Origin of the sequence: Terrabacter sp. MAHUQ-38 (genome assembly GCF_014518425.1) — a bacterium.
Taxonomy (GTDB): domain Bacteria; phylum Actinomycetota; class Actinomycetes; order Actinomycetales; family Dermatophilaceae; genus Terrabacter.
This window is the reverse complement of record NZ_JACVCU010000007.1, coordinates 55,048-142,056: the sequence shown is the minus strand read 5'-3', so window position 1 is coordinate 142,056 and position 87,009 is coordinate 55,048. Positions and strand designations below refer to the sequence as shown.

General features: G+C 68.7%; 77 protein-coding genes, 1 tRNA gene, 1 pseudogene and 1 riboswitch (1 of these 80 only partly in view). Of the genes and pseudogenes, 29 read left to right on the top strand and 50 right to left on the bottom strand.

The window, feature by feature from the left end; all coding sequences use genetic code 11:
• Positions 1-226: 226 nt before the first annotated feature.
• From H9I49_RS21965 to H9I49_RS21930, 8 genes are all read right to left on the bottom strand, one after another.
• Positions 227-1,123: a carbohydrate ABC transporter permease gene (locus tag H9I49_RS21965; RefSeq protein WP_188032546.1), complete on the bottom strand. Its 897-nt coding sequence runs from the start codon at positions 1,121-1,123 to the stop codon at positions 227-229.
• A complete protein-coding gene (locus H9I49_RS21960) occupies positions 1,123-2,100 on the bottom strand; it encodes a carbohydrate ABC transporter permease (RefSeq protein ID WP_223129082.1) in 978 nt (325 codons plus the stop codon). The genes H9I49_RS21965 and H9I49_RS21960 overlap by 1 nt, the downstream gene beginning before the upstream one ends.
• 31 nt (positions 2,101-2,131) lie before the next feature.
• Positions 2,132-3,427 carry an extracellular solute-binding protein gene (locus tag H9I49_RS21955; RefSeq protein ID WP_188032535.1) on the bottom strand — a complete coding sequence of 432 codons (1,296 nt, stop codon included), beginning with the start codon at positions 3,425-3,427 and terminating at the stop codon, positions 2,132-2,134.
• Between the two features lie 192 nt (positions 3,428-3,619).
• The gene (locus H9I49_RS21950; protein ID WP_188032534.1) at positions 3,620-5,113 is read right to left on the bottom strand and encodes a glycoside hydrolase family 32 protein; all 1,494 of its coding nucleotides are present in this window, start codon (positions 5,111-5,113) and stop codon (positions 3,620-3,622) included.
• 115 nt (positions 5,114-5,228) lie between these two features.
• Positions 5,229-6,110, bottom strand: coding sequence for a carbohydrate ABC transporter permease (locus H9I49_RS21945; protein ID WP_188032533.1), 882 nt, complete (start codon positions 6,108-6,110; stop codon positions 5,229-5,231).
• On the bottom strand, positions 6,107-6,949 hold the full coding sequence (locus H9I49_RS21940; protein WP_255524188.1) for a carbohydrate ABC transporter permease: 843 nt from the start codon (positions 6,947-6,949) through the stop codon (positions 6,107-6,109). The genes H9I49_RS21945 and H9I49_RS21940 overlap by 4 nt, the downstream gene beginning before the upstream one ends.
• A 115-nt stretch (positions 6,950-7,064) precedes the next feature.
• Positions 7,065-8,456 (bottom strand): sugar ABC transporter substrate-binding protein, encoded by a 1,392-nt coding sequence (locus H9I49_RS21935; protein ID WP_188032531.1) that lies wholly within the window; start codon positions 8,454-8,456, stop codon positions 7,065-7,067.
• Between the two features lie 146 nt (positions 8,457-8,602).
• Positions 8,603-9,664 (bottom strand): LacI family DNA-binding transcriptional regulator, encoded by a 1,062-nt coding sequence (locus H9I49_RS21930; RefSeq protein WP_255524201.1) that lies wholly within the window; start codon positions 9,662-9,664, stop codon positions 8,603-8,605.
• A 357-nt stretch (positions 9,665-10,021) separates the two neighbouring features.
• Here H9I49_RS21930 and H9I49_RS21925 point away from each other — a divergent pair, with 357 nt between their 5' ends.
• Positions 10,022-11,104: a LacI family DNA-binding transcriptional regulator gene (locus tag H9I49_RS21925; RefSeq protein ID WP_188032529.1), complete on the top strand. Its 1,083-nt coding sequence runs from the start codon at positions 10,022-10,024 to the stop codon at positions 11,102-11,104.
• Between the two features lie 400 nt (positions 11,105-11,504).
• Complete coding sequence (locus H9I49_RS21920; RefSeq protein ID WP_188032528.1) at positions 11,505-15,164, top strand: discoidin domain-containing protein; 3,660 nt, start codon at positions 11,505-11,507, stop codon at positions 15,162-15,164.
• 385 nt (positions 15,165-15,549) lie between these two features.
• Here H9I49_RS21920 and mobF read toward each other — a convergent pair whose 3' ends face one another.
• Positions 15,550-18,747, bottom strand: coding sequence for a MobF family relaxase (mobF, locus tag H9I49_RS21915; protein ID WP_304650681.1), 3,198 nt, complete (start codon positions 18,745-18,747; stop codon positions 15,550-15,552).
• A 597-nt stretch (positions 18,748-19,344) separates the two neighbouring features.
• Positions 19,345-19,944: a TetR/AcrR family transcriptional regulator gene (locus tag H9I49_RS21910; protein WP_223129081.1), complete on the bottom strand. Its 600-nt coding sequence runs from the start codon at positions 19,942-19,944 to the stop codon at positions 19,345-19,347.
• A gap of 561 nt (positions 19,945-20,505) precedes the next feature.
• Between H9I49_RS21910 and H9I49_RS21905 the strand changes: the two genes are divergently transcribed.
• From H9I49_RS21905 to H9I49_RS21870, 8 genes are all read left to right on the top strand, one after another.
• The gene (locus tag H9I49_RS21905) at positions 20,506-21,696 is read left to right on the top strand and encodes an extracellular solute-binding protein (protein ID WP_223129080.1); all 1,191 of its coding nucleotides are present in this window, start codon (positions 20,506-20,508) and stop codon (positions 21,694-21,696) included.
• A gap of 45 nt (positions 21,697-21,741) precedes the next feature.
• On the top strand, positions 21,742-22,695 hold the full coding sequence (locus H9I49_RS21900) for a carbohydrate ABC transporter permease (protein ID WP_255524199.1): 954 nt from the start codon (positions 21,742-21,744) through the stop codon (positions 22,693-22,695).
• Positions 22,692-23,576, top strand: coding sequence for a carbohydrate ABC transporter permease (locus H9I49_RS21895; RefSeq protein WP_188032525.1), 885 nt, complete (start codon positions 22,692-22,694; stop codon positions 23,574-23,576). The genes H9I49_RS21900 and H9I49_RS21895 overlap by 4 nt, the downstream gene beginning before the upstream one ends.
• Before the next feature lie 134 nt (positions 23,577-23,710).
• A complete protein-coding gene (locus tag H9I49_RS21890) occupies positions 23,711-24,388 on the top strand; it encodes an RraA family protein (RefSeq protein WP_188032524.1) in 678 nt (225 codons plus the stop codon).
• Between the two features lie 17 nt (positions 24,389-24,405).
• Complete coding sequence (locus tag H9I49_RS21885; RefSeq protein WP_188032523.1) at positions 24,406-26,832, top strand: glycoside hydrolase family 2 TIM barrel-domain containing protein; 2,427 nt, start codon at positions 24,406-24,408, stop codon at positions 26,830-26,832.
• Positions 26,833-26,884: 52 nt separating this feature from the next.
• Positions 26,885-28,066, top strand: a complete 1,182-nt coding sequence (locus tag H9I49_RS21880) for a pyridoxal phosphate-dependent aminotransferase (protein ID WP_223129079.1) — start codon at positions 26,885-26,887, stop codon at positions 28,064-28,066.
• Between the two features lie 3 nt (positions 28,067-28,069).
• Positions 28,070-29,179 (top strand): alpha/beta hydrolase, encoded by a 1,110-nt coding sequence (locus H9I49_RS21875; protein WP_370587694.1) that lies wholly within the window; start codon positions 28,070-28,072, stop codon positions 29,177-29,179.
• 1,119 nt (positions 29,180-30,298) lie between these two features.
• Complete coding sequence (locus H9I49_RS21870; protein ID WP_188032521.1) at positions 30,299-30,817, top strand: glyoxalase superfamily protein; 519 nt, start codon at positions 30,299-30,301, stop codon at positions 30,815-30,817.
• Positions 30,818-30,846: 29 nt separating this feature from the next.
• Here H9I49_RS21870 and H9I49_RS21865 read toward each other — a convergent pair whose 3' ends face one another.
• Positions 30,847-31,233: a hypothetical protein gene (locus tag H9I49_RS21865; RefSeq protein WP_370587696.1), complete on the bottom strand. Its 387-nt coding sequence runs from the start codon at positions 31,231-31,233 to the stop codon at positions 30,847-30,849.
• Between the two features lie 830 nt (positions 31,234-32,063).
• On the opposite strand from H9I49_RS21865, the gene H9I49_RS21860 reads away from it, so the two are divergent.
• The 3 genes from H9I49_RS21860 (at position 32,064) to H9I49_RS21850 (ending at position 33,749) form a co-directional block, all read left to right on the top strand.
• Complete coding sequence (locus H9I49_RS21860; RefSeq protein WP_188032520.1) at positions 32,064-32,543, top strand: hypothetical protein; 480 nt, start codon at positions 32,064-32,066, stop codon at positions 32,541-32,543.
• Positions 32,544-32,683: 140 nt separating this feature from the next.
• Positions 32,684-33,133, top strand: a complete 450-nt coding sequence (locus H9I49_RS21855) for a nucleotidyltransferase domain-containing protein (protein WP_370587693.1) — start codon at positions 32,684-32,686, stop codon at positions 33,131-33,133.
• Positions 33,134-33,233: 100 nt separating this feature from the next.
• On the top strand, positions 33,234-33,749 hold the full coding sequence (locus tag H9I49_RS21850; protein ID WP_188032518.1) for a hypothetical protein: 516 nt from the start codon (positions 33,234-33,236) through the stop codon (positions 33,747-33,749).
• 24 nt (positions 33,750-33,773) lie between these two features.
• Here H9I49_RS21850 and H9I49_RS21845 read toward each other — a convergent pair whose 3' ends face one another.
• The 3 genes from H9I49_RS21845 to H9I49_RS21835 form a co-directional block, all read right to left on the bottom strand.
• A complete protein-coding gene (locus tag H9I49_RS21845; protein WP_188032517.1) occupies positions 33,774-34,079 on the bottom strand; it encodes a hypothetical protein in 306 nt (101 codons plus the stop codon).
• Positions 34,080-34,381: 302 nt separating this feature from the next.
• On the bottom strand, positions 34,382-34,975 hold the full coding sequence (locus H9I49_RS21840) for a hypothetical protein (RefSeq protein WP_188032516.1): 594 nt from the start codon (positions 34,973-34,975) through the stop codon (positions 34,382-34,384).
• A 298-nt stretch (positions 34,976-35,273) separates the two neighbouring features.
• Positions 35,274-36,356, bottom strand: a complete 1,083-nt coding sequence (locus H9I49_RS21835) for an IS110 family transposase (RefSeq protein ID WP_255524195.1) — start codon at positions 36,354-36,356, stop codon at positions 35,274-35,276.
• Between the two features lie 357 nt (positions 36,357-36,713).
• Here H9I49_RS21835 and H9I49_RS21830 point away from each other — a divergent pair, with 357 nt between their 5' ends.
• Together H9I49_RS21830 and H9I49_RS21825 are read left to right on the top strand one after the other, a co-directional pair.
• Positions 36,714-36,965 carry a hypothetical protein gene (locus H9I49_RS21830; protein ID WP_188032515.1) on the top strand — a complete coding sequence of 84 codons (252 nt, stop codon included), beginning with the start codon at positions 36,714-36,716 and terminating at the stop codon, positions 36,963-36,965.
• Positions 36,966-37,288: 323 nt separating this feature from the next.
• Positions 37,289-37,483: pseudogene (locus H9I49_RS21825) on the top strand (IS3 family transposase); the annotation flags it as partial.
• Positions 37,484-38,458: 975 nt separating this feature from the next.
• On the opposite strand, the gene H9I49_RS21820 reads toward H9I49_RS21825, so the two are convergent.
• The 3 genes from H9I49_RS21820 to H9I49_RS21810 are packed head-to-tail and all read right to left on the bottom strand — an operon-like array spanning position 38,459 to position 42,204.
• Complete coding sequence (locus tag H9I49_RS21820) at positions 38,459-39,997, bottom strand: sensor histidine kinase (RefSeq protein WP_188032513.1); 1,539 nt, start codon at positions 39,995-39,997, stop codon at positions 38,459-38,461.
• Between the two features lie 3 nt (positions 39,998-40,000).
• On the bottom strand, positions 40,001-40,354 hold the full coding sequence (locus H9I49_RS21815) for a response regulator transcription factor (RefSeq protein WP_188032512.1): 354 nt from the start codon (positions 40,352-40,354) through the stop codon (positions 40,001-40,003).
• On the bottom strand, positions 40,351-42,204 hold the full coding sequence (locus H9I49_RS21810; RefSeq protein ID WP_188032511.1) for a TRAP transporter substrate-binding protein: 1,854 nt from the start codon (positions 42,202-42,204) through the stop codon (positions 40,351-40,353). Before H9I49_RS21810 ends, H9I49_RS21815 begins: the two co-directional genes overlap by 4 nt.
• A gap of 394 nt (positions 42,205-42,598) precedes the next feature.
• On the opposite strand from H9I49_RS21810, the gene H9I49_RS24630 reads away from it, so the two are divergent.
• The 4 genes from H9I49_RS24630 (at position 42,599) to H9I49_RS21790 (ending at position 46,140) form a co-directional block, all read left to right on the top strand.
• On the top strand, positions 42,599-44,395 hold the full coding sequence (locus tag H9I49_RS24630) for a histidine kinase (protein WP_188032510.1): 1,797 nt from the start codon (positions 42,599-42,601) through the stop codon (positions 44,393-44,395).
• 30 nt (positions 44,396-44,425) lie between these two features.
• Complete coding sequence (locus tag H9I49_RS21800) at positions 44,426-45,073, top strand: response regulator transcription factor (RefSeq protein ID WP_188032509.1); 648 nt, start codon at positions 44,426-44,428, stop codon at positions 45,071-45,073.
• A 280-nt stretch (positions 45,074-45,353) separates the two neighbouring features.
• Positions 45,354-45,584, top strand: coding sequence for a hypothetical protein (locus H9I49_RS21795; RefSeq protein WP_188032508.1), 231 nt, complete (start codon positions 45,354-45,356; stop codon positions 45,582-45,584).
• A 349-nt stretch (positions 45,585-45,933) separates the two neighbouring features.
• Positions 45,934-46,140, top strand: coding sequence for an excisionase family DNA-binding protein (locus tag H9I49_RS21790; protein WP_188032507.1), 207 nt, complete (start codon positions 45,934-45,936; stop codon positions 46,138-46,140).
• 11 nt (positions 46,141-46,151) lie between these two features.
• Here H9I49_RS21790 and H9I49_RS21785 read toward each other — a convergent pair whose 3' ends face one another.
• From H9I49_RS21785 to H9I49_RS21765, 5 genes are all read right to left on the bottom strand, one after another.
• Positions 46,152-47,282 (bottom strand): site-specific integrase, encoded by a 1,131-nt coding sequence (locus H9I49_RS21785; RefSeq protein ID WP_188032506.1) that lies wholly within the window; start codon positions 47,280-47,282, stop codon positions 46,152-46,154.
• Positions 47,283-47,460: 178 nt separating this feature from the next.
• Positions 47,461-47,533 (bottom strand) — tRNA-Thr (locus H9I49_RS21780).
• Positions 47,534-47,707: 174 nt separating this feature from the next.
• On the bottom strand, positions 47,708-48,379 hold the full coding sequence (locus tag H9I49_RS21775; RefSeq protein ID WP_188032505.1) for a transglycosylase family protein: 672 nt from the start codon (positions 48,377-48,379) through the stop codon (positions 47,708-47,710).
• Between the two features lie 4 nt (positions 48,380-48,383).
• Positions 48,384-48,596, bottom strand: a riboswitch (cyclic di-AMP (ydaO/yuaA leader).
• 214 nt (positions 48,597-48,810) lie between these two features.
• Positions 48,811-50,625: a serine/threonine-protein kinase gene (locus H9I49_RS21770; protein ID WP_188032504.1), complete on the bottom strand. Its 1,815-nt coding sequence runs from the start codon at positions 50,623-50,625 to the stop codon at positions 48,811-48,813.
• 100 nt (positions 50,626-50,725) lie between these two features.
• A complete protein-coding gene (locus tag H9I49_RS21765) occupies positions 50,726-51,157 on the bottom strand; it encodes a CBS domain-containing protein (RefSeq protein WP_188032503.1) in 432 nt (143 codons plus the stop codon).
• A gap of 227 nt (positions 51,158-51,384) precedes the next feature.
• On the opposite strand from H9I49_RS21765, the gene H9I49_RS21760 reads away from it, so the two are divergent.
• A complete protein-coding gene (locus H9I49_RS21760; protein ID WP_188032502.1) occupies positions 51,385-52,902 on the top strand; it encodes a trehalose-6-phosphate synthase in 1,518 nt (505 codons plus the stop codon).
• Positions 52,899-53,702, top strand: a complete 804-nt coding sequence (gene otsB / locus H9I49_RS21755; protein ID WP_188032501.1) for a trehalose-phosphatase — start codon at positions 52,899-52,901, stop codon at positions 53,700-53,702. Before H9I49_RS21760 ends, otsB begins: the two co-directional genes overlap by 4 nt.
• Before the next feature lie 81 nt (positions 53,703-53,783).
• Here the strand turns inward: otsB and H9I49_RS21750 are convergent, their stop codons facing one another.
• The 5 genes from H9I49_RS21750 to H9I49_RS21730 form a co-directional block, all read right to left on the bottom strand.
• The gene (locus H9I49_RS21750) at positions 53,784-54,797 is read right to left on the bottom strand and encodes a LacI family DNA-binding transcriptional regulator (RefSeq protein ID WP_188032500.1); all 1,014 of its coding nucleotides are present in this window, start codon (positions 54,795-54,797) and stop codon (positions 53,784-53,786) included.
• A gap of 1 nt (position 54,798) precedes the next feature.
• The gene (locus H9I49_RS21745; RefSeq protein WP_188032499.1) at positions 54,799-56,682 is read right to left on the bottom strand and encodes a glycoside hydrolase family 13 protein; all 1,884 of its coding nucleotides are present in this window, start codon (positions 56,680-56,682) and stop codon (positions 54,799-54,801) included.
• Positions 56,679-57,623, bottom strand: coding sequence for a sugar ABC transporter permease (locus tag H9I49_RS21740; protein WP_188032498.1), 945 nt, complete (start codon positions 57,621-57,623; stop codon positions 56,679-56,681). Before H9I49_RS21740 ends, H9I49_RS21745 begins: the two co-directional genes overlap by 4 nt.
• The gene (locus tag H9I49_RS21735) at positions 57,623-59,167 is read right to left on the bottom strand and encodes an ABC transporter permease subunit (protein WP_188032497.1); all 1,545 of its coding nucleotides are present in this window, start codon (positions 59,165-59,167) and stop codon (positions 57,623-57,625) included. The genes H9I49_RS21740 and H9I49_RS21735 overlap by 1 nt, the downstream gene beginning before the upstream one ends.
• 148 nt (positions 59,168-59,315) lie before the next feature.
• Positions 59,316-60,635, bottom strand: a complete 1,320-nt coding sequence (locus H9I49_RS21730) for a maltose ABC transporter substrate-binding protein (protein WP_188032496.1) — start codon at positions 60,633-60,635, stop codon at positions 59,316-59,318.
• Positions 60,636-60,903: 268 nt separating this feature from the next.
• On the opposite strand from H9I49_RS21730, the gene H9I49_RS21725 reads away from it, so the two are divergent.
• Both H9I49_RS21725 and H9I49_RS21720 read left to right on the top strand, forming a co-directional pair.
• A complete protein-coding gene (locus H9I49_RS21725; RefSeq protein ID WP_188032495.1) occupies positions 60,904-62,007 on the top strand; it encodes an ABC transporter ATP-binding protein in 1,104 nt (367 codons plus the stop codon).
• A gap of 151 nt (positions 62,008-62,158) precedes the next feature.
• Positions 62,159-63,403: a DUF4032 domain-containing protein gene (locus H9I49_RS21720; protein ID WP_188032494.1), complete on the top strand. Its 1,245-nt coding sequence runs from the start codon at positions 62,159-62,161 to the stop codon at positions 63,401-63,403.
• Positions 63,404-63,429: 26 nt separating this feature from the next.
• On the opposite strand, the gene H9I49_RS21715 is transcribed toward H9I49_RS21720, so the two are convergent.
• From H9I49_RS21715 to cysS, 4 genes are all read right to left on the bottom strand, one after another.
• Positions 63,430-63,957, bottom strand: coding sequence for a vitamin K epoxide reductase family protein (locus H9I49_RS21715; protein WP_188032493.1), 528 nt, complete (start codon positions 63,955-63,957; stop codon positions 63,430-63,432).
• Positions 63,958-63,961: 4 nt separating this feature from the next.
• The gene (locus H9I49_RS21710; RefSeq protein ID WP_188032492.1) at positions 63,962-64,813 is read right to left on the bottom strand and encodes a DUF929 family protein; all 852 of its coding nucleotides are present in this window, start codon (positions 64,811-64,813) and stop codon (positions 63,962-63,964) included.
• 144 nt (positions 64,814-64,957) lie between these two features.
• Positions 64,958-65,926 (bottom strand): 23S rRNA (guanosine(2251)-2'-O)-methyltransferase RlmB, encoded by a 969-nt coding sequence (gene rlmB, locus H9I49_RS21705; RefSeq protein WP_188032491.1) that lies wholly within the window; start codon positions 65,924-65,926, stop codon positions 64,958-64,960.
• A gap of 1 nt (position 65,927) precedes the next feature.
• Positions 65,928-67,418 carry a cysteine--tRNA ligase gene (gene cysS, locus H9I49_RS21700; protein ID WP_188032490.1) on the bottom strand — a complete coding sequence of 497 codons (1,491 nt, stop codon included), beginning with the start codon at positions 67,416-67,418 and terminating at the stop codon, positions 65,928-65,930.
• 69 nt (positions 67,419-67,487) lie between these two features.
• On the opposite strand from cysS, the gene H9I49_RS21695 reads away from it, so the two are divergent.
• Positions 67,488-68,237: a hypothetical protein gene (locus H9I49_RS21695; RefSeq protein WP_188032489.1), complete on the top strand. Its 750-nt coding sequence runs from the start codon at positions 67,488-67,490 to the stop codon at positions 68,235-68,237.
• 113 nt (positions 68,238-68,350) lie between these two features.
• On the opposite strand, the gene H9I49_RS21690 is transcribed toward H9I49_RS21695, so the two are convergent.
• The 5 genes from H9I49_RS21690 to H9I49_RS21670 all read right to left on the bottom strand — a co-directional run bounded on the left by H9I49_RS21690 (position 68,351) and on the right by H9I49_RS21670 (position 71,525).
• Positions 68,351-68,836 carry a hypothetical protein gene (locus H9I49_RS21690; protein WP_188032488.1) on the bottom strand — a complete coding sequence of 162 codons (486 nt, stop codon included), beginning with the start codon at positions 68,834-68,836 and terminating at the stop codon, positions 68,351-68,353.
• A 91-nt stretch (positions 68,837-68,927) separates the two neighbouring features.
• On the bottom strand, positions 68,928-69,422 hold the full coding sequence (gene ispF, locus H9I49_RS21685; protein WP_188032487.1) for a 2-C-methyl-D-erythritol 2,4-cyclodiphosphate synthase: 495 nt from the start codon (positions 69,420-69,422) through the stop codon (positions 68,928-68,930).
• Positions 69,422-70,222 carry an SDR family NAD(P)-dependent oxidoreductase gene (locus H9I49_RS21680; protein ID WP_188032486.1) on the bottom strand — a complete coding sequence of 267 codons (801 nt, stop codon included), beginning with the start codon at positions 70,220-70,222 and terminating at the stop codon, positions 69,422-69,424. The genes ispF and H9I49_RS21680 overlap by 1 nt, the downstream gene beginning before the upstream one ends.
• Positions 70,223-70,321: 99 nt before the next feature.
• Positions 70,322-70,993 (bottom strand): 2-C-methyl-D-erythritol 4-phosphate cytidylyltransferase, encoded by a 672-nt coding sequence (gene ispD, locus H9I49_RS21675; protein ID WP_370587695.1) that lies wholly within the window; start codon positions 70,991-70,993, stop codon positions 70,322-70,324.
• A gap of 49 nt (positions 70,994-71,042) precedes the next feature.
• Positions 71,043-71,525, bottom strand: coding sequence for a CarD family transcriptional regulator (locus H9I49_RS21670; protein WP_030199704.1), 483 nt, complete (start codon positions 71,523-71,525; stop codon positions 71,043-71,045).
• Positions 71,526-71,820: 295 nt separating this feature from the next.
• On the opposite strand from H9I49_RS21670, the gene H9I49_RS21665 reads away from it, so the two are divergent.
• The gene (locus H9I49_RS21665; RefSeq protein WP_188032485.1) at positions 71,821-72,342 is read left to right on the top strand and encodes a hypothetical protein; all 522 of its coding nucleotides are present in this window, start codon (positions 71,821-71,823) and stop codon (positions 72,340-72,342) included.
• 20 nt (positions 72,343-72,362) lie between these two features.
• Here H9I49_RS21665 and H9I49_RS21660 read toward each other — a convergent pair whose 3' ends face one another.
• A complete protein-coding gene (locus tag H9I49_RS21660) occupies positions 72,363-73,046 on the bottom strand; it encodes a response regulator transcription factor (protein ID WP_188032484.1) in 684 nt (227 codons plus the stop codon).
• A gap of 69 nt (positions 73,047-73,115) precedes the next feature.
• On the bottom strand, positions 73,116-74,420 hold the full coding sequence (locus tag H9I49_RS21655; protein WP_370587692.1) for a sensor histidine kinase: 1,305 nt from the start codon (positions 74,418-74,420) through the stop codon (positions 73,116-73,118).
• 254 nt (positions 74,421-74,674) lie between these two features.
• On the opposite strand from H9I49_RS21655, the gene phoU reads away from it, so the two are divergent.
• Positions 74,675-75,385 (top strand): phosphate signaling complex protein PhoU, encoded by a 711-nt coding sequence (gene phoU, locus H9I49_RS21650; protein ID WP_188032482.1) that lies wholly within the window; start codon positions 74,675-74,677, stop codon positions 75,383-75,385.
• A 103-nt stretch (positions 75,386-75,488) separates the two neighbouring features.
• Here phoU and H9I49_RS21645 read toward each other — a convergent pair whose 3' ends face one another.
• Genes H9I49_RS21645 through mshA form a run of 3 tightly spaced genes read right to left on the bottom strand, consistent with a single transcriptional unit; the run spans position 75,489 to position 78,094 of the window.
• Positions 75,489-76,232: a phosphoglyceromutase gene (locus H9I49_RS21645; RefSeq protein WP_188032481.1), complete on the bottom strand. Its 744-nt coding sequence runs from the start codon at positions 76,230-76,232 to the stop codon at positions 75,489-75,491.
• Between the two features lie 24 nt (positions 76,233-76,256).
• Entirely contained in the window at positions 76,257-76,784 is a 528-nt protein-coding gene (locus H9I49_RS21640) for a YbjN domain-containing protein (RefSeq protein ID WP_188032480.1), read from the bottom strand.
• On the bottom strand, positions 76,781-78,094 hold the full coding sequence (mshA, locus tag H9I49_RS21635; protein ID WP_188032479.1) for a D-inositol-3-phosphate glycosyltransferase: 1,314 nt from the start codon (positions 78,092-78,094) through the stop codon (positions 76,781-76,783). Before mshA ends, H9I49_RS21640 begins: the two co-directional genes overlap by 4 nt.
• Before the next feature lie 187 nt (positions 78,095-78,281).
• Here mshA and H9I49_RS21630 point away from each other — a divergent pair, with 187 nt between their 5' ends.
• Together H9I49_RS21630 and H9I49_RS21625 are read left to right on the top strand one after the other, a co-directional pair.
• Positions 78,282-79,082 (top strand): class I SAM-dependent methyltransferase, encoded by an 801-nt coding sequence (locus tag H9I49_RS21630; protein WP_188032478.1) that lies wholly within the window; start codon positions 78,282-78,284, stop codon positions 79,080-79,082.
• Positions 79,083-79,200: 118 nt separating this feature from the next.
• Entirely contained in the window at positions 79,201-80,178 is a 978-nt protein-coding gene (locus H9I49_RS21625; protein WP_188032477.1) for an MEDS domain-containing protein, read from the top strand.
• Positions 80,179-80,278: 100 nt separating this feature from the next.
• On the opposite strand, the gene H9I49_RS21620 is transcribed toward H9I49_RS21625, so the two are convergent.
• The 9 genes from H9I49_RS21620 to H9I49_RS21580 form a co-directional block, all read right to left on the bottom strand.
• Positions 80,279-80,743 (bottom strand): phosphomannose isomerase type II C-terminal cupin domain, encoded by a 465-nt coding sequence (locus H9I49_RS21620; protein ID WP_188032476.1) that lies wholly within the window; start codon positions 80,741-80,743, stop codon positions 80,279-80,281.
• A 75-nt stretch (positions 80,744-80,818) separates the two neighbouring features.
• Positions 80,819-81,133 carry a DUF2516 family protein gene (locus tag H9I49_RS21615; RefSeq protein ID WP_188032475.1) on the bottom strand — a complete coding sequence of 105 codons (315 nt, stop codon included), beginning with the start codon at positions 81,131-81,133 and terminating at the stop codon, positions 80,819-80,821.
• Positions 81,134-81,206: 73 nt separating this feature from the next.
• On the bottom strand, positions 81,207-81,632 hold the full coding sequence (gene dtd / locus H9I49_RS21610; RefSeq protein WP_188032474.1) for a D-aminoacyl-tRNA deacylase: 426 nt from the start codon (positions 81,630-81,632) through the stop codon (positions 81,207-81,209).
• A 7-nt stretch (positions 81,633-81,639) separates the two neighbouring features.
• Positions 81,640-82,635 (bottom strand): asparaginase, encoded by a 996-nt coding sequence (locus H9I49_RS21605; protein ID WP_370587691.1) that lies wholly within the window; start codon positions 82,633-82,635, stop codon positions 81,640-81,642.
• Positions 82,636-82,739: 104 nt separating this feature from the next.
• On the bottom strand, positions 82,740-83,666 hold the full coding sequence (locus H9I49_RS21600; protein WP_188032473.1) for a hypothetical protein: 927 nt from the start codon (positions 83,664-83,666) through the stop codon (positions 82,740-82,742).
• 2 nt (positions 83,667-83,668) lie between these two features.
• A complete protein-coding gene (locus H9I49_RS21595; protein ID WP_188032472.1) occupies positions 83,669-84,142 on the bottom strand; it encodes a helix-turn-helix transcriptional regulator in 474 nt (157 codons plus the stop codon).
• 178 nt (positions 84,143-84,320) lie between these two features.
• Positions 84,321-85,175: a 3-keto-5-aminohexanoate cleavage protein gene (locus H9I49_RS21590; protein WP_188032471.1), complete on the bottom strand. Its 855-nt coding sequence runs from the start codon at positions 85,173-85,175 to the stop codon at positions 84,321-84,323.
• A 35-nt stretch (positions 85,176-85,210) separates the two neighbouring features.
• The gene (locus tag H9I49_RS21585; RefSeq protein WP_255524190.1) at positions 85,211-86,284 is read right to left on the bottom strand and encodes a folate-binding protein YgfZ; all 1,074 of its coding nucleotides are present in this window, start codon (positions 86,282-86,284) and stop codon (positions 85,211-85,213) included.
• 28 nt (positions 86,285-86,312) lie between these two features.
• Positions 86,313-86,810: an FABP family protein gene (locus H9I49_RS21580; protein WP_188032470.1), complete on the bottom strand. Its 498-nt coding sequence runs from the start codon at positions 86,808-86,810 to the stop codon at positions 86,313-86,315.
• A 23-nt stretch (positions 86,811-86,833) separates the two neighbouring features.
• On the opposite strand from H9I49_RS21580, the gene H9I49_RS21575 reads away from it, so the two are divergent.
• Positions 86,834-87,009, top strand: partial view of a DsrE family protein gene (locus tag H9I49_RS21575; protein ID WP_188032469.1) — the beginning only. Its footprint extends 196 nt past the window's final position; 176 of the gene's 372 nt are visible here — the first part of the coding sequence; it begins with the start codon at positions 86,834-86,836; its stop codon lies off the right edge, out of view.

Below are 87,009 nucleotides of genomic sequence, written 5' to 3'. Positions count from 1 at the left end.
CTGCGTCGAGCATCAGCAGCTGTCCGACCTTCTCCGGCAGGGTCATCCGTGACAACAAGTCCTCGATCCTTGCTGCCACAGGCGCTTCCGGATCCAGGTACGCGGCATAGCGGACCGACTGATTCACGGCATTCTCCAAGTCATCAGGCGTCAAAGATTCGGAAAGTTGGTTACCGACGCGGGCGCTTCGTCCCAAGGACGCCGCCGTCAACCGCGCAGGCGGGGGTCACTTCAGGCCGGTGGTGGCAATGCCGGCGACGAAGTGGCGCTGGAACAGCAGGAAGACGATCATCACCGGCAGCAGGACGATGACGCTACCGGCGAGCAGGACGCCGAAGCGCGTGAAGTCTTGTCCGCTGCTCGCCAGGGCGAGCCCGACCGGCAGCGTGTACTGGTCCTCGTTCTGGGCCACGACCAGCGGCCACAGGAAGCTGTTCCAGGAGCCGAGGAAGCTGATGATGCCGAGCGTGGCCAGGGCCGGCTTGGTCAGGGGCAGTACGATCCTCCAGAAGATGGCCAGCTCGCGGCAGCCGTCGACGCGGGCGGCGTCGATCAGCTCGTCGGGCAGGGTGGAGATGAACTGGCGCATCAGGAACACCCCGAACGGGCCGGCCAGGAAGGGCAGGAAGAGCCCGAGCAGGGAGCCGGTCAGCTTTAGGTTGGCCACGAGCACGTACATAGGTACGAACGTCACGAGACCGGGCACCATGAGCGTGGCGATGACCACGGTGAACAGGGCGCGCTGCCCGCGGAACTCCAGCTTGGCCAGGGCGTAGCCGAGCATTGAGCAGAAGAGCAGGTTGCCCGCGGTGATGGCGAGGGACACGACCACGGAGTTGGTGAACATGCTTGCGAAGTCGAGCTTGCTGAACAGCTGCTGGTAGTTGGCCACCGTGGGCTCGGACGGAATCAGGACAGGCGGCACGGCGCGAATGTCGGCTTCCGGCTTGAAGGAGCCGGACAGCATCCACAGGAACGGCGCCACCATGAGCAGCAGGGCGCCGGCGAGTGGCAGGTACAGCCACGGGTGACCCCAGGTGCGCCGGACCCGGCGGCGGCGCCGCCGGGCTCGGTCGGTGTCCCCGTGCGACGTTCGAACGATGGCGAGGATGGTCACAGCGATCACTCCTTCTCTCGCAGCACCCGGAACTGCAGCACGGTCAGCGCGACGATGAGGACGAAGACGACGTACCCCGCAGCCGACGCGACGCCGTAGTTGCCGTTGCCGAACTGCTTGTACGCGTACATGGTTGCCGACAGGGTCGAGTCGAGCGGTCCGCCTCCGGTCATGACGAACGGCTCGTCGAAGAACTGTAGGTAGCCGATGCCGGTGGTCACGGCGGTGAGCAGCAGGGCGGGGCGCAACAGCGGGAAGGTGACCCGCCAGAACCGCTGCCACGGCCCGGCCCCGTCGAGCTCGGCCGCCTCCTTGAGGGAGTCCGGGATGGACTGCAGCCCGGCCAGCATGATGATCATGACCGTGCCGAGGTTGCGCCACACCGCCATCACGATCATGACAGGCAGGGCGAAGCGGGTGTCCGCCAGCCACGCGGGGCCCTGGATGCCGAACCACGCCAGGACGGTGTTGACCAGCCCCGAGTGCGGATCCAGCAGCGTCTTCCACACCACGGCGACCGCCACGATGCTCGTGATCACCGGGAGGTAGAAGCCGACCCGGAACACGGCCCGGAACCGGCGGATGCCGCCATCGAGGGCGACGGCCGCGATGAGCCCGCAGGCCAGCGTCAGGGGCAGGCACACCAGGACGAACACGGCGGTGTTGCGCAGGGCGGTGATGAACTGGTCGTCCTGGAAGAGCCGCACGTAGTTGTCGAAGCCGATGAACGACACGGCCAGCGGGGTCCGCAGGTCGGCGCTCTGGGTGTCGCTCAGGCCCATGAACAGCGACCAGGCCAGTGGCAGCAGCATGAACGCCGCGAACAGCGCGAGGAAGGGCGCGGCGAGGACCCAGGCCGCTCGGGCCTGGCGTGAGCGCGCCGAGCGCCGGAGCGGGAAGCGCCGGCGCTCGGCCCTTCGCTCCGGCCCCGGGGCGCCCAGCTGCACGGCTTCGCGGCGTCCAGCGAGAGTTTCCGTCGGCATGGAGGTCATCCGTCCGTACGGCTGCCCGCGCTCAGCGACCTGCGCCGATGCTGCTGGCCTTGGACTGCAGCGTCTGCTGCACCTCGGCGACGGTGGCCTTGCCGAGGGACAGCCTCTCCAGCTGGGAGTCGATCGCGTCGGCGACCTGCTGCCAGGTCGTGATGGCAGGCGGCGCCTTGCTGACCTTCAGCTGCTCCGCGAACGCGTGCATCCGCTCGTCGTCGTCGAACTTCGCCGCCGTCCACGCTCCGGGCGATGCCGGCAGGTTGCCGCTGCTCTTGGCATAGGTCGCCAGGTTGGCCGGGTCGGTGAGGAACCTGACGAACTTCCAGGCCGCGTCGGAGTTCTTGGCGCTCTTGAACACCGCCAGGTCGCTGCCGCCGGCGAACCCGGCGGGTTGCTGACCGGACGGCAGCGGCGCGGTCTTCCACGTGTTGTCCAGCTTCGGGGCATCCTTGCGGAGGCTGCCGTTCACCCACGGGCCCTCTTGGTAGGTGGCGATCTGTCCGGCCTGGAACGCCTGCATGCTGTCGGTCTTGTCGGTCGGTGCCATGCGCCGCGTGGGGATGCTGGCGTAGTACTCCAGGGCCTTGGCGACCGCGGGCGAGTCGAAGGTGAAGGCGCCGCTCTCGGCGTCGTAGATGTCACCGCCCTGCTGCCAGACCAGCGGCAGCCAGAAGATCCAGGAGTTGAAGCCGATGTTCCACCCGGTGGCGTAGCGCAGCTTCGGGTTCTGCTTGCCGGCGGTGGCCTGCAGGGTCTTGAGGTCCTTCAGGTAGCCGTCCCAGTCCGTCGCAGGCGCGGTGATGCCGGCCTTGGCGGCGAGGTCGGTGCGGTAGTAGAGCACCATCGTGTTCGCGATGAACGGCACGCCGTACGCGGTGTTCTTGTACTTCGTCGTGTCCCACTGGCCCGGGTAGAAGTCCGACGACGTGAACGACGACGGAGTCGCCTGCAGGCCGTTCATCGCGGCCAGCTCGGCCATCCACGTCGTACCGATCACCGACAGGTCCGGTGTGTTGCCGCCGGCGATGGCCGTGGTCAGCTTGTTGTGGGCCTCGCCCCACGGGACCGGAGTGATCTTGACGTCGACGTCCGGGTTCTCCTGCTTGAACTTCGTGGCGAGATCCTTCAGGGCTGGGTCGGTGTCGCCCATGGACCACATAACCAGCGTCCCCGTGGCCTTGCCCGCGCTGACGGCGGCGGGCGCGTCCTTGCCTGGCCCGGAGTCCGCGCTCCGGCCGCAGCCGGTGGCCAGCAGGGCTGCGGTGATGGTGACGCACACGATCCGGACGGTTCGGACGGTGTGACGGGTGGAAGTGCGCATGGTGCGGCTCCTTGTCGTTGAGCGGTACAGGTGCGGGAGGCGGGAGGGCGCCCGGATGGTCGGCGAGTGGAGTGCTTCTGTGGCGGCAGTGCTTGGCGAGCTGGAGGCGTACTTGCAGCGCAGATCCGCCGCGAGGGTCGCCGTTGATCGGGCGTTGGCTCGCAGCCAGGTCCGGACGGTCGTGCCGTGGATTCAGGCTGCTGGGCTAGGGAAAACCGGGTTTAGGGAAGTCAGACGGAGCTCGTCGACGCACACGGTGCCGTGCTCTGCGAACAACTCGACTCGGCGGCGGCTCGCATTCGGGAAGATCTGATCCGTGATGACGGACTCTCCGATCCCGCCGAAGACCTCGAGCGACGCCACGTCGACCAGGAGCCGGATGATGACCCGGCCGCCGTGCAGGATCAGTGGTGCCCGGTGCGTCCCCGGGAACTGTGGGTGGAAGTCGACCTGCCCGGAGCGCGTTCGGTCGACATAGAGCGATCCGTCCGCGGCGTCGTATCCGACTTCAGTCTCCTCACCCTCGCCGCCCCGAAGCCGGATGCCGAATCTGCTGGCCGTGCGGGGGATGAAGCTGGCGTAGATCTCGAGGTGCTCGGCGCCCGGATGCTCCAGGAGCTTCTTGTCGCCGGAGTCGAGCTCGAGGTGGCGGTAGCGGGAGGACGCAGATCGCAAGCTCTCAAGCGCGGGTACCGGCTGTTGGACAACCCGGAGTCGGCCATCCACGCGCACCAACCGATGGACACGCGGGACGGACATGGCACCGCGGAAGCCGTCGGCCGGGGTGACGGCCGCGTAGGCCCAGTTGCTCATCCAGCCGATGAGGACACGCTCACCGTCAGGCGTGGCACCGAACGAGACCGACGCGTAGTAATCGGCCCCGAAGTCCAGCCACGTCGCCGCCGGAACATCGTCGTCGCCGTCACCCGCCAGGGCGGCGCTCTTCTCGAGAGTGAAGGTGGTGCCGTCGAAGTCGCCGAGGAAGTACTGAACGCCGGATCCGCCTGCCACGGCGCCGTCGCCGACGCTCACCACAAGCACCCACGCGGTCTCACTGTCCGTGCCTTCGACGCGCAACGGGAACAGGTCAGGACACTCCCATATACCTGCTGTGGCGCCAGCCGGCCCGAAGTCACTGAGGTGGCGCCAGTTTCGGAGGTCGCCCGAGGCGTAGAACTGCACGATCCGCTGGTCCGGGTGGGCGACCACCATCACCCAGTAGCCACCAGCCTCGTACCAGGACACCTTGGGATCGCGGAAGGCCGACGAGCCCACGTCGAGCACCGGGTTGCCCGCGTACCTGCTCCAGCTGCGACCGCGGTCGTGGCTCACCGCGAGAGCCTGAGCCTGCCGCCCGGAGGAGGGGTCGTGGGTGGTGTAGATGGCCACCATGGCAGGCGCGCCGTGGAGGCCGAAGCCGCTGGTGTTCCTGTGGTCGATGACCACGCTGCCGGAGAACACGTGCTCGGTCTCCGTGAACGGGATCGCGACCGGCAGCTCGACCCAGCTGACCAGGTCCGGGCTCACCGCATGCCCCCAGGACATGTTGCCCCAGTCGGTCTCGTGCGGGTTGTACTGGTAGAAGAGGTGGTACTCCCCGTCGTACCAGACGAGGCCGTTCGGGTCGTTCAGCCAGTTGCGTGCCGGGGTGTAGTGGAAGCCGGGCCGATGGCGGTCGAGGCTCAACGAGGGTCTCCTGTCGTGGTGTCGGGGCGGGGGCAGCGCGACACGTTCCGCCCTGATGCCCACGGGGGGGATGCCGGCGCGGCAGGCACGCCCGTGACCCGCTGATCGGTTGCCGTCATCGGAACGACCCCACAGCCACGCCTTCGACGAGGTACTTCTGGGTGAACGCGAACACCACGATGCTCGGCAGCAGGGCCAGGACGATGCCCGCGAGGACGATGGAGACGCTGCCCGTGCCGAAGTTGCCCTGCAAGGTGACGAGCCCGAGCGGCAGGGTGAAGTTGGACGAGTCCTGAAGGAAGATCAGCGGCCGGAAGAACTCGTTCCAGTACGCCGAGAAGTTCAGGACGGCCAAGGTCGCCATCGGCGCCATGGCAAGTGGGGCGTAGATCTGCCGAAACACGCGAAATGGCCCGGCACCGTCGACCCGGGCCGCCTCCCCCAGCTCGCGGGGCATCTGCAAGAAGTACTGGCGCATGAGAAACGTGCCAAAGGCGCCGCCGATCACGGGCAACACCAGTGACGCGCGTGAGTCGACCAGACCCAGCCTGCTGATGATGATGTAGACCGGGATGATCGTGGTCTGGGCAGGCACCATGAGCGTGGCCAGGACCATGGCGAAGATCGCGTTCCTTCCCCGGAATCTCACCATGGCGAACGCATAGCCGCTCATCGTCGACGTGATGAGCTGGAGCACGACGATGAGGCCGGTCACGACAACGCTGTTGATGAAGAACGTCAGCAGCGGGACGGCCGTGAACACCGCGGAGTAGTTCGTCCACACCGGGTCCGTCGGCAGCCACGCCGGGGGTTGGTCGTACGAGGTCGCCGGTGTGCGCAGCGAGGTGCTGATCGCCCACACGATCGGGAGGGCCACGAGCACGGCCGAGGCCACGAGGGCCACCACCGCGAGGATCCTGCCCGCGATGCGCGCAGCAACACGGGCCCGCAGCCCGGAGGGTGTCTTGGCTCTGGAGCTCAACACGGTGCTGGTCATGCGTAGAACACCCACTTCCGCCCAGCCACGAACTGCAGCCAGGTGAGGATCATGAGAAGGACGAAGAGGACGACGGAGATCGCCGAGCCGTAGCCGAACTGCAGGTTCTGGAACGCGGCCTGGTAGATGAGGATGACCGTCGTCGTGGTGGCGTCACCCGGCCCTCCCTTGGTCATGACCCATGGCTGGTCGAACAGCTGCAAGGCATTGATCAGCCCGATGACGGCCGCGAAGAAGACGGTCGGGCTGATGAGGGGCAGCTTCACTGCGAAGAACGTTCGAATCGGCCCCGCACCGTCCATGGCCACGGCCTCCAACACATCCCTCGGTATCGAGGAGAGCGCGGCGACGAACAGGATGAAGACGAAGCCGAGCTGCTGCCAGACGGCGACCATGACGATGGTTGCGGTCGCACCGGCCTCGGACCCGAGCCAGGAGACACCGCTCATCCCCACGAGGCCCAGGTAGTAGTTCACGACGCCGAACTTGTCGTTGAACAGGTACGTGAACACGATCGAAATCGAGGCCGCCGACACGAGCAGGGGCAGGAAGAACGCCGTCCGGAACAGACCCCGAAGGAACGTGGAGCGGAACCGCTGGACGAGCAGGGCGAGGCCGAGGCCGATGACCACCTGTGCCGCGACGATCATGGCCGCGAGCTTGATCGTCACCCAGAACGAGCGGATGACAGCCTGATCCTGCAGGAGCCGCTCATAGTTGCCCAACCCGACGAAGGTCGGTGGCGAGATCGCATCCCAGCTCACCAGGGACAGCAGCACAGACGCGACGATGGGGGCCAGGGTGAAGATAACGATGACGGCAAGTGACGCCGCGATCATGGCGTACCCGAACAGCGTTTCGCGACGCCGGAGCCGACGCAGGTCCGCTCCTGGTTCGGGGTTCCTCCGAGCGGCCGAACGTGAAGCCAGCTTGGTGGTGGTCAAGGCGCTCATGTCACGTAACCGCGTTCGCGGCGCCCTCGAGGTCTCCCTGCAAGCCGTCCAAGGCCGACCTGACGTTGCCTGAGGAGAGCGCTTGCGTCGTCCGGGAGACAAGAGCCGTGGCCATCTGGTTGTAGTAGGGAGGGGCCGGGATGGGCGCCGTGTCGGGCAGCTTGGTCAGCGTGTCGTAGAAGACCTGCCAGTGCTTGGGCCCGGTGCTCGCATAGCGGTCGGCCGTCATCATGGACCTGCGGGCCGGGGTGGTGACATTGCCGGCGGTGAGGACGTTGATGCCCTCAACACTGGACATCGACTTCATGAGCTCCCAGGCAAGCTCCTTGTTCTTCGACGAGCGCAGCATGCCGAATCCGCCGGTGCCGAAGAGGTGCCGCTGGGTCTTCCACTTCGGGAAGAGCTGGACGTCGAAGTCATTCATGCCCATCCCCGCGTTGTGCAGGCCGCCGGCCCAGAACCCGCCACCGATCGACATGCCGATCTTGTTGTTGGTGAACAGCCCCTGGAGCGTGCCACCACCGCCGGCGTCCGGCTGGGGCGCCAGCGCCTCGCGCTTCAGCTGGAGCATGTACTCGAGCGACTCGACGACCGCGTCGCTGTTGGCGGTCGGGGCGCCCCACTGAAAGCCGCCGCCACGGCCCTTGGCGGCCGGGTCATTGGCGTAGAACGTGTCCCAGAGCCAGTCTCCCCCGCTGTACTTGCCCTCGGTCAGCAGGTTGCCTCCGTTGGCGTACATGAACGAGGTCCAGCTGCCCCAGAGACGAACCACCCAGTTGAAGGCGACCACGTCGGGCGCTGCGGTCGAGATCTTCTTGGCAATGCCATGGAAGTCGTCCATGGTCCAGTCCGCCGCCGGGTAGTCGACGCGAGCCTGCTTCAGCAGCTTCGAGTTGAAGTACATGTTGCCGCAGTTGAAGTCCGTCGGAAGCTCGTACAGGCTGCCCTCGTACATCATCGCCTCGACCAGGCTGGGGTGCACGTCGCTGAAGTAGGACTGCAGCTCACTCTTGTCGCGCTTGACGTACTCGTCGAGCGGCTCGGCCAGCTTCTTCGAGGCGAAGAGCTGGACCCCCTCGGTGGCGACGCTGACGATGTCTGGGGGGTTGCCGGCCGCGATCTGGGCCAGCAGCTTCGTGAAGAACTCGTTCCAGTCAGTGCCCGTGGTCCCCACGAACCTCACCGTCACGCCGGGGTTGGCCTTGCGGAACGGGTCCGCAACCTTGCTGAGGCTGGCGGCCGACTTGGGGTCGCCGAAGTAGGCGACAGTGAGGGCCTTCGAGTCGCTACCCGAGCTGGCGCTGCAGCTCGAGAGGGCCGCCGTTGCCCCGAGGCCGAGAGCACCTGACAGAACGGCGCGACGCGACGGGCTAAAGCGCGCAGAAGAATCCATGGCAACTCCTTTGGGCCGTGGGTGAAGATTTCCGCTTGCCGAATCACGGGTGTGACTGGTGGCACCCAGTTCTAATACGAATCAGATCGGCGGTCAAGAGGTGTCTTGACCGCCCTCCGGTGGCCAGAGAGGGAGAGAACGGGTGGTCAGGCCTGCTCTGGGGGAGGTCCCAAGGTCGAACGCGTCACGAGGTACCCCTCCACCTGGTGCGAGTCGAGCGGCTCGCCGAGCTTGATCGACCTCAGCAGAGCCTTGACGGCAACCCGCCCGAGGTCGAAATGCGGCAGCGCCACCGTCGTCAGCCCCGGCGGATAATGCGAGGCCAGCTCCTCGTCGTCGTCGTAACCGACCACCGACAGATCCGCCGGGACCCGCAGCCCGACCTCACCCGCCGCGACGATCGCACCAACGGCGACACGGTCGTTGAAGCAGATCAGTGCCGTCGGCCGGTCGGCCGCATCGAGCAGCGCACGCGCCGCACGGTAGCCGTCGTCGATCTCGCCGCTCCCGGCGCGCACGATCCACCGGCGGTTCACGGGGATTCCGCGCTCGGCGAGCGCACGCCGGAACCCTGCCTCGCGCTCCTCGCTTGCTGGATCGATCTCCACATTTCGGATGAAGCCCAGCCTGCGGTGGCCGGCGTCCAGGGCCGCCGTCGTGGCGATCCAGCCACCCCGGAGCTCGGATGGAAGCACCGCCGGGTGCCCACGGTACGGGCGGCCCTGCAGCCGGAAGCCCCTGCCGGTCGCGCCACCGGAGCCTCGCTCCCAGCAGTTGATCAGCATCGAGGGCACCGCCGACAGGCCAGGGGGGAGGTCAGTGGCGCCCCAGATCATGCGCGCGTAGAGCAGCCCGTCGACGCGCCGGTCATTGAGGGCCTGCACCCCGACCTCGGCTCGCTGCACATCACCTGCCGTGTTGACGAGCAGCAGGAGGTGACCATCGAGCCAGGCTTCCTCCTGCGCGCCGAGCACCATTCGGCCTCCGAACGGGCCACTCCCGATGTGGTCGGTGATGAAGCCGATCGTCTTCGTCTGCTGAAGGCGCAGGCTGCGCGCCGCGAGATTGGGCCGGTAGCCGAGCTCCTCCATGGCCTGTCGGACACGAGCCTCGGTGCTCTCCGCGATGCCGATCGTGCGCGCGCGTCCGTTGACCACGGCGGAGACGGTGGGCTGCGAGACGCCGGCGCGCTTGGCCACGTCGACCATCGTCGGATGTGAGCGGCGGACCGTCATGGCCTACTCTCCTTGGGCTGCTGTGTGGGGAGGATACCTTCGACCACCGGATGGGCCTTGGCGGCGATCGGCTGAAGCCGGGTGAGCCGGCGAAAGGACCGGCGGAGCAGGCTTCGGCGCAGCGCCGTTCGACCGCATCCTGATCGTGACTCTACTGAGGCTCGGACGTTGCCGATAAGCGGAGGCAAGAGTGGCGGGATCGACGTAGCAGCCGTCCCATTCGGCGTGTGGACTGGCACTGCAGCTCCTCTTGAAGGGACATGCCCGGCGGAGCCGCGCCGGACGCGAATGGTGCGGCAGGGCTGACCGGCACACCTGCCGGTTCTTGCGGTGGGCGCCTCGTACTCTTGCGGCGTGGCAACCCATGAACCGCATCGCCGACCGTCGGCGAGTAGACCGCTGCGGGTAGATGTCGCACGCCTGGCCGGCGTCTCGCCAGCGACTGTCTCCTTCGTGCTCAACCAGACGGTCGGGCAGACGATCAGCGACGAGACCCGGCAACGCGTGCTACAGGCAGTCACCGAGCTCGACTACCGGCCCAACCGTGCCGCCCAAGGGCTGCGGCAGGGACGCACCGCGACGATCGGCTTCGTCAGTCACGACGCGGACTTCGGTGAGTTCGCCGCCTCGGCCATCAAGGGGGCGCACGAGGCGTGCATCCGGCAGGGCAACCTGCTGCTCCTCGTCAACACCGGTGGCTCGAACCGTCAGGCGGCTCACCTGATCGGCGACCTTCTCGACCGGCAGGCCGATGCGCTGATCTTCGCTGCGGTAGGCACGAGGTCGGTCGTGCTGCCGGACGCGGCCCTGCGCGTTCCGACGGTCCTGCTGAACTGCTTCGCCGCCAACGACCCGGTGCCGGCGATCCTGCCGGATGAGGTGCGTGGCGGACGGGAGTCCACCCAGGCACTGCTCGACCTCGGTCACCGCGACATCGCCTACCTCACCGGCAAGCCGAGTCAGTGGGCCACCAAGGCCCGCCTACGCGGTTTCCGCGAGGCGCTGCGCGGCGCGGGGCTGAACCCGGCGGAGCACACCGTGCTGTCCGGGAACTACCACGCGGACTCGGGCTACGATCTGGTGCGCACGCTGCTGCAACGCAACCCGCCACCGACCGCGATCATGTGTGGCAACGACCGGATGGCGGTGGGCGCGCTGCTGGGCCTGCTGGAGGCGGGGTTGCGGGTGCCTGAGGACGTGTCGGTGATGGGGTATGACGACCAGTTCCAGCTCGCGGCGGAGGTGCGTCCGGCCCTGAGCACCGTGCTGCTGCCGTACCCCGGGATGGGACGCCTGGCGGCCGAGCAGCTGGCCATCGGCGTGCCCACGAGCCCCGGCCGCACCCTGGTGCACTGCCCGGTCGTGATGCGCGACTCCACCGCGCCCCCAGCCCGGACCCGCGCCAGGTCTTGAAGCCGGACCGGCCCCGCTGGTCCACCCTGCCTGCAGCGGAAACTCCCTCGTAACAAGATCTTGACGCGGGGGGTGGGCGCGCCTACGTTTGCTCACTAACCCGAATTAGTGACTGGCTGTGGTACCCCGATGCAAGACCTGCCATCGGCATGCCAAGCGCATCTGCGGGGGATGGCGGCTGTCGCAGCCCGTCGGCGACTGAGAGGTTGCGCGACTGGTTGCCGTGACAGAAACCCCTTCGACCGCACGATCTTTGACAACGAGTTCCTTCGGAGGAATGAGCATGGCCAAGTTAAGAGGCAGGTCACTTCTGGTGCCTGCTCTGGGTGTGAGCCTCGCAGCGCTGCCCCTCGCGACCCCACAAGCACAAGCAGCGCCGCCACCAGGTGCTAGCTCGCCCGTGCACGTGTGGCTCACTGACGTCTCGAGCGAGAAGTGGGTCCAGAAGCAGGGCGACGTCTCGTTCCAGACGAAGCAGACGGCCAACCCGCTGACGATCAAGGTGGAAAGCAGTGTCAAGTATCAGAAGGTCACCGGCTTCGGCGCGGCCCTGACCGACTCGTCGGCCTGGCTGATCGACAAGCTGCCGGCCAGCGGTCGTGACACGTTGATGAACAAGCTGTTCGACCCGTCGAACGGGATCGGGCTGAGCATGGTCCGGCTGCCGATGGGCGCCTCGGACTTCGCGGCGAGCGGCAACTACTCCTACGACGATATGCCGGCCGGCCAGACCGACCCCACGCTGTCGAAGTTCTCGATCGCGCACGACGAGCCGTACATCATCCCGCAGCTGAAGCAGGCACTCGCGCTGAACCCGTCGATCAGGATCACCGCGACACCGTGGAGCCCGCCGGGCTGGATGAAGACCTCCGACAACATGATCGGCGGCACCCTCAAGGACGAGTACTCCCAGGCACTGGCCAACTACTTCGTGAAGTTCATCCAGGCCTACGGCAAGGCTGGCGTGCCGGTCCACTATGTGACGCCGCAGAACGAGCCGCTCAACGCCCCTACCTGGCCGGGCACCGCGCTGACGCCCTCTCAGCAGATCACCCTGGTGCAGCAGATGGGCAAGGCGTTCGCGGCAAACAAGCTGTCCACGAAAATCCTGGCCTGGGACCACAACTGGGACGTCCCTTCGTACCCCGAGTCGGTCTTCAACGACCCGGCCACCGCCAACTACGCGGTCGGCAGCGCCTGGCACATCTACAGCGGCACCCCGATCTACCAGACCCTGACCCACAACGACTACCCGGGCAAGGAGTCGTATCTGACCGAGGCCACCGGCGGTGACTGGCAGGCCAGCAAGCAGGTCGCTTTCCACGACGCCCTCAAAAGCTGGGTCATTGACGGCACGCGCAACTGGGCCAACGGCGTGACGCTGTGGAACATCGCGCTCGACCCGGACAAGGGCCCGCTGAACAGCGACACCAACGGCATCGGCATCTGCCGCGGGCTGGTCACGATCGACCCCAAGACGGGGGCGGTGACGTACAACGCGGACTACTACGCCCTCGCCCAGGTCAGCAAGTTCGTCAAGCCCGGCGCCCACCGGATCTACTCCAACACCTTCGGGGAAGGAAGCATCGAGGACGTCGCGTTCCAGAACCCCGACGGCTCCAAGGTGCTGGTCGCCTACAACGACAGCAACGCCGAGAAGACGTTCAGCGTCGCCGAAGGCACCCAGTCGTTCGACTACACCCTCGGCGCCGGCGACGCGGTGACCTTCACCTACTCCGGGCCGACGCAGAACGGCAGCACCCAGGCGGCGACCAACGTCACGGACCCGAACCACGACTTCATCTTCGGTAAGAACGACCCGGCGACGGTCACCTACGATCCCGACCTGCTGCCCGTGCAGAACGGCATCAAGACCGGAAAGGACCTGCTCACCTACTCCCTCCCGGTCGGTACTTCCGTCCGGACACCGGGCGCCGAGCTCAGCCGTAGTGGGTGGACCGCCAAGTCGTCGTCCAGCGCGGCGGGCGACCCGGCCGCGGACGCCATCGACGGTGACGCCAACACCCGTTGGCGCTCCGGGGCGAAGGTGAAGAGCGGCGACTGGTTCCAGCTCGACTTCGGCACTCCGACGAACTTCAACAAGATCGTCATGGAGAACACCGCGAAGAACGCCTTCGACTCACTCGCCAAGTACCAGGTGTACGTCTCGAACGACGGCGTCAGCTGGGGCAGCGCGGTCGCCGACGGCAGCGGCGACCTCGGCACGGTCGCCATCTCCCTGGCACCCCAGACCGCGAGGTACGTCCGGATCGTCGCGAGCGCGCCGTCGTTCTTCTTCCGCTGGTCGATCGGTGAGATCAAGGTGTTCGGCGGCACGAGCGGAACGGCATCGATCCAGGCTCCGACGTCGGTGCCCAAGGGCCTCGAGCTACAGAAGTGGACCGCGCCGGACGGCGCCGACGTCTCAGTGGTCTACAACGGAAGCCGCACCAGCCAGACGTTCCCGGTGTCCAAGGACGGCTCGTACACGTACGCGCTGCCCAGCGGAACGTCGGCGATGTTCACGAGGCAGTCCTTGTCGAGCTACCCGAAGCCGGGCTTCAGCAGCCTGACACCGAACCGGGGCATCCCGGGGTACAAGTTCAAGATCACGGGTTCTCACTTCGGGAAGACGCAGGGCCTGGGCACCGTGTACTTCGGATCGGTCCACGCCAAGATCGAGAGCTGGACCGACACGAGCATCAGCGCATACGTTCCGGGGGGACTTGCCTCCGGAAAGTACGAGGTTTCGGTGATCGGTGCCGGCGGGGAGCCCGCGGGGGGAGTGCCGTTCACCGTGACCGGTCTGGGCACTCCGCTGGACCGGGAGGGCTGGACCGCGACGGCCTCGGACGTGAGCCCATGGCCAAGCGACGTGGTGGAGCACCTGCTCGACGGCGACACCGACTCGCGCTACAGCTCCGGGACCGGTCAGAAGAACGGCATGTGGCTCCAGGTCGACATGAAGCAGCAGCAGACCTTCAACCGGGTCGTGCTGGACTCCGGCAGCAGCACGGGAGACGTTGCGCGAAGCGCAGACGTGTACGTGTCCTCCGACGGAGACAGCTGGACGAAGGTCTCCTCCGTCACGGCAACCGGCCAGCAGATCGAGCTGGCATCCTTCTCCACCCAGACGGCCCGCTTCCTCAAGGTCATCAACACCGGCAGCTCGGGCAACTGGTGGTCCATCGCGGAGCTCGGTGTCTACAACAACACCGACCCGGATCCGGAGCCGGACCCGAACGCTCCACTGGACAAGACTGGTTGGGCCGCAACGGCGTCGGACGAGAGCCCGTGGCCCAACGATGCCCTCGCCCACATCCTCGACGGCGACACCAGCTCCCGGTACAGCTCCGGGGACGGCCAGTACGACGGGATGTGGATCCAGGTCGACATGGGCCAGCAGCAGACCCTCAACAAGGTCGAGCTGGACCCCGGCAGCAGCACGGACGACTACGCGCGAAGCGCCGACGTCTACGTGTCCTCCGACGGGACCGGATGGACGAAGGTGGCATCGATCTCAGGAGCCGGCCAACCGACCCAGGTGGCAACCTTCGCGACGCAGACGGCCCGCTACCTCAAGGTCGTCAACACCGGAAGTGTCGGCAACTGGTGGTCGATGGCGGAGCTCAACGTGTACTACGACGCTGATCTCGATGCACCGTTGGCCCGCGACGGTTGGACCGCGACGGCGTCCGACGAGAGTCCCTGGCCGAACGATGCGCTCGGACACCTCCTGGACGGCGACATCGGCTCCCGGTACAGCTCGGGGACCAGCCTGTACGACGGCATGTGGATCCAGGTCGACATGGGCCAGCCGCAGACCTTCAGCAAGGTCGTGCTCGACTCGGGCAGCAGCACCGATGACTACGCGCGGGGCGCCGACGTCTACGTGTCCTCCGACGGATCGGGCTGGACCAAGGTCGCTTCCATCGTGGCCGACGGCCAGCCGACCCAGGCGGTGACCTTCCCGACGCAGACGGCCCGCTACCTCAAGGTTGTCAACACCGGCAGTGCCGGCAGCTGGTGGTCGATCGCCGAGCTCAAGGTCTACAAGTAACGGCGCGCTGTAAGCTCCGGGCCCGGTCAGCCCTCGCTGAGCGGGCCCGGAGTCGCCGAAGAACCCCCTGCGCTCACGTGTCTCAGCGTGGCGACCAGATCAGTAGGAAGGTTCACCATGGTTCATGTGGCTGCAATGACGCAGCGAAGGCCGGCTGTCCGGCGGCGCCTCGCTCGCAACGTAGGAGTTGTGACTCTCCTCAGCTCTCTCCCTGCCGTGCCAGGTTCGGGCTTGGCGGCCGCCGGCACGGCCGTCGGCACGGACACCGGTACGACCTACACCGCACCGCCTCTGGCCTCACCTAGGTCACCAGCTTCCGATCGTCCCTCGCCACCCTCTGGCCCAGCACAAGCGGTCAGCGGGCCCGGCCCGTTGGAGTGAGGCGTCACGTGCGGGGGTATGCGCCGGTGACCGTCCTTGATCGATGCTGTCCATCGAGGGAATGCTCGACGTCGACGGTCATGTGTCGAGCCAATTGCGACTCCATCGCGAGGAGTCGGTTGTGCGTCTGGAGCGTCTCGGCAGGCTCTCCGAGCGACGCGACCACGCCGCCGATGGTGATGCCGAGCCGTTCGGCGTGGTGGATGCGGGCCAGGAGTGGTCGCCACTGGTCGGCGCGTTTGGCGGCCTCGATCTCCTCGGGCGTGATGCCGAACCGGATGAGGTCCTCGGTGATCTGCCTTTCGCGGTGGTGAGTGTGGATGGCCGCGCCTTCGGCGTCGAGCCGCGCCGGGTTTTCGGCCGCTCGCGCCTCGTGGTGGCGGATTTCGGTGGCGGACCGGTCTGCGCCGGCGTGCGCGAGGACCTGCTTGAGAACGTCGACGGCTTGGACCTCAGACGGTTCGTCGTGGGCGGTCGCGAGGTCCGGGTCATACATCGTGTCGACATAGAGCCGGTTGCTCTCTCGGCCGCGGGTGGCCATCACGTAGAGCGGTTCGCGCACGGTCGTGGCGGTGACGTACGCGTGGGCGGTGTCGACGGTCCGGCCCTGGGCCCGGTGTGCGGTGGTCGCGTAGCCGAGCTCGAGGTGCTCACGCACGTAGCCGGCCGGTAGGACGGCGGCTCCCCCGCCGCCCGGGCGCCGCACCCGCACTGATCCGTCGCCGTTGATGTCGGTCACCGTCCAGATGTCGCCGTTCTTCACCCACGCGCCGGAGGTGGCCAGGTCGCGCTGGTTCAGGCGGGTGACGACCACGTCCCCGACACCGATCGTCGCGCCGCCGGCGATGGCCGCCCCATCATCGGTGACCTCGGAGACAGCGACCCGATCGGCGCGGGCGCGGGCGTTGAGGTCGGCCACGGTCTGCGCGTCGGACGCGACCATGATCGACCGCTTCCCGGCCTTGGTGTCTGCTCGCCACGCCTCGTAGAGCAGGTCGAGCATCGACTCCCGGTCGCCGCCCTCCACCCGACCCTGCTTCACGTACTTCTCGGCGGCGGTCACGCGTCCGGCCCGCAGCCCCAGTGAGGCGTCGCATTCCCACTCGTGCCGGAACCGACGCACATCCGTCAACTGCGCGGCATCCTCGCGGTCGGTCGCGACAAGCTTGAACGCGCCCCCAGCAGACACGGGCGACAGCTGGGCCCAGTCCCCCACGAGCAGCACCTTCGCGCCCGCCGCCCGGGCGTGCGCGGTGAGGGTGTCGAGCTCGAACGTGCCGGCCATCGACGCCTCGTCGACGATCACCAGCTGCCCCGGCTTGAGCCGCCACCGGTCCACGTCCGCTGCCACCGCCCTCGCCCGGCCAACCAGTGCACGGGTTCGAAGCGAGGGGCTGACCCGGTCCAACCGTGCCGCCAGCCGGTCCAGCTCCTCCAACCGGGCGGGCTGCCGGGCGGCCTCAGTCAGCCACTTCGTCGTGTTCTCGGTCGGCACCCCCACCGCCTCCGCCAACACCTCCGCCGCGGCCGCCGACGGCGCCAACCCAACCACCGATCCCGGCCCGAACGCGGCCTCCCACCCGGCCCGGACCCCCGCCATCGCGGTCGACTTTCCCGTCCCGGCCGGCCCGACGAGCACGTCCAACACCCGCCCCGAGCCAAGCACCTGGCACACCGCCGCGGCCTGCTCGCCCGACAGGGGATGGTCACGCCCGGGCAGATCCCGCGCGGTGACCGACACTGCGACGGCCTCCTCGACAACAGGCGCGTCGGTCGCGCGACCGGCAGCGAGGAGCCGCTCTTCCGCGTCCATGAGGGCGCCGGTGGTGAACAGCTCGGAGTTGCGGGGACGGAACCGGGAGGACCCGTCCGGCCGGCGCAGAGCCTCGGGCACGACCCCGGTCTCCTGGGGCGTGAGCGCCACCGACCGTTCGAGGGCCAGGTCCGTGACCCGCTCGGCGACGGCGACACGCTCGCCCGGGTCGGTGAACCGGACCCCGGCGATCTGCCGCAGGACCTCCGCGAGAACGTTCGCGCGGGTGAACGTCGCCCGCTTGCTGGAGACCACCTCGACCGCGACCCGCGCCGCCTCCTCGAGCATCCCCACGGACAGGTCCGACGCCCTCAGCAGCGGCAGGTCGTTCCGGCCGGCGAGGGAAGCGACCCACGCCTGCGGGTCCTCCCCGACGAACGGCTCCGCGCGGCGCCGCCAGCCCTTGAGGAGGTCCGCCAGGGGCTTGAGCTCCTTGTCGGGGCGGGTCTCCAGGGTCGCCTGCTGCCGCATCTGGAGCACCTCCCGCGCCGTCGGCTGCCGCCCGTGGCCGCTCACGAACCGCTCCACGAGGACGTCCTTGGCCTGCTCGATCTCGCTGGTGCGCTGGGAGAACTCGGCCCGCAGCGCCTCGCTGACGCCGGTGACCTCCCACTTCTCCACGGCCGAATGGCGGCGCCCTTCCGGGGTCCAGCCGACCCCGAGGTCGGCGGTGACCAGGTCGGCCAGCACCCCGTTGTACAGCTCGGACAGACCGACGGCCGACCGGAAGAGCGCCTTGCTGTCAAGGGTGCGCCAGCCGCCGTCCGAGGCCGCCTGCGCACGGTTCAGCACCACCACGTGCGTGTGCAGCTGCGGGTCCCCCGCGCGTGAGTCCCAGTGCTCGAACGCCGCCGCCACAACACCCCGCACGTCCTCCGACACCACCCCGCCACGGCCGGTCCGGGTCGCGAACACCTGCTCCTCCGCATACGAGAGGACGAACCCCAACGCCTCCTGATGCGCGGCCCGGATCCGCTCCCGGGTCGCCTCGTCCGCGAGCGCCCAGACCGTCGAGACCGACTTCGGTGCGCTGAACGTGAGATCGAACCCGGCCACCGTCTTCGCAGCCTTCCGCCCGCGGCCAAGACCGTCCACGCATGCCGTTCCGCTGACTCCCGGGGACCGGCCCAGCGGCTGCCCCGTGACCGGGTCCTGCAGCATCCCGAGCATCCGCCACAGCTGCTCCACCGTCACGACAGAGCCCGGTTCGACCCCTCGCCCAGCGTCCAGACCCGCCAGGCCCCGGCCCAGGAACCGGCCCGGCGGCGTACCCGCCTGCGCGTAGTAGCCGGTCAGCGGGGAGGTCGTCGGGCCACCGGAGTCGCCGCGGGCCACCGATGACATCAGGTACCGGTAACCCGACCCAAGGGTCATCCGCCTGATCGACATCGTCACCCCCGAACCACCCCGTCGGCGGGTCACCATCGGCGGGAGCCCCACCTTTGGTGCCAGACGTGTGGAGCAAAAGATGGCCCAGTTGGGCTAGGAGGACGGGGACGAGGGCTCCGGCGGGCGACGGGGCCGGGCCGATGGGTGGCGGTGGCGGGGTGGCGGGGAGGCAGCGTGGTGCGGGGGTCGGTTGGCGGCGAGGCCGGTTGGGGTGGCGCACTGGGCGCGAGGGAGTCAGGCGGGCTGAACGGGGCTCAGGTACCGGGAATCGACCCAGGCCTGCGCCGTGATCGGCCGATCGACGTCCATAACCAGCCTCACTCGCCCCGCACGCTCGGACAGGCGATCGCCGCATCCGCACTTCGACAGTCCCGGTAAACCACGTGCGCGGCATACGAAGGGGCGGCGAGCCGTCGGGACGTGCGTCACATCGCCGCCTGCGAGGTAAAGCAGGGCGTGTAGTTATGGGGGCGCGGCGCTTGTCGCGTTGATGTTACATAGCGCGGCATGCCGAGGGCGAGGCTTGTCTCGGGCACGATTGGGCGCGGCTCGCCTGTGTGTCGAGGGCCAACCCGGCCAGAGCGGGCGCGTCCTGTTTCAGGACGCTGTGGTGCCGGAACGTCGCCCGCTGGAGTTGCCTCGAGCGGCGCGTCCTCGCGCCTGGCCGGTCTTGGGTTCGGTCCATCCTTGGAGCGCGCCGTAGAAGGCGCCGACGAGTCGGTCGATGGCCTCGTCTTCTGCCATGCCGGTGTCGAGGAGGTCGAGGACGTCACGTGGGTCGAACAACACGTTGTGCAGGAACAAGGCTTGGTTGAAGTGTTCGTCGGGGATGCCGAGTTGCCGCATCACTCCGCGGATGGGCCTTTCCCAGGCGTCCCGCACGCCCAGCAGGAGGTCGTCGTTCTCCGACAGGCGGCGGAGGAACCCTATGCGAGAACGCAGTTGGATCATGGCGGGGCCATGAACCTTGAGCTGCCCGACCCAGTGGACAACGACCTTCTCGAAGAGCGCCGTGCCGGCTTCTGGGCAGTCGTGGCTGTAGTCCCGGAGCTCGACGACGACCCCGCGCATGTAGCTGGTGAGTAGTTCCTCGAGTGACGTGAAGTAGCGGTAGGCGGTGGCCACCGACAGGCCGGCCGCCTCGGCAACGGTTGGCATGCCGAGCGCTTCGGGGTTCGTCCGCAGGATCTTGCTCACGGCCTCGAGCAGCTTCCGCCGGTTGCGGAGGGCGTCGCTGCGTGGGCCGCGGGATGTGCGCGGCCTCCTTGCTGGACCCTGGACCTCACCAGTCGTCATGGTTCATCCAAGACCAAACAGATAGTCGTCTCTCGGTTGCACGGCGCAAAGATAGCAGACGCAAGCTCCCGGCCTGTACAGGCGGACCCTTGACAGCATGCCCGAGCAGCGGCATAGTCATCACCTAAGTAAGAGCGCTGTCGCAGTTTCACCGGGTGTCCAGCCCTCGATGACACACCTCCGGGATCCGGGGCCGAAGGCCTCAGGCCGCTCGAACGCAACTCAACAACGATGAAGTGAGACCCAGTTCTCAAACTAGGCAGGTGATCGTCGTACAACGGCGATGGCTCTCCTGGGTGTAATCGGCGAGTCCCGCTGGGCGGGGCGATGGAAGGAGTTTCGATGGCTTTGCCACTTACCAAGCGGGTTGGCGCGGTAGTCGCCGCGGCATCGCTCACGGCTCTCGGGGCGTGCAGCTCGTCCGGCCAGGAGGGCGCTCAGGGACCTGGAGGCGCTGGTCCGGTGACGGTGGAGTTCTGGGGTTCGGCGATCGGTCTGGACAAGGCAGTGGCCCTGTTCAACCAGTCCCACAAGGACGTCAAGATCAACTACAGCCAGATCTCCCCGGGCAGCGCCGGCGGGTACGCCAAGATGCTGAACGCCGTCAAGGCCGGCAACGCTCCGTGCCTGGGGCAGGTCGGCTACGACACCTTGCCCAGCTTCGCGGCCGCAGACGCCGTCGAAGACGTATCGGAGTACGCGAACCCGAGCAAGGACAAGTTCGTCCCATGGGCTTGGGGCCTGTCCGGCATCGGTGGCCAGCTCTTCGGCATCCCCGTCGATCTAGGGCCGGAGGCCCTGTTTTACCGGTCGGACCTCTTCAAGAAGTATGGGATCACGGCTCCGACCACGTGGGACGAGTTCGCGGCCGCCGCGCAGAAGGTTCATGCCGCGGACGCGAAGGCCTACCTGACAACCCTGCCAGAGAGTGCCTATGACCTGGGCGCGCTGACGTGGCAGACCGGCAGCAAATGGTTCGGCACGAAGAACAACGCGTGGCAGGTGACGATCGACAACGCGCAGACTCAGAAGGTGGCGCAGTACTGGCAGGGCCTGCTGGACAAGAAGCTCGTTGTCAGCGAGCCGACGTTCGACACCGCGTGGTACAAGGACATCCAAGACGGCCGGGTGCTGTCTTATGTGGGCGCCGTGTGGGCGTCGGCGCTGATCGAGGAGAACGCGCCGGGCGCGTCTGGCAAGTGGTCGGTGGCACCGATGCCGCAGTGGACTGCCGGAGAAAAGGCGTCCGGCAACCGCGGCGGCTCCGCCACTGCGGTGCTCAAGGGTTGCAAGAACCTCAAGGAGGCGACCGAGGCCGCGGTGTGGCTGAGCACCGACAACGGCAGTGTCACGAGCCTCATCCAGAACACCGGCATCTACCCGGCCGCAAAGGCCGGACAGCAGCTACCGACCGCGAACCAGCCGTCAGAGTACTTCGGCGGCAAGAACATCTACGCGGTCTTCAGGGAAGCCGCCGCCAACATCCCGGAGGGCTGGGTGTGGGGACCGACCATGACGGCGGTCCAGCCCGACTTCAAGGACGGCCTTAAGAAGGTCGGTGCGGGTGAGGGCACCATCCCCGAGCTCGTCACCAAGGTGCAGGCCAAGACCGTCTCCGGCATGAAGGGCCAGGGGCTGAGCGTCTCGGACTGACCGGCGCTGCAGACTCCCCCATCAGGGCGAAAGGAAGTGGCAGGCATGGCGACAACGATCGCGCCACAGCAGGACAGCCACGTTGTCATGGCACGCCGAGCGCGCCGCCGGTCGGCAGGCCACCGGAGAACCCGCTCGGCCCTGCTCTTTCTGACTCCGTTCGGGATCCTGTTCTGTGCGCTGATGCTGGCGCCGATCGGCTATGCGCTGGCGCAGAGCCTGTTTCGGGTCGAGCGAAGCGGACTCGGGCTGGGCGCGCCCAAGAACGCCTTCGTGGGCTTCTCGAACTACCTGGCTGCCCTCCAGGACTCCGCGTTCACGGCGTCCCTGCTTCGGGTTGTGTTGATCGGCCTCGTGCAGGTGCCCTTGATGATGGGCCTCGCCCTGGTCCTGGCGCTGCTCCTGGACTCGGCGGTTGCCCGGCTGAAGCGAACGTTCCGGCTGATCTACTTCCTTCCCTACGCCCTGCCAGGGGTGAGCGCTGCGATCATGTGGTCCTTCCTGTACCAGCCGAGCATCAGTCCGATCACGGCTGCACTCAGCCGCGTCGGGCTCGATGTGGACCTCTTGTCCGGCAACCTCGTCTACGTCGCGATCGCCAACATGATGACCTGGTCGTACACCGGCTTCAACATGCTCGTCATCTACTCCGCGCTCCAAGCCATCCCGACTGAGCTCGGCGAGGCTGGCCGTGTGGACGGCTGCGGAGAGTGGCGGGTGGCCTGGCACATCAAGATCCCCGCGGTACGTCCCGCACTCGTTCTGACCACCATCTTCTCCATGATCGGCACCGCCCAGCTCTACAACGACCCGGAGATCCTGCACCAGGTGTCGCCGGCAATTAGTTCCTCGTTCACACCCATCATGGCCGTCCAGGAGTCCACGGCGACGAACAACTACAACGCTGCAGCAGCCCAGTCGATCCTCTTGGCGGCGCTGACCTTCGTGTTGTCGTTCGGAGCCCTCAAGCTGTCCCAGCGGAAGGAGCGTCAGTCATGACCGCTGTCACGAGAGCCACGGCGCCCAACTCGCCGCCCCGGGGCCGGCAGGGGACACCCGCCGGCAGGACTGGCGCGTTCATCGTGATGGCCCTGTTCGGGCTGTACACCCTGGTACCGGTCTGGTGGCTCCTGGTGTCCTCCACGAAGAGCAGCAACGACCTGTTCACCACCAACGGACTGTGGTTCGCGAGCCTCAACTTCTTCGACAACCTCGTTGATGTCTTCAAGCAGCAGGACGGCATCTTCGCCAGATGGATGTTGAACAGCGTCATCTACTGCGTCGTCGGCGCCACCGGCAGCACCATCCTGTCGGCGATGGCGGGATACTCGCTGGCCAAGTATCCGTTCCGAGGGCGCAACCTGGTCGCCAACATCATCCTGGGCGCCGTGCTCGTGCCGCCGGTGATGTTCGCGGTGCCGCTGTACCTGATGGCTAGCGGAGCCCATCTGGTCAACACCTACTGGGCGGTGCTGCTGCCCGCGCTGGTGAGCCCATTCGGCGTGTACCTGTGCCGGGTCTACGTGGAGGCCTCAGTTCCCGACGAGCTGCTTGAGGCGGGACGGATCGATGGCAGCAGCGAGGCCCGCATCTTCTGGCAGGTCGTCCTGCCGATCCTGGCGCCCGGGCTGGTCACCGTCTTCCTCTATCAGTTCGTCGCCATCTGGAGCAACTACCTGCTGCCAGTGCTCATGCTCAACAGCGACACACTGCAGCCGGTCACCGTTGGACTCGCAAACTGGCGGGAACAAGTCAACGGCGGTATCCCGTACAGCGTCACCATCACCGGCTCGTTTGTTTCGGTGCTGCCACTGATCGTCGCCTTCCTGATCTTGCAACGGTATTGGCGCACCGGACTCGCCGCGGGCAGCGTGAAGTAGCCCATTCCCGGCGGCCCCCCCGTCAGCTCGACCGGCAATGACTCGCAGACCCAAAGCACCCACGCACACGCACACGCACCCAAGGGACAGCATCTGACGACGGTCCCAGAGCTACGACACTGGAGATCCCACCCGTGACCGACACAATGCCATTCGGCGACTACACCGCATCAGGCGCGCCCAGCAACATTGAACTCGGCCCCGATTGGGAGCGGCCAGACAGGGCTGCCCTCGAGCAGTTGGCCAACTACTCCACCGCGAACGTCGGTGACGCACTCGGCCGTCTAGGGATGCCGGACGGAGGCATCACTGCCCTCTGGGATGGTTGCCGGGCGGTCGGCAGCGCTTTGACCGTGCTCGCTGTCGCCGGGGACGACCTGGCCGTCATCGAGGCCGTCCGGCAGGTGCAGGCCGGTGACTTCATCGTCGTCAACGGGTTCGGCTACCTCGGGCGCGCCGTCATGGGCGACATCTTGGCGCACATGTTCCGATCACGCGGAGCGGTCGGAGCAATTGTCGACGGAGCGATCCGAGACCGAGACGAGATTCGACGACTAGGTTTCCCCATCTGGTCACGCGCGGTCGTTCCCGCTGGACCCTGGAAGAACGGCCCCGGTGCGATCGGCACGCCGGTCGCCATCGGCGGCGTGGTCATTCACCCGGGCGACCTCGTGGTCGCCGATTCCGACGGCATCGCAGCCATACCCCGATACAAGACCCAGAACGTCATCACCGAACTCGCCCGCATTCGTGAGTCGGAGACCCGGATGCGGAACCACGCCGGCGATGTCGCCGCCACATCGACCCACTGAGAAGGGAACGCAGACACATGCTTCGTCAACCGTTCAACGGCGACTGGCGCTTCGGCCCATTTGCCTCGGTGCACGCAGCGATCGTCTTCGACGGGCCAGACCGGGACCTGGTGACCCTGCCGCACGACGCCATGCTGACCATGGGCCGGTCTGCCGACCACTCCGGCGGCCCAGCGCTCGGATACTTCCGCGGCGGCAACTGGACCTACGAGAAGTCATTCCACGTGCCCCGGGAGTGGGCGCTCAAGCGCGTCACCTTCGAGTTCGAAGGCGTCTACCGAAACGCCATGGTCTACATCAACGGCGTGCTCGCCGGCCAGTGGGCTTACGGCTACACCGGCTTCCATATCAGCGCCGACCCGCACCTCAAGTACGGGCAGACCAACACCATCCGCGTCGACGCCCGCGCCCAAGACGACTCGCGCTGGTACTCCGGCGGCGGCATCTACCGACCAGTTCACCTGCTCATCGGCGAGCTGGTCCACATCGTTCCCAACGGCATCCGAGTGACCACTCCCGACGTCGACGCGGACCTGGCGACCGTCGCGGTGGCGACCAGGGTGATCAACGAAGACACGGGCACCCGCACCGTGCAGATGGAGCTCCTCGTTCGAGACGACGACGGAAACGTGGTCGCATCGGACCAGTCCCGGCTGACCCTTCGCGCTGGCGAGGCCGCGATCGCCAGGCAGCGCGCCTACATCCGGAACCCATCGCTGTGGAACGTCGATTCGCCCCGCCTATACGAGGCAACGGTGCGGCTCCATGATGACCGAGGCGACGTCGACGAAGCGAGATCGTCCTTCGGGATCCGGACGGTCACCGCTGACCCGATCCGCGGGCTTCGCATCAACGGCGAGACGATCAAGCTTCGCGGTGCCGGGGTACACCACGACAATGGTGTTCTCGGCGCCGCAGACTTCGCAGACGCCTCAGAGCGCCGGGTCCGCAAGCTGAAAGCAGCCGGATTCAACGCCATCCGGTCCGCGCACAACCCGCTCAGCGTCAGCATGCTGGAGGCGTGTGACCGGCTCGGCATGCTCGTCATGGACGAGGCGTTCGACGCCTGGACCTTCGCCAAGTCGGATGATGACTACTCCCACCAGTTCCTGAACTGGTGGGAGCGGGACATTGACGCAATGGTCGCCAAGGACGTCAACCACCCGAGCGTCATCATGTACTCCATCGGGAACGAGATCATCGAGGCTGGCACCACCGAAGGGGCACGCTTGGGGCGGCAGCTCGCCGAACGCGTCCGCGCGAACGATCCCACACGACTCGTCACCCACGCCCTTCAGGGCATGTACATCGCACGCGACGAGATCGCTTCGCTGACGGAAGCCACGTCGAACGACGAGCCAGAAGGGCTGAACGAGTACCTCGCCCGGCTCACGGACCTGGTCGACAGGCTGATGGCCTCGGACGTCGTCGGCGAGCGGCTCGTCGAACCCGCGTCAGTACAGGACGTCGTCGGGCTCAACTACGGCGACAGCCGCTACGTGCTGGACAAGGGCCGCTTCCCCAACCGCGTGGTCGTGGGCTCGGAGACCTTCCCGACGAAGATCGCCCACCTCTGGAAACTCGTCACTGAGAACGCACACGTGATCGGTGACTTCACCTGGATCGGCTGGGATTTCCTCGGCGAAGCCGGCACCGGCCGGCCGGTCTATCCCGAGGACGAAGAGGTGCACCGCGCTCCCTACCCGTGGCTCACCATCGACTGCGGCGACCTCGACATCACCGGGCAACGACTGCCGATCTCCTACTACCGCGAACTGGTGTATGGCCTCACGGACACCCCATACCTCGCCGTTGCCCCTCCTCGCGTCGACGGATACGTCGTCGAGGCCAAGGCCTGGACATGGACGGACACGACCGCCAGCTGGACCTGGGACACGCCCGTCGGGTCGCCGGTCCACGTCGAGGCCTACGCCACCGGAACCGACGTCGAGTTCCGACTCAACGGCGACACCGTAGCGACCGTCGCCGTTGGAAGCTGCAGAGAACTGGTCGCCGAGGCGCAAATCCCGTACCAGCCCGGCGTTCTCGAGGCGATCTCCTACCGCGATGGACAGGAAGTCGGACGATGCGCCCTCCGCACGGCGGCCGAACCCGCACACCTGTCGGTCGAGGTAGACCGGAGCGATCTGGCCGCGAACAACCAACATCTGGTCCACGTCGAACTGTCCCTCGTCGACGATGGCGGCGTGGTGAACCCGATCCGGGACCGGCAGATCACCATCGAGGTCGATGGGCCCGCTGTGCTCCAAGGCTTCGGAACCGGCGCGCCGTCGACAGTTGAGCCCTTTCTCGACCACACCTCCACGACCTACAGAGGGCGGGCGCTTGCCGTCATCCGTGCGACCGGGGACACCGGCCAGATCACCGTGCGTGCCGTCGCTGACGGCCTACCTGAGGCCAGCCTCGAGATCAACGTGACCTAGAACGGCCGACAGCGAGGCCAATCAGCACACAAGCCACCGGGAAGAAAGCAGCATGGACATGTCACCAGCCCACACCTCCCAACGAGCGAACGACATAGCGCAGGTTTCGCGTCGCCCGGCACTCAAGCCCGCCGCCGCAGGCACCGTGTCACTGGCGATGGGCGAACCGGACTTCCCCACCCCGGCCCAGGTGTCCTCCGCCGGTATCGCTGCCATCGAACGGGGAGAGACGCACTACGCCGATCAGAACGGGCTGCCACAGCTGCGGCAGGCTATCGCCGCACGCACCACCCTGCAGACGGGGCGTCCCTACGCTCCGGAGCAAGTGGTCGTCACCCACGGCGGCACGGGGGGCCTTTCCTGTGTCTTCCTCGGTCTCGTGGATCCCGGCGCGCGGGTCGTCATGCCAGAACCCACGTACTCCCTGTACGCCGACCTTGTCGCGCTAGTGGGCGCCGAACCAGTGCTCGTGCCACTGGCTGACGATCTGCACTGGGACCTCGACGCCTTGGCCGCTGCCCTGCCCGGCGCCGACGCATTCGTCTTCTGCAACCCGTGCAACCCCACCGGAATCGTGCACACGGCCGAGGAACTTCAATTCGTCGCACGCCTGCTTGACGGTACCGACACCCTCGTCATTTCGGACGAGGCGTACAGCGGTCTCGTGTTCGGCGATGCGACCTACAGCTCGGTTCTCAACGTTCCTGGACTGGCTGAACGTGCACTGCTCGTGCAGACCTTCTCCAAGACGTACGCAATGACAGGGTGGCGCATCGGCTATGTGGTGGCTCCGCAACACCTCGTGGCGCCCATCGCCCGGATTCACCGCACCATCAACGGATCGCTCGCCACGTTCACCCAGCACGCCGCCCTCGCCGCCCTGGAGTTGACGGAGGCAGAGCTCATGCCGATGGTCACCGCATATGCCGAGCGTCGCGACTTCGCCATACAGCTGCTGTCCGGTCGCGATGACATCTGCTTGGGTAGCCCTGAAGGCGCCTTCTACGCGTTCCTGCGCTACCCCTACCCCGTCCCATCAGAGGCGGTCGCCAACGACCTCTCCGACCGAGGTGTGCTCGTGCGTGCCGGGGCGGAGTACGGCCCTCACGGAGAACACGCCGTTCGAATCTCCTTCGCTACGTCGAAGGCCAGTCTGCGCCAAGGCATCGACATCATCTGCCGCTACCTCGACGAACTGGCGGACCGGCATGGGCAGCCCCAACCCACCGTCTGACAGATGCTGCCCACGTCGCCCTGCTTCGACCCTTCAGGCGTCGCCAACCAAGACAGCGACGGAAGGCCCCGACCGGACAAGCCGCCGCTCGACCCGCCGGCGGGGCACCGCCGTAGATGCCGCGACACCGGTGCAACGAGAGGACCGACCATGCCCATCCACCCCACCCTGGCAAGCAGGCTCCCCCTCCTGGAGGGCATTTCGTCGTTCCGTGAGTTCTCCGAGAATCCCGACCTAGCCGCCCGACGTCGGGCATACACGGACCATCCCGAATACGAGGCCCCCGCAGTCGCGACGCGCACGGAACAAGTCCCAGGGCCTCACGGGCCCGTGCCGGTACGGATCTACCCAGCCGATCCAGTCGGCCATGCGCCATGTCTAGTGTGGATGCACGGCGGGGCATTCTCGGCCGGCGACCTTGACACCCCCGAGGCCGACTGGGTGGCTCGGGAGCTGGTCGCCAGGGCCGGGATCGTCGTTGTCAGCGTCGACTACAGGCTGTGCACCAGTGGGAGTACCTACCCCGTGCCCCTTGACGACGTGGTGGCCGCTGCGCGCTGGGTCCGCGAAAACGCATCGTCCCTCGACGTGGACGGCACCCGAATCTCGATCGGAGGAGCCAGCGCGGGCGGGAACCTCGCTGCAGGCGCGACACTGAGGCTGCGCGACGAGGACGACTGGGCACCCGCCCATCTCGTCCTTGCCTACGCCGTCGCACACGCCGTGATTCCGCCAGCATCTGCGTCACTCGCGGCGCTCATGCAGGACATGCCGCCGCCGTTGCGCTTTCCGCCTGACGAATGGCAGTTCCTCGCCAGGAATTACCTCGGCGGGCCAATCAGCACAGCCGACGGGTACGCGTTCCCGGCGCTGGCAACACTCGAAGGCTTGTGCCCGGTCCTCGCGCTGAACGCCGAATACGACGACCTGCGACCCTCCAGCGAGGCGTTTGCCGGGGCGCTGGCCCTCGCGGGAGTGAACGTCCGGCAGGTGCTGGTCAAGACGATGCTGCACGGTTTCTTGGGCCGGCCCGCCAACCTCGAGCCGGTCGGTGCCGCCATCGATCTCATCGCCGTCACCGTCGCCACGGTGACGGAGCGCACTCGCGCATGAGCCCGCTCAGCCCGCGTGCACGCTGAGCAGGTGCTCCATGTCGCCACAGTAAGGGCAACTGCTCTCGCGGTTCGCATAACCATCGGGTGTGGACATGTCGCAGATCCTGTAGCAATCTGACTGGCTCCTCCTTAAGGTCGTCGCTAGCTGGTCGTCGTTGACCACCGGAGCAACCCGGCCATCCTGGTCCCGACCAGCGCGATCGAGTGCGCATCCGTCGCATCCGACTTAGGCCCTGCCGGGTCGCGAACATCCGAACCCGGCGGACAGCCGAGGTGGGACGTCGACGATCTGCTCCCCATCAACGAGCAGGCGCAAGGCGACGTGACGACCGATGCCGTTGCCACCCTCGACCGCCCACACCCGCTCGGGCCACGTCCGCGCCACCTCGAGCATGGCCCCATAGCCCGCCCGGTCAGGCTCGTATCGACCACCGGTAGCGACCGACTCATCGGGGCCGCATCACCTCGACGGTCACCGAGCGCTTGTTCGGGTCCATCCCGATCACAACGCGAGTCGATGTCTGCTGTCTCACGGTGTTCTCGCTAGCTGGCTCGAACCGGACTGGTCATCGAGCTGCGAAGGCAACGCTGCTTAGAGCTTGGCACACCCCTCTTGAGCCTCTCCCCGCCCTGGCGACGCCCAGGACTGCGAGGCCAGGGAGCCACACCCGCGAGTGAGCAGCCGATGAGAGGGCGACAGCCCGGACGCCTGAACCGAGCATTGCCGGGCGCCGATCCTGGGTTGAAACAAGCAGCCGATGAGCGGGTGACGGAAGGCCCGCATCGACGCCGGACTGAGTCGATGCGACTTGACACGTCCCTGCGTTCAGCATGCTGATGTCCGGTAAATGCCGCGAGCTTAAGCCGACGAGGCGCGTCTTACCGCCGCTTGTCGGCGCGCCCGGGTTTCACCCACATGCCGATGATCGGTCGCCAATCTCGTTTGCTCGTTGTACTGTCGATCTCGTGCTGACGGGCGCCTGCCCTCTCCCTCGGCCAGTCCGAGACGGTGAAGTCCCGACGCAGTTCTTCTGGTGATCGAAGCGACGGAATCCGCCGGCGGTCCCCGGGCAACGGAGAGCCCCGCTCGGACCCATGCCGGTCAAGGAGACTCGTCATGATTTCCCACCCCGATCCGAAGACGATGGCATCACGGCTGCGGACAGGTCTGGCTGCCCAGGGCACCGCTATCGGGCACAGCCAGGCCCTTGAGTTCGTTGCTGCTCAACTCGGCTACCGCGACTGGAACACCTGCGCTGCCGCTGCGGACTCGGCCAGCCCAACCACGATTCCGATTCTGCGAACCTTCCCGGGCGAGGAAGCCGAGCGGTTCTATGTCGAGTACCTCGGCTTCGCGGTCGACTGGGAGCACCGCTTCGCCGACGGGATGCCCCTCTATCGGCAGGTCTCCCGCGGCCGTTGCGTTCTGCACCTCAGCGAGCACCACGGCGATGCCACCCCCGGCGCTGCGGTGCGCATCGAGGTAGCGGACGTTGCCGCCTTGCAGCACGAGCTGGGAGCGAGTGCGGTCTATCCCCTGCGGCCGGGCATCGACCGGCAGGCTTGGGGTGATGACCTCGTCCTTCCTGATCCGTTCGGGAACAGGCTCATCTTCCACTCGCCCCGCGTCGGCTGATTCGAGCGGATCTGCCGCGACCAGCGCGTTCAGCGGTGTCGCAAGTCTCTGAGGTTGATGACGCCGCGCAGTCCCAGAGTCCGACGATGGGACGAGTTCTCCAGACCGTCGACGATCACGGCAGCCCCAGCCCATGTCGCGCCAGCCATGCCGACAAGGCTCCGGCACGCGAGAGCCTGGCTGCCGGTGGCAGCCCAGTCGTCGACGAACAACACGTGGTCGCCCGACCGCAGCACCGAACGCCGCACAGCGAGGTCAACGTGGCGGTCCCGATAGTCAGGCGCCGTTCGATGAGTCCACCAACGATCATCATCCGAGGCCCGTTCGGCCCCCTTGCGCACCTCGGCGAAACCCACCCCCAAATGGATAGCAACCAGCGGCCCGAGGAGACTGCCTCGCGACTCGGTGCCCAACACGACCGTCGGGGCCGGTCCTGGAACAACGGTCGCGAGTGCCGGTCCTAGGCCGCTCAGAATCGCTGGGTCGCGCCACCAGGAGCTGTCGTCTGCGTAGGACGAGGCGCTCTCTGGCCACACCGGAGGATCCGACCGCCAACGGAACTGAGCGATCAGGCGTGCCTGCAAGTCATCCACCGAAGCAGTGTGTCAACCGAGTGCCGTCACCCACGAGCCCGACGCACGGACATGCCGCGTTGTGGGCTAGCCAGACGTCACCATGGCGGCAAAGTCCCAAGCCGCGTTACCGGCCAAGAAGATGAAGAAGCAGGCAAGAAGGGCGATGCCCGCCCAAAGCAAGGCCGACGGAAAACGCCAATCGACATCGGCCCGCCGCGCCCAATAGCGCATGTACGACGGCTTGACAGCCTCGTACGGCCCCCACGTCGTCGATCCGTGTTCGTCAACGTACGCCCGAACGAACCGGGTCGAGGCGCGATCCAAGAGCGCCACCAACGCGATAGCGATAGCGAAGGGCCAGCCCTCCCCCATGGCGAATGAGGTCCACACAGAGACGGCCATAACCGCCGGGATGCCAGCTGGGCACCAGAGTGCTTGCAGTGCCGCTCGGTGGCCTTCAGGGTCTTGCACGAGGGACACAGTAGACGGGTATCAATGGCCGGCGACGTGGCACGGGCCCGGAACCGCGCCTTCGACATCATGGCGTCAAGCCTGTACTCGGCACGCGCAACGGCAGTGATCCAGCACAGGCCAGCCGCCCGATCATGCCCCGACTGGGAGGAAGGGATTCCTTCTCGATCGCGCTCAGCGCTAGTGATTGAATTGCATGCGTGGACACTCCGGAGCTCACAGCCCTCCTCCCCGGACTGATGGCTCAGTATCCGCACTGCTCGTGGACGATCGTGACAGCAGGGGCGCCTGGACAACCCCTTGTGTTCGAACTGCATGCCAACGCCTGGCCCGAGCGCGTGGCGAGCATCGAGGTCACACCGGGCGGCGAGGTGTACTTCCTGTCCTTCGCCGGGCAGCAAGTCCACCCTGACTTCGGCTACGACGATGACGAGAAGGTGGAGGCACTCGAAGACGTCGTTAGGAATGCGGTCGCACTGAGCACTGGTCCCTCACGCATCACCCGAGCCATCGTCGATGGCGTCGTTCTCACGTCAAGTCTTGAGCTCGATCCCGATGGTCCCAATCGGCGGTCCCTCGGGGTCACGATGCACCACCCACTCGGATACATAAAGGCCCGACTGAGGGGCAGACGGCCCGGTCGGGAGGCCATCGACTTCCCTTCCGCAGGTGACATCTGAGAGAGAGCATCGACCTCTCATGACGCGAGTAGGACGCTCGTCCGACCATGCCGTGAGGCCGGGTTACTCGGTGGCCGCGGGACGCCTCCAGCGGCACGATGACGGTCATGACGGTTGCGACGTGGATGAGGGCGGCGGAGGTGGCCGAGGTCGTCGACTGGGTGGTCGCGGCCGGCGCGATCTACCAGGTGAACGGAGGGTGGGCCGTCGACGCCCTTATCGCTCGGGAAACACGAGAGCACCGAGACCTGGACATCTTCCTCGACTCGACCTTCGTCCCGCCCTTGTTGGAGTGGCTGCAAGGTCGCGGATATCACGTCACCGAGGACTGGCGTCCGGTCCGGGTGGAGCTGGCCTGCGAGCACGGCCGCGTCGACGTGCATCCCATGGAGATCCAGGACAACGGTGACGGCGTCCAGCGCGGTTTGGGTGGGCAGGCCTTCATCCACCCGGCCCGGGACCGGACGATGGGTGTGATCGGCGGCAGGGATGTCGTCGTGGCCTGCGCGGCCCGACTGCGTGAGCTGCGGACCGGCTTTGAGCCCAGGCCGGTGGACCTGCACGATCTACGAGCCCTCGACCGCCTCTGACCCAGCACAGACCCCTGGACCCTGTCCGCGTGCGGCCGCGACGGTTGCGCTGCGGCGCCGGTGGCCCCAAATGCGTTGCGGCGCTCGTACATTCAAAGCCATGGCTCCCCTCCTTCCCCCGCTGCTGCTCACCGGCGGACCGGCCGCAGGCAAGACGGTCACGGCCCGGTTTCTCGCTGAGACGACGCCCCGCACCGCCTACCTGGACGTTGACGACATCCGTCAGCTGGTCAAGAACGGCGGTGCCGCTCCGTGGGACGGCACCGAGGGGAAGGCACAACACGTGCTGGGGGTCCGGAACGCCGCCGCGCTCGCCCGGAACTTCGCGGGCGCAGGATTCAACGTCACGATCACGGACGTGGTCGACACGTTCACACTCGCGGAGTACCGGCGGCTCTTGCCGGACGTGTTCGTGGTCCGGCTCGCGATTTCGCTGGAAGCGGCGTGGCTACGCGCCCGAACCCGAGACGTGCACCTCACCGATGCGGAGTTCGACATGCTCCACGCCCAGCAACTCGCGGCTTTGGAGGTCGACGAGGAGCTAGACGTCACCCACCTCGACCAGGCCCGCCAGGCGCAGTCCGTGGGGGCACTATGGACACGACGTTGGCGCTAGAACGTCCGGATCTGCCGCAGAGCGCTACTCCGAGTCCGACCCATCGTCGCCCGATCGTCGAACCTTCTCGCTGTCGCGGGGACCGATCAGTGACGTCATGAACCTGCTGAATCCACCAACCGCAGCGAAGGCGATCGCTCCCAGAGCTGCGGCAACCACACCCTCAGGATCGGAGTCGCCGTCGATGAGGCCTGTAACGGCACCGAACACGGCGGCTATGGCACACATCGCGGCCAACCCAAACGCGATGTAGGAACCGACGTGATGTTCGGCCCGCTCGACGTCGCCAACACGATTTAGGCCACACTCGAACTCCTCGGGCAAATCCATCCCTGCAGTATTCCCCCAATCCCATCGCACTTTGTTGCGGCATCCGATCACGCCGCGATCCCGCTCGTTCGGGCTTGGCCGACGAGGCGCGTCTTACCGCCGCTTGCAGACCCGCCAGACTTTCACCCTTATGCCGAATTCAGGGCGTTCAAGGTCGTGCCGGTGGGCCCAACAACCTGTTGGATTCGCGTCGCTCCCCATCGCCCCTCCGTTCCGAGCGGGCACTCGATCAGGTTCGCGGGTACCCGTCGCGCATCGGATGATCCGATGGGGGCTGGCCGATACGCCTAGCGACCTCCTAGTCAGCCGATCGCGCCGACGATGACGGCGCAGTAGTCGATGTTGAGGCCCTTGTCCTTGAAGTTGAAGGGGCGTCCTACCTTGAAGTCGTCGGACGGGTCGGAGGGGGTGCCTGCGTAGTTGTAGACCACGTTGTAGCTAAATATGCCGGCTGCGCGGGCAAGCACGACGCCATCGTCGGAGTACAGGACGTGTTGGCCCTTGTTGGAGACGTAACGGGTGAACGTGCCGTCCCCGTTGTCAATGAGGCGGATGTCCTGGCTCATGTACCCGCCGTCATCAGTGACTGTCTCCCCGGTGGCGACGTTGGTATACAACTCCTTGGCGGTGTAGAAGTAGGTCTCATAAGGGAAACCGTCAACGCCGAGGGTGCGGGTAGTCCGGATCTGGTTGACTCCGCCGAACGTGTAAGTCACCGTCAGACCGGGGACGTCACAGAAGTCCTGGATGGTGTCGGTGAACGGTTCGTCGTAGACGGTGTGCCATGGGCCGTTCCCGGCGGGGGCCGCGGAAGCCGGGGCCGCCAGCGAGAGCGCCGGAAGGGTCAAGCCGGCCGCAAGCGCCGCCGCGAGGGCCATGCCGCGTGATCGGATCATGAGTCCACCTCCTGAAGGTGGTTATTGGGCCAAATTGGCGATGGCCCTCGTTTCGGCATACTCCCTTCGTGGCGATTGCGCAGCGGAACCACAAAGTCCGGTTGGCGCTACTTGCGGGTATGGTTCGCGATGGTCCAAAAGCGCAATTTGTTCCGAAGTGCGGCGGTGATCGTCCGCTCGTGGCACCCCTTTAGGTCAAGACCTAGCGAGGGCTGGGGTTCTACGCTGGGTGGTGGCGGGTCCGGGAAGTGGCTTGTCCGAAGAACCGGTGTGGGGTTGTGAGCCGGTCACGCTGGAGTCAGAGTCGTTGCCCCCGTGCCCTCCCGGGTCCCGTCACCTCACCCGACTGACGTGCGCGGTCGCGACGGTTCTGGTCCTCGACCATGCGGGCGTACACGACGTTCGACAGGCGCCTCTTCAGCGACCGCATCGCCATCAGCGAGGGCGTGCCGCCGGCCTTGCGGGCGTTGTAGAACTCCCGGCCAGGTGTCGGGTTACGCAGCTGCACGACGGCCATGATGTGCAGCGTCCGGTTGACCCGACGGTTGCCGGCCCGGGACAGCCTGTGTCGTTGCTGCGCGCCGGAAGAAGCGTCCAGGGGCGCGGTCCCGTTCCACGAGGCGAAGCGGTCCTTGTCGCGGAACCGGTGGATGTCCCCGACGTCGGCCAGCAGCCGCGCCGCACCGGTCGGGCCGATCCCGGTCAGCTCCAGCAGACTCGAGCCGCGCTCCTGGACGAGGGCGGCGAGCTCTTTGTCGGCCGTCTTGATCTTGCGGTCGATGCCCTCAAGCTCGGTGATGAGCTCGACGACGAACCGGCGCCTGGTCTTGCCCACGAGGTCACGCGGCTTGACCGTTGCGACCAGCGCGCGGGCCTGCGGCGCGGACAGGAATGTCTTCGCGCCGCCCGGAATCAGTTCCAGCAGAAGCCGATGCAGCCGGTTGACCGTCTGCGTGCGCGCCCGGCCTAGCTCGTCGCGACGGTCAACCATTAATCCCATCACGACCAGGTCGTCCTCTACCAGCACGGGCCGCAGGCCGGGCTCGGCCGGGGCGTACAGCGCGGCGAGGGCGACCGAGTGGGCGTCGACCGGGTCGGTCTTGCGACCGATGCCGGTGGCGAAGATCCGCACCTGCGCCGACAACTTCGGCGGCACGTCGACCACACGCTCACCGTCGTGCACGAGCCGGTGCGCGATGTGCCGGCCGATGCCGTTGCAGCCCTCGACGGCCCACACCCGCTCACCCACCTGACCGTGGGCACGGCCAGCGGCCAGCATCTCCGCGTAGCCGGCCTTGTCCGTGTCGAACCGTCGCACGTCGAGCACTCGACCGGTCTGATCGATGACCTCGATCGTGGCCGAGCGCTTGTGCGGGTCCATCCCGATGATCACGCCCATCGCAGCGCACCTCCTGGTTCACTCAGTGATGTGAAGCGGGGAGGGCATTGCTACTTCGAGCAGAACAAACCCCTTTCGAGCCTCTCCTCGCGCGGTGCCCGACGAGAGCGCATGCCATGAGAGAGCCACACCAATGACGCCGGTGGGCAGCCGCGATGTGAGAGCGTCCCGTCGAGCACCTGGACCGAGTCTGGCCGGACACCGATCCTTCAACCAGTCTCTAAGTAGCCGCGCTTCGGGCGCCGCTGGTGAGGTCTTGCGAGCGGCCCCCGCCTGCCCGTGGTCTGGACCTGAGTCGCCGAACTCCAGCCGACGGGGCCGTGCGTGCCACGATGAGGCATGGGAAAGAGCCGCCGGCGGCAGGCATTCGCCGACCTCGTCAAAGAGCCGACCTGGTCCCAGACCGACGCGTCGCGCAGCGGTCAGCACGCGCCCAGACGCGGCGGCTTCAACGCCGCCGGCGAGTTCTTCGACGTGGACGGCAGCAAACTGCATCGCGTGGCGGAGGACGTGACAGAAGAGGAAGCCCAGAAACTGCTTGAGGCCGGCGCCGCCGTCGTTGCCGAAGGATGCGGGTGCGGCGGCTCCTAGGGCGACTGCACCCCGGAGTGGATTCCCGATGATCAGCTACGCGACCTGAGACGGGGGCCGGCGCCCCGATTCACTGGGCGACACGGCGCCCCTACGTGGATCGACGTCTGGGCCAGTGATGTGCGCACGGTGGTATTCGCACACGGAGACGTGTCCTGGGGCACCGCGCTCACCTAGCAAAAGTCCGCTGCTGCCGCGATCCGCTCGTTTGAGCCGTGGTCGATGCGGCGCGACGCTCCTATGCTTCGTCAAGCAGCTGCGGCCCCACTTTCTGAACCGCCCCGGGATGTCGGGAGGCTTCAAGCCTTGGGAAGGTTGGAGTCATGCCGGGGAACACGTCCAGGAGGTACCCGCCTGAGCTGAAGGCTCGGGCGGTGCGGATGTTCGAGGAGATCCGTTCGGATCACGCCACGGACTGGGAGGCGATGGGTCAGGTCGCGCAGCTGCTCGGGGTGAGCACGGCAGAGACGGTCCGCAAGTGGGTGCGTCAGGCCCAGGTCGACGACGGGGCTCGGCCAGAACGTTGAGGAATGCGAGCAGCACGTTGTCTTCTACGGGCTCACAGTCTCGGCCCGAGAGCGTACAGCTCAGTTGCTTTGTCGCGAGTACATGTTGAGCCACAGCAGCGTTGAGCACGTACACGACCGCCCCAAGGGCCTCCCCGACACGCCCCAACAGCTCGTGGCTCGGATAGCCGTCGTGGTACAGGAACGTGCCGACAACGACGAGGCACAGACTCACCCAAGCCAGAGCTCCTGACACCGAGCTGAAGAGCGCGTATTCGTCGCCAGCGCTCGCCAACGTCCCTTCCATTCGGCAAGCATCGCGCTATCAAGCGGCTCGGGTGGCGAAGTCGTCGAACCTGCAACGGGCGCTCCGCGACGAGAAGTGCGATCATGCCGCTGGCGTGAGTCATGCTGGCCCGACTAGCTGCTCGGTGGAAGGTTCCGCATCGCGGTGTCGAGAAACCGCGACAGGATCTCCACGGGAGGCTCGACCGCGCGGCGTGCTGAGAACGTAAACGTGCGGTCCACGTCCGACCAGAAACCTCGAGTACAGGCCCCGGCCCACGCGGCTCATCCAGATCGGTGAGTTCCAGGGCCATCCCATCGCGGATGACCTCCTATGCCATCACAACCTCGAAGCGACGCCCGTTCGCCTCCCACACTTGTCCCGCTGTCTCACAGCACGAGCGCGAAGGTCAAGCATCAAGATCCAGGCGCCGACTGCTCGGAGGCGCGACACCAGAGACGGCACGTGCACAACATTCTCATCTAGGGGTAGCCCGGACCTACGCCGAAACCGCGCTCCGCTCGTGGAGGGCGTTTTCGGCGAGGTGCGTCTTTGCGCCGCGTTAATCCATTTCGCGCTGTGAAATCTGCGAGGTCGACCTCCTTGGGCCGCGATTCATAGTTCGAATGAAGAGTTCAGAGCATGCACGGAGCCGGTGAACGCCGATCAATCTCGGCCGGCCCGAAGGGCGATCTGGGACCTCATGTGGACTCGCTCGTAACCTCGTCGCGATTGGTCGGTACGACAGGATGATCGGATCGCGGGATGCTCGCCTCAAGGCGTGTGCCACCTTCGCGCGGGCGCGTCACGACGAACCGGCCGCCCATCGTCTCGATCCGGTCGGTCAGGCCGCGCAGGCCTGAACCGGATGGATCCGCCCCACCTACCCCGTCATCATCGACGACGGCCAGGATCAGCTGCGGCTCGCTGGTGATGGTCACGCGACACCGGGTGGCGTGAGCGTGCTTCGCCACGTTGGTCACCGCCTCGGAGCAGAAGAAGAGCAACGCCCCTTCGAGCGCGTCGGGAAGCCGTCCCGCATCGACGCGCACCTCCAGCCGGAACGGGAAGTGTCCCGCCATGTCACGCACGGCCGAGCCGAGGCCACCCTCCACGAGGGCCTCCGGGCGGACTCCATGGACGAACGTCGTGAGGTCCTCCTGCGCCCGTACGACTTCCGTTCGCACCATGGTGAGGTTCCGGTCACCCGAGAGGCCTGCCATCGCGACGTGGTCTAGAAGGTCGGAGACGCGGGTGAGCCGTCGTTGCGCGCCGTCGGCGAGCTCGTCAGCGATCCGCGCCCGCTCATCGCCGACAGCCGCGACGATGCGTCGCCTCGACTCAGTGAGCTCGTCCACGCGCGACCGGATGTCGGTGAGCATCTGCGCGTTCGTCATCGCAAGCCTCGCGGCCGTCGCGACTCCGCTCACCAGCCGTGGGTCCTCGAGCAGCGCCCGGTCGTGGACCAGCACGGCGATTGGCCGGCCCCCGTCGTCGATGTGGGTGGCCGTGCGATGACCGCCTTCCGCCGGAAGCTCGACCGGCTCGCCCTGATCATCGGCGTATGCCGCCCGCTCCGGGATCCAGAAGCCGACGGTGAGGCTGGGGTCGCCCAGGGCTCGCTGCAGCCGTCCGGTCAGCCCGGTCGTGTCGGAGGTTTCCCCGAGGTCGGTGACGAGGTCACTGAGCGTCGACTCGGTCCAGCGACCCCACCGCAGGTCGGCCGCGAGCACGACCGCGGCGCCGGCGACAACCGCGTCGTATGCCAGCAGGATGGGCACCACGATGTCCCAGGCAAGCAGTTGGTTGAGCGCGCTCGTCACGAGCACGGCGGAGAACCCGAGGGCGGCCCACAGGGCCGGCCGTCCCGCCTTGCGGGCGGGGCCGCTGGTGCGCACGAAGACGTCGATCGCCGCTGCGGCGACCATGAGCGCGAGTACGAGGGTGAGTGCAGCAGTGGGCACGAACGCCTCGAAAACGGCCAACAGGTATGCCGCTCCGATGACGACCGTGACGTAGCGGCGCCTGGAGTGCCCGGTGGGGTAGGTGAGGTGCAGGTGCACGAGCGGACCACGGTGGAGGAAGACGGCTGCGGTGAGGACGCTGCCGACCAGCCAGGTCGCCCCGACGAGGAGCATCAGCCAGGCGACCCTGCCGAAACGCAACGACGCGAGGCCGGCAGCGATCACGACGACCCCAACCAGCAGGTCGATTGCATGGAGCAACCCGATCACGACCATGGGTCACCCGGTCAACCGGCCCAGCGCAGACCCGCTGAGCTCGCTCTTGGCGACGAATCCGCGCGCCGGACTCGCCGCGATACGCGCGCCGTAGGAACTGCGACCGCGAGTGGAGGTCAGCACCACCGCACAGCGAGGCGCTTTGTCCGCGATCCGCTGGGTCACGGCGAACCCGTCGACGTCGGGCAGGACGACGTCAAGCAACACGACGTCGGGAAGGAGGCGACATACCAGCTCGGTACCGGAGGAGCCGTCCGCGGCCTCGCCGACGACGTCGTAGCCCTCCGCCTCGAGAAGCGCTCGTGCGAAGGCTCTGAAGCCGGCGTGGTCGTCGATGATCACCAGTGTCCGTGTCATGGCGCCTTCCTCGTCAAGGTCCACGGATGCAGGGTCCACAGGACCCGGCTCTCACACGGCCAGGAGCCCACGGGTGTGAGCGTCAGGGTCGTGCCGTCGAACGTGAAGGTCGCGGTCAAGAGGTCGCGGTGGGCCGGCACAGGCGGCATGTGTTGTACGAGCGTGAGGTCGGTCAGCTCGAACGTGTTGCCGTACACCCGGTAACTGCCCACCCATCCCAAGATGCCACTCGCCGCAGGGCTGACCTCGCTCTCGTACTCCCTGACCGCTCCGCCCTCGAGCGTGAACGTCACGTACCAGGTCGGCGGGGGCTCGGGCCACGGGTTGAGGTATACCTCCTCCGGCTGGCCGTCGCAGAGGTGCCGGTCGTCGGTCGAGAGCACCGTCTCGTACGTGCCTTCCGGAACCACCGACGCGACCGGGTGAACCGGGCCCGAGCGCAGGACCCACGGGTTGGTCGTCCAGATGACAGCGTCGCCGCACGAGCCGCCGCTCATGTCGCTGAGCCGCAGGGCGGTCCCGTCGAAGGACCACCTCGCGGTGAGGTTGCCGACCTCAACCTGGTCGCGCATGGTGCGGTAAACCATGTCGTGTCCGACCTGCTCGGGCGCAGTCTGGCTGTCGATACGTTGACGCATGGTGACTCGGTCGCCACGCACCTCGAGCGAGAACCAGGACTGTCGCCCCGGTGTGCCCTGCGCCGAGCCATCCGTGCACTGTGACCTCAGATCGTTCGCGAGCACCATGTCGTAGGTTCCCTCCGGGAACGACCCGCGGCCGTCATCCGGCCGCGGCGAGGGACAAGTGGAGACGTCCGGCGGCGCGGCGACGGCGGCCCTGAGAACGGTGAGCCGGTCGAGCATCCGGGCATTGTCCGGGTTGTCGGCGATCTCGTCGTAGACCGTTTGGACGATGTGGCGCAGGGCAGCGAGCTGCAGATCCGAAGAGAGCGGAAAGGCGACCTGCTGTTCACACAGCTTGGCGACGGCGGCGTCTTCCTGGCGCCGAGTCGCCGCGAGGGCCGCTGGCACCGAGTTCGTTGCGGCCGTGCGCAGGACCTCCCGCTGGGCGTCGGTCAGCGCACGGTAGGACGCTTCGTTGAGGACCACCACCATGACTTGCGGCCAGAGGTTGACGTTCGCGGTGACGTACTTCGCCTCGAGTCCGTAGAAGGTGCCGAAGACGTTCTCGACCTGCTGCTCGTACGCGTCGGCCCCGGCGAGACTCGCGCCGGAGGGCATCCGTGTGAAGGTCGCCCCGAGGGCAATCGCCGTGGCCTCCGGTATCTCACCGCCCTGGATCCCCAGGTCGCTGTCGCGGAAGTCGGCGCGCTCTCGGAACGGTTTGCGCACTCCTAGCACCTTGCGCATGGGACCCGGCAGGACGGCGACCGCCACCAGGCCGTGCCCTTCGAGGCCGCCGGCCATCTCGAGCGGGATCCCTTCCGAGAAGATGCGCTCCTGCATCGCTTGGCTGTCGACGAGCAGCGGCGCCACGAGCGGTTGGAACGAGGTCACCCCGATCAGGTCGAGCGCCCGGACGCCGACCCAGGCACCCGGCATCCGCCCGCTCGTCACGTCTTCGAGGGTGTGCTTCTCGAAATCGATCTCGCCCTTGTGCCAGTTGTCGTTGAAGTCGAGGCTCAGGGACCCGTGCGACTGCTTCTCCACCTCTGCGGCGTACGCCCGGACTTGCGTGGGCGCAACATCGTTGAGCTGAGCGATCTCCAGTACGGTGACCTCTTGGAGGCCTCGGCCTCCGGCCCGGTTGGGTGTTGAGGAGGCGCAACCGGCCAGGCCCAGTACGACGGCCGCCATGAGCGCCACGCTCGACCTCGTGTTTCGGGTCATGGCCGGCACTTCCCTTCGGTGCCTCGAGGCTCTAATAGTCTCGCGCTTTGACGCCAGTGTCGCCGGCCAATCGGTCAAGCGAATCAGTGCCAACACTGAGTCACGGAAGGCGCCTTGGGTGGATTCTGGGTCTCATGAGGGCTGGGCAGAGGGTGCGAGTGCTTTCGTCAGGCTTTGGGCGCAGAAGGGCTGCGAGCTCTGCCGTGGCGATACGGGGGCGCGTCGAGGCGCGGGGCACCACGATGTTCAACGCGGAGCATCACGCGCATGACAGCAGTCTCACCTTCGACGGCTACGCGTTCGCGGGCTGCTCGGACTGTGGAGGGTGTGCCGTTGCCTCTGGAGGGAAGAAGCCGTGGGTGCGGCAGTAGGCCGGCGTGCCCCACGTTCGGCAGTGTCGATCCGTTCCATGCAGGTCACGTGGTCTGTCGTGGTCTTGGCTCTCGAGGCGAGCATCGTCTGGCTGACGATGCGCGTTGTCGCCGCGTCGCCGGGCTTCTCCGACATGGGCGAGTCGATCCTGTCGGAGGTGGCTCTGCTGTGCACCGTGGCACTGCTTGCCTGCGTCGGGATCGTGCACCGGCTGGCGAGAGCGACGAACCGGTTCGGTTGGCTGCTGATCCTCGTCGCCAGCTTCCTGCTCACCACCGAGTGGGACATCCCAGGGGCCGCAGCCGCTGGAGCCCCGTCTGCTGCAGTGTTTTCCATAGGTCTGCTTTTCACGATTGCCGTGCCCGTCGCCGCGACGTGGGTGGTCCTTGCCTTCCCATCCGGGCGTGTCGATGGGCTTGTGGAGCGCTATCTGCTCATTGCGGGGGCACTCGTGTTCGTCGGGGCACTGGGACTCGTGCCCGCCCTGTTCTCCGACCATCAGGCCCAGGGGTGCTCGGACTGCCCGACGAATCTTCTTCTGGCGCGGGACGACCCAGACGTGGCGGCGACGTGGTCGCGACCGGCGATGACGGCCGCCCTCGCGTGGGCCGCCATCACGATGCTGGTCCTCCTCGTCGGCCTGGCACGGATGAGCCCGGCGTCTCGCCGGGCTCGCGGCGCCGTCTGGATGATCGGCCTCGTCTACCTGGTAGCCGTCTCGGCGCAGCTGGTCCTGAGCCTCGACCGCGGCTTCGTGGGTGGGTCGATGACCGACCAGGGCCCGTGGTGGGTGCAGCTCGCGGGTCTGGCCGCACTGGCCCTCGCCGTCGCCTTCAGCCTGCTGCGAGCGCGAGCCATGCGGCGCAGCGTCACCGGCCTCGTCGTCGACCTGCACCGGGAGGCGGCGGCAGGCGGCATGCGCGAGGCGCTGGCCGAGTGGCTGCACGACCCGTCGCTCCAGGTGGCCTATCCCGTCGACGGAACCTATCGTGACGTCGACCTCGCGTCGGTGGACGTGACGCACCGGCCCGGGCGAGCGACGAGCCGGCTCATCGAGGACGGGCAGGAGATCGCGGTCCTGGTGCACCGCCTCGGCCTGTTCGACAGCCCGGATGCCGTGCGTGAGGTCGTCAGAGCGGCCCGGTTGGGCCTCGAGAACGAGCGGCTGCGCGCCGAGGGACTCGCCCAGCTGCGCGCTCTGGCCGATTCTCGCGTGCGCATCATCGAGGCGGGGGACCGCGAACGGCGCCGGCTCGAGCGCGACCTGCACGACGGCGCCCAACAGCGCCTCGTCGGCCTGCTGCTGGGTCTGCGCCTGCTGAGGACGACGACTGGAGAAGACCACGCCGAGGTCGACGACGCGGGGGCGGAGATCCAGGCCGCGGTCGAGGACCTCAGGGAGCTGGCCAACGGACTGCATCCGGTCGTCCTGCTCACGGAGGGGTTCGCCGGCGCGTGCGCAGCCTTGAGCGAGACCATGGACGTCCGTGTCATCGACGCTCCGGAGCGACGGTTTCCCGCGGTGGTGGAGACGACGGCATACCTGCTCGTGGCGAAGGCGGCGGCCGCGGGACCCACCACCGTGTACGCCGTGTACGACGGTGACGCCCTACGAGTCCGCGTGGACGTCGCCGCGGCGGGCGTCGGCCTCGCCGGCCTTCAGGACCGCGTCAACGCGCTCGGCGGACGCCTCGAGGTCTTGCCCGACGACAATCGCCTCCGGATCGAGCTCGAGCTGCCGCTCGCGGCGCCGGCGGTCAGCCGTGAGTCATCCCCGGGGACGGTGCATCGTGGTGACCTGGGCACAGGAAGCGACTGAGCCAATGCGTCTCACCAGGGGGGAGGCCCCATGCGAGCCGTTGTAGCCGACGACACGCTGCTGACCCGCGAGGGCGTCGTTGCGCTGCTCACGTCCGGTGGAGTCGACGTCGTGGGCCAGGCAGGCGACGCCACCACGCTCATGAACCACGTCCGCGTCTACCGGCCCGATGTGTGCGTCGTCGACATCCGAATGCCTCCGACGCACACCGACGAGGGCATCGTCGCAGCGGCCGCGATCCGGTCCGAGTTCCCCGACATCGGGGTGCTGGTGCTGTCGCACTACATCGAGTCGGCCTACGCGTTGCGTCTCATTCAAGACCAGCCCGAAGGCATCGGCTACATCCTCAAGGAGCGGATCTTCTCGGGCGACGTCCTCATCGACAGCCTCCGGCGGGTGGCCGAGGCCGAGACCGTCGTGGACCCCACCATCGTGGCGCGACTCCTCCGCAAACGCCGGACCGATGACCCAATCAAGGCACTCAGCGAGCGAGAGCGCGAGGTCCTTGCTCTTGTCGCCGAGGGTCTGACGAACCAAGGCATCAGCAGACGGTTGTTCATCACCGACCGGACGGTCGAGGCGCATGTGCGCCAGATCTTCACGAAGCTGGGCCTCGACGAGTCGTCGGAGAGCAACCGCCGCGTCCTGGCAGTGCTGACCTTTCTCCGGAGCGCCTGACACGGAGGAGCTGGAGGTCCGCCTGGGCCTGGCCGGCTCCGGTGAAGGAACGCCCGCCACGGCGCACCGCATGCAGAGGACTGCGGTTCAGTTGCGCTCTTCATGGGCCTTCGCCACGCCACGGATGCGGGAAAACCCCAAGCCGGCGGTGTGCAGGTCGAGTGGTTGTCCGAATGTGGGAAGCGGCCTCTCACGCGACTCTGGAAGTGGGACATCCGCAGCCCAATCCAACACCACATCGCTTGGCTCCCAAGCGAATTCGTACTTCCTGGAGAATGTCATGAACCTTCGCAACGCCGCCATCGCAGTCGTCGCCTCCGGCCTGTTCGCCGTGCCGGCCGCCGCGACCGCCTCGCCAGTGCCGGATCCGCCGTCGCGGCGAGCTACTGACACGGTCCAGGTGGCCGTCGATGAGCTCACCAAGGCCTATGCCCACGCGCGGCTTTCGGACAAGCGCAGCATCCACAACGAGATCGTCCTGCTGAACAACGTCGGCCGGGCAGCACTCTGACAACTTCAACGTGCCGCCCTGACGCCAGAGGCCCGGACCCCGTAGAGCGAGGTCCGGGCCTTCGTTTGTGGCTGCCCGGTGAATGCTCGCCGATGAATGGCCTGGGCAATGGATCCAGTTCTGCCTCTGATCCACACGCGCCGATGGGCCTCAGGTGGCGCTCAGCCTGACCTCAACAAGCCGACCTGGAGCTCTGGCGGTAGGCGCGTCTTACCGCCGCCAAGCGGACAGTTTCCTCGAGTCCACCGAGTTGGTCGGTCTCAACACCAGACCAGGACATTGGCCGGCGCAGGGCCCTCGCGAATAGGGACCCCTTGCCTCCGTCACCAAAGCGACATGGAGGTACACGATGAGACAGGACACCGCACCACGCCGACGGCGCTACGAGACGCTGCAGTCCGCTGCGGACCGGCTGGCCGTCGACACCCGAACCCTGCGTAGGTGGATCGCCGCCGGACGGCTTGAGGCTTACCGAACCGGGCCTCGCCTGCTACGACTGGACGTTGACGAAGTCGACGCTCTGCTCGCACCCATCTCCACTGCCCGAGGACGCTGAGCGTCGTCCGTTCACTCGTCCTTCGATGAGTCCTCGGCCATCCGACTCAGCGCCTCGGCGATGGCGGTGTCCCGGCCCGCGGCGGCGTGCTGGTAGCGCAGGGCCGCACCAACCGATGAGTGGCCAGGTCGCTGCTGCAGCTCAGCCAGTGTCGCACCCGCCATCGCCGCCAGGGTCGCGCCCGTGTGGCGCAGGTCGTGCACCCGAAGGTCCTGACGGCCCGCGGCGGCGCGCGCCTTACTGAAGGCGTCGTGGAACACCGTGGGTTGCAGATGGCTCGTCCCGTCCATCGCTGGGAACAGAAGCGACTCCTGGCCGCGCGACGCGAACTCGTCCAGATGCCTCTTGAGCGCCGGCACGACGTGTGGGGGGATGGACACCGTTCGCCGTCCTGCTGCCGACTTCGGAGACCCCACGACCGGCTTCCCGGCGACCCAAGCCACCGAGCGCTGCACTCGCACAACCTTCCTGACGAGATCGACGTCCTTGCGGCGCAGTTCGAGCACCTCGCCGATGCGCATGGCGCACCAGGAGCACAGCAGCGCGATGGCCCGCCGGTTCTCGGGCAGGTTTGCCACGATCACTGAGAGCTCCTCTACTGAGGCAGGACGGACCTCCCTGGCCCGCGGAACCGACGCCGCGGATCTGATGCGGCATGGGTTGGCCACGATCTCCTCATCGGCCACCGCCGTGTTCATGATCGCCTTCAGCAGCGCATAGGCGCGCGCGTTGGCCGTGGGCGTGGCTTCGTTCAACTGTCCCCACCAAGCGCGCACCGTGGCCGGCGTGATCTTGGCGAGCGGCACGGCACCGAAGTCATCCAAGAGGAAGCGCTGCAACAAGTGCTCGTAGCCCTCGCGCGTCCGCGGCTTGAGCCTCCTGTCGCGCAGCCAGGTGCGCGCATAGACCTCGAACGTCACAGAGTCCGCATCGACTGGCCGGCGCAGAGCCGGCGGCGACCAGTTGCCCGCGGAGATGAGCGCGCGCTCTGAGGCCAGCCACGCCTCGGCGTCGACCTTCGCGGCGAACGTCGATGGCGCGCCATACCGGGCCAGATCTGGCCCGACGTAGCTCGCCTGCCAACGCTTTGAAGGGAGCTTGCGCAGGTAGCCGAACCCGCGCCGGTTCGCCCTACCGACCATGGGAGTCGCCCTCGCCGGGCGCCATTGCACGCCGACCACGTCGTGCGATTCGTGCTATCTGCGTGCGATAGCGATGCACGTTTGAGTCATCTGGAGTCCACTCGTGACCACCAGCCAAACCTGTCCGCATGACTGCAAAACCGCAGGTCAGGGGCACTATCCGGCCCCTCAAGCACAGAGCTGGCGAAGAGACTCGAACTCTCAACCACCTGTTTACAAGACAGGTGCGCTACCGATTGCGCCACGCCAGCACGCCCGCAACCTCACGGCGCGGACGGGCGAAAGCGTAACCGAGCCGGGCGGCATACGCCCACACCACGGTGCGACCGGCCCTCGACCGGACCCCGCCGGCAACGCAGATGGACGGCCTCGCGCAACCCAGGGGTTGGTCGCGCGAGGCCGTCCGGGTCTGTTCTATCAGGAACTCACGGCAGACGCAGTACCTGGCCCACGTAGATGAGGTTCGGGTTGGAGACGCGTGCCGTGTTGGCCTTGTACAGCGCCTTCCAGCCGCCCTTCACGTCGTGGCGCAGCGCGAGCTTGCTGAGCGAGTCGCCGCGGCGCACGGTGAACTTGGCTCCCTTGCCGGAGTAGCTCGTCGACGTCGTCGCGTAGGTCTTCTTCTTCGTCACCTTCTTCGTCGTGACCTTCTTCGTCGTGACCCTCTTCGTCGTCACCGGTGCGCTGTCGTTCGACGGCGAGACGGAGACAGCGCCGCCGTTGGCGCGCGTCAGACCGGCCCGCTGCGAGCACACGGGCCAGGCGCCGGGCCCCTGGACCGCGAGCACCTTCTGCGCGATGGCGATCTGCTGGGACTTGGAGGCGAGGTCGGCGCGCGAGGCGTACTTCGTGCCACCGAAGCCACGCCAGGTGGCCGGGTGGAACTGGAGCCCGCCGTAGTAGCCGTTGCCGGTGTTGATGTGCCAGTTGCCGCTGGACTCGCACTGGGCGACGCGGTCCCAGACCGAGGAGGCCTTGGCCGACCCTGCGGTGGAGATGCCGGCGACGACGGTGGCGGCGCCGGCGATGCCGACTCCCGCGATGCGCTGCTTGACCGAGACCTTCTTGGCGGCAGCATGCTTGGACAGGTACTGCATGGGTGAGTCCTTCCTGACGCGCGCCTCCGGGGTTAGCTGTCGGGTTAGGGCGTCAGGTGCCCCGTCGCGTGCGCGACTTCACCCCAAGGCCAGATCTCGTCCTCTTGCCATGCGCTCGAACACACATGCACTCACTGGCCACACTGGTTCCCCCGTCCTCGCCCGGCCCACGGTGTGAGCTGCATCCCTGGCTGGCGAGGCTCGGCGCGCTCAGGGAACGGATTGTTGGGTGTCCATGTGAAATTGTGGTGCGTTCGTGTGGAGCCGGACGCCAGGAAGCGGCCCGGGAATCGAGTGGTGAGATCCACGTTCCGACCCGAAAGTCGGGGCCGCCGTGAGCGACGGTACGCGACGCTCACGGCACGACACAACAGAAGTCGAGATCTTTTCGTGATCTTTTCTTGATGAGAACGCGACCTGCCGCGTGCCGGTCACGGGCCGAACGGGTTCGCCGTGAACGGGTCCCACGTGAGGCTGGCCCCCCGCTGCAGCGCAACGAGTGCCGCCACGAGACCGAAGGCCGTGAGGACCATGGGCGCCGCCTGGGCCACCAGACCGGCCGGCACGAGACGCCGCGCCATAGAGCGTGAACCGCGACGGAGCGATGCTCCCCCGGGCCCCCGCCACAGCATGAACAAACCCAGAAAGCCGCCTACCGCGAGCGTCACCGGCGCGCCGGGACCGAGGTCGGTGCCTCGCGCGCCGGCGAGCAGGAGCGCGCTGGCGAAGATGCCGGCGAGCGCCACGGCGACGGGCAGCAGCAGGCCGACGGCGGTCGCAATGACGCCGACGACGAGGTGCCAAGGGCTCGACACGACCGCGTACGGCACGTCGCTGCGGCGCCGCCCGTAGTCGTAGCGGCGCAGCACGAGCGCGGTGACCGACCGGTCGGTGGCGCGGGCGAGGACCGACAGCCCGACGAGCACGAGCAGCGCGACGCCGGGCCAGGCCATGAGCGCGCCGATCCAGGCGATCCCTAGAGCCGCCAGCAGGCCGGTACGCATCGGCAGGCCGATCCGCGGGTCGCCCTCACGCTCGGGCGCCTCGTCGTCGTCCCACTCCTCCTCGGGCCAGTACCCCTGTGACACAGGGGCCTCCGGCTCGTCATCCCACTCGCTGCCGTATGCCGTGTGGCCGGGCTCCGGTGCCCGCGGCCCGGGCGGTGGCGGCGCCCATCGCACGCCCTCGTCGACGACGGGCTGCACGGCGGTCGGCATGACGGAAGGCATGACGGAAGGCATGACGGAAGGCATGACGGGAGGCATGACGGCGGTACCGCCGTTCTGGAGCACCTGCGTGTCGCCGGGGACGACCGTCGGCCGGTCGTCGTCCCACGGCCCGCCGCTCGGGGTCGGCACGGTCGCCGCCCGCCCCACGGCATACAGCTCCAGCGCGGCGATGACCTCGTCGGCGTGCGGGCGGCGGCGCGGGTCGGGTGACAGCGACGTGCGCAGGAGCGGCACGAGGCGTGGGTCGACGCCGTCGAGGTCGACGTCGCCGGCGCGCACGCGGGTGAGGACGGCGTCCATGCGGGCACGGCCGAACGGCGGACGTCCCGAGGCGGCGTACGTGATGGTGGCTGCCCACCCCCACCAGTCGGTGGCGTCGGTGATGGCCGCACCCTCGACGAGCTCGGGCGAGAGGTAACCGGGGGTGCCCATCACGAGCCCCCCCACGGTGTGGCGCACGTCGTCCTGCAGGTGCGCGATCCCGAAGTCGATGAGGACCGGCTCGCCGTCCTCGATGAGGACGTTGCCCGGCTTGATGTCGCGGTGCACGACGCCGCACGCGTGGATGCTGCGGATCGCCTCGGCGATCCCGCGCGCGAGGCGCAGCAGCTCGGCCGGCGCCATCGGCCCGTGGTCCTCGACGACCTCGTCGAGCGCCGGGCCCGGCACGTAACGGGTCACGATGTAGGGCCGCGGCGCCATGACGTCGGCGTCGATGACGCTCGCGACGCGGGCGTCACGGATGCGTGAGAGCGTCTCGACCTCACGGGCCAGGCGCTGACGGGCGTCGGCGTCGTTGGCCACGTGGGCGCGCAGCACCTTGATCGCGACGGCGCGTCCACGCGGGTCGAGCGCCAGGTGGACGACCCCCATGCCGCCCTCGCCGATCTCCTCGATGAGGCGGTACCGGCCGATGCGCTGGCCCCAGGCAGCGCCTCCCGCGCCCACGGGGACCCCGCCCGTGCGCACGCCCGCGCGCGGGCCCTGCACCCGCTCGGTGCGGTCGTACGCGGTCATGTCCCTACGGTAAGCGACCGGAGGGCTCCCGGATGAACCCCGTGGCCGCGCGCCGCAGTGTGTCCTGTTGCGGAAGGGTATGTCCGGGTGTGTCCGGCGGTCAGTGGGTGATGTAGTCGCGCAGCTGGTCGCGCTCGGACTGCAGCTCGGAGAGCCGGTGCTTGACGATGTCGCCGATGCTGACGATGGCCGTCAACCGGCCGTCGGCGTCGACGATCGGCACGTGGCGCACCCGCATCTCGGTCATGGTGCCGGCGAGGTCGGCGATGTTGTCGTCCGCCGAGCCGGTGGTCACGTCGCTCGTCATGATCTGCGCGACCGGGGCGTCGAGCACACTCGTGCCGCTGCTGTGCAGGTGGCGCACGATGTCGCGCTCGCTCACTATGCCGTCGACGCGGCTGCCGTCCGTGCTGACGACCACGGCACCGATCCGGTGCTCAGCGAGAAGGGCGAGTAGCCCCGAGACGGTCTCGTCGGGCTTGATGGTGATGACCTCGCTGCCCTTGCTGCGCAGCACGTCCGAAATCTTCACGGCGACTCCTTCACCTCGGCGCGATGCCCTCGAGTGGTCCCCGGTACCCGAGATGCCCTGACTCGACCCTAGAGCGGGACCGGACCGGGCGCCACCGTTCGCTCGTTAGAGTGAGACCGTTCGTGTCGCGCAGCAACGCCCCGGCCCACGGCCGGGACCACGAGGCAACACCCCGGCAACACCGCGCAGACACGACGACCGCCTCTCGAACCGCAGGAGTTGATTGGGTGCCGCCCGCAGGACCGACCTACGACCTCGTCATCGCGGCGAACCGCCTCCCCGTCGACAAGGTCGTCGCCGATGACGGACAGGTCGAGTGGCGTCGCAGCCCCGGTGGCCTCGTGACGGCGATGGAGTCGGTGATGCGCACCCAGCCCGGCGCGTGGGTCGGCTGGGCCGGTGACGCCGGCGAGGCTCCAGAGCCGTTCGACGAGGACGGCATCCACCTGCACCCCGTGCCGTTGTCGACCGACGAGGTCCGCGACTACTACGAGGGCTTCTCCAACGACACCCTGTGGCCGATCTACCACGACGTCATCGTGCCGGCGACGTTCCACCGCGAGTGGTGGGCGAGCTACCAGGCCGTCAACGAGCGGTTCGCCGAGGCCGTCGCCGAGGTCGCCGCCGAGGGCGCCCGTGTCTGGGTGCAGGACTACCAGCTCCAGCTCGTCCCGGCGCTCGTGCGCAAGCTGCGGCCCGACGTGCGCATCGGCTGGTTCAACCACATCCCCTTCCCGCCCGTCGAGCTCTTCGCCCAGCTGCCGTGGCGTGCCCAGCTGCTCGAGGGACTCCTCGGGGCCGACTTCCTCGGCTTCCAGCGCCAGGCCGACGCCCGCAACTTCGTGCGCGCCTGCCGCCAGCTGCTCGGCGCCTCGACGAAGCGCGACCGCGTCACGGTCGAGGGCGCGAACCGGCAGGTCCGAGCCGCCGCGATCCCGATCTCGGTCGACTTCCAGGGCCTCGAGGAGCTGGCCCAACGACCCGACGTCATGGCACGGGCCCGAGAGATCCGGGCGAGCCTCGGTGACCCGGAGGTGCTCATGCTGGGCGTCGACCGGCTCGACTACACCAAGGGCATCCGGCACCGCCTCAAGGCCTACGAGGAGCTCCTCTCCGAGCGCCACCTCGGTCCGCCGGAGGTCACCCTCGTCCAGGTCGCGACACCGAGCCGGGAGCGGGTCGACGCCTACCGCAACCTCCGGGCGGAGATCGAGCAGACCGTGGGCCGCATCAACGGAGAGCTCGGCAAGATCGGCGCACCGGCAGTGCACTACATGCACCACTCGTATCCGCGCGAGGAGATGGCGGCGCTCTTCCAGGCCGCCGACGTCATGCTCGTCACTCCCCTGCGAGACGGCATGAACCTCGTCGCCAAGGAGTACGTCACGTGCCGGCACGATCTGGGGGGCGCGCTCGTGCTGTCGGAGTTCACCGGCGCCTGGCACGAGCTGCACCAGGCCTTCGCGTGCAACCCGCACGACATCGAGGGCCTCAAGCAGACCATCCTGCGCGCCGTCAACACCCCGGCCAAGGACAAGCAGCGGATCATGAAGGCGCTGCGTCGCCGCGTCGCCGACCACGACGTGCAGCGCTGGGCGGCCCGCTACCTCGCGGCCCTCGACGCCGCGCCCGAGCAGCCCCGCGCCGAGCCACGCGGCCGCCCGACGCCGCACACGGAGGAGACCCCGCTCATGCCTGCGCCCGCCGACGCGGCCGGAGTGACGGCGGGGGGCGTTCGGCCGTGAACGCCGGCCCGCTGACCACGGCGGCGCTCGACGTCGCCGCGGCCGCCCCGACCCTGCTCGTCGCGACCGACTTCGACGGGGTGCTGGCCGGCTTCGACGCCGACCCGATGAAGGCGACCCCCCAGCCGGGCACCATCGACACGCTGCGCGCGCTGGCGCGCCTGCCCGGCGTGCACGTCGCCGTCGTGTCGGGACGCGACCTCGAGACGCTCCGCACCCTCACCGGCATCGGCGCCGACGAGCCGATCGTGCTCATCGGCAGCCACGGCGCCGAGTCGTCCAGCGCGGCCGTGCGCGAGGCCATGGAGGCCGCGGCCGTGACGCCGGACGACGAGGTGACGCTCGCCGAGCTCCGCGCCGACATCGAGACTCTCGTCAAGGAGCACCACCCCGACGCCGGCATCGAGTACAAGTCGGCCGCGGTCGTCGTCCACGTCCGCGGCCTGCCACGCGAGGTCGGTGACGCCGCCATCGCCGACGCGCGGAAGCTCGCCCTCGACCACCCCGGCGTCAAGGTCCTCAAGGGCAAGGCCGTGCTCGAGCTGTCGGTCTCGCACGCCGACAAGGGCTCTGCCGTCACGGCACTGGGCCGCCACATCGGCGCGGTCTCGCGCGTCTACCTCGGCGACGACGTCACCGACGAGGACGCGTTCATGCGGATGAGGCGCCCTGAGGACGTCACGGTCAAGGTCGGCACCGGCACGACGGCCGCCCGCTTCCGTGTCGACGACGAGACCGAGGTGCCCGGGCTGCTGACCCGCCTGCGCGAGCTCTGTTCCGCCAGTCACGTGCCGGGCTGAGCCCCGAGCCCGCGCCACCCGGCATACGGGCACGGCTGACCGGGCATGCCCCCAGCGGCTGTCAGCGGCTGGGAGGGGCTGTCAGCGGCGGCGGACGGCACCCGTCGAGCCGCGCACGACGAGCTCGGGACGGAAGACGTACTCCGCACGGGGAGAAGGCTGCCCGGCGATCTCGTCGAGCAGGGCGCGCACCGTCGCGGCACTCATCGCGTTGACGCTCTGGCGCACCGTCGTGAGAGGCGGATCGGTGAACGCGATCAGCGTCGAGTCGTCGTAACCGACGACCGAGAAGTCTCGCGGCACCTGGAATCCGCGTTTGCGGGCCTCCCGGACCGCGCCGAGCGCCATGAGGTCAGACCCGCACACGACGGCCGTCGCGCCACGGTCGAGCAGTCGGCCCGCGGCGGTCGCGCCACCCTCGACGGTGAAGAGCGAGCGCTCGATGAGGTCGTCGACGTCGGGCCGTCCGGTCAGCTCCTGCATCGAGTGGCGGAAGCCGGCGATCTTGCGGATGACGGGCACGTAGCGGTCGGGGCCGACGGCAAGACCGATCTCGCGGTGCCCGAGGCTGACGAGGTGCTCGAGAGCGAGGCCCATCGAGGCGACGTCATCGTTGCTGATGAACGGCGCGTCGACGCTCTCGATGAAGCCGTTGACGAGGACGAGCGGCAGGTTGCGCTCGCGCAGCGCGATGTAGCGGGACGGGTCGGTGGTCGTGTCGGCGTGCAGGCCCGAGATGAAGATGATGCCCGCGACGCCGCGCTCGAGGAGCATCTGGACGTAGTCGTCCTCGTGGACCCCACCGGCGACCTGCGTGCAGAGGACGGGTGTGTAGCCGTTCTGGGCGAGGGAGTTCTCGATGATCTGGGCGAACGCCGGGAAGATCGGGTTCGTCAGCTCGGGCACGATGAGCCCGACGAGACCGGCGCTCTTGCGGCGCAGTCGGCTCGGACGGTCGTAGCCGAGGACGTCGAGGGCCGTCAGCACGGCCTGCCGGGTCGACTCGGCGACGCCGGGCTTGCCGTTGAGCACCCGTGAGACGGTGGCCTCGGACACGCTCGCCTGGTCGGCGATGTCGCGCAGTCGTGCCTTCATCTCACCTCCGCCTTCGTCGGACGTGCCGTGGCCCGTCGTCGGTGGGGCGCCACGTCCAGATCGAGACGCCGGGCCCTGTGGCGCTCAGTGTGACAGCACGCTTGCCCACCTTCGGCGCCCGTCCGTATGCCGACGCGCCCGTGGCGATCCCGGCGAGGTGGCGCGGGTCGAGGGCGATCGGCTCGTGGGCGGCGCGAGCGACGTGCACGAGCGCCACCTCGTCGAGGGCCTCACGGAGGTAGACGATCGCGTCGCCCTCGGCGTGGACCCAGCGCAGACCTCCGCGACGCAGCGCCACCGACCGCTGACGCGCCGCGATGAGGCCCCGGTAGGTCGCGAGCGTGTTTGCGTCCCAGTCGTTCTCGTCCCAGGGCATTGGACGCCGACCGTCCTCGCCGAACGTGCCCTCCATGCCGATCTCGTCGCCGTAGGTGAGCATCGGCATCGACGGGAAGGTGAAGAGCAGGCCCGCCGCGGCCTCGACGAGGTCCGCCCCCACGATGGTCCGGATGCGCGGCACGTCGTGCGAGCCGACGAGGTTGAAGGAGTGCACGAGCGACTGCCACGGGATGCGCGAGGTGAAGTCGCGCATCGTCTCGGCGACGGCGCCCGCCTCGAGGTGGGGCAGCCGGGGGGCGCCGAGGAACCGCGGGTCCTTCGGCTCGTGGCGCAGCCAGGTCCAGGTCGGCTTGGCGAAGCCCGCGTAGTTCATGACGCCGTGCCAGCCGTCGCCCGGGACGTCGGCGGTGTAGTCGTGGAAGTGCTCCCCGACGAGCAGTGCGTCGGGGGCGACGCGGCCCATGACGTCGCGCATCTGGCGGGCGACGTCGTGGTTGACGTCGGTGGCCCGCCACCGGCCGGTCATGTTGGCGACGTCGACGCGCCAGCCGTCCAGCCCTCCGGCACGGCCGAGCCACTTGCGCACCACCCCCTGCGGGTCCTCGAAGATCCGCTGGCGCAGAGCCGGGTTGAGGTGGTTGAGCTTCGGCAGCGACGGCACGCCGAGCCAGGCGACGTAGGTGCCGTCCTCCCAGATGTAGTAGTCGCGCTCCGGCCTGCTCTTGCCGTCCGGCCCGGCTGCGGCGAGGAACCACTCGTGAGCGTTGCCCGTGTGGTTCGTCGTGAAGTCGCCCATCACCTTCATGCCCCGCTCGTGCGCGGCCTTCGTGAGCCGGCGCAGCGCAGGTGCCCCGCCGAGGAGCGGGTCGATCTGCTCGAAGGACGACGCGTCGTAGCGGTGGTTGGAGCGCGCCGGGAAGAACGGCGTCAGGTAGACGACGTCGACGCCGAGCGACTCCAGGTGGTCGAGGTGCTCGGTGATGCCGTCGAGGTCACCGCCGTAGAGCTGGTGGGCGACCCCCTTCGGGCTGGTGTCGACCGGGTCGGACCAGGCGGCCGCGATCGCCCAGTCGGGCGTCGCGTGCCTGTATGCGCCCCTCGAGCGCGCGAACCGGTCCGGGAAGATCTGGTAGACGACCGAGCCGAGCGCCCAGCCCGGCGGCGGCGAGTCGTGGGCGACGATGCGGAAGTCGCTCGCGTCCGGCACGTCCCGCTCGTGGACGCCGCTTCCGTTGAGCCACGCGTATGCCGTCGGGCCGCCCGTCAGCAGGAACCGGTAGTTCGTCGTGGGGTTGTGGCACGTCAGCGTGACGCGCCACCAGTCGTCGCACGCCGTCGTGCGCACCTTCTTCGCCACCGAGAAGACAGCCTCGCCGTCGGGTGCAGTACGCACGTGGACCGCGTCGACCCCCGCCTCGAGCGGGACCCGGACGAGGACGTCGACACGGTCGCCGAGGCGGGGCGTCTCGTCGGAGACGTACCGTCCCGACCCGTCGTGGTGCGGCCGGCTCAGCCACGACTGCTGACGGGTCGGGGCGGGACTCACTTGACGGATCCCGTGGTGAGACCGCCGACGAGCTGCTTCTGGAACGCCAGGTAGAGCAGGATGACGGGGATGGAGCCGAGCAGGGCGGCCGCCGTGAACCGCCCGAACAGGGTGTTCGCATCGTTGCCGAGTGTCATGCCGTAGAGGCCCACACCGAGCGTCTGGTTCTCGACGTCGTTGAGGAAGACGCTCGCCAACATGAACTCGCCGTAGAGGCCGACGAAGACGAGCATGAAGACCGTCACGAGGATCGGCATGACGAGGCGGAGCGTCATCGTGAAGAAGATGCGGACGTGGCTGGCGCCGTCCACGATCGCGGCCTCGTCGAGCTCGCGGGGCACCGTGTCGAAGTACCCCTTGAGCAGCCACACGTTGGCGCCGAGCGCCCCACCGAGGTAGGCCAGGATCAGGCCGGTGATGGTGTTGAGCCCGAACATCGGGAGCGCGTCACCGATGGACGCGAAGATGATGTACATCGCGACGATCGCGAGCAGCGCCGGGAAGAACGTCGTCAGCAGCAGCGCCATCATGCCCCCGCGACGGCCCTTGAACCGCAGGCGGGAGAAGGCGAACGCGGCACAGCCGCCGAGGAAGACCGCCCCGAGCGCACCGACGAGCGAGATGGTCATCGAGTTCTTGTACCAGCTCCAGAACGGACGCGAGCTGTCGTTGAAGAGGTCGACGAAGTTCTTCGTCGAGAAGCCCGAGGGCAGCAGGCTGGCAGTGTTCAGCGTGCCGCTGGGATTCGTCGCGGCCGAGTAGATGAACAGGATCGGGAAGAGCGCCCACACGAGGGCGAGGATGCCCAGTGCGTGGCGCCACCAGACCGAACCGCCGAGACCACGCCGTTTCGGGGAGGCAGGCGAGGTGCGGCCGGTCTCCTGCTCCACACGAGTCTCCATCCGCGGGTCGGCCGGGACGGGAGCGTTCACGGTCGACATCAGTTGACCTCCTCGAGAGCCTTGGTGCGACGGAAGCCCGGGATGCTCATCAGCGCCACGAGCAGGAAGATGACCACGGAGACCGCGGCCGCGAAGCCGTAGTTCGGGGCGCTGCCCGAGAAGGCCAGGCGGTACGCGTACGTGATGAGCAGGTCGCTGGAGCCGATGCTCGTGTCCTGGCCGTTGAACGGGCCACCCTTGGTGAGCAGGTAGATCAGGCCGAAGTTGTTGAAGTTGAAGGCGAACGACGCGAGCAGCAGCGGCCCGACAGCCACGAGCAGCAGCGGCATGATGATCGAGCGCAGCGTGCGGAACGCATTGGCGCCGTCGATCGTGGCGGCCTCGCGGACGTCCTGCGGGATGGACTGCAGGGCACCGGTGCAGACGATGAACATGTACGGGAAGCCGAGCCAGAGGTTCGTGATGAGGATCGCGGCCTTGGCGCCGAGATCGGTTCCGAGCCAGTCGATCCCGAGCCCGAGCGTCTGGTTGATGATGCCGTAGTCCTGGTTGAACATGCCCTTCCACACCAGCGCCGTGACGAAGCCGGGCAACGCGTACGGGAGGATCAGCAAGGACCGGTAGATGCCCTTGCCGCGCAGCTTCGGGTCGTTGAAGAGCAGGGCGATGAGCATGCCGAGCAGGAAGGTCGAGAGCACCGAGACGATCGCGAACACGACGTTCCAGATGAAGATCTTGAGGAAGCCGCTGCGGATCGTGTCGTCGGTGAGGATGCGCGAGTAGTTGGCGAGGCCGACGTTCTCTTTCCAGCCCTGCGGGAACGACTGGGTGGTGTCGGCGACGTTGACCCAGCGGGCATCCTTCGGGGCGTACACCGAAGGCGGTTGCGTCGAGGTGTCGGTGAGCTTGTCGGCGCCGGCGTCGAAGGTGACGGTCGCCCTGCCCTCGAAGGCCTCCGAGAGGCCGACCGGTTTGACACCTCCGCCGTCGGACGTCGGCACGGCGATGGCGGAAAGGTCCTTGCTCCGGGCGTTGGCCTGTCGGGCGTTGAGGACGGTGTAGCCGGGCGCCTTGGTGATCTTTCCGATCGACGTCTTCTCGACACCCGTGGCAGCCAGCGGCTTGAGGCCGGTCTTGTCACCGAGGTACATCGTGCCGTCCGGCTTGGTCAGCAGCAGGACGAGGTCCGCGGTGGTGGCGTCGCCGCCCTCCGCCGTCGCGATCGACATCTTGTAGCGCGGGGTGTTCGGGACCTCTCGCACGGACTGGGCGATGATGTCCTTGACCGAGTCCTCCTTGCTGTAGAGGTGGCCGTCGCCGTAGTTGGTCAGCGAGAGGTTCGCGGTGTAGAGCACGGGCCACACCTGGAAGAGGGTCATGAAGAGCAGACCCGGCACGAGGTACTTGAGCGGGACAGCTCGCCGCGTCGCGTAGACGGCGAGGATCCCCATCCCGACCAGTCCGGCGATGACGACGGCCATCGTGTTGCCTGCCGCGGCGAGCCTGGTGGCGATCCAGAGGATGCCGACCATCGCGGCGGCGATGAGAACCCACTTGATCGCGAGCGCGATGGGCTTGGTCATGTGACACGTCCTTTTGCGCCGAGCCGGCGCCGTTACCCGTAGATGCACGAAGGGAGCCCACGTGGAGCTCCCCCGGTGGCCCGTGTCCGGGCCGGGTCCCGGGGTCCGCCACGGCGGCAGACCCCGGGACCGCTCTCCGACCGAGGGCTCAGCCCTTGGCGATGTTGGCCGCGATCTCCTTGGCCGCGGCGTCGAGCCGCTCCTTGGCGCCGGCCTTGCCGGCGATGATGTCGGCAGTCGCCTGGCCGAAGGGGCCCCAGACCGAGTTCATCGCCGGGATGTTCGGCATCGGCTTACCGTCGACGCCGGCCTCGTACCAGGCCTTGACGTCGGGGTCGCTCGCCGAGACCTCGTCGTAGGCCTCCTTGAGGGCCGGCGGACGCTTGCCGACCTCGAAGAGGGCGAGCTGGACGTCCTTGCGCGGGATGTAGTTCGTGACGAACTCCTGCGCGAGCGCGGCGTTCTTGGCCTTGCTCGAGACGTAGAACATCTGGACGCCGAGGAACGGCTTCATGGCACCGCCACCGGTGAGGCTGGGCAGCGGGGCGATGCCGTAGTTGATGCCGGCCTCCTTGGCCTTGGCAACGCTCCACGGGCCGCTGATCATGAACGGGGCCTTCTTCGTGTCGAAGAGGGCATCCTGGTTCGTGTCGTCGACGTTGGTCGAGAGGACCTTCTTCTTGCCGAGGTCGGCCAGGATGTCACCACCCTTGACGGAGCCGGCGCTGTTGACGAGCAGCTTGTTCGGGTCGTAGTCGCCGTTGTCCTTCGTGGCGAAGATGCCACCGTCCGGGAAGGCCGAGAGGTACGGGTACGCGAAGTACGCGTTGCCGACCTTGGAGACGAACTGCGAGAGGACCTGCTTGGCCTTGCCCTCCTTGACGAGCTTCTCGCCGGTGGCGACCAGCTCGTCCATCGTCTTCGGCGGGTTGGGGACGAGGTCCTTGTTGTACATGAGGCCGATGTTCTCGACGGCGTAGGGCACGCCGTAGGACTGGCCGTTGAACTTCGTGGCCGCGATGGCGTTCGGAAGGAACTTGGCGGCGACGTCGGACGAGAGGTTGACCGGCGCGACGGTGGAGTTCTGGACGAGCTCACCGAGCCAGTCGTGGGCGCCGACGATGACGTCGGGACCCTTGCCGACCTTGGTCGCGTCCTTGAACTGGGTGCGGGTGTCAGTGGCGATCTGGACCTTGACCGACACGCCGTTCTCGGAGGCGAACTGGTCGGCGTACTTCTGGACGGCCTTGGAGCGGTCGGCGTCGGTCCAGATGACGAGGTCGACGTTGGCGTCGCGGACGGGAGCAGCGGTGCCGCTCGGCGTCTCCGGAACGCCGCTGCTGGTCGCCTTGCTCGTGCCGGCGCCGCCGGTGTCGGACGGGGTGGTGGGGCTGGACCCACCGCAGGCGCTGAGGGCCAGGGCGGCAACACCCGTGACGGCAGCAGCGCCGAGCGCACGCTTGTGCATGGATTCTCCTTTGAAGCCAGGTGGCACACGCCGCCACCGGTTGCCGAAATCTAGCAAGAAGTTGCAACGATGATCCAGTCATCTTGCAGCAACTTTTTGCAACGTTCTGGACACAGCCCGGATCGGCGCCTGGCGCGACAGGGTGGACGTGGGGTGGCCAAGCCGCCCGGCATGGGCCATGATGACGATGCCTGCTCACCTGGGCAGGCAGCACCTTTACAACGGATCGTCCGGCACGTTCCTGCCGGTGAAGGAAGGCAAAGAAGCCATGGCAACAGTGACGTTCGACAACGCGACGAGGCAGTACCCGGGAAACCCGGTCCCCTCCGTCGACAAGCTCAACATCGAGATCGCGGACGGAGAGTTCCTCGTCCTCGTCGGTCCCTCCGGATGTGGCAAGTCCACCTCCCTGCGCATGCTCGCCGGCCTCGAGGAGGTCAACGGCGGACGCATCCTCATCGGTGACCGCGACGTGACGAACCTGTCCCCCAAGGACCGCGACGTCGCGATGGTGTTCCAGAACTACGCGCTCTACCCGCACATGTCCGTCGCCGACAACATGGGCTTCGCGCTCAAGATCGCCGGTGTCGACAAGAGCGAGATCCGCAAGCGCGTCGAGGAGGCGGCCAAGATCCTCGACCTCGAGCCGTACCTCGACCGCAAGCCGAAGGCCCTCTCGGGTGGCCAGCGTCAGCGTGTCGCCATGGGCCGCGCCATCGTCCGCTCGCCCCAGGTGTTCCTCATGGACGAGCCGCTGTCCAACCTCGACGCCAAGCTGCGCGTGCAGACACGCACGCAGATCGCCTCGCTGCAGCGTCGCCTCGGCGTCACGACGGTCTACGTCACGCACGACCAGATCGAGGCCATGACGATGGGCGACCGCGTCGCGGTCCTCAAGGACGGCCTGCTCCAGCAGTGCGACACCCCGCGTCGGATGTACGACCACCCGTCCAATGTCTTCGTCGCCGGCTTCATCGGGTCTCCGGCCATGAACCTGCTCGACGTCCCGCTCACCGAGTCGGGCGCCGACTTCGGTGGCCACGCGGTGCCGATCGAGCGGGGCCTGCTCGGCGGCGTCGGCAAGCACATCACGATGGGTGTCCGCCCGGAGGACCTCGAGGTGGCCGAGGACGGCACCGGCCTGGCCGTCACGGTCGACGTCGTCGAGGAGCTCGGCGCCGACGCGTACATCTACGGCTCGACCAAGGCGCACCAGATCGACATCGAGGGCGACGAGGAGACGGGCAAGCCGTTCATCGCCCGCGTCGACGGTCGCCGTCCCCCGGAGAAGGGCCAGGTCCTGCACCTCAAGCCGAAGCAGGGTCACGTCCACCTGTTCAACCCGGAGTCGGGCGAGCGCATCGGCGACTGAGCGCACGACGCGCCGACGGCACACGGCACCGGGCCGGCACCCCTCCACGGGGTGCCGGCCCGGTGCCGTCTGCAGTTCTCTGCCTCGCGACGGGGGCGCTCGCGCTGTGGGCCGATCGACGCCCGACGCGCGCGCGTGCCACGATGAGCGCGTGACCCTCGAGATCACCACCGCAAGACCCGAGTCCGCCCTGCTCGACCTGCCCTGGTCGACGCCCCTCGAGGAATGGCCCGAGTCCTACCTCGCCGCCCTGCCTCGGGGCATCTCGCGTCACGTCGTCCGCTTCGTCAAGATGGGCCCGCGTGTGCTGGCTGTCAAGGAGATCAAGGACGACATCGCCGACCGTGAGTACGCCATGCTGCGCAACCTGCGCCGCCTCGACGTGCCCAGCGTCGAACCGTTCGGCGTCGTCCACGGCCGCACCACCGCCGACGGCGAGCCGCTCGACGCCTGCCTCATCACCCGACACCTGCAGTTCTCGTTGCCGTACCGCGCGCTGTACAGCCAGAACCTGCGGCCCGACACCGCAGTGCGTCTCATGGACGCGCTCGCGCTGCTCCTCGTGCGCCTGCACCTCGAGGGGTTCTGGTGGGGCGACGTGTCCCTGTCCAACACCCTCTTCCGCCGTGACGCGGGCGCCTTCGCCGCCTACCTCGTCGACGCAGAGACAGGAGAGCTCCACCCGCGCCTGTCCAACGGGCAACGCGAGCACGACCTCGACATCGCCAGGGTCAACATCGCGGGCGAGCTCATGGACCTCTCGGCCGGCGGCTTCCTCGAGCAGCACGCCGACCCGTTCGAGGTGTCTGCGTCGATCATCGAGCGCTACCACACCCTCTGGGACACGCTCACCGGCACCGAGCGCTTCGAGCTCGGCGACCGGTGGCGCGTCGACGAGCGCATCCGCCGCCTCAACGAGCTCGGCTTCGACGTCGACGAGCTGTCGATCGCCACCGACATCGGCGGCACCGAGATCGTCATCACCCCCAAGGTCGTCGACGCCGGTCACCACTCGCGCCGCCTGCTGCGCCTCACCGGCCTCGACGTCGGAGAGAACCAGGCTCGTCGCCTGCTCAACGACCTCGACGCCTACACGGCCGCGACCGACCGTCAGGGCGAGGACGAGGAGATCGTGGCCCATGACTGGCTGGCGAAGGTCTACGAGCCGGTCACGCGGGCCGTTCCGCGCGAGCTGACCGGACGCCTCGAGCCGGCCGAGATCTTCCACGAGGTCCTCGAGCACCGCTGGTACATGAGCGAGCGGGCCGGGCGTGACACCCCGATCGACGAGGCCCTGCGTGACTACGTCGCCACGGTCCTCCCTGCCAAACCCGAGGAGAAGTCCGTCCTCGGGGTCGACACCGAGGAGATGCCCGTCATCAGCCGCCTCGACTGAGCGTCAACGGCCCTCGGCGTACGCCGTCAATCCGACCTGGCGTCGGCGGTGACCTCACCGGCGGGCCCGGAGAGGATCTGGCCGAAGAGGACGACGATCCAGAGCAGGAACGTGAGGACGTGGACTGCCGTGCACCACAGGCAGATCGCGTGGATGCGGTACAGCTCGGCCCACACGAGGTAGAGCGCCATGCCCAGTCCGATCGTGACCCAGCCGAGGCGCGCCGGGTCGAGCCATCGCTCCCGCCGGTGCCAGGTGCTCGGCCAGCAGAGGCCGAGCAGCGCCACGAAGAAGAGGAGGCCGAGCAGCGCCACGGGCACCCCCATGAAGGTGCTCCACGCGGACGTGGTGACCTTCGCGCAGTCGACGACGCCACCGATGCTGCAGGCGAGGGTGGCGTTGGCCGTGAAGTGCTCGAACGTCAGGTAGGCCGACACGATCAGGCCGGCCACCACGAGACCGAGCGAGACGGGCGCGAGCCACCCCGGCCGCTCCCGACCAGCGGGCTGGGGGCCGACGCCGGCCGTCGCGGTGTCGTCGCGTAGCGAGCTCATCGGGTCAACGCTTGAGCAGGACGGACGCCGACATGACGCCCTGGCTGGTGCACACGTTGGCCGGCTGGCCCTTCGTCTGCTCACAGATCTGGGCCGTGATCATGTTGATCGCCGGGGTCACCGTCTTGCCGATGTCGGAGGTCGGGTCCTGGATGCCGGCGATGACCTGGTCGTACGTCTTGCCCTCGAAGACGTTGGCGTCGACCGTCGCGCCGCTCGTCGCATGCGTGCCGCCGTAGGTGATCCACGGGATGCCGCCGCCCGGGTTGAACTTCTGGAAGAGCGCGAGGTTCTCGCCGTCGAGCTTCTGGAGCGGCTTGCCCTCGCGGTCCTGGGTCTCGACGGCCTGGAAGGCGACGACGTCACTCGTGTACGTCGCGTCCTTGAACGAGAACGTCGGGGTGTCCGGGTGGACGTCGGTGCTCGAGCTCGTCGTCTCGGTGATGCCGGTGAACGTCCCGAAGCGCGACAGCGCCCCGATGAGGGCCCAGCGCTCCATGGCGCAGAACGGGCAGTACTCGGCGCCGACGTAGAGCACCTTGGGCTTGCCGTCCTGGGTCAGGGCCGTACCGCCCTCGACCTTCGCCGGGGCCTGGGCGGGGGTCGGCGCGGGCGCCTTGTCGAAGACGGTGGCGGGCAACTTCTCGAGCGTTGCCAGCGCGGCCGCTCCCCCGCTGGCCGCGGGAGCATCCTGTGGGCGGTTCGAGATCACGACGCCGAGGACCACGGCGATGACGACCACGACGATCGCGACCGAGGCCGCGATGACCTGCGTCCGTTGACGGTCCTTGCGTGCGGCCTCAGCGCGCAGCTGGGCGGCTCGGGCCGCGGTCTCGGCACGGTTGCTCTTCGCCACGTATCCGTCCTTCTGTCGGTCCCGCTGCTCACTCGCAGCGACGCTTGGTACTACACGTCGTAGTGGATCTCGGTAGAACTCTACCGATCACTCCCTGACCAGCGTCGCAGGCCCGGTTGGAGTTCCCTGTGAGCCGTAGGAGCGTCAGCCGCGCCTCTGCCGCGCGATCTCGTAGAGGGTGACCCCCGTCGCTAGCCCGGCGTTGAGCGACTCGACGGCCGAGCTCATCGGGATCGAGACGATCTGGTCGCACGTCTCGCGCACGAGGCGCGAGAGCCCCTTGCCCTCGGAGCCGGTCACGATGACGAGCGGCTCGGACGCGAGGGCCAGGTCGGGCAGCTCGACGTCGCCGTCCATGTCGAGGCCGAGGATGAAGAAGCCGGCCTTCTTGAACTCCTCGAGCGCGCGGGTCAGGTTGCTCGCCCGCGCGACGGGGATGCGGGCGGCGGCCCCGGCCGACGTCTTCCACGCCGACGCGGTCATGCCGACCGAGCGACGCTCGGGCACGACGACGCCGTGGCCGCCGAACGCCGCGACGGAGCGCACGATCGCGCCCAGGTTGCGCGGGTCGGTGATGCCGTCGAGCGCGACGACGAGCGGGATGCCGGGCATCTCGGGGTCGATGAGGTCGTTCGGGTGCGCGTAGTCGTAGGGCGGCACCTGCAGGGCCATCCCCTGGTGGACGCCGCCGTCTGTGAGCCGGTCGAGCTCGCCGCGCGGCGTCTCGAGGATGGCGAGCCCGCGCTCGGTCGCCAGCTTGAGCGCCTCCCTGACGCGGTCGTCGGTGTCGATGCGCGTGGCGATGTACATCGTCGCCACGGGGACGTCGGCGCGCAGGGCCTCGACGACCGAGTTGCGGCCGTAGACCATCTCGCTCGAGGCCTTGGTCCTCCGCGCCGTACCGCGGCCGCCGGCTGCCCCCGGTCCCCCGGGTCCCCCGGAGCGCTTGGCGACGGCTCTGGCCCGCTTGTGCGCGGGGTGGTACTCGCGGTCGGCGGCCTTGGGCGTCGGCCCCTTGCCCTCGAGCCCGCGGCGGCGCTGGCCACCCGAGCCGACGGTCGCGCCCTTGCCGCTCTTGCGGACCGCGCCGCGACGCTGGGAGTTGCCTGGCATGTCAGCCCTGTGCCTTCTCGGCCCCGGGGGCCGCGTTCGTGGAGTCGGGGTCAGTGGTGCCGCGCGACGAAGGGCGCGCGAGCGACCACTGGGCCCCGGACGGGGTGTCGGTGATCTCGATACCGACCGCGCTGAGGGTGTCGCGGATCTCGTCGGCCCGGGCGAAGTCGCGCTCCTGACGGGCCGTCTGGCGGGCGTCGAGCTGGGCACGCACGAGCGCCTCGAGCGCCACCGTCGCGGCGGCCTCCTCGCCGTTGCCGCCGGCGCCCCAGTGCGGGGCGAGCGGGTTGACGCCGAGCACGTCGGTCATCGCGACCACCGAGCCGGCGGCCGCGAGCGCCGCCTCGTCGTCGTCCTCGTCGAGCGCACTGTTGCCGGCGCGGACCGTGTCGTGGACGACGGCGAGCGCACCGCTGACCCCGAGGTCGTCGTCCATCGACTCGACGAACGCGGCCGGCAGGTCGGCCACGGCCAGAGGCACGATCGTGCCGCGACGGCCGGCTCTCTCGAGGAAGCCCTCGATGCGCTCGACCGCCGCGGCCGCCTCGTCGAGCGAGCCGGGGTGGTACTCGATCATCGAGCGGTAGTGCGCGGCCGTGAGGTAGTAGCGCAGCACGATCGGACGCGTGTTCTCGAGCAGGTGGCGCACCTCGAGGGAGTTGCCGAGCGACTTGCCCATCTTCTGGCCCTTCACCGTGACCCACGCGTTGTGCAGCCAGTAGCGGGCGAAGCCGAGACCGGCCGCGCGCGACTGCGCCTGCTCGTTCTCGTGGTGCGGGAAGCGCAGGTCGATGCCGCCGCCGTGGATGTCGAACTCGTCTCCCAGCCAGCGGCGCGCCATCGCGGAGCACTCGAGGTGCCACCCGGGCCGACCCACCCCGAACGGCGTCGGCCACGAGGCGCTCTCGGGCTCCTCGGCCTTGCGGCCCTTCCAGAGGGCGAAGTCCCGCGGGTCGCGCTTGCCGCGCGGGTCGGCGTCCTCGGCGGCCACCATGTCGTCGAGCGACTGGTTGGACAGGGAGCCGTACTCCGGCCAGGAGCGCACGTCGAAGTACACGTCGCCGCTGCCGTCCGGGGCGGCATACGCGTGGCCCTTCTCGATGAGCGTCTCCATGAGCGTGACCATGTCGGGCACGTGCCCGGTGGCGCGCGGCTCGTAGGTAGCCGGCTCGACACCGAGCGCATCGAGCGCCTCCGTCGTCAGGCGCTCGTTGCGGTAGGTCAGGGCGAACCATTCCTCGCCCGCCTCGGCCGCCTTGCGCAACACCTTGTCGTCGATGTCGGTGACGTTGCGCACGAGGGTCACGTCGTAGCCGTGCCCCGTCTCGAGCCAGCGGCGCAGCACGTCGAACGCGACGGCGAAGCGGATGTGCCCGATGTGCGGAGCGCCCTGCGTCGTGAGCCCACAGATGTACATGCCGACCTTGCCCGCCTCGCGCGGCGTGAAGTCGCGCAGCTCTCGGGTCGCGGTGTCGAACAGTCGTAGGCTCACCCGCCGAAGTCTATCGGCGCGCCACGCTGCGCCCGACCAGACGAGCAACCGGCCGTTACGCTCGGCGCCATGGCGCAACCGCGGCTCACGAGCTACGAGCGGCTCGACGGCACTGAGGTGCGCGCGGTCATCGCCTACCTCGGCGAGCGCATCGACGGCTACCTGCCCAGGCACCCGGGCCTGCGCGCAGCGACGGATGAACTCGGCACGGTCGTCGATGGTCTGCAGGACCGCCGCCGTCGTGCTCCGGTGCAGCGGGCCGCCCTGAAGTGGACCTCGCGCGTCCTCATCCTCGTCGTGCTCGGCGTCTCGGTCGTTGCGGTCGTCACGGCGGTGCGCGACGCCGTCGCCACTGCCGCCTCCCGCGCGGCGTTCGAGTGGCTGCCCGTCATCGAGAGCCTCATCAACGACCTCGTCTTCGCCGGCATCGCGATCTGGTTCCTGCTCTCGCTCGCCGACCGGGTCGTGCGCAACGACCTGATCCGCCGGCTGCACCGGCTGCGGTCGCTCGCGCACATCATCGACATGCATCAGATGAGCAAGGACCCGGCGTCACTCCTGCCCGACACCGAGCCGGCCGCTCCGCTTGGCCCCGAGGTCGTCAGCCCCCGCACCATGTCTGTGCGCGACTACGCGCTCTACCTCGACTACTGCTCTGAGCTGCTGTCGCTGACGTCGAAGGCCGCTGCCCTGTGCGCCGAGGAGTCGACCGACGCTCTCGTGCTCGACACCGTCAGCGAGATCGAGAACCTCACGACCGGTATGAGCCGCAAGATCTGGCAGAAGATCAGCCTGCTGCGCGACACTCCTCACACATGAAGGGCCACCCGCGGCACGATTGACACTCGAGCCTCACTCGAGTGGTCGTGTCGTACGCCTTCGGCCACACGGCATACGCCGTCGAGGTCGTATGCCGTGTCGTGGGACGGGGCTCACCGCTCGCGCTCGTCGCGGCGTGTCGACTCGTCCTCGCGCCGGTCGAAGGTGGCGCGCTCGTCACGATCACGGTCGGCGTCGGGGGTGAGGCGGTTGCCCTGCTCGTCGACGCGGTAGCCCTCCTTGTCGGTGCGCACGTCGGGGTCGTGCCGGTCCGCCTCGCGCAGCTGCTCGTCCCGCTCGCGCCGGACGGACTGGGCCTCACCAGCCCTCGCCTGCGCCTCTGTCGCCAGGCGCTCGGCCTCGACCTGGCGCTTCTGCGCCTCCGCACGAGCCAGATCCGAGCGGGCCCGCGCCTCTGTCGCGCTCGCCTCCTGCTCGCGCAGGTCCTGGTCGTGCTCGGAGGCGTGCTCCCTGATCTCGGCTGCCTTCTCCCGCTTGGCCTCCACCCGCCGCCCCCGGCTGCGGGCCATCACCAACGCGACGATGGCGATCACGACGATCACGGCCACGACGATCCAGATGATGGTGCTCGTTTGCATGCCGTCCTCCTGGTAGAGCCCACGGGCGACGTCAAGCCGCTCCACCTGTCGGCGTACCCGTCAGGCTGGCCGCCCAAGCGCCGGGAGGTCGTCAGGCAGCAGCACCACGGACGACGAGGGCGGTGGCGACGGCGGCGACGCCCTCGCCGCGGCCGGTGAGGCCGAGACCGTCGGTCGTCGTGCCGCTCACCGACACGGGTGCGCCCGCAGCCCCGGAAAGCGCGGCCTCGGCCTCGGCGCGGCGGGTGCCGACCTTGGGCCGGTTGCCGACGACCTGGACGGCGATGTTGCCGATCTCGAAGCCGGCCTCCCGCACGAGCCGGGCGGCCTCGGCGAGCAACGTGACGCCGGAGGCACCGGCGAGCTCCGGTCGCGACGTGCCGAAGTGGGCACCCAGGTCGCCGATGCCGGCGGCGGAGAAGATCGCGTCGCAGGCGGCGTGCGCCGCGACGTCGGCGTCGGAGTGGCCCTCGAGGCCTCGTTCACCGGGCCAGTGCAGTCCACCCACCCAGAGCTCCCGGTCCGAGCCCTCGGGTGCGAAGGAGTGGACGTCGAGGCCGACGCCGACGCGTGGGAGCCCGGCCATCACGCGTCCTTCCAGTCGATCGGGCCGCGGTGCACCTTGTGCGGCGCGGCCTGGGCGACGGGCTTGATGACCATGGTGTCGAGGTTGACGTGCTGCGGCAGTCCGACAGCGAAGCCGACACACTCCGCGACGTCGTCCGCGACGAGCGGCCGGTCGACACCCTCGTAGACCTTCTCGGCCGCTGCTTGGTCGCCGTGCAGGCGCGTCAGGGAGAACTCCTCGGTGCGCACCATTCCGGGCCTGATGTCGACGACGCGGATGTTCTCGCCGTTGAGCTCGAGGCGCAGCGTCTCCGACACGACCGACGTGCCGTGCTTGGCCGCGACGTAGCCTGCCCCACCCTCATAGACCCGCTCCCCCGCGATGGAGCTGATGTCGACGATCGTGGCCCGGGCCGAACGCCGCAGCAACGGCAGGACGGCCTGGGTGACGCGAAGCGCACCGACGACGTTCGTGGCGTACATCTGCTCCCATTCGGCGGGGTCGGCGTCCTCCACGCGGGTCACGCCGAGCGCGCCGCCCGCGTTGTTGACGACGACGTCGCAGCGGTCGAGTGAGCCGACTCCAGCGGTCACCGACTCGGGCTCGGTGACGTCCATGACGAGGGCCCGGGCGGACCCACCGTCACCCTCGATGGCGGCCACGACCTCGTCGAGCTTCTCCCGGCGGCGTCCGGCGACGACGACGTCGAAGCCGTCACGGGACAGGCGTCTCGCGATGGCGGCCCCGATGCCGGTGCCACCCCCCGTGATGAGGGCGGTGGGTCGGGACTGGCCGGTGCTCGGGTGCTCGCTCGTCACCCAGCCGAGGATATGCGGCCCACCGAGTCGATGTACGCGGTGGTCAAGCGTGACCGCCGAAGACGTCGACCGCGCCGGACAGGAGGTCCGACTCGGCTGTCAGGGACAGTCGAGAAGGCGAGCGGCGGCGTCGAGGTCGGCCGGCGTCGTCACCTTGAGCGCGCGCGGGTCGCCGTCGACGACGAGGACCCGCTCGCCGAGGCGCTCGACGAGACCGGCGTCGTCGGTCGCGTCGCTCGACACGGCGTGCGCCCGCTCGAGAACGTCCCGTCGGAAGCCCTGGGGCGTCTGCACGGCCCGCAGAGCCGAACGCTCGGGCGTCCCCACCACGAACCCGGCCTCGTCGACCTGCTTGATCGTGTCGACGACCGCGGTGCCGGGCACGACCGCAACGGCCCCGCCTGCCACGGCCGCGGCCACCCGGTCGAAGACCTCCACCGGCGTCAGGCAGCGCGCGGCGTCGTGGACGAGCACGATGTCGATCTCGCCGCCGAGGGCCCGCAGGCCGGCGGCCACGGAGTCGCCGCGGGCCGCCCCGCCGACGACCGTGGTCACGCGACTCGTCGACCCGGCCCCACGGCATACGTCCTCGGCGATGGACCGCGCGACCGAGCGGTGGGACTCCGGGGCGACCACCACCACCTCGGCGACGGCCGCACACGACAGAACCCCCCGAAGGGCGTGCCCGAGAAGGGGCACGCCCCCGAGGGGAACGAACGCCTTGGGGACTCCCGCCCCCAGACGTGAACCGGAGCCGGCCGCGACGACGATGACGCCGACGCGACCGGCTCCGGTCTCGCTGTTCAGAGTGCTGCTCGAATCAGGACGCGAGGACCTCGTCGAGGATGGTCTCGGCCTTCTCCTCGTCGGTCTTCTCTGCGAGCGCGAGCTCGGAGACGAGGATCTGACGGGCCTTGGCGAGCATCCGCTTCTCGCCCGCCGACAGACCGCGGTCCTGGTCACGACGCCAGAGGTCACGGACGACCTCGGCGACCTTGATGACGTCACCCGACGCGAGCTTCTCGAGGTTCGCCTTGTAGCGACGCGACCAGTTGGTCGGCTCCTCGGTGTGCGGGGTGCGCAGCACCTCGAACACCCGATCCAGACCCTCCTGGCCGACGACGTCGCGGACGCCCACGAGGTCGCAGTTCTCGGCGGGCACTTCGATCGTCAGGTCACCCTGAGCGACCTTGAGCTTCAGGTAGAGCTTGTCCTCTCCCTTGATCGTGCGTGTGTTGATCTCTTCGATCAGTGCAGCCCCGTGGTGGGGGTACACGACCGTCTCGCCGACCTTGAAAACCATGTGCTGTTTTCCCCTTTCGCGACCTCCAGATTATCACGAAGCTGTGCACATCGCGATCTCAGGATTTGGCATCGCCGCAGGTCAGAGCCACTGTGAGGGTCCACCAGGTGCTTGGTGACGTCTTGACAGAACGCCGTTCGGCGTGCATCGGACGAGCCGTCCACGTCCTCCGGCGCGGCTCCGGGAGGGCTTCGCGGTGGCCTTGCGGTCCGGTCTCGGGGGCCGCGCCGACGGGACTCGCCGCCGTGCGGAGGCGCACGGCTCGCGGCAACGGCTCGCCGGTAGGCTGTCGCCCGTGAACCGTCGATTCCCCGCCCTGACCGCCGCGCGTCGCCCGTCCACCCGCCGGGTGTCGGCGATCCTCGCCGGCGTGGCCCTCGCCGCCGTGACGACCGGATGCCAGGTCAACTCGCCCGTCCAGACCGACAACACCTACGTCCCGGCCGACGGCGTGCCGGCCACCGTGGGCCAGCTCGCGGTGCGCGACCTCGCCCTCGTCGGTGACGGCAACGGCACGGTGGTCATCTCCGGCTCGGCTATCAACCTCGGCAACGACAGCATGACCGTGCAGATCGCGCCGCAGGCCGGGGCCGACGCGACGACGCCCCCGTCGGGCTCGGAGCTCGAGCTCGCCCCGCGTGAGCAGGTCAACCTCACGACGAAGGGGCTGCAGCTGCGCGACGTCAAGACCAAGCCGGGCGGCCTCGTCCCCGTCGTCGTCACGTCGAGCGCGGGCGGCACGACCGTCGTCAAGGTGCCGGTCCTGCCCGCGAAGGGCTACTACTCCACGGTCACCCCCGCGCCGACCGGCAGCTGACCCTCCCGAGGTTTCCTGGCTCAGCTGGCCTCGAACTTGTAGCCGAGCCCCCGCACCGTGACGATGTGCACCGGGTTGGCGGGGTCGGGCTCGATCTTCGCGCGAAGGCGCTTGACGTGGACGTCGAGCGTCTTCGTGTCGCCCACGTAGTCGCTGCCCCAGACACGGTCGATGAGCTGCATCCGGGTCAGGACGCGGCCGGAGTTGCGCAGCAGCATCTCGAGCAGCTCGAACTCCTTGAGCGGCAAGGACGCCGACCGGCCCTGGACGCTGACGGTGTGACGTTCGACGTCCATCCGCACCGGCCCGGCCTCGAGCGTCGAGGGCAGCAGGTCCTCCGGCTCGGCCAGCCGGCGCAGCACGGCCTTGACGCGCGCGAGCAGCTCGCGGCTCGAGTAGGGCTTCGTGACGTAGTCGTCGGCACCGATCTCGAGGCCCACGACCTTGTCGATCTCGCTGTCCTTGGCCGTGAGCATGATGACCGGCACCGAGGAGCGCTGTCGCAGCGCGCGGCACACGTCGACTCCGGACAGGCCGGGCAGCATGAGGTCGAGCAGGACGAGGTCGGCGCCGTTCTTGTCGAACTCGGCCAGACCGTCGGGCCCCGTCTCGGCGACCGCGACGTCGTAGCCCTCCTTCTTCAGCAGGTAGGAGAGCGGGTCGGAGAACGACACCTCGTCCTCGACGATGAGAATGCGACTCAAGGTGTGGGCCTCTCGGGTCAGGCAACGTGGGGCTGGTGGGTGCTCGGGCTGGTGATCAGGGTGAAGCGGTCAGGCGTTGACGGAGGGGGCGGGGCCCGACCCGCGGGCCGACTCCGGCGCCGGGTCGGAGGGTGCGGGGTCGGGGGGTTCTGGGTCGGAGGGTTCGGGGTCAGCGTGTGGCGGGTCAGGCAGTGAGGGCTCGGGCCTCGAGCCGGCGGATGCTGCGGAGGCGGGCTCGATCGCGGTCGACGCGTTGGCCGCGGGCAGCTCGATCGTGAAGGTCGAGCCGCGGCCGGGCTCGGACCACACCGAGACGTTGCCGCCGTGGTTGTCGGCGACGTGCTTGACGATCGCGAGCCCGAGCCCGGTCCCGCCGGTCGTGCGCGAGCGGGCCGTGTCGACGCGGTAGAAGCGCTCGAAGATGCGCTGCTGCTCCTCTGCCGGAATGCCGAGTCCCTGGTCGGTGACCGAGACGTCGATGACGCCGGGGCGTCCGCGCCGCACCATGACGCCGACGCGGGTGTCGTCGTCGGAGTAGGCGATCGCGTTGCCGATGAGGTTGCTGACCGCGGTCGTCACGAGCTCCGCGTCGCCCCAGATCTCGCAGCCCTCGTCGATGGCGGCCACCAGCTCGATGCGGTGCTCGTCGGCGAGCAGGCGGCTGCGTTCGGTCGCATCGTGCGCGCACGCGCCGACGTCGATGATCGTCGGGTCCTTGACGGTGTCGGCGCCCTGGAGCCGGGACAGCTCGACGATCTCCTTGACGAGCCGGGTCAGGCGCGTGGACTCGACGCTGATCCGCCTGGCGAAGCGGGCGACGGCCTCGGGGTCGTCGTGCGCGTCGAGCACGGCCTCGGCCAGCAGCGAGATGCCACCCACGGGGGTCTTGAGCTCGTGGCTGACGTTCGCGAGGAAGTCGCGGCGGATCTCCTCGACCCGCGCCGCCTTGGACCGGTCCTCGACGAGGAGGAGCACGTGGTGCGCGCCGAGCGGGGCGACCCGCGCCGCGACGACGAGCCGACCTTCGCCGATGCCCTTCTGGAGGATCAGCTCGGCCTCGCGGATCAGGCCGTCGCGGCGTACGGCGCGCGCGAGGTGCAACAGCTCGGGGTGGACGAGCTCCTGCCCGCGGACCAGCCCCTGGGCGACGGCGGCCGGCGAGTTGTTGACGACGCGGTCCGACGAGTCGACGAGGATGCCGCTGGAGCGCAGGACGGCGATGACCTCACCGACACCCGGTGGGAGCGGCGGGTCGGGCAGCGTCGGCGTCTCGGCTGCGGTCGATCGGTCCGACAGGCGCACGGCCACCATCGCCAGGCCGCCCAGGGCGAGGCCGGCGATTCCACCGAGCGTTGCCGCGGTCGTCGGATCCACGACACTCAGCGTACGCATCCGGGGGCGAGGCTCGGACCACGAGCGCCCCGCCCGTGCGCAGCGTGAACCCACTGTTCACCTGACGGTCCCCACGCATTCACGATGCCCTGCGAGCCTCGGCACGAGCGGGGGCGTGTCTCCCCGTCACGTATGCCGCCCACGCACCTCGCGGTGGCACGCTGTTCCGACACGACCGCGCCGTGACGGCGCCACGACCGCGCCTCACGGCACGACCGGCAACCGACAGGAAGACCATGCGCGACCAGTTCCACGAGGACCTCGACACGATCTCGGACCAGCTCGTCGAGCTGACCCGTCTCGCCGGGTCCGCCATCTCCCGCGCCACGACCGCGCTCCTCGACGCGGACGTCCACCTCGCCGAGTCGGTCATCGAGGCAGACCGCAAGCTCGACGACATCCGGATCGAGCTCGATGAGCTGTCGATCGACCTGCTCGCCCGGCAGCAGCCCGTCGCCACCGACCTGCGCATCGTCGTCACTGCCATGCACATGAGCTCGGACCTCGAGCGGATGGGCGACCTCGCCCGGCACGTCGCCAAGGTCGCCCGCCTGCGCACGCCCGAGTCGGCCGTGCCCGCCGAGCTGCGCTCGCACATCCTCCAGATGGGCCAGGTCGCCGAGTCCATCGTGGCCAAGTGCGGCTCGATCATCGCGAGCAAGGACGTCGCCGCGGCCATCGCCCTGGAGAAGGACGACGACCAGATGGACGAGCTGCACCGGCAGCTCTTCGCCGCCCTGCTCGACGAGAACACGTCGTGGTCGCGCAGCAGCATCCTCGACCTGACCCTCGTCGGCCGCTACTACGAGCGCTTCGCCGACCACGCCGTGTCGGTGGCCCGGCGCGTCATCTACCTCGTCACGGGTGAGTACGACCAGACGGTCGACCACGAGGACGAGGAGGACGAGGAGACGGTGGCCGACCTCGAACGCGGCACCACCGTCTGACAGCTCCACCCTCTGACCCCTCCACCGTAGAGAGGCCAGGAGTCGTGGGACTTCTGGCCTCTCGACGGGTGGTCGGGCCTGTGGCCGGGGTGGGTCCGGGTGGTCAGCGGCCCTGGTTGGCGACGGCCGCGGCCGCCTCGGCTGCGGCCTCGGGGTCGAGGTAGCGCCCGCCCCGGGTCACGGGACGGAACTGCTCGTCGAGCTCGTAGACGAGCGGCATACCCGTGGGGATGTTGAGGCCGGCGATGTCGTCGTCGGAGATCTCGTCGAGCGTCTTGACCAGGGCCCGCAGCGAGTTGCCGTGGGCGGCGATCATGACGGTCAGGCCGTCGGCGAGGTCGGTCTGGATCTCGGTCTCCCAGTAGGGCGTCATCCGCTTGACGACGTCTTTGAGGCACTCGGTGCGCGGCATCGCCTCGCCGAGGCCGGCATAGCGCGGGTCGTCGGTCTGCGCGAACTCGTCGTCGAGGTCGATCGGCGGCGGCGGCACGTCGTAGGAGCGGCGCCAGAGCATGAACTGCTCCTCGCCGAACTCCTCGAGGGTCTGCTTCTTGTTCTTGCCCTGCAGCGCGCCGTAGTGGCGCTCGTTGAGGCGCCAGTCGCGCTTGACCGGGATCCAGTGCCGGTCGGCCGCGTCGAGCGAGAGGTTGGCCGTGTTGATGGCCCGGCGCTGCACCGACGTGTGCACGATGTCGGGCAGGATGCCGGCCTCCTTCAGCTGCTGCCCGGCCTTGACGGCCTCGGCGCGGCCCTTGTCGGTGAGGTCCACATCGACCCAGCCGGTGAAGAGGTTCTTGGCGTTCCAGTCGCTTTCGCCGTGGCGGACGAGGACGAGCGTGTAGGTCATGGCGGTCAGCCTAGCGACGCCCGCTCAGCCGCCCGAGCCGTCGTCCAGCAGGTGACGGAACGCCTCGAGGTTGCGGGTCGACTCGCCCCGCGACACCCGCCACGCCCACTCCTTCCTCATCGATCCGAGGAAGCCGAGGGCGAGCAGCTCGTTGAAGACGTCGTCGCTCGCGGCCAGCACCACGCCGAAGAGCTGGTCGAGGTGCTCGGCATCGAGGGCCGCGGTCGGCACCTCGCCGCGCAGGTAGACGTCGCCGTCGGTGTCGATGGCGTACGCGAGGCCCTGCAGGCGGAGGTTCTTGCGCAGCAGGGTCCGGTAGAACACCTCGTGGTTCTCGTCGGGGTTGCGGATGACGAAGGCGCTGAGGCTCGTGGTCCGGTCGCGCACGAGCAGGGAGAGCACCGTCTTGAGCTTCTTCTCGCCGGGCAGCGTGACGACGTACTCCCCCGAGCGCCCGCCGAGCTCCCACTCGAGGCCGACGGAGCCCAGGTATGCCGTGAGGCGGGCCTCCGCGTCCGCCGCCGGGGAGCCCGCCTGGTCGGGAGTGGTCACGGGATGACCGCCGTCGGCACGCCGACGAGGTTCTGGCCCTCGTCGATGGGTGACTCGTTGGAACCGTTGGCCCGCTCGCGGATGGCCTGCCGGTAGACGTCGAGGAGGCGGTCCGTCGTGGCGGACCACCCGAACTGCGCGGCGTGCTCGACCGCGGCGGCGCCGAGGTCGAGACGGCGGGCGTCGTCGCGGAGCAGCCCCTCGACCGCGTCGGTCCAGTCGGCGATGGCGTGCCCGTCGACGAGGACGCCGGCCTCACCGACAGCCGTCGGCAGGCCGCCGACGTGTGCGGCGACCACGGGCGTGCCGCACGCCTGGGCCTCGATGGCGACGAGGCCGAACGACTCGGAGTAGCTCGGCACGAGGACGAGGTCCGCGGCGCGGTACCACTGCGCGAGCACCGGACGCGGTGCAGGCTTGACGAAGCGCACGACGTCGTCGATGCCGAGACGGCGGGCGAGCTCCTCGAGCTCGTGCGGCCGGGTGAGTCCGCTGCCGCTCGGGCCGCCGACGATGGCAACCGTGACGTGGCCGCGGCGGGCCGGGTCGCGCGCCACGAGCTCACCGGCGACGCGCAGCAGCACGTCCGGCGCCTTGAGCGGCTGGATGCGGCCGACGAAGAGGAGCAGCTGCCCCTCGACGGGCAGGCCGAGCTCGCGCCGGGCGCCGGCCCGGTCACCCGGCGTGAAGATCTGGAGGTCGACGCCCGGCGGCACGACGGACACCTTGGCCGGCGGCGCGGCATACAGCTCGATGAGCTCACGCGCCTCGTCGTCCGTGTTGGCGACCAGGCGGTCCGCCGCCTCGACGACCTGCACCTCTCCGATCTCCCGGCCGCGCGGCTCGGGACGGTCGCCGTCGGCCAGGTGGAGGTTCTTGACCCGGGCCATCGTGTGCATGGTGTGGACGAGCGCGACGCGCCAGCGGTCGGCGGCGAGCCACCCGACCTGGCCCGACAGCCAGTAGTGCGAGTGGACGAGGTCGTAGTGGTCCTCGGGGACCGAGAGGCCCGCCTGCATGATGCCGGCGGAGAAGGCGCAGAGCTGGCCCGGCAGGTCCTCCTTGGCGAGGCCCTCGTAGGGGCCGGCGGTCACGTGGCGCACACGCACACCCGGGACCAGGTCGGCCTCGACGGGCGTCTCACCGGTCGTGCGGCGCGTGAAGATGTCGACCTCGACGCCCCGGGCCGCGAGCTCCTTCGCGGTCTCTGCGACGTAGACGTTCAGGCCGCCGGCATCGCCCGTTCCGGGCTGCTCGAGCGGTGAGGTGTGGACGCTGATCATCGCCACGCGTCTCGGCTCCGCCGTCATCGACGTCCTCTCTTCATCTGGCCATGCTCCTGCCTGACCACTCCAACCGACAACCCGTCTCGCGCCCTGCCGATTCCCGGGGCGGGGCGCCGCGACCTCGCCACGCTGTCACACCGGACCACGACACCCCTCGACCGACCGTCCGGACCTGCCATCAGGGTCACGGGCCGACGCGTAGGCTGCCCACGTGGCCGGCCGAGGACGTCCCGTCGGGACCATCACACGAGGCACGACGAACCCCAACCGGCTGCGTCGGTGCGACCGATGGATCGCCGGCCCCGAGGCGTGGCGGCTCCGGCGCAGCCCGACCGCCCCGGTCGTCGTGGACCTCGGCTACGGGGCGTCGCCCATCACCGCGGTGGAGCTGCACGACCGGCTCCGTCGCGTGCGCGCGGACGTGCAGGTCGTCGGCGTCGAGATCGACCCCGAGCGGGTCACCGCCGGACGCCCGCTCGAGCGCGAGGGGCTCACCTTCCGGCTCGGCGGCTTCGAGGTCCCTCTGGACGATGGCGCCCGCCCCACCGTCGTGCGCGCCTTCAACGTGCTGCGCCAGTACCCCGAGGAGGAGGTGCCAGCCGCATGGGCCCTGGTGCAGGGACGCCTCGCACCGGGCGGCCTCCTGGTCGACGGGACCTGCGACGAGATCGGGCGCCGCGCTGCATGGGTCGCCGTCGACGCGACCGGCCCCGTGAGTCTGACGATCTCCCTGCGCATGGGCGGGCTCGAGCGCCCGTCCGATGTCGCGGAGCGCCTGCCGAAGTCGCTGATCCACCGCAACGTGCCGGGCGAGCCCGTCCACGCGTTTCTTGCGGACCTCGACCGCGCCTGGGCGCGGAGCGCGCCGCAGTCGTCATGGGGTGCCCGGCAGCGTTTCCTCGCCATGGCGGGAGAGGTGCGCGAGCGCTGGCCGCTGCTCGACGGACCACCTCGCTGGCGACTCGGCGAGCTCACCGTGGACTGGTCCGCTGTCGCACCGCTCGCCCGCTGAGCCAGCCCGTTTCGCGCGGGTTCGGCCCGGTTCGGGCGGGTTCTGCGCGCCGTACGGGCGCTGATTCGGTACGTCGTGTCGCGGTCGCGCGCCGTGCTGCCGGCGTACGATGACAGCCATGTCGCACGGCGGCATGGCTGCGTCGGGGCCCGGTCATGCAGTGGGGTTCTACGAGCTCGACAGTGAGGGTATGGACGCGGTCGCGCGCTTCGTCGCGTCCGGGTGGGACCTCGATGAGTGCGTCGTCCTCGTGTGTACGCAGGCGCACCGCTTGGCTGTCGACGACCGACTCGTGAGCCAGGGCTATGACCCGCTCGCCCGCGCTGACGCGGGCCGCTACCTCGTCCTCGACGCGCACGAGACCTTGCGTGAGCTGCTCGTCGAGGGCCACATCGACCCCGAGCACTTTATGGGACGGGTCGGCGAGGTGCTGACCGAGGCGTCGGCCGCGGGCCGCCCCGTCCGTGCCTTCGGCGAGATGGTCGCCATCCTCTGGGAGGACGGCGAGGTCGATGCCGCCATCGACCTCGAGCTGCTCTGGAACGAGATCCTCAGCGAGCACGAGTTCTCCCTCCTCTGCGCCTATCCCACGGACACACTCGACCGCGCCGAGCTCGTCGACGTGCGTCGCGTCTGCGACCTGCACACCGACCTGACGTCCACGGGCTCTCCCGAGACGACCGACACCGCTGCGGCGGCGGGGGGCCACGCCTGCTCGCGCGTCTACCTGCCGACGCCCGAGTCGGTCCCGGCGGCCCGGCACTTCGTCGTCGACGTGCTCCGGTCGTGGGGGCACGACGAGCTCGCCGCCGACGCGGCCCTCATCGTGTCCGAGCTCGCGACGAACGCCCTGCACCATGCGGCCTCGCCCTTCCGCGCCGTGGTGGACCGGCGCCGGGGTGGCCTGCGCATCGGCGTCGAGGACGCGACGCGCACGCCCCTCGAGCGTCGGGAGGCCGCCGGAGACGACATCAGCGGACGCGGGGTCACGATCGTCGAGGCGCTCTCGCGGCGCTGGGGCTACAGCCCGGTCCCCGGCGGCAAGGTCGTCTGGGCCGAGCTCTCGCTCAAGGCGAACCCGACGCGCGCCGGCTGACGCGGGTCGGCGAGCCGCGGGAACGCACCACGACGGGGTACACGTATGCCGCCGGGCCGGGCCCGGCGGCATACGTGGTGTGGCGTTGTGGGCGCCGGCGTCAGCGGACGTAGTCGTCCTCGAGGCGCTCGATGTCGGTCTCGTCGAAGTGACCGAAGCCGACCTCGAGGAGACGACCGGGCTCGTCACCCGAGTTGCCCATACGGTGGATGGCCCCGCGGGGCACCCACACGGTCTCACCGGGCTGCGCACTCCACGTGTTGTCGTTGACCGTGACGTCGATCGGCACGTCGAGGACCTGCCACATCTCGCCCCTGTGGTCATGACGCTGGAGGGAGAGCCGGTGTCCGGGCTGCACCGTGATGATCTTGACGGTGACCTGCTCGTTGGAGACGAACTGCTGGAACTCACCCCACGGACGCTCCGCGACGAAGATGTCGTCGGTCGGGTTGCGGTCGCCCAGGTCGTAGTCGTCCGGCGTGTGGCTCGGGGTCGACTCGTGACGGTGGCCGTGGGCGTCGAGCTCGTGTTCGACGACGGCAGCAGCGGGCTGCTGGTCGGACATGGTTCTCCTATCGGTTGTGAGTGCACCAGTGTGCCGTACGCGGCAGACCCGGTGCCCCCAGCGCTGGCGCGAGGGTCACCAGCCGGTGTTCGAACGACCCCCGAGGCCACGCACCTGGCGCAGCGCGGGACGCACGTCGGCGAGGTACACCGCGGCGCCGACGAACGCGATCAGCCCGAAGAGGTTGAGCGGGTTGAAGAGCGTGACGAAGCCGATCGCCAGCGCGACGCCGAGCAGGACGAGCCAGAAGGTCCGCGTGCGTTTGCCGGCGGCCACGTAGGCGTTGTCGGGGTGGCGCAGGGAGTCCACGAACGCGAACACCTCGCAGCCCAGGGCGACGGCGCCGAGGATCGTGAGGACGACGCTCTGGAATCCCGCGTACAGCTGCATGGGGGAAGCGTAACCCGGCCGTATGCCGCACGGGTCCGGTCCGAGGGTGGTCTCCGGGGCCGTGGGCGCAGGGTCAGGCGTCGACGACGAGCGTGACGGGCCCGTCGTTGACGAGCGAGACCTCCATCATCGCGCCGAACCGGCCCTGCTCGACCTCGAGACCGCGGGCCCGCAGTGCGGCGACGAGGTCGGCGATGACGGGCTCGGCGACCGGCCCGGGCGCGGCGGCGCTCCACGACGGCCGGCGCCCCTTGCGGGTGTCGGCGTACAGGGTGAACTGGCTGACGACGAGGACGGGCGCCCCGGCATCGGCCAGGCTCTGCTCGTCGCGCAGGATGCGCAGCTCGGCGATCTTGCGGGCCATTCGGTCGACCTGCTCCGGGCCGTCGTCGTGCGTCACCCCGACGAGGGCGAGCAGGCCGGGTCGCTCGATCGCGCCGACGACCTCACCGTCGACCTCGACCCGCGCGTTCGTGACGCGCTGGAGCACCGCCCGCATGGCGGCCTCAGACGCCCACGGCGACGACCGCACCGACCGGCTGGCCGTGGCCGAGCACCGGCTGCCGCTCGAGCACCGCGAGCACCTCGTCACCGCCGACGCCGATGCGGCGCAGGACGGCCGCGAGCAGGACGCTGCGCGCGCGTGACGATCCGTCGGCGACCTTGATTGCGATGCCGCGGCCATCGCGCAGGCCCACCGCATAGACGGCCTCCGCGCCGTCCTTGGCGACGAGCCCGTCGATGCCTCGGATCAGCGCGGTCACGTCGCGGTGGGCTCCGCCGAGGTACTCGGGGAACTCGCGGATGGCGGTGGCGACCTTGGCTTCCGGCCCCTCGGTGGCGGCGGCGAGGCGCCCGAACGAGTGGGCCAGGGCGCGCAGCGGCACGGCGTGGATGGGGGCCCCGCAGCCGTCGACGGCCACCGCGCTGGGCTCGACACCGGTCAGCTCGCGCACGGTGTCGGCCACGGCGACCTGGAGCGGGTGGGAGGGGTCGCGGTAGGTCGCCAGGTCCCAGCCGTTGACGACGCACGTCGCGAGCATCGACGCGTGCTTGCCGGAGCAGTTCTGCACGATCGACTGCTTCGGCCGGCCGTCGGCGATCCACGCGGTGCGCGCGGCGTCGTCGTACGGGTAGTCCGGGGTGTTCTGCAGGTCGGTCTCGGTCAGGCCGGCGCCGGCGAGGATCTCCCGGGCCGCCTCGACGTGGAAGGGCTCGCCCGAGTGGCTCGCGCACGCGAGCGAGAGCAGCCGGCCGTCGGTCTGCAGGCCATGCCGCACCATGGCGAGCGCCTGGAGCGGCTTGCTCGAGCTTCGCGGGAAGACGGGACCGCTCGCGTCGCCGACCTGCAGCTCGACGGAGCCGTCGGGCGCGGTGACGACCGCGGTGCCGTGGTGGACCGACTCGACGAATCCGCCACGGACGACGTGCGCGACGACCGGCGCGGCCGCGACGGCTGCGCTGGCGGGGCTGGTGGACAGGGACGCATGGTGTTCGGACACGTCCCGCAGTATGCCGGAGCGCCCGTGACCTGCCCGCGCCCAGCCCCGGCGACAACGACGAGGCCGCCACCCGGGTGGGTGACGGCCTCGTTCCTGCTGGTCGGTCAGGCCTTCTTGGCGGCCTTCTTGGCGGCCTTCTTGGCAGGGGCCTTCTTCGCGGCGGTGGTCGTCGTCGCCTTCTTGGCCGGAGCCTTCGTCGAGGACGCGGCGGACGAGGCGGACGAGGTGCGGGCGGCGACCTTGCGGGTCGTCGTGGCCTCGGTCTCGTTGGCCTTGCGCGTCGCTGCAGCCTTCTTCGCGGTGGACGAGCGGACCGCCTTCTCGTGCTCGGCGGTGCGCTTCGGCGCGACCGGCGCGGCGGCGGACTCGATGGCGTCGGCCGACGTCGAGACCTGCGCGCCGACCTTCGAGGCGTCCTTGACGACGACGTCGAGCAGGCTCTGCGCGACCTTCTCGCCCTCGCTGACGGCGGTCTCGGCGACGTGACGGCCGCGGGTCACGGTTGCGGTGCCGCGCTCGGCGAGGTCGAACGCGGTGCGCTCGCTCTGGGCGCGCAGGTCGGTGACGACCTTCTCACCGCGGGCCGCAGCGGCGTCGTACTGGTCCTTGGCGTTGCTCGCGATGACGAGACCCTCGTTGAGGACGCGGGTCGGGAGCTCCTGGGCCTGCGCGACGAAGCGGTCGGCATACTTCGTGGCGAGCTTCTGGAGCTCGAGCGTGCGGCCCTGCAGGTCGGCGATCCGCTTCTGAAGGTCCTTCTGGAGCTGGTCGGTCTCCTTCTTGGCGCCCTTGCGCACGTCGACGCCCTTGGCCTGCCGGCGGGCGGCCTCGAGCTGCTCGCTGGCGGCGCGGACGGTGTCGATCGCGATGTTCGCGGCGCCGACGACCGCGTAGAACGGCGTCGGGTCGACCGTGACCTCGGGCAGCTTGCCGTCGAGGTGGCCGAGCTGGCCACGCACGTCGGCGACAACCGCCTCGGCCTGCTTCTGGGCGTCCTTCACGGCCTGGGTGATCTTCTTGTTGAGAGCCATGCTCAGTTCTCCTTCTCGTTGAGCTCGGGGGTCGCGTCAGCGGTGGCGCTGCGCGACGGGCGCCGGCGGGGTGCTGCGGCCGGCGCGGGTCTGGTCCTGGGCGTGCTTCGGGACGTCGTCTCGTCCTCGCCGACGAACGACAGGTAGATGTCGACGAGCACCCCGCGCTGCCGGTCGGTGAGGACCGGGTCGGCGGCGATGGCGGAGAGGACGTCGGGCGCGGCCGCAGGGTCGTGGTCGGCGACCCTCTCGTCGAGGATGCCGGCCCGGACGTACAGCGACTCGGCGGAGACCTGCAGTCCCTTGGCGATCTGCTGCAGGATCTCGGCGCTCGGCCGCTTCAGCCCGCGCTCGATCTGCGACAGATAGGGGTTGGAGACGCCCGCCATCTCGGCAAGCTGGCGCAGCGACAGCTGGGCACTCTCGCGCTGCTCGCGCAAGTAGGCCCCGAGGTCGGGTAGCGGAAGCTTGCTCACACCTCCATTGTGCTAACTCGAGCAAGCAAAATGCAAACTCCGGACAGCGTGACCCCGCCCACACCGTTTCGCGCGCTCATGATCCGAGCGCGCGAAGCATCACTCGCACGCGCGGAGTTTCGCGCGCCCCGGGACGGATCGCGCGCTCATCGCATGAGCGCGCGAAACATGGCTGAGCTCAGCGGGTGCGGCGGTCCTTGATGGCCAGGACCGCACGGGCCTCGGTCGTCGACATCGGCGGACGCTGCATGATCGTCGCGATCTGCGCCGCGCGGGCCACGAGCTCGCTGTTGTGCTCGACCGGCCGACCCTTGGCGTACATGAGGTTGTCCTCCATGCCCACGCGCAGGTGACCGCCGGCCGAGAGTGCCGCGGCGAGGATCGGCAGGTGCGCGCGGCCGATTCCGGTCGCCGACCAGCTCGTCACCTCGGGCGGCAGCATCGCGACGCCGGCGAGCAGCGCCTGCGGCGTACCCGGCATCGAACCCGGCACCCCGGTCACGAAGTCGACGTGCACCTTGCCGCCGAAGGGGAGGCCGCACTCGTCGATGAGCCGGCGCAGGGCGTGGACGTGGCCGAGCTCGAAGAGCTCGAACTCCGGCACGACCTCACGCTCCTGGGCCTGCGTGTAGAGGTCGACCATGAACCCCCACGGGTTGAGGAAGACCCCGTCGCCGAAGTTCGTCGTGCCGCACGTCAACGAGCACGAGTCGGGGTCGGCGTCGAGGACCGTCAACCGCTGCTCGAGCGGGTCGGTGATCGAGCCGCCCGTCGAGAGCTGGACGACCAGGTCGGTCGCCTCGCGGACCCCGGCGACGGCCTCCTTGAGGAACACCGCGTCCAGAGTGGGCTGGTGCTCGCGGTCACGCACGTGGATGTGGATGAGCGCCGCACCGGTGCGCTCGCACGCCACGGCGGTCTCGACCAGCTCCTCCGGTGTCGTCGGGAGCGCCGGGACGTCCGCCTTCGCGGTCTCGGCGCCGGTCGGGGCGACGGTGATCAGGGTGCTCGCGGCGGTGCGTGCGGTGCTCATGCCGCACATCCTGCCAGCGCCCGGGACGCCCTCGGTCAGGGGGCGACGATGGTCGTCTGCGCCGCCGACAGGTCCTCGACGAGCAGCTCGAGCGCGGGGTCGGTGTTGCGCTTGATGAGGGCCAGCGCGATCGGCCCGTCGACGTGGTGACGGCCCACCGACGTGACGTGGCCGACGACGCGGTCACCCGCGCGGACCTCGCTCCCCCGCGCCGGCAGGACGTGTCCCGAGCCGTCGAGGTGGAGGAACACGAGACGCCGAGGCGGCCGCCCGAGGTTGTGCACGCGCGCCACGGTCTCCTGCCCGCGGTAGCAGCCCTTGTGCAGGTGCACGGCGGTGCGCAGCCAGTCGACCTCGTGGACGATGGTGCGGTGGTCGGTCTCGAGACCGAGCCGGGGACGCCAGGCCGCGATACGCAACGCCTCGGCGGCCCAGAGACCGGCGAGGGGCCGATCCGCTACTGCCGCAACGAGATCCGCGCGCGGCACGATGACCTCGCGCCAAGCCCGCTCGGTGCCGGGGTGCTGGTCGACCGGGCCGTATGCCGTCGTGTCGCCGACGAGGTCGGGCCACGGGTCGCGCCACGCGAGCGGCTCTCCGGCGGCCGACTCACTCGCGTGCGGCTCACCGAGCACGGCCCAGGCGTCGGTGACGAGCGCGACCTCGACCCGCAGCATGAAACGCATGCGGTCGAGCCAGTCGACGAGCGCCTGGCCGGCGCCGGGCTCGGTCGTGATCCACGTCGTCTCGCCGTCGTCGACGACGTGCAGGGAGTGCTCGACGTGGCCCTTGGGGGAGAGGATCAGCGCCTCGCGTGACTGGCGCGGCTCGAGTCCGAGCAGGTGCTGCGTGGTCAGCGAGTGGAGCCAGCTGAGCCGGTCGGGGCCGGTCACGGTGACGACGTCGCGGTGCGACAGGTCGACGACGGCGAGGCCCTCCTCGAGGAGGCGCTGCTCGCGCATCGGGTCGCCGTAGTGCAGGGCGACGCTCGCCTCGAGACCCTCGCCGGCCACGCCTCCGGGCCGTGACAGCAGTGGACTCCTCGATGCCGTCGGGGCCGTCGGGGCCGTCGGGGGGGTCGGCCGGGTGGGCAGCTCCACGTCGCTCATGTGGGGTGGAACGCTCACGGCGTACGCCTCATTCCACGCGCTTGAGGGTGGCGGACACGTGGCTCTGGAGCTCCTTGCCGACGGCAGCCATGTCCATGACCCACATCAGCTGTGACTCGACGAGGCCGTACATCCGCGTCGCCGCGTTGTACTCCTTTGCCCCGGGCGAGCGCAGTACGCCGTCGGTGCGCAGCTGGATCTTGGCCGGCTCGATCTGGCCGTAGTAGAGCTCGAGGATGCCGGTCGGGTGTGCGAGGAGCAGCTCGACCTCGCCGTTCTCGAGCGGGCGCCAGAAGCCGGACTCGACGGCGGCCGGTCGCACCTTGGCGCCGTTCTCGGAGTCGAGGATCCACGCCTTGCTCTCCCACTTGAGGAAGCCGCGCCCGTCGTGCGTCACCTCGACCTCCTGGCCGAAGTGCGCCGACTCGATCGTCGGGTAGCCGACGACCCCGGCGCCTTCCCAGCGTCCGATGAGCCACGCGAGGGGGCGCAGCGGCTCCGGGATGTCCTGGTCGAGGTTGAACATGCGCCCGATCGTAGCCTGATCCCATGGACTCCCCCGCGCGCTCACTCGTCGTCAAGGTCACCGCCGGAACCGAGGCGCCAGAGCGTCTCTCGCAGGCGTTCACGGTCGCCGCCACGGCCGTCGCGAGCGGGGTCGACGTGTCGCTCTGGCTGACCGGCGAGTCGACCTGGATGGCCGTCCCCGGTCGTGCCGAGCAGTT

Coding starts and splice junctions, on each gene's coding strand:
- H9I49_RS21960 (WP_223129082.1), bottom strand. CDS start 2,100: ATGCCGACGGAAACTCTCGCTGGACGCCGCGAAGCCGTGCAGCTGGGC.
- H9I49_RS21955 (WP_188032535.1), bottom strand. CDS start 3,427: ATGCGCACTTCCACCCGTCACACCGTCCGAACCGTCCGGATCGTGTGC.
- H9I49_RS21945 (WP_188032533.1), bottom strand. CDS start 6,110: ATGACCAGCACCGTGTTGAGCTCCAGAGCCAAGACACCCTCCGGGCTG.
- H9I49_RS21940 (WP_255524188.1), bottom strand. CDS start 6,949: ATGATCGCGGCGTCACTTGCCGTCATCGTTATCTTCACCCTGGCCCCC.
- H9I49_RS21935 (WP_188032531.1), bottom strand. CDS start 8,456: ATGGATTCTTCTGCGCGCTTTAGCCCGTCGCGTCGCGCCGTTCTGTCA.
- H9I49_RS21930 (WP_255524201.1), bottom strand. CDS start 9,664: ATGGTCGACGTGGCCAAGCGCGCCGGCGTCTCGCAGCCCACCGTCTCC.
- mobF (WP_304650681.1), bottom strand. CDS start 18,747: ATGTCGATCAGGCGGATGACCCTTGGGTCGGGTTACCGGTACCTGATG.
- H9I49_RS21900 (WP_255524199.1), top strand. CDS start 21,742: ATGGCGACAACGATCGCGCCACAGCAGGACAGCCACGTTGTCATGGCA.
- H9I49_RS21895 (WP_188032525.1), top strand. CDS start 22,692: ATGACCGCTGTCACGAGAGCCACGGCGCCCAACTCGCCGCCCCGGGGC.
- H9I49_RS21885 (WP_188032523.1), top strand. CDS start 24,406: ATGCTTCGTCAACCGTTCAACGGCGACTGGCGCTTCGGCCCATTTGCC.
- H9I49_RS21880 (WP_223129079.1), top strand. CDS start 26,885: ATGGACATGTCACCAGCCCACACCTCCCAACGAGCGAACGACATAGCG.
- H9I49_RS21875 (WP_370587694.1), top strand. CDS start 28,070: ATGCTGCCCACGTCGCCCTGCTTCGACCCTTCAGGCGTCGCCAACCAA.
- H9I49_RS21870 (WP_188032521.1), top strand. CDS start 30,299: ATGATTTCCCACCCCGATCCGAAGACGATGGCATCACGGCTGCGGACA.
- H9I49_RS21850 (WP_188032518.1), top strand. CDS start 33,234: ATGGCTCCCCTCCTTCCCCCGCTGCTGCTCACCGGCGGACCGGCCGCA.
- H9I49_RS21845 (WP_188032517.1), bottom strand. CDS start 34,079: ATGGATTTGCCCGAGGAGTTCGAGTGTGGCCTAAATCGTGTTGGCGAC.
- H9I49_RS21840 (WP_188032516.1), bottom strand. CDS start 34,975: ATGATCCGATCACGCGGCATGGCCCTCGCGGCGGCGCTTGCGGCCGGC.
- H9I49_RS21835 (WP_255524195.1), bottom strand. CDS start 36,356: ATGGACCCGCACAAGCGCTCGGCCACGATCGAGGTCATCGATCAGACC.
- H9I49_RS21830 (WP_188032515.1), top strand. CDS start 36,714: ATGGGAAAGAGCCGCCGGCGGCAGGCATTCGCCGACCTCGTCAAAGAG.
- H9I49_RS21820 (WP_188032513.1), bottom strand. CDS start 39,997: ATGGTCGTGATCGGGTTGCTCCATGCAATCGACCTGCTGGTTGGGGTC.
- H9I49_RS21815 (WP_188032512.1), bottom strand. CDS start 40,354: ATGACACGGACACTGGTGATCATCGACGACCACGCCGGCTTCAGAGCC.
- H9I49_RS21810 (WP_188032511.1), bottom strand. CDS start 42,204: ATGACCCGAAACACGAGGTCGAGCGTGGCGCTCATGGCGGCCGTCGTA.
- H9I49_RS21800 (WP_188032509.1), top strand. CDS start 44,426: ATGCGAGCCGTTGTAGCCGACGACACGCTGCTGACCCGCGAGGGCGTC.
- H9I49_RS21795 (WP_188032508.1), top strand. CDS start 45,354: ATGAACCTTCGCAACGCCGCCATCGCAGTCGTCGCCTCCGGCCTGTTC.
- H9I49_RS21790 (WP_188032507.1), top strand. CDS start 45,934: ATGAGACAGGACACCGCACCACGCCGACGGCGCTACGAGACGCTGCAG.
- H9I49_RS21785 (WP_188032506.1), bottom strand. CDS start 47,282: ATGGTCGGTAGGGCGAACCGGCGCGGGTTCGGCTACCTGCGCAAGCTC.
- H9I49_RS21775 (WP_188032505.1), bottom strand. CDS start 48,379: ATGCAGTACCTGTCCAAGCATGCTGCCGCCAAGAAGGTCTCGGTCAAG.
- H9I49_RS21770 (WP_188032504.1), bottom strand. CDS start 50,625: ATGACCGCGTACGACCGCACCGAGCGGGTGCAGGGCCCGCGCGCGGGC.
- H9I49_RS21750 (WP_188032500.1), bottom strand. CDS start 54,797: ATGAAGGCACGACTGCGCGACATCGCCGACCAGGCGAGCGTGTCCGAG.
- H9I49_RS21740 (WP_188032498.1), bottom strand. CDS start 57,623: ATGTCGACCGTGAACGCTCCCGTCCCGGCCGACCCGCGGATGGAGACT.
- H9I49_RS21735 (WP_188032497.1), bottom strand. CDS start 59,167: ATGACCAAGCCCATCGCGCTCGCGATCAAGTGGGTTCTCATCGCCGCC.
- H9I49_RS21730 (WP_188032496.1), bottom strand. CDS start 60,635: ATGCACAAGCGTGCGCTCGGCGCTGCTGCCGTCACGGGTGTTGCCGCC.
- H9I49_RS21725 (WP_188032495.1), top strand. CDS start 60,904: ATGGCAACAGTGACGTTCGACAACGCGACGAGGCAGTACCCGGGAAAC.
- H9I49_RS21715 (WP_188032493.1), bottom strand. CDS start 63,957: ATGAGCTCGCTACGCGACGACACCGCGACGGCCGGCGTCGGCCCCCAG.
- rlmB (WP_188032491.1), bottom strand. CDS start 65,926: ATGCCAGGCAACTCCCAGCGTCGCGGCGCGGTCCGCAAGAGCGGCAAG.
- H9I49_RS21695 (WP_188032489.1), top strand. CDS start 67,488: ATGGCGCAACCGCGGCTCACGAGCTACGAGCGGCTCGACGGCACTGAG.
- H9I49_RS21690 (WP_188032488.1), bottom strand. CDS start 68,836: ATGCAAACGAGCACCATCATCTGGATCGTCGTGGCCGTGATCGTCGTG.
- ispF (WP_188032487.1), bottom strand. CDS start 69,422: ATGGCCGGGCTCCCACGCGTCGGCGTCGGCCTCGACGTCCACTCCTTC.
- H9I49_RS21670 (WP_030199704.1), bottom strand. CDS start 71,525: ATGGTTTTCAAGGTCGGCGAGACGGTCGTGTACCCCCACCACGGGGCT.
- phoU (WP_188032482.1), top strand. CDS start 74,675: ATGCGCGACCAGTTCCACGAGGACCTCGACACGATCTCGGACCAGCTC.
- H9I49_RS21645 (WP_188032481.1), bottom strand. CDS start 76,232: ATGACCTACACGCTCGTCCTCGTCCGCCACGGCGAAAGCGACTGGAAC.
- mshA (WP_188032479.1), bottom strand. CDS start 78,094: ATGACGGCGGAGCCGAGACGCGTGGCGATGATCAGCGTCCACACCTCA.
- H9I49_RS21625 (WP_188032477.1), top strand. CDS start 79,201: ATGTCGCACGGCGGCATGGCTGCGTCGGGGCCCGGTCATGCAGTGGGG.
- H9I49_RS21620 (WP_188032476.1), bottom strand. CDS start 80,743: ATGTCCGACCAGCAGCCCGCTGCTGCCGTCGTCGAACACGAGCTCGAC.
- H9I49_RS21615 (WP_188032475.1), bottom strand. CDS start 81,133: ATGCAGCTGTACGCGGGATTCCAGAGCGTCGTCCTCACGATCCTCGGC.
- dtd (WP_188032474.1), bottom strand. CDS start 81,632: ATGCGGGCGGTGCTCCAGCGCGTCACGAACGCGCGGGTCGAGGTCGAC.
- H9I49_RS21600 (WP_188032473.1), bottom strand. CDS start 83,666: ATGGCTCTCAACAAGAAGATCACCCAGGCCGTGAAGGACGCCCAGAAG.
- H9I49_RS21590 (WP_188032471.1), bottom strand. CDS start 85,175: ATGAGCACCGCACGCACCGCCGCGAGCACCCTGATCACCGTCGCCCCG.
- H9I49_RS21585 (WP_255524190.1), bottom strand. CDS start 86,284: ATGAGCGACGTGGAGCTGCCCACCCGGCCGACCCCCCCGACGGCCCCG.
- H9I49_RS21580 (WP_188032470.1), bottom strand. CDS start 86,810: ATGTTCAACCTCGACCAGGACATCCCGGAGCCGCTGCGCCCCCTCGCG.